At 34.2% G+C, this 97,586-nt stretch carries 97 protein-coding genes, 1 tRNA gene and 2 other annotated features; of the genes, 22 read left to right on the forward strand and 76 right to left on the reverse strand.

Going from position 1 to position 97,586, the window contains the following annotated elements; all coding sequences use genetic code 11:
- Nucleotides 1-128: 128 nt before the first annotated feature.
- Nucleotides 129-833 carry a hypothetical protein gene (locus Q0516_RS08440; RefSeq protein WP_294466551.1) on the forward strand — a complete coding sequence of 235 codons (705 nt, stop codon included), beginning with the start codon at nucleotides 129-131 and terminating at the stop codon, nucleotides 831-833.
- 8 nt (nucleotides 834-841) lie between these two features.
- Entirely contained in the window at nucleotides 842-2,899 is a 2,058-nt protein-coding gene (locus Q0516_RS08445; RefSeq protein WP_294466552.1) for a hypothetical protein, read from the forward strand.
- Nucleotides 2,900-2,926: 27 nt separating this feature from the next.
- Here Q0516_RS08445 and Q0516_RS08450 read toward each other — a convergent pair whose 3' ends face one another.
- The 6 genes from Q0516_RS08450 to Q0516_RS08475 are packed head-to-tail and all read right to left on the reverse strand — an operon-like array spanning nucleotide 2,927 to nucleotide 9,093.
- Nucleotides 2,927-4,270, reverse strand: a complete 1,344-nt coding sequence (locus Q0516_RS08450; RefSeq protein WP_294466554.1) for an E3 binding domain-containing protein — start codon at nucleotides 4,268-4,270, stop codon at nucleotides 2,927-2,929.
- Between the two features lie 17 nt (nucleotides 4,271-4,287).
- Entirely contained in the window at nucleotides 4,288-5,268 is a 981-nt protein-coding gene (locus Q0516_RS08455; RefSeq protein WP_257480351.1) for a transketolase C-terminal domain-containing protein, read from the reverse strand.
- Complete coding sequence (locus Q0516_RS08460) at nucleotides 5,268-7,109, reverse strand: thiamine pyrophosphate-dependent dehydrogenase E1 component subunit alpha (RefSeq protein ID WP_294466557.1); 1,842 nt, start codon at nucleotides 7,107-7,109, stop codon at nucleotides 5,268-5,270. The genes Q0516_RS08455 and Q0516_RS08460 overlap by 1 nt, the downstream gene beginning before the upstream one ends.
- Before the next feature lie 9 nt (nucleotides 7,110-7,118).
- Entirely contained in the window at nucleotides 7,119-7,817 is a 699-nt protein-coding gene (gene ispD, locus Q0516_RS08465) for a 2-C-methyl-D-erythritol 4-phosphate cytidylyltransferase (RefSeq protein ID WP_257480353.1), read from the reverse strand.
- 37 nt (nucleotides 7,818-7,854) lie between these two features.
- On the reverse strand, nucleotides 7,855-8,529 hold the full coding sequence (radC, locus tag Q0516_RS08470) for a DNA repair protein RadC (RefSeq protein WP_294466563.1): 675 nt from the start codon (nucleotides 8,527-8,529) through the stop codon (nucleotides 7,855-7,857).
- 6 nt (nucleotides 8,530-8,535) lie between these two features.
- The gene (locus tag Q0516_RS08475) at nucleotides 8,536-9,093 is read right to left on the reverse strand and encodes a nucleoside triphosphate pyrophosphatase (RefSeq protein WP_294466566.1); all 558 of its coding nucleotides are present in this window, start codon (nucleotides 9,091-9,093) and stop codon (nucleotides 8,536-8,538) included.
- A 248-nt stretch (nucleotides 9,094-9,341) separates the two neighbouring features.
- Between Q0516_RS08475 and dtd the strand changes: the two genes are divergently transcribed.
- Genes dtd through Q0516_RS08500 form a run of 5 tightly spaced genes read left to right on the forward strand, consistent with a single transcriptional unit; the run spans nucleotide 9,342 to nucleotide 12,716 of the window.
- Entirely contained in the window at nucleotides 9,342-9,791 is a 450-nt protein-coding gene (gene dtd / locus Q0516_RS08480) for a D-aminoacyl-tRNA deacylase (RefSeq protein WP_294466569.1), read from the forward strand.
- A gap of 5 nt (nucleotides 9,792-9,796) precedes the next feature.
- Nucleotides 9,797-10,324 (forward strand): hypothetical protein, encoded by a 528-nt coding sequence (locus tag Q0516_RS08485; RefSeq protein WP_257480357.1) that lies wholly within the window; start codon nucleotides 9,797-9,799, stop codon nucleotides 10,322-10,324.
- Nucleotide 10,325: 1 nt separating this feature from the next.
- The gene (locus Q0516_RS08490) at nucleotides 10,326-10,952 is read left to right on the forward strand and encodes an MBL fold metallo-hydrolase (RefSeq protein WP_294466572.1); all 627 of its coding nucleotides are present in this window, start codon (nucleotides 10,326-10,328) and stop codon (nucleotides 10,950-10,952) included.
- Nucleotides 10,949-12,316 carry a coproporphyrinogen dehydrogenase HemZ gene (gene hemZ, locus Q0516_RS08495; protein ID WP_294466575.1) on the forward strand — a complete coding sequence of 456 codons (1,368 nt, stop codon included), beginning with the start codon at nucleotides 10,949-10,951 and terminating at the stop codon, nucleotides 12,314-12,316. The genes Q0516_RS08490 and hemZ overlap by 4 nt, the downstream gene beginning before the upstream one ends.
- Nucleotides 12,317-12,359: 43 nt before the next feature.
- Entirely contained in the window at nucleotides 12,360-12,716 is a 357-nt protein-coding gene (locus Q0516_RS08500; protein ID WP_294466578.1) for an MmcQ/YjbR family DNA-binding protein, read from the forward strand.
- A gap of 50 nt (nucleotides 12,717-12,766) precedes the next feature.
- On the opposite strand, the gene Q0516_RS08505 is transcribed toward Q0516_RS08500, so the two are convergent.
- From Q0516_RS08505 to recJ, 3 genes are read right to left on the reverse strand one after another with little or no spacing between them, the layout of a single operon-like run.
- The gene (locus Q0516_RS08505) at nucleotides 12,767-13,363 is read right to left on the reverse strand and encodes a hypothetical protein (RefSeq protein ID WP_257480361.1); all 597 of its coding nucleotides are present in this window, start codon (nucleotides 13,361-13,363) and stop codon (nucleotides 12,767-12,769) included.
- A 17-nt stretch (nucleotides 13,364-13,380) separates the two neighbouring features.
- Complete coding sequence (locus Q0516_RS08510; protein ID WP_257480362.1) at nucleotides 13,381-13,896, reverse strand: adenine phosphoribosyltransferase; 516 nt, start codon at nucleotides 13,894-13,896, stop codon at nucleotides 13,381-13,383.
- Nucleotides 13,897-13,906: 10 nt separating this feature from the next.
- Nucleotides 13,907-16,288, reverse strand: coding sequence for a single-stranded-DNA-specific exonuclease RecJ (recJ, locus tag Q0516_RS08515; protein ID WP_294466589.1), 2,382 nt, complete (start codon nucleotides 16,286-16,288; stop codon nucleotides 13,907-13,909).
- Between the two features lie 128 nt (nucleotides 16,289-16,416).
- On the opposite strand from recJ, the gene Q0516_RS08520 reads away from it, so the two are divergent.
- Entirely contained in the window at nucleotides 16,417-16,791 is a 375-nt protein-coding gene (locus tag Q0516_RS08520) for a TIGR04086 family membrane protein (protein ID WP_294466594.1), read from the forward strand.
- Between the two features lie 86 nt (nucleotides 16,792-16,877).
- On the opposite strand, the gene Q0516_RS08525 is transcribed toward Q0516_RS08520, so the two are convergent.
- The 8 genes from Q0516_RS08525 to Q0516_RS08560 all read right to left on the reverse strand — a co-directional run bounded on the left by Q0516_RS08525 (nucleotide 16,878) and on the right by Q0516_RS08560 (nucleotide 24,386).
- On the reverse strand, nucleotides 16,878-17,096 hold the full coding sequence (locus Q0516_RS08525) for a DUF896 domain-containing protein (RefSeq protein WP_294466596.1): 219 nt from the start codon (nucleotides 17,094-17,096) through the stop codon (nucleotides 16,878-16,880).
- A 2-nt stretch (nucleotides 17,097-17,098) separates the two neighbouring features.
- Nucleotides 17,099-18,889: an aspartate--tRNA ligase gene (aspS, locus tag Q0516_RS08530; RefSeq protein WP_294466598.1), complete on the reverse strand. Its 1,791-nt coding sequence runs from the start codon at nucleotides 18,887-18,889 to the stop codon at nucleotides 17,099-17,101.
- Nucleotides 18,890-18,891: 2 nt separating this feature from the next.
- A complete protein-coding gene (gene hisS, locus Q0516_RS08535; RefSeq protein ID WP_294466602.1) occupies nucleotides 18,892-20,166 on the reverse strand; it encodes a histidine--tRNA ligase in 1,275 nt (424 codons plus the stop codon).
- 338 nt (nucleotides 20,167-20,504) lie between these two features.
- Nucleotides 20,505-21,416: a hypothetical protein gene (locus Q0516_RS08540; RefSeq protein WP_294466607.1), complete on the reverse strand. Its 912-nt coding sequence runs from the start codon at nucleotides 21,414-21,416 to the stop codon at nucleotides 20,505-20,507.
- A gap of 18 nt (nucleotides 21,417-21,434) precedes the next feature.
- Entirely contained in the window at nucleotides 21,435-22,697 is a 1,263-nt protein-coding gene (locus tag Q0516_RS08545; protein ID WP_294466609.1) for a PTS transporter subunit IIC, read from the reverse strand.
- Between the two features lie 20 nt (nucleotides 22,698-22,717).
- A complete protein-coding gene (locus Q0516_RS08550; protein ID WP_257480370.1) occupies nucleotides 22,718-23,011 on the reverse strand; it encodes a PTS sugar transporter subunit IIB in 294 nt (97 codons plus the stop codon).
- A gap of 19 nt (nucleotides 23,012-23,030) precedes the next feature.
- Nucleotides 23,031-23,468, reverse strand: coding sequence for a PTS sugar transporter subunit IIA (locus Q0516_RS08555; protein WP_294466616.1), 438 nt, complete (start codon nucleotides 23,466-23,468; stop codon nucleotides 23,031-23,033).
- Nucleotides 23,469-23,615: 147 nt separating this feature from the next.
- A complete protein-coding gene (locus tag Q0516_RS08560) occupies nucleotides 23,616-24,386 on the reverse strand; it encodes a DeoR/GlpR family DNA-binding transcription regulator (RefSeq protein WP_294466618.1) in 771 nt (256 codons plus the stop codon).
- A gap of 104 nt (nucleotides 24,387-24,490) precedes the next feature.
- Here Q0516_RS08560 and Q0516_RS08565 point away from each other — a divergent pair, with 104 nt between their 5' ends.
- Nucleotides 24,491-25,255, forward strand: coding sequence for a hypothetical protein (locus Q0516_RS08565; RefSeq protein WP_294466621.1), 765 nt, complete (start codon nucleotides 24,491-24,493; stop codon nucleotides 25,253-25,255).
- 294 nt (nucleotides 25,256-25,549) lie between these two features.
- Here the strand turns inward: Q0516_RS08565 and groL are convergent, their stop codons facing one another.
- The 5 genes from groL to Q0516_RS08590 all read right to left on the reverse strand — a co-directional run bounded on the left by groL (nucleotide 25,550) and on the right by Q0516_RS08590 (nucleotide 30,346).
- Entirely contained in the window at nucleotides 25,550-27,163 is a 1,614-nt protein-coding gene (gene groL / locus Q0516_RS08570) for a chaperonin GroEL (RefSeq protein ID WP_257480374.1), read from the reverse strand.
- Between the two features lie 27 nt (nucleotides 27,164-27,190).
- The gene (gene groES / locus Q0516_RS08575; RefSeq protein WP_007051001.1) at nucleotides 27,191-27,475 is read right to left on the reverse strand and encodes a co-chaperone GroES; all 285 of its coding nucleotides are present in this window, start codon (nucleotides 27,473-27,475) and stop codon (nucleotides 27,191-27,193) included.
- A gap of 406 nt (nucleotides 27,476-27,881) precedes the next feature.
- Nucleotides 27,882-29,726 (reverse strand): heavy metal translocating P-type ATPase, encoded by a 1,845-nt coding sequence (locus Q0516_RS08580; protein WP_294466630.1) that lies wholly within the window; start codon nucleotides 29,724-29,726, stop codon nucleotides 27,882-27,884.
- A gap of 23 nt (nucleotides 29,727-29,749) precedes the next feature.
- The gene (locus tag Q0516_RS08585; RefSeq protein ID WP_257480376.1) at nucleotides 29,750-29,965 is read right to left on the reverse strand and encodes a cation transporter; all 216 of its coding nucleotides are present in this window, start codon (nucleotides 29,963-29,965) and stop codon (nucleotides 29,750-29,752) included.
- Between the two features lie 24 nt (nucleotides 29,966-29,989).
- Complete coding sequence (locus tag Q0516_RS08590; protein ID WP_257480377.1) at nucleotides 29,990-30,346, reverse strand: metalloregulator ArsR/SmtB family transcription factor; 357 nt, start codon at nucleotides 30,344-30,346, stop codon at nucleotides 29,990-29,992.
- Between the two features lie 1,227 nt (nucleotides 30,347-31,573).
- Nucleotides 31,574-31,822, forward strand: a binding site (T-box leader).
- A 43-nt stretch (nucleotides 31,823-31,865) separates the two neighbouring features.
- On the opposite strand from Q0516_RS08590, the gene Q0516_RS08595 reads away from it, so the two are divergent.
- Nucleotides 31,866-33,236: a TrpB-like pyridoxal phosphate-dependent enzyme gene (locus tag Q0516_RS08595; RefSeq protein ID WP_257480378.1), complete on the forward strand. Its 1,371-nt coding sequence runs from the start codon at nucleotides 31,866-31,868 to the stop codon at nucleotides 33,234-33,236.
- A gap of 257 nt (nucleotides 33,237-33,493) precedes the next feature.
- Here the strand turns inward: Q0516_RS08595 and Q0516_RS08600 are convergent, their stop codons facing one another.
- From Q0516_RS08600 to Q0516_RS08640, 9 genes are all read right to left on the reverse strand, one after another.
- A complete protein-coding gene (locus tag Q0516_RS08600; protein ID WP_294466635.1) occupies nucleotides 33,494-34,261 on the reverse strand; it encodes a TatD family hydrolase in 768 nt (255 codons plus the stop codon).
- 2 nt (nucleotides 34,262-34,263) lie between these two features.
- Nucleotides 34,264-34,629, reverse strand: coding sequence for a septum formation initiator family protein (locus tag Q0516_RS08605; protein WP_257480380.1), 366 nt, complete (start codon nucleotides 34,627-34,629; stop codon nucleotides 34,264-34,266).
- The gene (yabQ, locus tag Q0516_RS08610; protein ID WP_257480381.1) at nucleotides 34,538-35,113 is read right to left on the reverse strand and encodes a spore cortex biosynthesis protein YabQ; all 576 of its coding nucleotides are present in this window, start codon (nucleotides 35,111-35,113) and stop codon (nucleotides 34,538-34,540) included. Before yabQ ends, Q0516_RS08605 begins: the two co-directional genes overlap by 92 nt.
- The gene (yabP, locus tag Q0516_RS08615; protein ID WP_257480382.1) at nucleotides 35,113-35,394 is read right to left on the reverse strand and encodes a sporulation protein YabP; all 282 of its coding nucleotides are present in this window, start codon (nucleotides 35,392-35,394) and stop codon (nucleotides 35,113-35,115) included. Before yabP ends, yabQ begins: the two co-directional genes overlap by 1 nt.
- A gap of 97 nt (nucleotides 35,395-35,491) precedes the next feature.
- Nucleotides 35,492-37,483: an excinuclease ABC subunit UvrB gene (gene uvrB / locus Q0516_RS08620; protein ID WP_257480383.1), complete on the reverse strand. Its 1,992-nt coding sequence runs from the start codon at nucleotides 37,481-37,483 to the stop codon at nucleotides 35,492-35,494.
- A gap of 319 nt (nucleotides 37,484-37,802) precedes the next feature.
- Nucleotides 37,803-39,305: a glycerol kinase GlpK gene (gene glpK / locus Q0516_RS08625; protein ID WP_294466642.1), complete on the reverse strand. Its 1,503-nt coding sequence runs from the start codon at nucleotides 39,303-39,305 to the stop codon at nucleotides 37,803-37,805.
- Nucleotides 39,306-39,829: 524 nt separating this feature from the next.
- Nucleotides 39,830-40,546: a purine-nucleoside phosphorylase gene (gene deoD, locus Q0516_RS08630; protein ID WP_294466644.1), complete on the reverse strand. Its 717-nt coding sequence runs from the start codon at nucleotides 40,544-40,546 to the stop codon at nucleotides 39,830-39,832.
- 57 nt (nucleotides 40,547-40,603) lie between these two features.
- A complete protein-coding gene (locus Q0516_RS08635; protein WP_257480468.1) occupies nucleotides 40,604-42,757 on the reverse strand; it encodes a bifunctional (p)ppGpp synthetase/guanosine-3',5'-bis(diphosphate) 3'-pyrophosphohydrolase in 2,154 nt (717 codons plus the stop codon).
- Between the two features lie 158 nt (nucleotides 42,758-42,915).
- Entirely contained in the window at nucleotides 42,916-43,446 is a 531-nt protein-coding gene (locus tag Q0516_RS08640; protein ID WP_294466650.1) for a hypothetical protein, read from the reverse strand.
- 252 nt (nucleotides 43,447-43,698) lie between these two features.
- Here Q0516_RS08640 and metG point away from each other — a divergent pair, with 252 nt between their 5' ends.
- The 3 genes from metG to Q0516_RS08655 are packed head-to-tail and all read left to right on the forward strand — an operon-like array spanning nucleotide 43,699 to nucleotide 47,147.
- The gene (gene metG, locus Q0516_RS08645; RefSeq protein ID WP_294466652.1) at nucleotides 43,699-45,654 is read left to right on the forward strand and encodes a methionine--tRNA ligase; all 1,956 of its coding nucleotides are present in this window, start codon (nucleotides 43,699-43,701) and stop codon (nucleotides 45,652-45,654) included.
- Nucleotides 45,655-45,662: 8 nt separating this feature from the next.
- A complete protein-coding gene (locus Q0516_RS08650) occupies nucleotides 45,663-46,304 on the forward strand; it encodes a cyclodeaminase/cyclohydrolase family protein (RefSeq protein WP_294466655.1) in 642 nt (213 codons plus the stop codon).
- On the forward strand, nucleotides 46,305-47,147 hold the full coding sequence (locus Q0516_RS08655) for a tetrahydrofolate dehydrogenase/cyclohydrolase catalytic domain-containing protein (protein WP_294466657.1): 843 nt from the start codon (nucleotides 46,305-46,307) through the stop codon (nucleotides 47,145-47,147). It begins immediately after the preceding gene.
- Between the two features lie 22 nt (nucleotides 47,148-47,169).
- Here the strand turns inward: Q0516_RS08655 and Q0516_RS08660 are convergent, their stop codons facing one another.
- Genes Q0516_RS08660 through Q0516_RS08670 form a run of 3 tightly spaced genes read right to left on the reverse strand, consistent with a single transcriptional unit; the run spans nucleotide 47,170 to nucleotide 49,995 of the window.
- The gene (locus Q0516_RS08660) at nucleotides 47,170-47,991 is read right to left on the reverse strand and encodes an HNH endonuclease (protein ID WP_294466662.1); all 822 of its coding nucleotides are present in this window, start codon (nucleotides 47,989-47,991) and stop codon (nucleotides 47,170-47,172) included.
- 10 nt (nucleotides 47,992-48,001) lie between these two features.
- Nucleotides 48,002-48,850, reverse strand: coding sequence for a peptide chain release factor N(5)-glutamine methyltransferase (prmC, locus tag Q0516_RS08665; protein WP_294466665.1), 849 nt, complete (start codon nucleotides 48,848-48,850; stop codon nucleotides 48,002-48,004).
- Between the two features lie 17 nt (nucleotides 48,851-48,867).
- Nucleotides 48,868-49,995, reverse strand: coding sequence for a class I SAM-dependent RNA methyltransferase (locus tag Q0516_RS08670; protein ID WP_294466668.1), 1,128 nt, complete (start codon nucleotides 49,993-49,995; stop codon nucleotides 48,868-48,870).
- Nucleotides 49,996-50,171: 176 nt separating this feature from the next.
- On the opposite strand from Q0516_RS08670, the gene Q0516_RS08675 reads away from it, so the two are divergent.
- Entirely contained in the window at nucleotides 50,172-51,491 is a 1,320-nt protein-coding gene (locus Q0516_RS08675; RefSeq protein WP_294466670.1) for an HD domain-containing protein, read from the forward strand.
- Between the two features lie 371 nt (nucleotides 51,492-51,862).
- Here the strand turns inward: Q0516_RS08675 and lspA are convergent, their stop codons facing one another.
- Nucleotides 51,863-52,327 carry a signal peptidase II gene (lspA, locus tag Q0516_RS08680; protein ID WP_294466674.1) on the reverse strand — a complete coding sequence of 155 codons (465 nt, stop codon included), beginning with the start codon at nucleotides 52,325-52,327 and terminating at the stop codon, nucleotides 51,863-51,865.
- 117 nt (nucleotides 52,328-52,444) lie between these two features.
- Here lspA and Q0516_RS08685 point away from each other — a divergent pair, with 117 nt between their 5' ends.
- Complete coding sequence (locus tag Q0516_RS08685) at nucleotides 52,445-53,644, forward strand: AI-2E family transporter (protein WP_294466676.1); 1,200 nt, start codon at nucleotides 52,445-52,447, stop codon at nucleotides 53,642-53,644.
- A gap of 148 nt (nucleotides 53,645-53,792) precedes the next feature.
- Here Q0516_RS08685 and Q0516_RS08690 read toward each other — a convergent pair whose 3' ends face one another.
- The 4 genes from Q0516_RS08690 to Q0516_RS08705 all read right to left on the reverse strand — a co-directional run bounded on the left by Q0516_RS08690 (nucleotide 53,793) and on the right by Q0516_RS08705 (nucleotide 57,557).
- Complete coding sequence (locus Q0516_RS08690; RefSeq protein ID WP_257480396.1) at nucleotides 53,793-54,572, reverse strand: ATP-binding cassette domain-containing protein; 780 nt, start codon at nucleotides 54,570-54,572, stop codon at nucleotides 53,793-53,795.
- Nucleotides 54,569-55,447 carry an ABC transporter permease gene (locus Q0516_RS08695; RefSeq protein WP_294466681.1) on the reverse strand — a complete coding sequence of 293 codons (879 nt, stop codon included), beginning with the start codon at nucleotides 55,445-55,447 and terminating at the stop codon, nucleotides 54,569-54,571. Before Q0516_RS08695 ends, Q0516_RS08690 begins: the two co-directional genes overlap by 4 nt.
- A 253-nt stretch (nucleotides 55,448-55,700) precedes the next feature.
- Complete coding sequence (locus Q0516_RS08700; protein WP_257480398.1) at nucleotides 55,701-56,732, reverse strand: ABC transporter substrate-binding protein; 1,032 nt, start codon at nucleotides 56,730-56,732, stop codon at nucleotides 55,701-55,703.
- A gap of 69 nt (nucleotides 56,733-56,801) precedes the next feature.
- Nucleotides 56,802-57,036, reverse strand: a binding site (T-box leader).
- An 89-nt stretch (nucleotides 57,037-57,125) separates the two neighbouring features.
- A complete protein-coding gene (locus tag Q0516_RS08705) occupies nucleotides 57,126-57,557 on the reverse strand; it encodes a hypothetical protein (RefSeq protein ID WP_257480399.1) in 432 nt (143 codons plus the stop codon).
- A gap of 183 nt (nucleotides 57,558-57,740) precedes the next feature.
- Between Q0516_RS08705 and Q0516_RS08710 the strand changes: the two genes are divergently transcribed.
- The 3 genes from Q0516_RS08710 (at nucleotide 57,741) to Q0516_RS08720 (ending at nucleotide 60,680) form a co-directional block, all read left to right on the forward strand.
- A complete protein-coding gene (locus Q0516_RS08710) occupies nucleotides 57,741-57,965 on the forward strand; it encodes a hypothetical protein (protein ID WP_257480400.1) in 225 nt (74 codons plus the stop codon).
- A gap of 799 nt (nucleotides 57,966-58,764) precedes the next feature.
- Nucleotides 58,765-59,487 (forward strand): GntR family transcriptional regulator, encoded by a 723-nt coding sequence (locus Q0516_RS08715; RefSeq protein WP_294466688.1) that lies wholly within the window; start codon nucleotides 58,765-58,767, stop codon nucleotides 59,485-59,487.
- Between the two features lie 14 nt (nucleotides 59,488-59,501).
- Nucleotides 59,502-60,680 (forward strand): sn-glycerol-1-phosphate dehydrogenase, encoded by a 1,179-nt coding sequence (locus tag Q0516_RS08720; protein ID WP_294466691.1) that lies wholly within the window; start codon nucleotides 59,502-59,504, stop codon nucleotides 60,678-60,680.
- Nucleotides 60,681-60,782: 102 nt separating this feature from the next.
- On the opposite strand, the gene Q0516_RS08725 is transcribed toward Q0516_RS08720, so the two are convergent.
- From Q0516_RS08725 to Q0516_RS08850, 26 genes are all read right to left on the reverse strand, one after another.
- A complete protein-coding gene (locus Q0516_RS08725) occupies nucleotides 60,783-61,841 on the reverse strand; it encodes a 2-hydroxyacid dehydrogenase (RefSeq protein ID WP_294466694.1) in 1,059 nt (352 codons plus the stop codon).
- A 14-nt stretch (nucleotides 61,842-61,855) separates the two neighbouring features.
- Nucleotides 61,856-62,713 (reverse strand): class II fructose-bisphosphate aldolase, encoded by an 858-nt coding sequence (locus Q0516_RS08730; RefSeq protein WP_294466697.1) that lies wholly within the window; start codon nucleotides 62,711-62,713, stop codon nucleotides 61,856-61,858.
- Nucleotides 62,714-62,755: 42 nt separating this feature from the next.
- Nucleotides 62,756-63,598 (reverse strand): PTS system mannose/fructose/sorbose family transporter subunit IID, encoded by an 843-nt coding sequence (locus Q0516_RS08735; RefSeq protein WP_294466698.1) that lies wholly within the window; start codon nucleotides 63,596-63,598, stop codon nucleotides 62,756-62,758.
- On the reverse strand, nucleotides 63,591-64,352 hold the full coding sequence (locus tag Q0516_RS08740; protein WP_294466701.1) for a PTS sugar transporter subunit IIC: 762 nt from the start codon (nucleotides 64,350-64,352) through the stop codon (nucleotides 63,591-63,593). Before Q0516_RS08740 ends, Q0516_RS08735 begins: the two co-directional genes overlap by 8 nt.
- 12 nt (nucleotides 64,353-64,364) lie before the next feature.
- A complete protein-coding gene (locus Q0516_RS08745; RefSeq protein WP_294466704.1) occupies nucleotides 64,365-64,865 on the reverse strand; it encodes a PTS sugar transporter subunit IIB in 501 nt (166 codons plus the stop codon).
- Between the two features lie 11 nt (nucleotides 64,866-64,876).
- Complete coding sequence (locus tag Q0516_RS08750; protein ID WP_294466707.1) at nucleotides 64,877-65,287, reverse strand: hypothetical protein; 411 nt, start codon at nucleotides 65,285-65,287, stop codon at nucleotides 64,877-64,879.
- A 23-nt stretch (nucleotides 65,288-65,310) separates the two neighbouring features.
- Complete coding sequence (locus tag Q0516_RS08755; protein WP_294466710.1) at nucleotides 65,311-66,255, reverse strand: hypothetical protein; 945 nt, start codon at nucleotides 66,253-66,255, stop codon at nucleotides 65,311-65,313.
- 9 nt (nucleotides 66,256-66,264) lie between these two features.
- On the reverse strand, nucleotides 66,265-67,227 hold the full coding sequence (locus Q0516_RS08760; protein ID WP_294466711.1) for an aldo/keto reductase: 963 nt from the start codon (nucleotides 67,225-67,227) through the stop codon (nucleotides 66,265-66,267).
- 165 nt (nucleotides 67,228-67,392) lie between these two features.
- Complete coding sequence (locus Q0516_RS08765; RefSeq protein WP_294466713.1) at nucleotides 67,393-68,121, reverse strand: GntR family transcriptional regulator; 729 nt, start codon at nucleotides 68,119-68,121, stop codon at nucleotides 67,393-67,395.
- 617 nt (nucleotides 68,122-68,738) lie between these two features.
- Nucleotides 68,739-68,814, reverse strand: a tRNA-Lys gene (locus tag Q0516_RS08770).
- 120 nt (nucleotides 68,815-68,934) lie between these two features.
- Nucleotides 68,935-70,347 (reverse strand): F0F1 ATP synthase subunit beta, encoded by a 1,413-nt coding sequence (atpD, locus tag Q0516_RS08775; protein ID WP_294466715.1) that lies wholly within the window; start codon nucleotides 70,345-70,347, stop codon nucleotides 68,935-68,937.
- A 28-nt stretch (nucleotides 70,348-70,375) separates the two neighbouring features.
- Nucleotides 70,376-70,816, reverse strand: coding sequence for an ATP synthase F1 subunit epsilon (gene atpC, locus Q0516_RS08780; protein WP_257480404.1), 441 nt, complete (start codon nucleotides 70,814-70,816; stop codon nucleotides 70,376-70,378).
- Nucleotides 70,817-70,829: 13 nt separating this feature from the next.
- Nucleotides 70,830-71,699 carry an ATP synthase F1 subunit gamma gene (gene atpG, locus Q0516_RS08785; RefSeq protein ID WP_257480405.1) on the reverse strand — a complete coding sequence of 290 codons (870 nt, stop codon included), beginning with the start codon at nucleotides 71,697-71,699 and terminating at the stop codon, nucleotides 70,830-70,832.
- Nucleotides 71,700-71,710: 11 nt separating this feature from the next.
- On the reverse strand, nucleotides 71,711-73,219 hold the full coding sequence (gene atpA / locus Q0516_RS08790; RefSeq protein ID WP_117532561.1) for a F0F1 ATP synthase subunit alpha: 1,509 nt from the start codon (nucleotides 73,217-73,219) through the stop codon (nucleotides 71,711-71,713).
- A gap of 15 nt (nucleotides 73,220-73,234) precedes the next feature.
- Nucleotides 73,235-73,777, reverse strand: coding sequence for an ATP synthase F1 subunit delta (atpH, locus tag Q0516_RS08795; RefSeq protein ID WP_257480406.1), 543 nt, complete (start codon nucleotides 73,775-73,777; stop codon nucleotides 73,235-73,237).
- A complete protein-coding gene (gene atpF / locus Q0516_RS08800; RefSeq protein WP_257480407.1) occupies nucleotides 73,770-74,288 on the reverse strand; it encodes a F0F1 ATP synthase subunit B in 519 nt (172 codons plus the stop codon). The genes atpH and atpF overlap by 8 nt, the downstream gene beginning before the upstream one ends.
- A 38-nt stretch (nucleotides 74,289-74,326) precedes the next feature.
- Nucleotides 74,327-74,581 carry an ATP synthase F0 subunit C gene (atpE, locus tag Q0516_RS08805; RefSeq protein WP_007050962.1) on the reverse strand — a complete coding sequence of 85 codons (255 nt, stop codon included), beginning with the start codon at nucleotides 74,579-74,581 and terminating at the stop codon, nucleotides 74,327-74,329.
- Nucleotides 74,582-74,660: 79 nt separating this feature from the next.
- Nucleotides 74,661-75,464, reverse strand: coding sequence for a FoF1 ATP synthase subunit a (locus tag Q0516_RS08810; RefSeq protein WP_257480408.1), 804 nt, complete (start codon nucleotides 75,462-75,464; stop codon nucleotides 74,661-74,663).
- Between the two features lie 22 nt (nucleotides 75,465-75,486).
- A complete protein-coding gene (locus tag Q0516_RS08815) occupies nucleotides 75,487-75,894 on the reverse strand; it encodes an ATP synthase subunit I (RefSeq protein ID WP_257480409.1) in 408 nt (135 codons plus the stop codon).
- Between the two features lie 79 nt (nucleotides 75,895-75,973).
- Complete coding sequence (locus Q0516_RS08820; RefSeq protein WP_257480410.1) at nucleotides 75,974-76,210, reverse strand: AtpZ/AtpI family protein; 237 nt, start codon at nucleotides 76,208-76,210, stop codon at nucleotides 75,974-75,976.
- A complete protein-coding gene (locus Q0516_RS08825; protein ID WP_007050958.1) occupies nucleotides 76,194-76,658 on the reverse strand; it encodes a dCMP deaminase family protein in 465 nt (154 codons plus the stop codon). The genes Q0516_RS08820 and Q0516_RS08825 overlap by 17 nt, the downstream gene beginning before the upstream one ends.
- A 15-nt stretch (nucleotides 76,659-76,673) precedes the next feature.
- Nucleotides 76,674-77,126 carry a ribose 5-phosphate isomerase B gene (gene rpiB / locus Q0516_RS08830; RefSeq protein WP_257480411.1) on the reverse strand — a complete coding sequence of 151 codons (453 nt, stop codon included), beginning with the start codon at nucleotides 77,124-77,126 and terminating at the stop codon, nucleotides 76,674-76,676.
- Between the two features lie 262 nt (nucleotides 77,127-77,388).
- Nucleotides 77,389-78,411 carry an L-threonylcarbamoyladenylate synthase gene (locus Q0516_RS08835; protein ID WP_294466729.1) on the reverse strand — a complete coding sequence of 341 codons (1,023 nt, stop codon included), beginning with the start codon at nucleotides 78,409-78,411 and terminating at the stop codon, nucleotides 77,389-77,391.
- 303 nt (nucleotides 78,412-78,714) lie between these two features.
- Entirely contained in the window at nucleotides 78,715-79,269 is a 555-nt protein-coding gene (locus tag Q0516_RS08840; RefSeq protein WP_294466731.1) for a GNAT family N-acetyltransferase, read from the reverse strand.
- A gap of 8 nt (nucleotides 79,270-79,277) precedes the next feature.
- Complete coding sequence (locus tag Q0516_RS08845) at nucleotides 79,278-79,994, reverse strand: HAD family hydrolase (protein ID WP_257480414.1); 717 nt, start codon at nucleotides 79,992-79,994, stop codon at nucleotides 79,278-79,280.
- 27 nt (nucleotides 79,995-80,021) lie between these two features.
- Nucleotides 80,022-80,699, reverse strand: a complete 678-nt coding sequence (locus tag Q0516_RS08850; RefSeq protein ID WP_294466734.1) for an HAD family hydrolase — start codon at nucleotides 80,697-80,699, stop codon at nucleotides 80,022-80,024.
- A gap of 77 nt (nucleotides 80,700-80,776) precedes the next feature.
- Here Q0516_RS08850 and Q0516_RS08855 point away from each other — a divergent pair, with 77 nt between their 5' ends.
- Nucleotides 80,777-81,853 carry a polysaccharide deacetylase family protein gene (locus Q0516_RS08855; RefSeq protein WP_299237635.1) on the forward strand — a complete coding sequence of 359 codons (1,077 nt, stop codon included), beginning with the start codon at nucleotides 80,777-80,779 and terminating at the stop codon, nucleotides 81,851-81,853.
- A 139-nt stretch (nucleotides 81,854-81,992) separates the two neighbouring features.
- Here the strand turns inward: Q0516_RS08855 and Q0516_RS08860 are convergent, their stop codons facing one another.
- Nucleotides 81,993-82,229, reverse strand: a complete 237-nt coding sequence (locus Q0516_RS08860) for a hypothetical protein (protein ID WP_294466738.1) — start codon at nucleotides 82,227-82,229, stop codon at nucleotides 81,993-81,995.
- A 1-nt stretch (nucleotide 82,230) separates the two neighbouring features.
- Nucleotides 82,231-82,773: a hypothetical protein gene (locus Q0516_RS08865; RefSeq protein WP_257480418.1), complete on the reverse strand. Its 543-nt coding sequence runs from the start codon at nucleotides 82,771-82,773 to the stop codon at nucleotides 82,231-82,233.
- 499 nt (nucleotides 82,774-83,272) lie between these two features.
- Here Q0516_RS08865 and Q0516_RS08870 point away from each other — a divergent pair, with 499 nt between their 5' ends.
- The gene (locus Q0516_RS08870) at nucleotides 83,273-84,712 is read left to right on the forward strand and encodes a GntR family transcriptional regulator (RefSeq protein WP_294466743.1); all 1,440 of its coding nucleotides are present in this window, start codon (nucleotides 83,273-83,275) and stop codon (nucleotides 84,710-84,712) included.
- A gap of 45 nt (nucleotides 84,713-84,757) precedes the next feature.
- Here the strand turns inward: Q0516_RS08870 and Q0516_RS08875 are convergent, their stop codons facing one another.
- The 6 genes from Q0516_RS08875 to glmU form a co-directional block, all read right to left on the reverse strand.
- On the reverse strand, nucleotides 84,758-86,362 hold the full coding sequence (locus Q0516_RS08875) for a CTP synthase (protein ID WP_257480421.1): 1,605 nt from the start codon (nucleotides 86,360-86,362) through the stop codon (nucleotides 84,758-84,760).
- A gap of 10 nt (nucleotides 86,363-86,372) precedes the next feature.
- Nucleotides 86,373-87,044: a VTT domain-containing protein gene (locus Q0516_RS08880; protein WP_257480422.1), complete on the reverse strand. Its 672-nt coding sequence runs from the start codon at nucleotides 87,042-87,044 to the stop codon at nucleotides 86,373-86,375.
- Entirely contained in the window at nucleotides 87,044-87,979 is a 936-nt protein-coding gene (locus tag Q0516_RS08885; RefSeq protein ID WP_007050946.1) for a transketolase family protein, read from the reverse strand. The genes Q0516_RS08880 and Q0516_RS08885 overlap by 1 nt, the downstream gene beginning before the upstream one ends.
- Nucleotides 87,979-88,791 carry a transketolase gene (locus Q0516_RS08890; protein ID WP_294466747.1) on the reverse strand — a complete coding sequence of 271 codons (813 nt, stop codon included), beginning with the start codon at nucleotides 88,789-88,791 and terminating at the stop codon, nucleotides 87,979-87,981. Before Q0516_RS08890 ends, Q0516_RS08885 begins: the two co-directional genes overlap by 1 nt.
- 33 nt (nucleotides 88,792-88,824) lie before the next feature.
- A complete protein-coding gene (locus Q0516_RS08895; protein WP_257480424.1) occupies nucleotides 88,825-89,778 on the reverse strand; it encodes a ribose-phosphate pyrophosphokinase in 954 nt (317 codons plus the stop codon).
- 108 nt (nucleotides 89,779-89,886) lie between these two features.
- Nucleotides 89,887-91,251, reverse strand: coding sequence for a bifunctional UDP-N-acetylglucosamine diphosphorylase/glucosamine-1-phosphate N-acetyltransferase GlmU (gene glmU / locus Q0516_RS08900; protein ID WP_294466751.1), 1,365 nt, complete (start codon nucleotides 91,249-91,251; stop codon nucleotides 89,887-89,889).
- Between the two features lie 120 nt (nucleotides 91,252-91,371).
- On the opposite strand from glmU, the gene Q0516_RS08905 reads away from it, so the two are divergent.
- Nucleotides 91,372-91,863, forward strand: coding sequence for a peptidylprolyl isomerase (locus Q0516_RS08905; RefSeq protein ID WP_365945531.1), 492 nt, complete (start codon nucleotides 91,372-91,374; stop codon nucleotides 91,861-91,863).
- 305 nt (nucleotides 91,864-92,168) lie between these two features.
- The gene (locus Q0516_RS08910; protein WP_294466763.1) at nucleotides 92,169-93,575 is read left to right on the forward strand and encodes a right-handed parallel beta-helix repeat-containing protein; all 1,407 of its coding nucleotides are present in this window, start codon (nucleotides 92,169-92,171) and stop codon (nucleotides 93,573-93,575) included.
- 154 nt (nucleotides 93,576-93,729) lie between these two features.
- Here Q0516_RS08910 and Q0516_RS08915 read toward each other — a convergent pair whose 3' ends face one another.
- Genes Q0516_RS08915 through asnS form a run of 3 tightly spaced genes read right to left on the reverse strand, consistent with a single transcriptional unit; the run spans nucleotide 93,730 to nucleotide 97,569 of the window.
- Nucleotides 93,730-95,331, reverse strand: a complete 1,602-nt coding sequence (locus Q0516_RS08915; RefSeq protein ID WP_294466765.1) for an Ig-like domain-containing protein — start codon at nucleotides 95,329-95,331, stop codon at nucleotides 93,730-93,732.
- A gap of 21 nt (nucleotides 95,332-95,352) precedes the next feature.
- Entirely contained in the window at nucleotides 95,353-96,162 is an 810-nt protein-coding gene (locus Q0516_RS08920; RefSeq protein ID WP_294466767.1) for a Cof-type HAD-IIB family hydrolase, read from the reverse strand.
- A gap of 27 nt (nucleotides 96,163-96,189) precedes the next feature.
- Complete coding sequence (gene asnS, locus Q0516_RS08925) at nucleotides 96,190-97,569, reverse strand: asparagine--tRNA ligase (RefSeq protein WP_294466774.1); 1,380 nt, start codon at nucleotides 97,567-97,569, stop codon at nucleotides 96,190-96,192.
- Between the last annotated feature and the right edge of the window lie 17 nt (nucleotides 97,570-97,586).

Genomic DNA, 97,586 nt, shown 5'->3' on the forward strand with positions numbered 1-97,586 from the left:
GAGCCTTACAGAATTTGGGGTGCGGGGCGAAACCCCGCAGAGGGTTTTAGGGGCAGAGCCCCTGATATTTGTTTCTTTGAAAAAGAAAACGAATTATGATATACTAAAATAGATTTTTAGGAGGAAATATGAACAGATTTACATTGATCGTACTCACTGCACTGTTAATGATTTTAATCGCTGTGATATTGTATTTTTCATTATCATCGTTATGGAGCAAAATCACAAATGCAATTTTTAATATCAAGATAAAAAAATTTATCATAGCTGTCACGGAAAGCTTCGATAATCTCTCTCACGGGAAATTCCCTCAAAGCGAAAACATAGAATTCATATGCTTAAACATGAATAAAGATGAAGCTATGAAGGATTTATTTTATAAAAAGGCTGAAGAAGTACTTGCTGATACCGACCATGAAACCATTACAAGAAAATTTATGGAAGAAATAAATACTAAAACAAATCAAAATATTGACTTCCTATATGAAGATGATTATTCCGATAAGCTTAATGATTTGATAACACTTACCGCTTCGTACGACATAAAAGATGAAAAGGCAAACGAGTTCCTGCTTAACTGCTTAAAAAATAACTCCAAAAGTATAAGGTCTCACGCTTTTTCAGTAATATCCTTAAGAGGAGATATAAACACTTTTGCTAAAGCAATAGTGATTTCGTGCGATAAACTTGCGGACTATTCTTTTGAAGAAATCAAGACCGCACTGAGTAAATTCAAAGACAGAAAAATACTTCTTCCGGTACTTAAAAGACTTAAAGACGAAACCGACAATATAAAACTAAAACTCACTTTAAGAGATTATCTGGAAAGTTAGGAGGATATATGAACACTTTATACATAATTTTTATAATAATGACCATATATATCCTGATGTACGGGATGATATCTCTTTTTGCGGGAGTTATCCCCTCCGTTCTGGTATTCAGAGAAATACATAAAAACAACAAAAGATATAAAGACTTGATCGAGGATAAAAAATCAAAGAAAATATCCATAATATTAAGTGCCGAGCCTAACATAAATAAGTTCATGGCAAAGGTAAAAAATCTTTTATATTTGGATTATGATAACTTCGACATATATATAATAAATACTTCAGGGGATTTGAAATTCTCTAGAAAAATAATAAATTTCTTCGATTTAAAGAAGAGCACAGACAGCATTAAATATAAAATCAATAAGAGCGAAATAATCTCAATATATAAAAACGGCAAAATAAACCTTTTAAACACGGAAAAGACAAATAAGTGGAACGGTATCAATGCAGCAGCGGATAACACAAATGCCGATTTGATACTCGATCTCGAGAAAAATATCTTTATTGAAAAAAACGCACTTAAAAAGCTTACAAGGGAATTCCTCATTGACGACGACACGCTTTTTACTTCAGGGATAATCAAAGATGACAGCTATATACAAAGAGATGATTTTGAGTATAAAGGCATAAAGACGCATAATTTTTTCGCATGTTTTTCCATTCTAAGAAACATCAAAAATAAATTATTTGAAAAGAGTTATAATTTTGAATTCTTAAACGGTGAGGAAATAGGAAACGACTTTACTTTATATAACTTGGGAAAAATACGTGAGGTCGGAGGTTTCAACTCTGAAACATCAAATCCAAACAACGATTTGAAACAAAGACTTACTAAAATATATAAAAATGATTTCAAAATCAATTATGACGCTTTGGCTTTTGAAGAAATAGATGATATACATGAATACGTCACCTACGACATTATAGACAGATATATAATAAAGAAAAACATAAATAATGCAAATCCATTTAACACCATAAGAGGATTATATGATTTATTCACGGGGATTATCAATCCAATACTGGAATTCCCGATAATCATTTTATCCATATTACTCACGATAATAAAAGTGATTTCACCACTTACTTTACTTTGTTTTATACTTTTATATATAAGTTTTGATACGGTGAAGAATATCCTCCTTCATATTACCGACAAAATATCACTGAGAGAAAACATAAATATATCACAAAGTTTGGAATTTATAGGATTTACGATTATTTATAACTTTGGGTTCAGACAGCTTTATAACTTAAACAAATTATTATCAAGGTTTAACTTCAAAAATAAAAGAGAAGCTTATTACAAAGAAAAAGAAATCTACGGGTATATAAATGAATTTGAATTGATAGAGGATAAAAGATATGAAAAGGAACTTACGGAGTATCCTGAAACAACTAAAATCAATGATACTGCTCTGGCAGATATAAAAGAAGAAAACAAAACCTCACATACCGAACTCAATGAAATAGGATTTATCTTAGAAGAGGAAAATGAGGAAGAAATAACTCAAATCATAGAAGAAATAAACGATATCAAAGCGGAAGAAATAGCAGTAGAAACAGAAGATAAACCTATATCAAAAGAAGAAAAGGCTGAGAACCAAAAAGAAATAATTAATGAAACAGTAATCGAAGAAGATTCAGAGAATGAAGAGACACTAATAAAAGAACTTGAAAATTTTGATATAGAAGAAGTGGCGAAATCGGAACCCTTTAAAAAAGAAGAAGTATTTAAAGAAAAGAAACCTGAAAGCGAACTGGACAGAATAATGAGAGAGCTTGCAAAAACGACGAGCAAGATAGAACAGCTTGAAGCGGAAGTTCAAAAGGAACTATCGAATATAGAAAGAAGAGCAAGAGATAAAGATATCGACGAAGAACTCAACAAATTAAAAGAAGAAGTCCTAAAAGTCGAAGAAAACATAGATACAATAAAGGATAATAAACATCACGAAGCCGAAGCACTAAAAGAAATCGCGTCGGTCAAGGATAAAGAAGATGATGAACTTAACTTCAGCGACGACGAAATGGACGAAGAATTCAGTAATATCACGATTTAAAAAAGACACCAAATAGGTGTCTTTTTATTATACAAGCATCAAGCTCGGATTATTTATCACAGATTTGATATTTGAAAGGACTTTCGCACATTCGTTGAAATCCATCAAATCTTCGCATGCACTCAAGTATACTTTTACATGCTCTTCCTGAATAAGGACTGTTATATCTACTTTATCTTCACATGCCTTAGGATAATAATAATCTATCTTTAATGGACTTATATCGGTTATCCTAAAATCGATATCCTCTCCTTCGATTATGTATTTCATCCTCTTATCCATCTGGCTTACAGTAAGCTCGTTTATACCGCTTAGCTTTCTTCCCGTAAAGCCTTCTTCACTGTCATATTTATATATCGCAACATCTCCCTTGAAGGAAGCTATTTTATTTTTTTCCAAAGCAAAAACTATGGATTTAACAACGGTATTGAAAATCTTTCTCTCGCTTAAATCACTGTATGAAACAAGCATTTCCTTTACAAGCTCAAGACTTGCTTTTATACCCATGGTAACTACGTTATGAGTATGAGTCTCAATAACTAATTGACTTTGGTCGCTTACGGTTTTTTCTTCACTGCTTTTACCGTCTTTATTGATAACTACGCTTCTGCTGGTATCATCATTCAAAGTTATAACGACTCTTTTTCCGTAGCTCTCATTTACTTCTCTTTCCGTGTCCGGATATTCTTCGGCTACCTCGGAATGTTCCACAGGGACTATTACCTGATGAGTGACACTGTTTTCAACGGGAACGACAGGTATCTCGTTGCCTTCATCATCGTATTCTTTGGATACCACTTCTTCGATAACGGGAGTATACACTTCTTTCGCATTCTCTGCCTTGTTCATCTTTTCTATAGTATCTTTTCTATCGTGGATTTCTTCGTTTTCTTCTTTATCATTAGCTTCTTCTTTTACTTCGCTTGTAATGATACTTGAAGTCTGGTCATAATTCACGATGATATCCTTTGAAGAATTATCTTCATCATAAATATCATTCTGATGTTTTATCATAAACTGAATTATATCGGAGTCTGCATTATTTAACTCTTCCATTTCCTCATCGGTCTCACTGCTTGAATATATCTTCGTATTATCAGCTGTCTTATCTTCGACTTCATCGTTTATCATATTTATCCTTTGTTCCAATATCTTCAATTCTTCGTCTTCTTTGCTTGATTTAATGGAAATATTCTCTATATTATTTTCTTCAAGTCTCTTTCTGTCGTTTAGATAACGCTCTAAATCAGCGGCTTCGATACGTCCGTTTTCGCCGCTTCCTTCTATTTGTGATAAATCTATGCCTAACGCCTTAGCCAGCTTTCTTGTGGCGGGGCTTGCTTTTTGTTTTGAATTCCCTAAGTTTGTCATGAAATTCTCCTTTCGTCTTAATATTCAACCAACTGCATTATTTTTTCTAAAAGTTTACCTGAACTCGGCAGTACTTCCTTAGCCTTTATAGGATTGAAAGGTGTGAAATTATCATCACTGCACATCCTAGCTACCGGAGCTTCAAGATAATCAAAAGCTTCGCTTTCAACGATTATACTTGCTATTTCGCTTCCGACGGAGCATGTTTTATAACCTTCATACACTACAATGGCTCTTCCCGTCTTCTTAACGGATTTGATTATAGTCTCGCTGTCGATTGGTTTTATGGTCCTTAAATCTATTACTTCTACTTTTACATCACTCATATAGGCTACATCGCTGGCTTTCATTGCTTCTTTTACCATGCTTCCGTAGGTTATGACTGTAATGTCGCTTCCTTCTCTTATTATATTGGCTTTTCCCAGAGGTATCCTTTCCTCCGACTTTTCACTTATTTCGCCTTTAACATTATATAAATTCTTGTTTTCAAAGAATATTACGGGGTCATGCTCTAAAAATGAGCTTCGCATAAGACCTATAGCGTCTTTCGGTGTCGAAGGATAAACCACTTTTATACCCGGAAAATGTGCCATTACAGCCTCAACAGACTCGTTATCCTGCACACTGGAGTAAGGAGTATATCCTATTGGACATCTTATAAGAAGACTCCCCGGTACCTTAGTGCCGAATGCTTTAAGCTTCGAAGCATAGTTTATTATCGGGTCCATAGACCTTATCAAAAACTTCGTTCCAGGTATTTCAGTTATTACGTTGAATCCGTTTAGACTAAGTCCCACGCTTGAACCTATATAAGCATTTTCGCTTACCGGTACTTCTATTATCCTCTCTTCAGGTATTTGTACGTCAAATCCCTTGCTTACTTTATATTCTCCGCCGAATACCCCTATATCCTGAGAAACGAATACACTGTTCCTGTTCTTTCTCAGTTCGTATAAAAGAGTATTCTTGATTGCCTGTTTAAAAGTTAATTCTATCATTATCTGCCCTCCCCGAAGATATCAAGGTCAAGTTCCGCTTCATCTTCCATTTCAAGCATATTATGTAAATCAGATACGTCATTGCCGTCACTTACATCTATAACAGGTGAACTGCCCCTTGATGAGACTGTAAAAGGCTGTTCGCTGTTCATATTCAGACTCTTCATATATTCCTTTATGATATCGTCGTCTTCGTTATAATTACTGAATAAATCATCTTTATATGTATCATCATATCTATTTTCGTAATCAAAATCATCAAATGTTTCAATATTCTGCTTTCTCAAATCATTGTAGTCTGAACTTTCTTCAACCGACGCATTTACAAAAGTTATCTTATCTTCATCTTCTTTTTCATAACCGTCTGCGATGTTCGCTTTCATGCTTATATCGTCATAAATATCACTGTTTACCACAGTAGTGGTATACTTCTTTTCTTCTTCATCTATTTCTTTAAATATATTTTCAAGTACATTCTCCGCATTTGAAATATATCTTTTTTCTTCTTCGGTAACTACTTCTTCTTTTTCTTCCTTTTCCGGTCTCTTCCTCATGGTATCTCTGAAATCCACATCGGCAAAACCGTCGGTGTTTGATATCAAGGTATGAGTATGACCGTTTCTTAGTATATCCTCTACACTCAACTCTTCTTTAGGAGTATCGTCTCTTTCCGGGAATATATTCTTAAGCCTCTTTATTTCATCGAAAACTTGGTCATTGGCTCTTATTTCTTCTTCACTGTCCCCTACCGCATCTTTTTCGGTAAAAGCGGATTTTAACTTAGGCTCTTCTATCATAACCGAAGTGTCAGCCTGTTTCAAAAATTCTTTCTGTTCAAGTAAAGCTTTTAATTCTTCTTCTATCTGAGTCTTCTTTGAAATCTTTTCTTCTTCTTTTTCTTCAAGCTCCTCTTTAGGGATCTCTTTTTCGTTTAGTATTTTATTTATTATCCTGTTCATTTCAGCCGAAATGGTGTCTTTCATCATTTGAAGGTCATCATCTATCCCGACCATATTTTGAAGCATATAGTTACTAAGCAGCTTTATAGGACATTTATCGAACCAAGCCCTAAGCTCCTTTGAACTTCTGTAAAGTGCTTTATCCGCAAGATGATGTCCGCTGAAGCGATAAGTCTTTGCCTCAAGGATTATAGGACCTTTTCCCCCTCTTACATAGCTTGAAGCCGTAAGCATCGCTTCGTACATATCGAGTACATTGTTCCCGTCAACTATGATGCCCGGTATGGAATAACTGCTTGCACGGGAAGCTATATCCTTGACCGTAGATGTTTTGGAAAAGCTCTGTCCTTTTGCATATCCGTTGTTTTCAACCAAGTAGATTATTGGAAGCTTAAACATTGAAGCCATATTTACGCTTTCTGAAAACACACCTTCGTTTACAGCGCCCTCTCCTATAAAGGAAACTACTATATTGTTCGTATGATGTATCTTCTCTCCCATAGCAACCCCCGTCGCTACGGAAACATTTCCCGCAGGAACCGCCGAAGCACCGTAGATATCAGCCTTCGTATCAGCAAAATATCCCGGTCCCGCCATACCGTCGGTATAACCTCCGTCTAACCCCATTATCTCACGAAACATCTTTTCTATATCCATTTCCAGACATATGGAAGCCGCAAAGTTCCTATGTGATGTAAAAACTTTGTCCTTGCCGTTTATTGCAGCCATTGCTCCCGCACTTACCGCTTCCTGTCCTATGGATAAATATAAGTTTGTATGTATCTTTCCTTCTTCGTATAAAGATGCCAGTTTTTCTTCAAAAACCCTAACTTTGAGCATCTTGTAAAATAACTCAACGATTTTTTGGTTGTTTATGTTCATTGTAACCCCCTAGTTTCTGCTTGATAAAATCTCTTGAGCGTAGATTAAATCTTCAGGTGTTGTTATTTTTATATTGTTATAAGAACCTTTTATTATCTTTACTTTTACATTATTTTCTTCCACGAGGTATGAATCGTCTGTTCCGATGATACCTTTCTCCTCTGCGTTTTTATAAGCTTCTTTTAAGATATCCGCCTTAAAAACCTGAGGTGTTCTTATATTGTAAAGCGTACTTCTTTCCACCGTAGCGGATACAAATCCCTCATTGTCCGCTTTCTTGACCGTTTCCTTTACGGGTACCCCAAGCACGCATCCTCCGAACTTCTTTGCTCCGAGAACAGTGTTTATTATCTCCTTATTGGAAATAAGAGGTCTCGCACCGTCATGTACGGATATTATAGTACACCTTTCATCAACTTTCTTTACCGCATTATAAACCGATTCCTGTCTTGTGCTTCCGCCGACTACCAGCTTATAAGGCTTTTTTATCTTATATTCTTTAAGTACCTTATCTTTGAATAACTTTTCTTCATTATCCGCAACGACAATAAGTATTTCATCTATATAAGGACATTTATCGAAAGCTATGATAGTATGAGTAAGTATCGCTTTTTTGTCTAAAGATATGTACTGCTTATTGATACTCTTACCCATCCTCGTTCCTCTGCCTGCGGCAGGGATTATTACACTTACAAAATCATCATTCATATTTTTACTCCTATTAAAAAGAATAAATAATATATTATTATAACATATTTTCTTCCATAAATGAAAAGTAATTATCCTTGCCTATGATAACATGGTCGATTACCTTTATTCCTATAAGCTCTCCGGCGTCTTTAAGTCTCTTTGTAAGATGTTTATCTTCTATGGAAGGAGTGGAATCTCCGCTTGGATGATTATGAGCCAAGATTATACTGTTGGCATTTTTCTTTATTGCATTTCTGAATACTTCCCTCACATGAACAAGAGACGTATTTATAGTCCCTATTGAGATAAGCTCTGTTTCTATGACCATATTTTTGGTGTTTAAGAGTATGACTTTAAAATGCTCTTCATCCAAAAAGCTCATATCATAGGAAAGCAGATCCACTATATCCATTACACATGTGATTATCTTTTGTTTTTCTTTCTTTAAGTAGGCTCTCCTGCCTATTTCCAAAGAAGCCAAAATCATATCACATTTTAAATCCGTCATTCCCGGATTATCATTTTTAAGTTCTTCTCTTGTAATCCCTATAAGATCCCTAAGAGAACTCCCGTACCTTCTTATGATATTATTACTAAGCTCCAGTACGCTTTTCGTACTGTCCCCTTTTCTTATTATAAGGGCAATGAGCTCACTGTCACTTAGCTCCCCGACACCTTCGTCAAATAATCTTTCTTCAATGCCCGATAGTATTTCCTTATCCGATTTCATCTTATCCTACCTAAATTCTTTTAACATATCGTATAATGTGCTTATACTAAGCCCTACAACGTTAAAATAATCGCCTTCGATTTTACTTATGAACTTGCCTGCGATACCCTGAACGGCATATCCGCCGGCTTTATCATAAGGCTCATTTGTATTTATGTATTCTTCTATCTCTTTATCATCAAGTTCTTTAAATGTTACTTTGGTCTCGACTGCCGTACTGATACTTTTTTCTTTCGTTATTACAGATATACCGCTTATAACACTGTGAGTTTTTCCCGACAGAAATTTTATCATTTCTCTCGCATCGTCCTTATCTTTTGGCTTCAAAAGAACTCTGCCGTCTGAGTAAACTACGGTATCGGCACCTATAACAAGTTTATCATTATTATCCTTAAAAACATCATAAGCCTTTAAATAAGCTATATTTTTTAAATTCTCATAAACGGATAACTCATCATCAAAGACTTCTTCACAATTAGAAACGATAATATCAAAATCTATATCCAGTAATTTTAACAGCTCTTTTCTCCTTGGAGAAGCCGATGCCAATATAATTTTCTTCATAAAAACCTCACTTATAGTTACTATACCAAAAAAAGGTTATACTTTCAAGTTTTATAGCTTTTAAAAAGCCCTGCATTTAAGGATTTCACGGAGTATCGGTTTATATGAAAATCAAATAAAATAAGTGTATATTGTCACATAAATGACACAATTTAATACTATAAATATGGACTTTCATATTTATAGTATGATATAATAAATTTTTGTTAGAAAAGAGAAAAATTTACAAGATAAGGAAATAAATTTTCATGAAAGCTGTTGTTCAGAGAGTAAAAAGTTCAAAGGTCACTATAAACGGAAAAATAGTCGGAAATATCGACAAAGGTTTTAACGTCCTATTCGGTGCGGAGGAAAATGACACAAAAAAGGACGCCGATTATCTGGCAAGGAAAATATCAAATCTCAGAGTTTTTGAAGATGAAAACGGCAAAATGAATTTATCCATAAAAGACATAGGCGGACAAATGCTTATAATATCGCAGTTCACCCTTATTGCGGACACAAAAAAAGGCAACAGACCAAGTTTTGTAAATGCGATGGAGCCTGTAAAAGCAAATGAGCTTTATGAATACTTTATGAAAAAAATAGAAGAAGAAGGTATTTTGGTTAAGCAAGGCATATTTGGAGAAGATATGTTAGTGGATATTGTAAATGACGGTCCCGTTACCATTCTCTTCGATACCAAAACTAAGGAGTAATCATCATGAGTGAAAAAAGATTAGACGTTCATGAGTTTTTAAAAAATGATTTAATGGTCGAAGACATCTGCAAAACCAGAAGGATACTGGGGGTTTTTGAAGATGAAATTTACTGTTATTTCAAAGAGGAAATAGCCAACAACAAATCGGTGACATATTTTATAGATAAGATAAATAAAGTACTCCCAATAAAAAAGATAATAGTAAGCGAAATGACCGATGATGATATACAAACATATTTGGTAGACTTCTTTACAAAGCATGATCTGCACTTTAAATTCGTTACGGATTACAGCGACGAAGACGAAGCCTATATGGTGGTCATATGCAAAGAAGATATACAAAGAGAACCTCTGTTATACGAGACGGACATACCGAAGGAGTACCTTAAAAACTTCGGGAAGATATTATGCAAAAAACATACTGCGATACTTAAAGAATTAGACCCCGATATGGTAAACTTCTACAAGAAAGAAACATTCATATCAAAGGGAAGCTGCTCGGTATGCAGAGAAGAAGAAAGGAATAAATAATATGGATATAAAATCATTTCAATTAGGTCCTGTCGGAACAAACTGTTATATAATAACAAAAAACGATAAATCAATAATTATCGACCCGGGTCATAATGACGAAAGACTGCTTGATTATATAAAAAAAGAAAATCTAAACATAGACAAGATACTCTTAACTCACGGACACTTCGACCATATTGCGGGGGTCGATATGGTAAGAGACGCTACGGGAGCAAAAGTATATATTCATGAGCTGGATAATGAAATGCTTCAAAACCCAAATAAAAACGGCTCGGCACTCATGATGGGAATGGGGATAAAAATAAGAGAAGCAGATGAATTCGTATACGACGGAGAAAAGATAGACTTCGAAGGAAGCGATATCGAAGTGATATTTACCCCCGGGCACTCCAAAGGCGGAGTGTGCTATAAAATAGACGATGCAGGAGTGATATTCTGCGGAGATACTCTGTTCTTACGCTCCATAGGAAGGACAGACCTTTACGGAGGCAGCATTGAAGTCCTCGAAAGTTCCATAAGAAATAAAATTTATACTCTTGATAAAAATTATACTCTTCTTTCCGGTCACGGCGACCCTACGGATATAGAAGGGGAAAAGAAATACAACGGATTTTTCAGAGCATGATGAACATTCAAATTGACAAAACAATAAAAGAAATTCACGTTCGTGAAATACTTCAGCTATTTTACCCTGATAAGTATAAAGACATAAAAATGAAATTATACTCTCAGGGTAATTTTGTATATTTAGAGTATAAAGATAAAATATATAAAGAAGAGATAAATATATCCTTAAAAAACGCAACAAAAAAAGCGGTCTACAACGCCTTGAGAGAACAAACAAATAAAACTTTCCCCTACGGTATACTTACAGGGGTAAAGCCTATAAATATCCTGGATTTATATAAGGATAAAAGCAGAGAAGAGCTGATAGATATACTTAGAAACGATTATCTTATGGACATAAATAAAATAGAACTCCTGCTTAAGACAAAGGAAACTCAAAAAGAGCTCATTGACGACAATAAATCAAGCCTTTATATACATATCCCCTTTTGCCCCGCAAAATGTTCTTACTGTTCTTTTCCCTCAAAGATATGCAGAAGTAACGATACCGTTTTAGATGATTATGTAAACTGCCTTATAAGAGAAATCAAGATGATATCGGAAGTGATAAATAAAAATGATGTCATTTTAGACAGTATCTATATAGGCGGAGGAACTCCCGGGATATTAAATGAAGAACTTACACATAAGCTTATAAGCTCCATTTTAAAAAATATAATCAAAGATAAAAATATAGAATTTACTTACGAACTCGGGCGTGCGGATATGCTTACAAAAGAAAAGCTCAGTATATTAAATAACAATAAGGTAAGCAGGGTCTGCTTAAACCCTCAGTCAATGAGTAAAGACGTCCTTGATAACTTTAACAGAGATATATCTCCCGATGTATTCTATAAAGCAGCAGACCTTATAAAACAATATAACTTCACACTAAACTCCGACCTTATAATGGGGCTTAATTCAGACAGTATTTCGGATTTTATAAATGAAGTAAAGACACTGATAGATTTAGAAGCGGATAATATTACTATCCATACCTTATCTCTTAAAAGGTCGAGTGATATGGATAATATAAAATACGAAGATAAAGACTTTTACCAAGTTCAAAAAGATTGTTTTGAAATACTTGATAAAAACGGATATTATCCTTATTACCTTTATAAACAAAAACAAAGCCTATGTATGGGAGAAAACGTCGGATTTTCAAAAAGAGGCAGAGAATGTATTTATAACATCAAAACAATGAAAAACAAAAGCACCATACTTGCCCTCGGTGCCGGAGGTGCGGGCAAAGTATTCGATAAAACGAACGATAAGACATACCGAGTAGACACGACTAAGGATACTAATATTTATATAAGAGATATAGATGAAATAATAAAGAGAAAAACTAAAGAATACAATGAATACTTAAATATTTAAAACAAGCTTTAATTTATTTAAAAGGATACACAAGGAGAAAACTGTGTCATATAAAGATGATATACATAAATTTATAAAAGAAAATTATCATATCGAAGCGGATCATCCGTGGGAGAATACTCCCGACTACGAAGTTTTCAGGCATAAATATAACAACAAATGGTTTGCTCTGGTAATGAACATCGAAAAAAAGAGACTAAATATCAAAGGGGAAGGCAGTATCGACACAATAAACTTAAAATGTCCTCCCGAACTCATAGGTTCTCTGAGGAATGAAAAGGGTATCCTTCCCGCTTATCATATGAATAAAGAACACTGGATAACCGTATTATTGGACGGGACTTACCCTTTGGAAAATATTTATCACTTGACAGAGATAAGTTATGATTTAACCAAATAAACTGTTTACATATAAATAATAATAAAAAAAACGCCTAAAGGCGTTTTTTTTTATTCCACGACTACGCATGTATCGCTGAGAGAATTCGTTATCTTCACTTTAGAACCTTTACGAAGAGTCACTTCAGCATTTGTTACGGCTTCAAACTCGATGACTTCATCATTTATCGAAACCCTGACTTTTCCCATAGCGCCTCTTTTAGCCTTTATATCCTTATAAACCAAGGCTTCCAGCCCTACTGTATTTGCGGAAAATATAGCGTCGTGTTTGACCATAAGGTCTATGGCATACTCAACAAGGGCAAATATAACAAGCCCCGTAAGTCCCAAAAGAAAACTTATCACTACGCTGGGTTTCATCGTGATATGATTTGCAAGGGTCTGTATACCCATAAACCCGAATACAAGAAGAAATCCCGAGAATGTGAATATCGAAAAATATCTTACAGTAAGAGATTTACTGAGCTGACTTTGGCTTAAAGTCAGTATCTTAGGAGTATTGTTCTGAACTATATTCTCATCCAAGTTCGGTTTTCCCTTATTATCCATTAATTTCTTTATCTTTAGAAGAGCGAAAATAAGTATTCCCGCCAAAGCAAGATACACTGAAAATGTATATATTAATTTCAGTAATTTTGGTGTAATCATATAAATCACTTCCTACCTTAAAATTCGTATTGAACCAATGTTTTTACATCGTAGCCCTTTAATTTATCTCTTCCGTTCAGACCCGTAAGTTCCATTAAAGATACAATGGAAACTATCTCTCCGCCAAGCATTTCTATGGCTTTTGCACTTGCCTGTAAAGTCCCTCCGGTTGCAATAAGGTCATCTATTATTACGACTTTGTCACCTTTTTTTATCGCATCCTTATGTATCTCAATAGTGTCGGTCCCGTACTCAAGGTCATAAGTATAGCTTATGGTTTCAGCCGGAAGTTTTCCGGGCTTTCTTACGGGAACGAAACCCGCTCCTATTTTATAAGCTACAGCGGTACCGAAGATAAATCCTCTAGACTCCGGTCCGACTATCAAATCCACTTCTCCGTCTATCAAATCGCATAACGCATTTATTGTATAATTTAGAGCTTCTTTATCTTTTACAAGAGTCGTTATATCTTTAAAGCTTATACCCTCTTTCGGAAAATCTTCTATTACTCTTATCTTTTCTTTTAAATCCATATTTAATCCCCTACCTGTTATTTAACTTTTTCATTATTTTAGTTTTTTCTATATCGCTTTTTGAATTTACTTTTTTAAACGACAAGCTTAGTTTATCATTTTCCAAAGAATAATTCAATATATTCATTTCTTTCATTATGTCGAGTGCAAGCCTTACCGTAAAATAATTTATCTCGACGTCGCTTTCATTCCTTATATTATTGATAAACTCATATATATTATTACCCGTTATTTTTAAAAGTTTAAATTTCCTGTAAAGATATAAAAAGAAAGTTCTCGTTATTTTAACGCTTCTCATTGGCTTTGATGTCTTTAAATATTTTATCTTTGCACTCTTATAAACTTCGCTTTCATAATCGTTAAACTCGGGTCTGTCAAGTATAACGACTTCATCTTCCCCTATCTCACTTACGGGAAGCACCAGTACATTTATTTTGTTTTCCTCTTTTTCAAGTTCATTGTAAGATATCTTATAATCATAATTTTTAAATCTCAGATATTTTATGAGTCTTAAAAAAGTGTCTCTATTATATATTATTAAGACTTTGTCTTTATATTCTTCGATTATCGTTTCAAACGAATAAGGAAGCTTTTCTTCTTCGGGATAAAAGTAATCCTCATTATCTAAATTCTTTATAAAATTATTGTAATAAGCCTTGTCATACTCTTTTAGATCCACATCGTGATAATCCATATCCTTTATTTCAAACTGGAGTTTTTCGTTTCCCTTATAGGAGTTCACTGACATCGTGAAGACTATATCAAATGACTTAGTAAAGTCATAATCTCTAACGTAATGCCCCATGGAAAAACCTATTGCATCATAATAATTCCCGTTATAAAGGACGCTGAATTTAAGATGAGCTCCGTCCTTACCTATCGCTCTTACATTGGTAAGCTTCACATCTCTTAAACATAATATACTTCTGGAATTTCCTATCCCGAAGGGTGCAAACTTCTCAAGTTCCAAAGAAGTCTTTACATTTAAGTTTGAAGGGATTGCCGGTGTATCATAGTAAACTCTTTTATAAAACAAGTTTTCTATTTTCCTTTTTTTTGCATATTCGTTTGTTTCTTCGATCAACCTGTCCAAATTTTCTCTTTCGATACTAAATCCCGCGGCGGCACTGTGACCACCGAATTTAGAAAACAATTCTCTGCTGTTATCCAGACATTTAAATATGTCAAATCCCGTTATGCTCCTGCATGAAGCCTTTATAAGTCCGTCCTCCGTGTCACTCATTATGACAACGGGACGATTATATTTATCGCATATTTTACTTGCCGCAACTCCCATTACCCCCTCGTTGAAATCTTCTCCGTAAACATATAGTATCAACGAGGTTTCAAGTAAGTCATTTTCCTTTATGTACTCTTCGCTTTTTTTAAATATACTTTCCTCTATATCTTTTCTTTGGTCATTATACCCACACATCTCATCAGATAAAATATCTACTTCCTTTTCGTCCTCGCTTAGGAATAACCTGACCGCTTTTTTGGCGTCATCAAGCCTCCCCGCGGCATTTATCCTCGGACCTATCTGAAAACCGATGTTGCCGCAGTTTAACTTATTCTTATCCAAATCGGATTTTTTAATCAGAGCATTCAAGCCCTTGTTATTTGTTTTTCTAATCAGCTCAAGCCCCAAAGAAGCTATGGTCCTGTTTTCGCTTTTTAATGATACTATATCTGCTATGGTACCTATCATGGCAAAAACGAGTATCTCCGATATATCAAAATCGAGCTCGAAGAATTTTACTGCCGCGCAGGCAATCTTAAAAGCAACCCCCGCACCGCATAACTCGCTGAAAGGGTAATTATCGCCCTCTACCTTAGGATTTATGATTGCATAAGCCTGAGGCAGCACTTCGGGGGGAGTATGGTGGTCGGTGATTATTATATCTATACCGCTATCTTTTAATATCTCCACTTCTTCCACGGAAGTTATCCCGTTATCCGTAGTTATAACGAGTGAAGGCTCTTCGTCTATTATCATCTCCATGCTTTCATCACTTAGTCCGTAACCGTTCGTGAACCTGTTTGGTATCATGATTTTTGTATCTATCTTCATGAAACTTAAAACTTTATAAAGGATAATGCTTGAAGTAACTCCGTCGCAGTCGTAATCGGAAAATATAACTACTTTTTCCCTGTTTCTGATGACTTCCTTTAATCTTTCCATTACCTTTTTCATATCCTTAAAGAGAAAAGGGTCGTAAAGGTCGGATATGTTCGGATTTAAGTAAGTCTCAACTTCCCCGAAAGCACTAAATCCTTTTATGCTCAAAAGGAGTGCACTCAAATAAGATATATCGAATTGCTTGGTTAAATTATCTATAAAATCATAGTTTATATTGTCTGATGTCTTTTGTTTAAATATTTTATATTCCACTATTTACATTCCTTAAAAAAATATATATAGATTTTAACACATAATAATAAAAATTGTAATGAATTGAGTGAGAAAGTAATAAATATTTAATATAAGAAATTATAAGAAATAACGAAAGGAATTTTATCATGACGAATAGTAACAATATGAATAGCTTACTTCATGCGGTCATACTGGGAAGTATTTTCGCGGTCATAAGCGTGTTTATTTTCTCTCTTTTGATGTACTTTTTTGACTTCCCCGTAAGCGTACAGTCGGGAGGTCTTTATATCCTGCTAAACTTAAGTCTGTTTATAGCAAGCGTCCATGCGGGAAGAAGAACGAGTGCAAAAGGATATCTCTACGGTTTGTTCAGCGGATTTATATTTATAATAATCCTGCTTTTAATAAATCTTTTGATAAGCGAAGGTACATTCAGCATAATGACATTTTTCTTAAAAATGCCTGTGCTTCTTTTGGTATCTCTCATAGGAGGTATTTTCGGAGCCAACCTTCGTAAATAGAATATTTTTATCGTCTCCTAAAAATTAATATATTTAATTTTTATTTTTCCATACTCTAAAAAAACCGCGCTCAAAAGCGCGGTAATTTAGTTTTTATTCTTTTTATTGAATTCTTTAATGGGAACTTTGCTCCCGTCTTCTTTTTCTACTACTATACTATCTACGGTGCTTTTAAAATTTTTTCTGATATTACCCAGATAAATTTTATACAGTTCCTGCTGTTCTTTTAATTCTTCCTCTGTAAGACCTTCTGCCTTTTTCTTTTTTGCAAGGAAGTTTATCCTGTCTATTTGCTTCTTATCCATTTTTATTCTTCCTCGTCGGTCACTTCTATCCCAAGCTCTTCCAGCTGTTCTTCGCTTACGATGCTAGGAGCATCCGACATAAGGCATGTATGATTTTGTGTCTTAGGAAATGCGATGACGTCTCTGATATTTTCCGTATCTACAAGAAGCATTATCATCCTGTCAAGACCAAATGCCAATCCTCCGTGAGGCGGAGTTCCGTACTTAAGTGCCTTAAGCAAGAAACCGAATTTATTTTCAGCTTCTTCATCGCTGAAGCCAAGTACGTTGAATACTTTCTGCTGAACTTCTCCCGAGTGTATCCTTATGCTTCCGCCTCCCATTTCAACTCCGTTTACAACCAGGTCGTAGGCTTTTGCTCTGACTTCTCCGGGCTCGCTTTCCAATTTATCCAAGTCTTCATCCATAGGAGCGGTGAAAGGATGATGCATTGCTTTATATCTCTTTTCGTTTTCATCATATTCGAACATAGGGAAGTTTGTTACCCATAAGAAATTAAATCCTTCATCCATTTTGATTTCGGCTTTTTTAGCTATGTGAAGTCTTAAATTACCGAGTGAATCGTAAACTACTTTATTCTTATCAGCAACGATGAATACTATATCTCCGTTTTCAGCTTTAGCTCTGTCTAATATACCCTTTGTTTCTTCTTCGCTTAAGAATTTTGTTATTTGTGATTTTATGGAACCGTCTTCGTTCACCGCAATCCATGCAAGCCCCTTAGCTCCGTAAGTTTTCACATAATCAACCAAAGCATCTATATCTCTTCTTGAGAAGAAGTTTGCAAGACCTTTTGCATTTATGGCTCTTACGCTTCCGCCGTTTTTGATAGGTCCCGCAAATACATTGAATTTACAGTCTTTAAGAATATCGCTCAAATCGAAAAGTTCCATGCCAAATCTGGTATCGGGCTTATCGGAACCGAACCTGTCCATTGCTTCGGAGAATTCCATCCTCATTATAGGAGTTTCAATATCGTAATCGATGATTTCTTTGAATACTTTCTTAACGAGTCTTTCATTCACGTCGATTACATCATCCACATCAACAAAACTCATTTCAAGGTCTATTTGAGTAAATTCAGGCTGTCTGTCCTGTCTCAAGTCTTCATCTCTGAAACATTTTACTATCTGATAATATCTGTCCATTCCCGAAACCATCAATATTTGTTTGAATAATTGAGGTGACTGAGGAAGCCCGAAGAATTTGCCTTTTCTTATCCTGCTTGGTACAAGGAAGTCTCTTGCCCCTTCAGGTGTAGGTTTACCGAGGAAAGGTGTTTCTATTTCAAGGAAACCTTCGCTGTCTAAGAAATTTCTTACCACCGAACAAGTCTTTGCTCTTGTGATTAGGTTGTTCTTTATCTTATCTTTTCTTAAATCAAGAAATCTATATTCAAGTCTTGTCGCTTCGTTTGCATTGTCACTTTCGTCGATATAAATCGGAGGAGTGTTTGCACTGTCAAGTACTTCCATGGTGTCAAGCTTTAGTTCAAGTTCTCCCGTTTTGATGTTTGGATTGAAATTTTCTTCGTCTCTTAGGACGACTTCTCCGCTTACTTTCAAAACATATTCATTCCTTACATTTTCAGCAGTCTCAAAAACTTCCTTATTAAGCTCACTGTTGGCTACAAGCTGCATGATACCGCTTCTGTCTCTCAAATGAATGAAAATAACTCCGCCAAGGTCTCTTCTTCTTTGTACCCAGCCGGACAGCGTAACTTTCTTTCCTAAATCTTCTTTTGTGATTTCAGCACACATACATGTTCTGAAGCTTGTTTTACTCTTATCCATATTTACTCTCCTAAACTCCCTTTTATATAATCCGTTAAATCTTCTATTTTGATTTCTTCCTGCTCTTTTGTTGACATGTTTCTTAGAGTATAAACCCCTTTATTAAGTTCATCTTCACCCAAAATGGCAGTATATTTTGTATTTACTTTATTTGCGTATTTCATCTGAGCCTTAAGGCTTCTGTCCATTACGTCTATACCGGACTTTATACCGCTCTTTGTAAGCTCTCTGAAAGATTTGAAGGCTATCTTTAATGCGTCTTTTCCCACAGGCGCCAAGTATATATCCATAATATCTTCTTCTAAATCGTCTAAAAGTCCCTGCTCTTCCATTATCAGCATAAGTCTTTCAAGTCCCAGTCCGAAACCAACACCCGGAGTATCGCTTCCGCCTATCATCTTAACAAGACCGTTATACCTTCCGCCTCCGCATACGGTCCCCTGTGAACCCAAATCCGTAGAAACGAATTCAAAAGCGGTCTGCGTATAATAATCAAGTCCTCTTACTATTTTGGGATCCACGACGAAATCTATACCTGCAGATTTCAAATATTCTTTGACACTTTCAAAATGTTCGCTGCAGTCCTCGCACAGATAATCCACCATCAACGGTGCGTCTTTCAGTAAAGTCTTGCAGTGCTCGTTTTTGCAGTCTAAGATCCTCATGGGATTTTTATTAAGTCTGTCCTGACAATCTTCACAGAGTTCATTTTTAAAAGGCTCTACGAAATTTTTAAGTCTTTCGTAATAGTCGCTCCTGCACTTCGGACATCCAACGCTGTTTATCCTAAGTTCCAGTCCTTTTATTTTAAGTTCGCTGAACAAAGTATCAACTAACATGATAACTTCCGCGTCCATGCCTGCGGAGTATGAGCCTATGGCTTCGATACCGAATTGGTGGAACTGACGCTGTCTGCCCTTTTGAGGTCTTTCGCTCCTGAAACATGAAGTGATGTAATATAGCTTCGTCGGAGTGATACCGCTATTCATACCATGTTCTATAAATGCTCTTATAACAGAGCTTGTCCCTTCGGGTTTTAGAGCGAAAACATCGCTTCCCCTGTGGTTCAGCGTATACATCTCCTTGCTTACTATATCGGTAGACTCTCCTACCCCTCTGTCAAACAGTGCATAATGTTCGAAATCAGGCACCCTTATTTGTTTATAATTAAAGACAGAACATATTTCCTTGATTTTTCCTTCCACCATTTCCCAGGCTTTTACTTCACTCGGAAGGATATCTCTTGTTCCCTTTGGCGCAAATATTTTATTTCCCATTTTTTATCCTTTCTATATAAAAATAAGTCCCCGACATTAATAAAAATGTCAGGGACGAGAATTCATTTTCCCGCGGTGCCACCCTAATTGGTATAATACCCGCTTTATTAAAATTCAAAAGTAATTTACGTAAGTTGTTATTCAGAGTTACAGAGCATAAAAAACGCTTCCAGTCACGGCATTTTCTCCCTTATATGATGTAAAACCTACTCCTCTTACTTACTTTTAAATCAAGTAGTATTATTATAAGTTTAAAATATTGGATTGTCAATATTTAAAAGGATTTAAATAGATTAAAAGTGCACTTTTAACAATTTTAATTTTTAAGGAGGGGAAATCTACACCGAAAATATCTTTGAAGGATTACCCTCGAATATCATACGTATATCCTCTTTATTTATTCCCATATCTTCCATGTAAGGAATAAGCTCTTTTATTATATAACTAAGCCCCGGCTCTCCCGAGTAACTATGCAGATACTTCGTATTGCCCATATCTCCGCCTATTAGTATTTGCTTCAAATATCCTTTGCCAAGCAGATATTTTACTATATTTACTTTATTTTTATCATGATTAGAATGATCCCTTCCGAATTTATCCATCGAAACATTAACACCAAGACTGCATAATGTCTCCAAATAAATCCTGTCTTCGGGAACATCTACATGGCCGAGTATGAGTTTTTCTTTCACAGCCCCGCTGTCAATCAAATATTTCGCGGTATCCACTGCACAAGTGCCGTCTGTAAAATGCACATAAAAAGGCAAGTCGGTTTCCCTCTGTACCGCACACATTATTTTACCGAGTCTGTATTCTTCATCTGTAATAACATTTTTGCTTATACCAATTTTTATCATTCCGGGTCTTATCCCTGTGTAACCTATCCCGTTATTTATTTCGTTCATAATTAAATCAAAAACTTTACTGTCACTCATGTCTTTTATTACATCGGGAACATACTCATCTCTGTAAAATCCTGTTGTACAAATAACATTCATTCCTGTCCTTATTGACAACGCCTTTAAAAATTCTGCATTTCTTCCCATACCTATCGCACTGGCATCTACTATACTCCTGCACCCCAGCTCTTTGATTTCATTGAGGTCCTTTTCCATATTGTCTATTTGTGTGACCTCATAATCCATACTCCCGTCCTTTTGAGGCAAGTATGTATATAAATGCTCATGTTCATAGGTAAATCCCAGTTCACTGTCTTTAATTTTACCTCTGGCTGTCATAATATATTTCATAACGATTATTCTCCTTAGTTAAAACAACATAACGATTTTTTGAACAATCAGTGGAAGTATTGCGAATTCAGCACTTTCAAAGAACGCACCCGCTTCTATAAGAACTCCGCTTGAAGGAGCAATGAATGAAATTAGGAACAGCGTTATGAACCCATATAAGAAAGATGCAGCCAAGGCTACTCTAAGACCGCCTATACGATTTCCGAACACACCGACTATCGCACCTTCGAAAAACTGTCCTTGTATACCGGGAACTACCAATACAGGCATCCCCACAACTACCATAAGTACAGTTGCGCATAAAGAACCAAGCAAATTTGCGATAAACCCGAACATTACAGCCGTTGGAGAGAACTGAAATGCCGTAGGATAATCTAAACCTACTACCGCATCGGGAAGTATCGCGTCCGCTATACCGACAAACGCAGGTATTATTTCTGCGATAAACATCTTAACTCCGTAAAGTATTACTGCAAGTCCGGCAGAGAACGACAATGATTGTAAGAATAGGAATAACCACCAGAATTGATCTCCTGCCAATTTTGAAACAAAATCAACGCCTGCGATCATACCAAATATAAAGTAATTTATAAACATCGTTATGGTAATGGCAGTGAAAGTATCTTTTAACCACATCAAAGATTCAGGGAAATTGATATCTTCCGCATCTTTGCCTTTACCGATGATTTTAGAAATAAGTTCGGATAAAGCCATACCCCAGTTACAGAAAACAAATAAACCAAATTCATCGGTCATATCCGTCTTCTTCATATAATAATGAGAAACACCTACTGCTATCCAGTTGTAAATACCGCTTCCGATAGTAGATATTATGATTATCCATATTGTAGGAAGAGTAGTTACATGAAGGAATGCCACAAACATCGCCGCAACGAATAGCTGAAGATGAACCGTTAAAGCAAAACCTTTATGTTTGGTAAATCTAACCAGAATACCGTTTACTAACATTGAAAGAAGGAAAACTATCGCTATTTCTCCCGCAAAATTTTCGGAGCAGGCTACATAAGCCGGCCACATCTGCTGAAGTACACCTTTAGTGTTAAGTCCTTGGAATATACATTCCTTTAAAGGACCCATAGCATTTAGAAGCAGAGTACTTCCTCCGTCCATTATTGCAAATCCTAACATACATTTTATAGTCGATAACAGTATTTCGCTTCCCTTTTTCTTTAGAAGGATAGACCCTATAAGAGCAACGAGCCCGAGGACTATCGTTCCGTTTCCGAAAAACTGTGTAACGACTTTAATTAATAAATCCATATTGTACCCCTTAATTTTATTTAACTATTATTTTTTACATATTCTCCTAACTTTTCTGCCAATTCTTTTTTGCTTACCATATTGACAAGTTCGATGATAGGCTTCCCGTATTCCCTTACTACAGGCGCCACATCGGAATTTGTTATTATTAGATCCACACCGTCCATAAGCCCTTTGGCAAGAGAAGCATTACAGCTGTCCACAGTAGCATCAACGCCAAGCTCTTTAACCGCTTTTTGAATATTAAGCTTCAGCATAACAGAACTCCCAAGCCCCATTTGGCAAACACATAAGATCCTGATAGGTAACTTCATTTTTCACACCTCCTTTGATTTATTTTGATAAAAGTTCTATAATCTGCTCCTTACTCTCTGCATTTAATAACTCTTCGACAAAAACTTCTTCATCCAAAACCTCACATAATTTTGACAAAAGCTCCAAATGGCTGTCATGACTTTTCCCGGCAAGTGCAAATACGACTTTTACGGGATCGTGCTCACTGTGACCAAAATCCACGCCGTCTTTTATATAAAGCATAGACATCCCATTTTTTATAACACCGTCTTCCGGTCTTGCATGAGGCATTGCGATATGAGGAGCAATGACAATATACTTTTGCGTCTTAGCTACTTCTATCATTTTTTCTATGTAGCTTTCTTTGATAATCCCGTTATCCAGTAATATTTCCCCCGCAGACCTAACTGCTTCTTCAAAATTTTCTACACTATCTATAACTTTGATAAAGTTTTCAGGTATAAAATCGATTAACATGGTTTTTCCTCCCTGTTTTGTAAAAATTATATTATACATGTATTATTATGTCAATAGTTTTTCATTATTTTTGATAATATTTTATCATAATTCCGATATTATGATAAAAAAATAACATATGCTAAACATATGTTATTGTACATTCTTTTAAACCAAATCTATTTTTACATTATGATTTTTAATTTTTTGAAGCTCATCTATATCAGATGCCTCTTTATTTGTGATTATTACATCTATATCATCTATCTCAAGCCCCGTTGCCATGGACTGCTTCCCGATTTTATTATAGTCACACATAAGTATTACTTCCTGAGAATTTTTAGCTACTATCTTTTTTATTTGTGCCAAAGTCAAATCTATAAACATTGCCCCTTTTTCATTGGTAAGTCCCAAACAGCCTATAAATGATTTATTAAAATTCAAATTTTTTATTATATCCAAAGAGAACAAAGATACCATGCTTTCATTCTCATTGATAAGGCTTCCCCCCAGCAGGGTAACATTTACCGAAGGCATTTTAGATACTGTCCTTGCCACATTTACACAGCTGGTGACTATATTCAGATTGTAATCGTATTTGTTCGAAAGAAGTACTTTTGCAAATTCTATACACGTGCTCCCTCCTCCTATATAAATGATATCATTATCCTCTACATAATCCACCGCCTTTACGGATATTTCGGACTTAAAGTTTAAATTTTCCAGTTCTCTTTTGGAAAAATGAGCAAACTCTTCTTTGCTGAAAACTATACCTCCGTAAGCAATGGAAATATTTTCTCTTTCCTCCAAAACTTTTAAATCTCTTCTGATAGTAAGATGAGATACCCCCAGCATTTCTCCCAGCTCGTTTATGGTAATATGCTTATGTTTTTTTATTATCTCCATTATTTTTATTTGTCTTTCTTCAACTTTATTCATCTTTGTTTCTCCGTAACTAAAATTTTTATTGACAATCATATAATATTTATGTTATATATGAATTATAACAAAATGAAAAACTTTTTTCAATAGGAGTAATAAAAATGTATTATTTTGATAAAGATTTTTATTTAATGAATTTAAATTTTAAAAATATTAATTTAAAGCTAATTAAAAACATATTTATATTTATAATACTTATCCTTATCAGTATCTTTTTTAAGAGTTATATTTTCTTACCTTTGATACTTATACCTGCCGCTTTGGATATAATTTTATTTTTGATAAATTTAGGTATATCCGATGACTTATATAAAAAGGTGATGAAAAAGAAACTGGATAGCTTAAATAAAATCAAAGACACTGATAAAAACGAAAACTATTATCTAAATAAAATCATCATAAAATACGAACTCAAAGAAATAAGCCTAAATAAAGCTATAAAGGATATCAATAAACTTGATGAAACATCGGAAGAAATATCTTTTGCAAAAGTGAAATTCAATATCATAAATAATCATAATCACAGTATAGAACTAAATAGCGAAGAAAAAGAAGATTATTTAAATATAATAAGAAATTATGACCCAAAGTCATATATAGGTTTATTTGAAAAATGCAGAATGCTGATGATATTAAATGAATATGATGAAGTGCTTGATATATTAAATAAAGATGATACAAAAACAAATATCTCAAATATGGGATTTATATTCTACAAATACATCTTTTTATATATTATTTACAATAAATATAATGATACAAAAAAAGACTTATTATATCAAAAACTAAAAAATTTCTTTTTTATAAGTAAATTTAAAGTCTACTTTGATAATGCTGTTTTAAATTATAATAGTACAAATATTTAGTATAATAATCTTTTTATATTAAAAATCACTATACATTATATAAACAGTATATTATATAATTATTAATAAACAATATAAATCAAAACTATATTAATAATTTACCTTTTCATAATAAAAAGCTCTCCAATAATTTGGAGAGCTTTTAGTTTTAAATTATTTTATAATTCCCATGTTCCACAAACTATATATCACTCCGTGAGATTGTTTTAATCGAAGATTAAAAATCCAATCGAACGAAGGCACCGCGCCCAGCGGAGATTTTTGGAACTTTTTATCTCTTAAAAGTTCGGATTATTACATCATAGGAGGTGTCATTTGAGGAGCGTTTTCTTCTGATTTGATATCAGCAACACTTGCTTCTGTTGTCAAGAACATCGCACTTACACTTGCTGCATTTTGCATAGCCGATCTTGAAACTTTGGTTGGGTCTACGATACCTGCTTCAAACATATCTTCATATTTAAAGTTATAAGCGTCGAAACCTTTGCCTTTTTCTTCATTCAATAATTTATCAACTACTACACTTCCTTCAACTCCTGCGTTGTAAGCGATTTGTCTGATTGGAGCTTCAACAGCTCTTCTGATGATAGAAGCACCTGTCTTTTCGTCTCCTTCAAGAGAAGCAATCAATTTGTCGATTGCAGGGATAGTAGCTATCATTGCGCTGCCGCCTCCCGGTACTATACCTTCTTCAACCGCAGCTCTTGTAGCGTTAAGAGCATCTTCGATCCTGTATTTCTTTTCTTTCATTTCGGTTTCTGTCGCAGCACCGACTTGGATAACTGCTACGCCGCCTGAAAGTTTAGCGAGTCTTTCCTGTAATTTTTCTTTATCATATTCTGAAGTAGTTTCAGGGATTTGTGCTTTGATTTGACTTCTTCTGTCTTCTATTTTATCTTGGTCACCTTTACCTTCAACGATAATTGTATTTTCTTTGTCAACTCTTACTTGACTTGCTCTACCTAACATATCAAGTGTTGTTGATTTAAGGTCCATACCAAGTTCTTCACTGATTACAGTACCGCCTGTTAAAATAGCTAAATCATCCAACATAGCTTTTCTTCTGTCACCGAAGCCCGGAGCTTTTACAGCTACACAGTTGATTACACCTCTAAGTTTATTGACTATCAATGTAGAAAGTGCTTCACCTTCGATATCATCGGCAATAATTAATAAATTACCGCCTGCTTGCTGTAATTCAGTTAATACAGGTAAGATTTCCTGCATGTTACCGATTTTCTTATCAGTTAAAAGGATGTATGGTTTGTCGTATACACATTCCATTTTTTCAACATCTGTTGCCATATAAGCAGATAAATAACCTCTGTCGAACTGCATACCTTCGGTAAATTCAAGTTCAACTTTCATTGACTTACCTTCTTCTATCGTGATAACACCGTCGTTACCTACTTTTTCCATAGCTTCTGAAATAAGTTCGCCTACAGTTTCATCAGCTGAAGAAATAGCAGCAACTTGTGCTATAGCTTTTTTGCCTTCTACAGGTTTTGAAATTTTCTTTAGTTCTTCCACGAAAGTGTCAACTGCTTTTTCGATACCTTTTTTAAGTATCATTGGGTTAGCACCGGCAGTTACGTTTTTAAGACCTTCGTTGATTATTGACTGTGTAAGGATAGTAGCGGTTGTTGTACCGTCCCCGGCAACATCATTTGTCTTTGTAGCAACCTCTTTTACAAGCTGTGCTCCCATATTTTCAAATTGGTCTTCAAGTTCGATCTCTCTTGCGATAGTTACACCGTCGTTTGTGATTATCGGAGAACCGAAACTTTTACCCAAAACAACGTTTCTTCCTCTTGGTCCGAGTGTTACTTTAACTGTATCCGCTAATTTATCTACACCTGCTCTTAAACCTTCTCTTGCTTCTATACCATGTTTAATTTCTTTTGCCATTTTATATCACCTTTCCTTACTCTCTAATTATTTTACTATAGCTAAAATATCGCTTTGTCTTAAAATAAGATATTCTTCGCCTTCCAATTTAACTTCAGAACCTGCATATTTGGAATAAATAACAGTGTCGCCTTCTTTTACGTCTAATGCAACTTTTTTACCGTCTACGATTTCACCGGAACCAACCGCAACGATTTCACCCATTACAGGTTTTTCCTTCGCTGTATCAGGTAAGATGATACCTGTTGCTGTAGTTTTTTCTTCTTCCTTTACTTTTATCACGACTTTGTCGCCAAGTGGTTGTAATTTCATTTTTTACTCACTCCTCCTAATAATTTATATTATTTTCTTACTCTTCTATTCATTAGCACTCATCTTTCCTGAGTGCTAATAGTATTTTAGCACACTTAGATTTATTGTCAATACCATTTAAGAAAAAAATTGCAACTTTTATAAATTTTAATCTTATTTTAATTTTTATATCGACAGCTCTCTTTCGGGCACTACGCCTCGCTTTGCGAGATTCCGCGCCCTTAAAATAACTAATTCATATCTACTATTAATACCATTTGTCCATTATTTATTCAAAAGAAAATATATATTCACGATTATATACTTTTAAATATAAACATTTAAGGATATTATGACGATAATGAACATTTATATAAAAAAAGAGCAGATGAAACTGCTCTTTATTTGATATTTTAAAGTGATACCTTTATCCTCTGTACCTTAAAACTCTGATAGAATTAAGTATCGCTATAACTGCCACCCCGACGTCCGCGAAAATCGCTTCCCACATATTTGCAAGTCCCAATGCACCGAGAGCCATGACTCCGATTTTCACAAATAATGCAATGAATATATTTTCTTTGACGATACTAAGTGTCTTCTTGGAAATCTTATACCCCGTCATTATCTTGCTTGGTTCATCTGTCATTATGACGATGTCACTCGCTTCTATTGCGGCGTCACTTCCGAGTCCGCCCATCGCTATACCTATATCAGCCATAGTGAGGACAGGGGCATCGTTAAGTCCGTCACCGACGAACACAAGTTTTCCGTTTTCAGACTTCTTATCCATGAGTTCTTTTACTTTGTTTACTTTATCTATAGGAAGGAGTTCAGTATAAACTTCATCGAGCCCAAGCTCTTTTCCTACATATTCGCCGATTTCTTTTTTATCTCCGGTAAGCATGACAGTCTTCTTTATCCCTGCTTCTTTAAGAGATTTTATTGCCTCTTTGGAATCTTCCTTTATTTCATCTCTTAAAACAAGACTTCCGAGGAATTTTCCGTCTTTACTTACATAAAGTACGGTCCCGATACTATCTGCTTCCGATGCGTCAATATTATTTTCTTTCATTAAAGCATATTTACCGACCAAAACTTCTTTTTCATCGACAACAGCCTTGACTCCGAAACCAGCCAGCTCTTTTACGTCGCTTACTCTGTTATTATCGATATCCTTACCATATCTTTCCTTTACGGATAAAGCTATTGGGTGATTTGAGAAAGCTTCCCCGTAAGCCGTAATTTCTATCAGTTCATCAACATCGACACCGTCTTCATTATTTATTTCTTCTACTTTGAATACGCCTTTTGTAAGCGTACCTGTTTTATCGAATACCATTATTTCACTTTTTGAGAGTGCTTCCAAGTAGTTTGAACCTTTGACTAAAACCCCGCTGCTGCTTGCAGCACCTATACCGCCGAAGAAACCGAGAGGTATAGATATAACAAGAGCACAAGGACAAGATATAACAAGGAATATAAGAGCCCTGTATATCCATGAGCTGAAAGCTTCACCGAGTATCAAAGGAGGAAGTACTGCAAGAAGCAATGCACATGTAACCACTATAGGTGTATAATATCTCGCAAATACCGTTATAAAGTTTTCAGCCTTGGATTTTTCACTGCTCGCATTTTCAATAAGTTCAAGTATTTTAGCCGCAGTGGATTCATCGAATTCTTTGGTTACTTTTATCCTTAAAATACCATTTAGATTTATACAGCCGCTTAAGATTTCGTCTCCTTCACAGACTTCTCTCGGAACGGATTCTCCGGTCAAAGCCGAAGTATCGAGAGTTGAATTACCATTTATGATAATACCATCCAACGGAACTTTCTCTCCCGGTTTTACTATAATTTCATTACCGATTTCTATATCATCAGGGTCTACTTGGATTATTTGTCCGTCTTTTTCTATATTTGCATAATCAGGGCATATATCCATCAAATCTCCTATGGACTTTCTGGATTTATTTACCGCATAGCTTTGGAAATATTCCCCTACTTGGTAGAATAGCATAACCGCAGCACCCTCGGCATAGTCGCTTAATACTATAGAGCCGATTGACGCGATTGCCATAAGAAAGTTTTCGTCAAATACCTTCCCTTTTGATATATTTTTAACGGCTTTTAATAATACATCATACCCGGCAAGTACATAAGCCGCCAAATACAATACGCTCTGTGCGGTTTCATTTTTTAGAAAAAAACCGAGAAAGAAAAGTATTAAAGCCACTATGATTTTGTAAAGTTGTTTTTTCTGCTTATCCATGTTTTCACCTTTTCCTCTTATGTCTATAAGATTACTGCGTCTTCATCTACTCCTTTGACAGCCTTTTTTGCCTTTTCTAAAATTTCATCAAATCTTTCATCGTCCGCATCCAAAGTAAGTTTTTGAAGCATGAAGTTGATGTTTGCACTGTTTACTCCGTCAATCTTTCTTATTTCTTCTTCCATTTCCATTGCACAGTGTGCACAGTCGATATTGTCCATTTTTAATTTCTTTTTCATTTTTATGTCTCCTTTAAAATTAAATTATTCTTCTATATGGTCTATACCTTGATTTAGTATAGTCATCACATGTTCATCGGCAAGTGAATAAAAAACCGTCTTTCCGTCTTTTCTGTTCTTTATAAGCCTTGCATTCTTAAGATTTTTAAGCTGATGAGATACTGCGGACTGCGTCATACTTAGTATATTTGCAATATCGCATACACACATTTCGCTTACAAGTAAGGCATTTAAAATCTTTATCCTTGTACTGTCTCCGAACACTTTAAAAAGCTCTGCCAAATCATATAGCTCTTCTTCATCGGGCATTTTATCGTGTACTTGTTTTACTATATCTTTGTGAACATGTTTAAGTTCACATGTTTCAATTTTTGCTGCCATATTCATCTCTCCTTATTTTATATATGAATATCTGTTCATATGTTATTATATTCATTTATTATATATTGTCAACACTTTTAACAAAAATATTTAAAGATTTATAAAAAAAATAAATAGTATTTAAAATCCTATTTACTTCCGTATAAAATACATTAAACCCAATAATTGAAAACACTTAATGATTTTGTAATTTATTATATTTTACATATACATATTCATTTTTATATATTTAAGCTATTAAAAAAATTTCTAAATTCTTAAAAACGTTCATATTTGATTTAAGTGACAGTTTTATATTCAATACTTAAACAAACTGATTATACAAATATTTAAAATCAAAAACGAATATGTATTTATATTTCATCAAAAAATATCTATTTAATAAAAATATTTAAACCAACTAAATAAGTTTATTTATAGAACATAAATTATTCTTTATAGAGGATATCTCAATGAACCAAAACCATATTATGATTTTGAATTTTTACGACCTAATTAATTTTAAATATTTTCTATATAAGAAATTTCGATTTTAATCCTATAAAACAACTTGAAAAAGTTATAATAAGCATAACTTATTTAACAAGATACGAGAAAAATACATATATAATTAATAATAAATCAAAATTATAAAGAAAAAAATAACAGGAAAAATACATTTTTTGATTTTCAATCTCTAACATGAGATAAATAAAAAAACAATCTTTATCAGTATATAGAAATAGTTTTCATACATAAGAAAGACTTCCTTATAAATTTTATTAAATAAAAAAATAATATTTAATGTCCAACCAAATCATATTAAAAATTTTCAGACTAAAATATGAAACTACTGAACAAACATTTAACTTTAAAGACACAACAGTAAATGAAAGATAATAGATGAATAATATATAATAAAATATTTTAGTAATCGATAAAACCGATATAAATATAATTAGCATTAATTTATATTTATTTTAATTGTTAAAATGTAATCTATCTTTTTGGTAGACAGTGATTATTAAACACGAAAATAAATGACGAAAACATTTGGAAGACCGTAAATATTGCATTTAAAAATAAATTAAAACTTCCAATACTATATTTTAATAATACAAAAAAGACTATTTATAAATGATTTTATAAATTTATATCATCGGTCTAAGAGCATTAAAAACAAAAAAATATCTAAATTTTCTTGACAATTACAAAAAAATGGATTATGATGAAAAAAATCAATTATGAACAAACCATATAAGTAAGAGTAGTAAATAAATAATTATATTTCATAGAGAGCCGATGTGTGGTGGAAATCGGCAGATATAAATTTATCGAATGGACTTACTTCGGGCAGCGAACAAATCAAAATTTGAGAGTATTTGCTGACGGGATCTTCGCCCGTTATAAAGGAAGCATATATGATAGTATATGACAAAGCGGCTTATTTTAAGCAATTTGGGTGGTACCGCAGGAAATATAACTCTTGTCCCTTACAGGGATAGGAGTTTTTTTTATAAAAAGAAAAGGAGAAGTAAAAATGAAAAACAAAGAAATACCTTACAAAATTTATTTAAGCGAAGACGAGATGCCTAAAAAATGGTATAACATAAAAGCAGACATGAAGGAACAGCATGAACCGTTCCTAAATCCGGGAACAGGTCAGCCAATAACAAGAGATGAACTTAGACCTATCTTTTGTGATGAACTTGTAGATCAGGAACTTGATACCACTACGAGATACTTCGATATCCCTCAGGAAATCAGGGATTTTTATAAGATGTACAGACCGTCCCCATTGGTAAGAGCTTACTTTTTAGAAAAATATTTGGATACACCTGCACATATTTACTATAAATACGAAGGCACAAATACATCAGGTTCACATAAGTTAAACACTGCAATAGCTCAAACATATTATGCAAAGAAACAAGGTGTAAAAGGTCTTACCACAGAAACGGGAGCAGGTCAATGGGGTACCGCGATGTCAATGGCGTGTGCATACTTTGACTTACCTTTAAAAGTTTATATGGTAAAAGTATCCAGTGAACAAAAACCATACAGAAAAGCAGTTATTCAAACTTACGGAGGAGAAGTTATCCCTTCACCATCAGAAACTACGGAAATCGGAAGAAAGATATTAGCTGAAAATCCGGGAACAGGCGGAAGCCTTGGATGTGCTATTTCGGAAGCTGTAGAAGAAGCGGTTAAAAACAATTATAAGTATGTACTGGGTTCTGTTCTTGACCATGTAGTAATGCATCAAAGCATTATAGGTTTAGAGACAAAAGCAGCCCTTGAAAAATACGACATCAAACCTGACATCATGATAGGATGTGCGGGAGGAGGCTCTAACCTGGGTGGACTTATAGGAATATTCGCAGGAGAAAAAATCCAAGGCAAAAACGATATTCACTTTATCGCAGTCGAACCTCAGTCATGTCCTTCAATGACAAGAGGAAAGTATGCTTATGATTTCTGCGATACGGGAAAAACGACACCTCTTGCAAAGATGTATACACTAGGTGCGGGATTTATCCCTTCACCAAATCATGCAGGCGGACTGAGATATCATGGTATGAGCCCTATAGTGTCTAAATTATATCATGACGGTATCTTAGACGAAGCAAGAACAGTTTCACAAACGGAAGTATTTAAAGCCGCAGAAGAATTCGCAAGAGTGGAAGGTATACTTCCCGCTCCGGAATCATCTCATGCTATCAAAGTAGCCATGGATGAAGCCCTTAAATGCAAAGAGACGGGAGAAGCAAAGAATATCGTATTCGGACTAACAGGAACAGGTTACTTCGATATGACTGCTTATATGCAGTATAACGCAGGGGAAATGAGCGATACCGAAATCACTGACGAAATGTTACAAAAAGGTTTTGACAGCTTACCAAAACTATAGAATATAAAATCCTTTAAATAAAATAATTTGTTTATATGTTAATAAAATCACAAATAAGATATAGATGTCTTATTTGCGATAACGAATAAAAGCACCCCTAAAGGGTGCTTTTTTATAATTTAATATGAAATAATAATATATTTAATAGGATATATTATGTTGAAATAAAAAATATATTATTTATTCTAATTATCTCGGGGCACTACGCCTGCCTTCGGCAGATTCCGCGCCCCTAAACAAAAAACGCCATACGGCGTTTATTTTATATCAAATATTTCTTTTGCATTCTTATTTGTTATCTCTATGATTTCTTCATAACTAACCCCTTTTACCTCAGCAAGCATCCTTGCGGTGTATTCCACATAAGAGGGCTTGTTCCTCTTTCCTCTGAAAGGTACGGGAGTAAGATAAGGACAGTCAGTTTCTATCAAAAGTTTATCGAGAGGTGCAGCCTTTGCTGATTCTCTAACATTGTTTGCATTCTTAAAGGTAAGACTTCCCGAAAAAGAGATATACATCCCAAGCTTAACATATTCTCTGACCATTTCGGCTGACGCGGAACATGAATGGATTATTCCCGTGTTACCATTTAAATGTGCCTTTAATATGTCATAGGTATCGCCCGCGGCGTCTCTGGAATGGATTATAACAGGTTTATTAAGTTCACCGGCAACTTCCATCTGTCTTATAAATACTTCCTTTTGAATATCTCTGGGAGAATTGTCGTAGTAATAATCAAGACCTATTTCTCCGTAAGCCACTACCTTTTCGTTCTCTTTCACCAGCTTGATAAATTCATTTTCAAGGATATTATTATAATCTTTACTGTCGTGAGGATGAAGTCCTACCGCGGCATAGAAAAAATCTTCTTTTTTACTTAATTCAACAGCCCTTAGAGAAGACTCATAATCATATCCTATATTTACGACTCCGTCAAAATGCTTTTCTTTAAGCTCTTTTATTATATCATACAAATCTTCACTGAATTCTTCGTCATTTAAATGAGCATGAGTATCAAATAGCATAATTATTTTTTGTCCTTTTCGTTTGTTACATATACTTTTTCGTTTGGATATATAAGTCCGAGATATTTTTTTGCAAGATATTCTATATAAGACTTACTGTCGGAATTATTAAGCTCTTCGTTAAGTTCCTTCGATTTAAGCTTTTCTTCGCTTATCTGCTGAGTAAGTTCGTTTTTTTGTTTGTTTAAAGAATAATATTTATATTCCATAGTCAGCATCTTGACCGCAAACAAAGCAAAGACAGCAGTAAGTATCAAGAGAATAACCCTTTTTTTCTTACCTGCTCTCTTTTTTAATCTTTTTTTCTTTCTTTTTCTCGCTTCTATGCTGTCCCGGGGATTTAAAAGTTCTAAGTCCTCTCTTCTCATTATCTATTCCTTCTTTTTTAAGATATACTTTAAATTTATTATAACTCATTTTTATTTTTAATGGAATAGACAAAAATCTTTTTAATAAACTTTTAATTTTGCCGATAGACTTTTGATGTTTTTTAACAAATTTTCTTTTCCTCTTTACTATACCCTTCTTCGTATTTGTCTTTATAAGACCGAGTTTCCTCGTTATAAACAAAAGAAGACTTTTATAAAAAGGTGATATCAGAAAATAGTACGCCACGAAACCCAATACAAAACTCAGTACACTGTAATATCTTAAATCAAAATATGTAGTCTTAAAAAAGAGATTGACCGTAAAGACTCCCGCTACCAAACAAAAACATAAATCCGAGAGAGTCACCCTTTTTGTAAGAGCATAAATGATGATCGTTATCGTGTGATATAATATCCCGAGTATACATCCGCCGTAAAAGGTCTCCAGCAGAACTAAATACTGCGAATATAAATTATTGTTCATTATTTAAATATTTTAGAAAAGAATCCCGATGATTTTTCCATAAAGTCTATATCGTCATCATAATTAATAGCATAGATATTTCCGTTAAGAGCGATTTCTCCGTCTTCAAGATTAAGTTTTTCTATTTTTAAGTCTTCCCCGTTTATCGTAAGCATACCAAGAGAAGTTTCCAAAACCACCGTTTCATCATTAAAGTTATGCACATCTAAACAATCATTTATTTTAAGGTTTCCTCTGTTATATAGTTCGAGTCTTTGATCCGTTACACTTTTGTTGTCCATAATTTTTCTCCTAACAATATATTTAATAATATATATTTTATATGGAGATAAAAAAGAACAATAAAAATAAAAAACCTCCTTTTTGGGAGGTAAAACTTTATTGTTTTGTTTTTAGTTTTTTTAGTTTATCTATCTCATCTCTGAGTTTTGCCGCAAGTTCGAATTCCAAATTCTTTGCATATATTTTCATTTGCGTAGTTAGTAATTCGATTTCCTTATCTACATCATGCTCGAATTCTTCTTTGTTTGAAGTTATCTTCTTAACTACATCTTCTGCATCCACATCTTCTATGGAAAGCGCGGACATTGCATTTTCCGTAGATTTGACAATACCCTTTGGAGTGATATGATGCTCCTGGTTGTACTCTGACTGTATCTTCCTTCTTCTGTCGGTTTCACCTATAGCACGTTCCATGGACGGAGTCATCTTATCGGCATACATAACTACTTCACCGCCTAAATGTCTCGCCGCTCTGCCTATCGTCTGGATAAGTGAAGTCTCACTTCTTAGGAACCCTTCCTTATCGGCATCGAGTATTGCTACGAGAGATACTTCAGGGATATCCAGTCCTTCTCTTAAAAGATTTATACCAACGAGCACGTCGAATACATCATCTCTTAAATCTTTTATAAGCTTCATTCTCTCTATGGTATCCACATCAGAATGAAGATATTCTACCCTTATACCTACTTCACTGAGATAATTTGTTAAATCCTCCGCCATACGCTTCGTAAGAGTTGTAACGAGGACTTTCTCGTTTTTCTCGGTTTTTTCCTTGATCCTGCCTATCAAATCTTCTATCTGTCCCTTTGTTTCTTTTACGGTTATCTTAGGGTCTATAAGTCCCGTAGGTCTTACTATACACTCTGCGATCTCGGCAGAACGTTCTTTTTCATAGTCGTTAGGTGTAGCGGATACATATACGAGCTGGTTCATCCTCTCTTCAAACTCTTCGAAATTAAGAGGTCTGTTATCGAGAGCCGAAGGAAGCCTGAAACCGTAATCCACAAGGTTCATCTTTCTGGCTCTGTCCCCTGCATACATACCTCTTATCTGCGGTACGCTTACATGAGATTCATCTATGAAAGTAACAAAATCTTTTGGAAAATAATCCAGCAGCGTATAAGGAGGAGCTCCCGGAGGAAGGTCATTTAGATGTCTGGAATAATTTTCTATACCCTTACAGCTGCCTATTTCTCTAAGCATTTCTATATCATAATTAGTTCTTTCTCTTATTCTCTGAGCTTCCAAAAGCTTCCCGTTCTTTTCAAACTCTTCTGCCGTGACTTTTAACTCTTCGCTTATTGATTTCAGTGATCTCTGTATACTGACTTCATCGGTAACATAATGACTGGCAGGATAAATAAAAGTATGCTTTATACTCCTGATTATCTCTCCGGTCAAAGAGTTTATTTCCAGTATCCTGTCTATTTCATCATCAAAAAACTCTATCCTTATAGCTTCTTCACTGCTGTTGGCAGGAAATACCTCTACGCTGTCGCCTCTTACTCTGAAAGTCCCTCTGTGAAAATCTATATCGTTTCTCGTATACTGTATATCTATAAGTTTCCTTATCACATCATCTCTTTCTTTTATCATTCCCGGACGAAGAGATAAGACTTGTTCTTTATAGTGAAAAGGACTACCCAGTCCGTAAATACAGCTTACCGACGCTATTATTATGACGTCTTTACGCTCGAATAATGCCGAGGTCGCAGAGTGACGAAGCTTATCTATATCGTCGTTTATACTGGAATCCTTGGCTATATATAAGTCTCTTCCCGGAACATATGCTTCCGGCTGATAATAATCATAGTAAGACACAAAATATTCCACCGCATTATCGGGAAAGAAACTTCGAAACTCATTCGCCAGCTGAGCCGCCAAAGTTTTGTTATGAGCCATGATGAGAGCGGGTCTTTGAACTTTTTCTATTATTTTAGCCATTATATACGTCTTACCGCAGCCTGTTACACCTAAGAGCGTCTGATCTCTGTTTCCGGCAAGGATACTCTTCGATAACTTATCTATTACTTCAGGCTGTCCTCCCGAGGGTTCATAGGGAGAATGTACTTTAAATTCAGGCATGTAAATACCTCCTTAATAATCATATTTTATTTTTTCTAACCAACATAATTCCTATACACTTTATACTTCACATTAAACACATTATTATAAGATTTAATTTAATTTTACTACAAAATATTTTAAATGTACATAGAAATATGAACGTTTGTTCTTATTTTTATGGGGAAATTTGATTTAATATAAAATATCATTATGTGATAAAAACGAAATACTAAATATATTAAGGGGCGCGGAATCTGCGTAGCAGGCGTAGTGCCCCGAAAAAAACAAGATGAAAAATTAAAATACATAAAAAAGACCGCCCAAAGCGGTCCTCATATTACACAAAAGCTTCTTCTTTTTTTGTTAAGCACATATTGACGGATTTTTTCCACCCTGAATATAACTCTTCTCTCTTTTCATCTGTTATCTCACTAATAAAAATCTTCTTTGTCGTTCTTACTTTTTTAAGCTCAGCTTTATCTTTCCATACTCCCGTGGCAAGTCCCGCAAGGAATGCCGCACCTAAAGCAGTGGATTCAATACAGTTCGGTTTATTTACAGGACAGTTCAGCATATTTGCCTGAAACTGCATTATAAAATCATTTTCGCAGGCTCCCCCGTCTACCATCAATTCTTTTAAAGGTGCATTGCTGTCTTCCGTTATCGCATCCAGCAAATCTTTTGTCTGATATGCGATACTTTCAAGCGCCGCCCTTACTATATGCGCTTTTTTAGCTCCTCTGGTAAGTCCGGTCATTATCCCTTTTGCATACATATCCCAGTAAGGAGCCCCCATTCCCGTGAATGCGGGAACGATATATACTCCGTTTGTATCTTCAACGCTCATGGCTATGTCATAGGTTTCTTTTGCTGTTTGAATAAGTCCCAGCTCATCTCTTAACCACTGAACCACCGCACCTCCGATAAACACGCTTCCTTCCAACGCATAATTTACTTTGCCGTCTATACCATACGCTATCGTGGTAAGAAGTCCGTTTTTTGATTTTATAGGTTCTTCTCCTGTATTCATAAGAAGGAATAATCCTGTTCCGTAAGTATTCTTTGCTTCTCCCACTTCATAGCACCCCTGACCGAAAAGTGCAGACTGCTGGTCTCCCGCAACCCCGGCTATAGGTATCTCTTCTCCGATGATTTCCTTATCCATATTTCCTATAACTCCGCTGCTGTCCACTACTTCAGGCAGCATTGATTTAGGTATGTCTAAAGCTTCAAGTATCTTATCGTCCCATTTCAATTCTTTTATATTGTATAACATTGTTCTGGAAGCATTGGTATAGTCGCTCACATGATACTTACCCTTTGTGAGGTTATATATAAGCCAGGTATCTATCGTTCCGAACAATAACTTTCCCTCTTCTGCTTTCTCTCTCGCACCCTCTACATTATCAAGTATCCATTTGATTTTCGTCCCCGAAAAATAAGCGTCTATTTCAAGCCCCGTAGCGTTCATTATGTATTCGCCGAAACCCCTATCCTTTAAGTCTTCGCATATGTCCGCAGTTCTTCTGCACTGCCATACGATAGCATTATATATAGGATATCCGGTATCTCTATCCCAAACCACGGTAGTTTCCCTTTGATTTGTTATACCTACTCCTTTTATATCTTTTACATCAACTCCCGATTTTTGTACACACTGCTTCAAAGTAAACAGCTGTGTCATCCATATTTCCATAGCGTCATGCTCCACATACCTCGCCTTAGGATAGATTTGTTTGAATTCTCTCTGCTCAACGCTCACGATATTAGCTTCGTCATCAAATAAAATCGTCCTGCAGCTCGTCGTTCCCGAGTCAATAGCTAAAATATATTTTTTCATACGACCACCTCTTTTATGTTTATAGATATATTATAATATTTATGTATACGTTTATCAATGTTTATTTACCTGAGATATAGTACTAAAACCCATATCATTTTTATAAAACCATTATTTAAATAAAATATATACAAATTTCTTCAATCATAAATTAAAATCATATTATTAAATAATTATCAATCAAAATGAATTAAATGACTGAAACACACAAAGAAGTACTTGTAAATTTTCAGTTTTTTTTAAAACTAAAAATAATGTTTTATATAATAATTAAATTTAGATATTATTGTATAATCAAATCTTAAATGACACCATTTATTTTCTATTAAATAATTCTCAAATAATCTTTTGCACAATAAAAATTTTATCTTTGTACTTAATTGATAATGTATACGACTTTTTACTTTATTTACTATAAAATTTTATACTATATTAATTTATCATTTAATTCTTACCTAAAAATAAAAAGACACCGCATTTTATGCAATGTCTTATTATTTCTATTGATATTTAAGCGTCCTTCCTTACTCCGCAAAAGTCTCAAGAGCCAAAGTTATCATATCGTTCAGCTTAGTTTCTCTTTCTTTGCTTGAAAGTATCGTATCTGTATATATGAAATGGTCGCTTACGGTAAATATACCGAGAGCCTTTTTATTCAGGCTTGCCGCTTCCGCATAAAGTCCCGCGGTTTCCATTTCGACCGCAAGCACTCCCATATCTTTCCACTTTTTCCAGCCTTCACTTCCCTGTGCATAAAAGTTATCGCTGGATAAGACATTTCCTACTTTAGTATCGATACCAAGCTCTTTTGCTTTATTAAAAGTATTTAATAACAACTCAAAGTCCGCTATGGGAGCATAAGTCCCTTCCAAATGAAACTGGGACATAAAATTGGAATTCGTACATGCACCCTGTGCTATAATAACATCATTTACATTTACGTCTTCGCTGTACCCTCCGCAGCTTCCAATCCTTACTATATTCTCGACTCCGTAAAAACTGTATAATTCATGAGAATAAATACTTATTGAAGGTATCCCCATTCCCGAACCCATTACGGAAATGTTCTTACCATTATACTTTCCGCTGTATCCCAGCATCCCTCTTACGTTGGTTACTTCCACCGCTTCACTTAAAAAGTTTTCGGCAATATATTTTGCTCTTAAAGGATCCCCCGGCATTAAAACCGTCTTATGAAAATCCCCTTCTTTTGCATTTATATGAGGTGTTGGTACTGTCATGATATCCTCCTTTTATATTGATTAAATTCGTAGTATCTTATAAATCACAGTAAGATACTACACTCTGTAAACATCTTTAACGCCCTGAACATTTTTTATTTTTCTAAATAAATCTTCAAGTTCTTTTGTATTATGAACGTTTAAACTTATATTTACTGTCGAACCGTGCTTATTATCCGAGCATGCGGAAAAATTAGACATACTGAAACCTTCATTGCTTACTATTGTCGTTATCTCTGCCGCAAGCCCTATCCTATCCGCTGCCGTAATCCTTACATCGGCTTCAAAAGTCTTATTTTCGTTTAAAACATCACTGTTCCATGATACGTTTATAAGTCTCTCCTGATTTATCGTATTGCTTACGTTTATGCAGTCTGCCCTATGGATAGATACCCCCCTGTTTTTTGTAATGTAACCTACTATATTGTCTCCCGGTACGGGATTACAGCAGTTTGAAAAGAACACAGCTAGGTCGGTATACCCCTGAACGTTTATTGCATTGCTGTTTTTACTCTTCTTATTTTTAACAAGTTTGACTTCTTTTTCTTTTTCTTCGTTTTCAAATTCGTCCTTAAAGTTATCCTTTATCCTTTGAAAAATAAGTCCGCTTTTAAGCCCTCCGTAACCTATTGCGGAATATAAGTCGTCCCATGTATTTACATTAAATCTCTTTTTGACAAATTCGAGATGTCCGTTTGTGGCAATGGTACTTAAGGAATAGCCCTCTTTTTTTACTTCTTTTTCCAAGGCTTCTTTTCCTCTTATGATATTTTCTTCTCTGTCTGCCTTTTTAAAGAACGCCTTTATCTTTGTCTTTGCATGAGAACTCTTTACGATACCAAGCCAGTCCCTGCTTGGACCCTTTGAGTTGGGAGAAGTTATTATATTTACGATATCCCCGTTTTGGAGTTTATAAGTAAGAGGAGCCATTTTTCCGTTTACTTTTGCACCTACGCACTGATTACCGATGTCGGAATGGATTCGATATGCAAAATCAATCGGACAAGCTCCGCTCGGAAGCTGTATTACTTTTGAATTCGGAGTGAATACGAAAACTTCGTCTGTAAATAAATCGAATTTGACTCCTTCCATGAACTCATCTGCATTTTCAAGCTCATTTTCCATTTCCATAAGCTCTCTTATCCAAATAAGCCTTTTCTCAAAATTATCATCTTTTTTATTTATGGAACCTTCTTTATATTTCCAATGTGCCGCGATACCGTACTCGGCTGTCCTGTGCATTTCATAAGTCCTTATCTGTATCTCAAAAGGTTCGGAACCCTTTGTAAATACTGTCGTATGCAAAGACTGATACATATTAGGTTTAGGCATTGCTATATAATCTTTAAACCTTCCCGGCATGGGGTTCCAAAGAGTATGTGCCATACCGAGGACACCGTAACAATCCTTTACGGTATCCACAAGGACCCTTATTGCAAATAAATCATATATTTCTTCAAAGGCTTTGCCTTTTTTCATCTTTCTGTAAATGGAATAAAAGTGTTTCGGACGCCCTTCTATCTTTGCTTCTATCCCCGACTCTTTCAAAACTTTACCCAGCATATATTTTACATTGTCTATAAAGGCTTCTCTTTCTTCCCTCTTAAGAGCTACTTTTCTTGCTATATCGTGATATGCTTCAGGGTCAAGATATAATAAAGCCAAATCTTCAAGTTCCCATTTTATTTTTGAAATCCCCAGCCTATGAGCGATTGGAGCGTATATATCCAAGGTCTCCCTTGCTTTCTGCCTTTGTTTATCGGGTCTCATTGCGGAAAGGGTCCTCATATTATGAAGTCTGTCGGCTAATTTTATGATTATGACTCTGACGTCATTTGCCATGGCTATAACCATTTTTCTCAAATTTTCCGCTTCTCTCTGCTCTTTTGTTACAAACTGTAGTTTACCTATTTTAGTGACACCGTCTACGAGATTTGCTATATTTTCGTTAAAATTACTTTTTATCATATCATAGCTTGCGGATGTATCTTCGATAACGTCGTGTAAAATCGCAGCGCATATGGTATCGGTATCCATGTGCAGGTCCGTCAAAATAAATGCTACTTCCAGAGGGTGTGATATATAAGGCTCTCCTGAGTAACGCGTCTGGTTTTTATGAGCGTCTTTTGCAAGAAGATAAGCACGTTCTATTATCTCCAGATTTGCATCCTTCGAATATTCTTTTATTCTTTCCTCAAGTCTTTTTAGCATTTCCAAGATTACCCTCCTTTCAGTAAAAAAACATTACATAATAAGTCCTTAATTGTTATCTTTTATAATAACATAAACCATTAAATCGTTCAACTTTTTGATAAAATATTATTGATTACAACAATTATGATATTAATGAAATCCATAGCTATAGTAAATTAAAATATTACATCTTCGGCAAAAAGGTCTTCTAAGGTCGGCAAATCCTTCAACTCGTCATTTATATCCAGAAAATCCACATATTTTTCCGCTTCCGCTTTGGATTTATAAATCGTTATTTTATCACAAGGCATTAGGGAACTTCTCCAGCCCTTCGGCGATTTCATAAACTTTTTACTGCTTTTATTTATCAAATAACATTTAAGTTCACTTGAAATATAATATATGGGATTACTGTCCCAAAGTTCAAAACCACTGCCAATACCTCCTATATATCCTCCGTCACTGTCCGATGCAATCATATAAAATTCAGGAATTGTAAAGAAACTTATATTTGGGATATCATCATCAAAAATAAAACGGATATCATATTCTTCTTTATATTTTCTATAAAACTTTTTATTCTCATCTCTTTTTTCTATGAGCATGGATTCTATTATAACACCTGACATAAGTATTTCAGTATCGTCTTCCTCAGCTATCCCAAAGCCGCCTTTTATCTCCGACATATCCACATATAACTTCTTCATTTACAGCTCCTTATTTTATAAAAGCATGTATTTACATAATATAAAAATCTTAGTAATCCTTCTTAAATATATAATAACAATTAAGTCAGATTTGTTCAAGTGAACAGAAGAAAGTGATTATTTATTATATAAGTAAAATAATCAAAGGTTTTGTTATGATTTTTTAGGATAAAATATTAATATAATTGATTTTAAAGGTGATATTTGGTAATATTAAGTTATTATTGCTTTTTATTAAGGAGAGATGAGTAAATGAGTAAAAAACCATATTATATTTCAACCGCAATAGCTTATACTTCGGGAAAACCTCATATAGGAAATACTTACGAAATAGTATTGGCCGACAGTATAGCAAGATATAAAAGACTTACAGGATACGACGTATACTTCCAGACAGGGACCGACGAACACGGACAAAAGATAGAAACCGTTGCAAAGGAAGCAGGGGTAACTCCGCAGGAATTTGTAGACGACGTTTCCACCGAAATCCATAGGATTTGGGATATCATGAACACCAGCTACGATAAATTCGTAAGGACAACAGACCCATATCATGAAAAAAAGGTACAAAAAATATTTAAGAAACTCTATGAACAAGGAGATATCTATAAAGACGAATACGAAGGAATGTACTGCGAACCTTGCGAATCATTCTTTACGGAAAGTCAGCTAATAGATGGAAAATGTCCCGACTGCGGAAGAGAAGTGACTTATGAAAAAGAAGAAGCATATTTCTTTAAATTAAGCAAATATGCCGACAGATTAATGGAATATATCGATACTCATCCGGAGTTTATCCAACCGGAATCAAGAAAGAACGAAATGGTAAACAACTTCTTAAAACCGGGACTAAAGGACTTATGCGTATCGAGAACAAGCTTCAAATGGGGTATCCCCGTTGATTTTGACCCTGGACATGTCGTTTATGTTTGGATAGACGCACTCTCAAACTATATCACTTTCCTTGGATACGACCCTGAGGGGAACCACGAAGAAAACTATAATAAATACTGGCCCGCAGATGTGCATTTGATAGGTAAAGATATCTTAAGATTTCATACTCTATACTGGCCTATCATGCTCATGGCTCTTGATTTACCTCTTCCAAAGCAAATATTCGGACATCCTTGGCTGCTTCTCGGCGAAGGAAAAATGAGCAAATCAAAGGGAAATGTCATTTATGCAGACGACCTTGTAGATCTATTCGGAGTGGACAGCGTAAGATATTATCTTTTAAGAGAAATGCCTTTTGCACAGGACGGTACCCTTACTTATGAACAGCTTATCGACAGGATAAACGGAGAACTCGTAAATATTTTAGGTAACCTTGTAAACAGGACCATCGCAATGAGCAAGAAGTATTTCGATAGCATGGTCTCAAATCCCAAAGCCGAAGAAGATATAGATAAAGAACTTATTGATTTAATAGAAAAAACTCCTCTTTTGGTAGAGGAAAAGATGAACGAATTAAAAGTTGCCGATGCAATAAACTTGATTATTTCTCTTGCAAGAAGAAGTAATAAATACATCGACGAAACGATGCCTTGGGTACTTGCAAAAGAAGAAGACAAACAAGACAGACTAAAAACAGTACTTTATAACCTTCTTGAATCCATAAGAGTCATCGGTGTCCTTATAACTCCCTTCCTACCTCAAACCGGAGAAAATATCATCAAGATGTTAAATACTAAAAATTCATCTTATGAAAGTATCCTGAAATTCGGAGGACTTGAAGAAGGTATAACATTAAACAAAGCCTTCGTTCTGTTCAATAGGCTTGACCCAAAAGAAGTCTTGGCGAAGATAGAAAAGGACGATAAAAAAGAAGAAAAGACACAAAAGAAAAAAAATAAGAAAGCTAAAAAAGAAGCAGAAGAAATCGGTGAAATAAGCATAGATGATTTTGCAAAAGTAGACCTTAGGATAGGTAAAATACTCTCTGCAAAAAAACATCCCGACGCAGATAAATTACTTGTATTCGAAGTAATGGTGGGAAGTGAAAAAAGACAAATCGTTTCGGGCATAGCAAAATACTTTACGCCTGAAGAGCTTGTCGGTAAAAACGTCGTAGTCGTTGCAAACTTAAAACCCGCAAAACTAAGAGGCGAAATTTCACAGGGAATGATTTTACTTGCTGAAGATAATGACGGGAAACTTACATTCATATCTCCCGAAGAAGATATCGAAAGCGGACTAAAAGTAAGATAGGTATAGTTATGGCTTATAAAAATAATAAAGTTGAAGAATTTATTAATAAAACTTACAGTAAGGACCCTGCTCCCGGAGGAGGCGGGGTCTCTTCTTTATGCGGAGCTCTCGGAACTGCTCTTGCGGGAATGGTTTCAAATTTTACCACAGGCAAAAAGAAGTATGCGGAATTTGAAGAAGACATAAAAGAAATAATAAACAAATCAGAAAAACTGCAAAACAGATTTCTCGATTTGATAGACGAAGATGAAGAAAACTTCCTTCCCTTGTCTAAAGCCTATGGCATAAAAGCAGAAACTGCAGAAGAAAAAAAACAAAAGCAGGAAGAAATATCAAGATGTTCCATTATTGCATGCAAAGCTCCCATGGATATCATCGACACCGCATACGAAGCTATATTACTTCACAAAGAGCTCGTAAAAAAAGGTTCTGTTTTACTGATAAGCGATGTAGGTGTAGGTATAGAATGTTTAAGAAGCGCCCTTAAAGGCGGATATCTTAACATGATGATAAATATGGGTACTATCACCGATAAGACTTTTATAGATAAAAATTTAAATGCATATAAGAAAAAAGTAGATGACGGCATAAAATTATGTGATGAAATATATGAAGAAGTATTAAAAAAACTAAACATTGAGGGTATTTAAATGACAAAGAGATTACTCGGTAGTACCGTTACCAACGAAATAATATTGAAATGCAGAAAAGAATGTGAAGAATTAAAATCAAAAGGTATCAAGCCTCAGCTTGCGGTTTTAAGAGTCGGAGAAAACAAAAGTGATATCTCCTATGAGACAAGCATAATAAAGTTAATGGCTAAGGCTGATATATCCGTAAAATCCGTTGTGCTGAAAGAAGATATATCACAGGAAGATTTTGATAACAACTTAAAGGTTTTGAACGATAATGATAAGATACATGGCATATTGGTTTTCAGACCTCTTCCCAAACAGCTTGATGAAGACAAAATAAAATATATCATAAGCCCAAAGAAGGACATTGACTGTTTTTCACCTATCAATTTGGCAAAAGTATTCATTTCCGACAAGAGCGGATTTTATCCATGCACACCTCTTGGAGTAATGGAAATGCTGGATTATTATAATATTGAGCTGGAAGGAAAAGAAGTCGTATTGATAGGAAGGAGCCTGGTAGTAGGAAAACCGCTCAGCATGATGTTACTCGACAGAAATGCCACGGTAACCATTTGTCACTCGAAAACGAAAAACCTTAAAGAAGTATGCAAAAAAGCAGACGTTCTGATTGCGGCTGTCGGCAGGGGAAATATGGTAAATAAAGAATATATCAAACCGGGAGCCGTAGTAATAGACGTAGGTATAAACTTTGTAGAGGGAAAGATGTGCGGAGATGTGGATTTTGAAAGTGCTTATGAAACCGCGGGGCTTATTACTCCCGTACCGGGAGGAGTGGGAAGTGTTACGACTTCATGCTTAATGGTAAACTTGATTAAAGCGTGTAAATACTTATAAAAAACTCCCAATAAGGGGGTTTTTATATTAATTTAGCTTTATTTTTTAATTTATTAACATCTTCCTCTAAATTTAATATTTGCATTTTTGCTCTACAATTTGGACATAATGCAACTACATTATCGATCATATCACTTCCGTTTTTTGATAAATTTTTAATTCTATAACTTTCCAAATATGGTTCACCATCAGAATAATTAAAAGGTGCATGTTCCTCACATAACTCACAAATTCCATTTGCTCTTCTAATAGCGTATTCTGAAATATATTTACTACAAACATATCTAGAAGTTATTACTTTTCTTCTACTCGGATATTTATTTTGAGTTTTAATTGCATTTTCTTTCAATTTATTAATATCTAATTTTCTAATATTATTCCTTTTAAATATTTCATTTTTATTAATTATATCTATATCTAAATAAGCATTATTATATTTTAATTTTAATGGGAATACCCAGACAATCCTTTTATTATTATTTATATCAAATTGTTCTGATTGATAAGGTTCATTATTTAAAATTACTTCGCCCCTAAAAATATATTCATTTGGTAAAAATACTTCAAATAAATACAATGTAAAACCATTATTTTTTGATTCATGTAAAGTTTTATTACTTCTCCAATTTATTTTTTGATTTCCGCCCCTCCCCATTCCTGTATAATGAAGAATGTTATCCTGCCATATATCTTCATAAATAGATTTTGTATGGTCTGCAATCAAAACTAAAGTTTTATTTTTGTTAGACTTTCGCATTCCACCAGTATTACCACATGAAAAGATATTAGTTAATTCACTATTAGATATAACTTCATTTATTTTTAAATTTGGTTTAAACGTCAATTTAAACACCTCACTTTAATAATTTTAACCTCCCCGCAACAGTCCTGTCAAATCCCGCTAAATCCTTTATGATTTCGATATCCGCAAAGTTATTTTGAATAAGCAAATCCTTTACTTCCTCACCTTGGTCATAACCGATTTCAAAAATAATATATCCGCCTTTATTTAAATACTTTGAAGCATTTCTTATTATTTCTCTGTAAAAGTAAAGACCGTCTTCCCCGCCGTCAAGAGCTAAAATAGGTTCATACTTTTTAACATCATCCTCCAAAGTATCAATAATATCTTTTCTTATATACGGAGGATTGGAGATGATAACATCAAACTTACCCTCTACATTTTCATATATATCGCTTTTTATAAATTTAACTCTATCCTGTACATTATGTTCTTTTATATTTTTATTTGCCGTAACAAGTGCCTTTTCGTTTATATCCACACCTAAAATATTTACATTTTCAAGGCACTTTGCTATGGATATACTTATGCACCCGCTGCCTACACCGATTTCCAATATATCCATAGGTATAGCCTTAAAATGCTCAATCATATATTCTACTATGATTTCTGTCTCCGGACGAGGTATAAGTGTTTCTTCATCTACATAAAAATCAAGTCCCATGAATTCTTTTATTCCCGTTATATAACTGAAAGGGACATGTGAACACCTTTTATTTATAAGTTTTTCATATTCATTTATCTCATCATCTGTCAATTCATAATTTAAATCAGTTATAAAAAAAACATCATCTTTTTTTAATAAATATTTAAGCAAATATTTTGCTTCATTTATAGAATTTTCTATATTATTTTTTTTTAATTTTCTACTTGCAGTTTCAAGAGCCTCTTTTACAGTCATTAAAACCCCTCTTTTATTTATTTTCTTTTGGGATAATACTGATATAAATAACAAAGCATATTCCCGTTAAACAACTTTCTGTTCCTATCAGCTTTTTCGCCAAAGTATTTTTGGAACATCGGATGAGCACATAAAACAAACAGTTTCCAGTCCTCCAAATTTTCATACATCTTTCCGAAATCTTTGTATAGCTGTATTACTTCCGCTTCATTCCCTATCCTTTCCGCATAAGGCGGATTTACTATCATAAGACCGTTTTTCTTTCTGGAGCGAAATTCTTTCATGTCCATCTTCTGGAAAGCTACCGCATCTTCGACACCTGCTTTTCTTGCATTTTCGTTTGCCAGCTTTATGGCTCTGTAATCTATATCGTTTCCCAGAAGCCTCACTTCGGCAGGTTTGATATTCTCTCTTGCTTCTTCTTTTAAAAGCTCAAAGTCTTTAATGCTATAATCTTTCCATTTTTCAAAGGCAAATTCTCTGTTAAGTCCCGGTGCGATATTCTTTGCTTTCATTGCAGCTTCGATAACGATAGTTCCGCTGCCGCACATGACATCGCTGAAAGGTCTGTCGCCTCTGTACCCGGAAAGTAAGATAATTCCGCTTGCCAAGGTTTCTTTTAAAGGTGCTTTTAATGCATTTTCTCTATACCCTCTTTTATGAAGCCCCTTACCGGATGTATTTATAAAAATGCTGACCTTATCTTTTTTTATGTTTACTATAAGTTCATAGTATGAACCGCTTTCACTCAGCTTATTTAATTTATATTTTCTCTTAAGTCTTTCAACTATAGCTTTTTTAACGATTTTTTGAATATCTCTTTTTGAAAATAATTTTGACTTTACACTGCTTATTTTAGTCGCGTTAAAACCCGCATTCTTTTCAAATATATCCTCCCAAGGATAATTTTCAACGTTATCGAATAGTTCATCGAAAGAGTGAGCGTCGAATGACGTTATAAATATAAGGACTCTTCCCGCCGTCCTAAGATGAAGATTGACATTCATCACATCTTTTTTGTTTCCTTTAAAATAAACTTTTCCGTCTTCCACCTTACCTATTTCATATCCAAGATCGGTTATTTCTCTCTTTAGTACTTTTTCAAGTCCGAATGTGCATGTAGCAACTATAGTTAAATTATTCATAAAAATTCTCTTTTCTTTATTTGTACTTATAAAGTTTATCAAAAAAGAGATGTTTTTGAAAGAGAAAAGTTTCTTTTTATATTATATTGTTATATTACTTTATATTAGGAATTTGAATACTAAAAAAACAGTTGGCAAAAATCTATGATAAGTGTTAAAATCAAGTAGGTGATATTATGAAACTAAATATATTAAATGAAGCAAAAATCATTTTAGATAAATTTAATAATAACGGCTTCGAAGCATATATAGTCGGAGGATGTGTACGAGATTTAATTTTAGAAAGAAATCCCAAAGACTATGATATAACAACAAGCGCATCTCCGAAAGAAACTATAAAGCTATTCAAAGAGTATAAAGTTATACCGACAGGTATAAAATACGGGACCGTAACCGTAATAATAAATAATACTCCCATTGAAGTCACGACATTCAGAAAAGAAGGAAAGTATATAGAAAACAGAAGACCCGAAAGTGTAAAGTTTTTATCAAATATTGAAGAAGATTTAAAAAGAAGAGACTTTACTATCAATGCAATGGCTTATAATAAAAAAGTCGGACTTATCGACTTATTCGAGGGAAGACAGGACCTAGAAAAAGGTATCATAAGAGTTGTGGGAGACGGTAAAGAAAGGTTTAAAGAAGACGCCATAAGGATTTTAAGGGCTTACAGATTTGCGGGGAGATACGATTTTAAAATAGAAGAAGATACTTTAACGGCAATCAAACAAAATATGCACTTGCTTAACAATGTAGCAAAAGAGAGGATACTTCCCGAGATAAAAGAAATCTTTGAAAGCGGCATGGATATAAATAAAATGGATTTTATAACCACGCTCTTCCCTATTATAAAAGAATGTTTTCATACTTATCAAAACAATAAATATCATATGCAAAACGTCGGAGAACATACTTACAAAACATTTAATAATATAGAAAATGTATTCCATTTAAAAATGACTATGCTGTTACATGATGTAGGTAAGGTCAAAACCAAGACGACGGATACAGAAAATATAGACCATTTCTACAATCACTCCGATATTTCCAGGGAAATGGCTAAAAATATACTTGATGATTTTAAATTCGACAATGAAACAAAATATAAAATTTTAACGCTTATTAAAAATCATGATAAATATATGGCTCCGAAAAATAAATATGTAAAAGAAAAACTTAACGAATTTGGTGAGGAACTATTCTTTGATTTAATAAAAGTTAGGATCGCCGATGACGAATCAAAAAATCATAAACTCGTAAAGGATAATCTAAAAAGATTTAGGGATACCGAAGAATTTGCAAAAAGAGTAATAAAAAACAAAGAACCTTACAGGATAAGCGACTTAAAAATAAGCGGAGATGACATTATCTCTTTGGGATATAAGGGAAAAGACGTAGGGGAAATTTTAAAATATCTTTTAAGAGAGGTAATAGAGGACAAAAATAAAAATGAAAAAAGCAAATTAATTAAGATAGTTAGGGAATATAAAAAATAAAGGCTTATCGCTTAGCCTTTATTTTTTTACTAAGTTTAAAACTATGATTATAATATTTTCTCTATTATCTTTTAACCGATTATTCCTATATATTCTGATTAAATAAAACATTAAAATACAAAGAAAGAATACTTTTAACAAATTTATATAAATATGACTATCAATCGTATAAAATGAATTACACATTACATTTAATACTGTTATATGATACATACACTTAAATATATACAATATAATAACTCATTATCTTTTATTTTATAACAAAACAAAAGATACTTAAATGCAAGGTCCTTAATATTTTCACTGAACATTATAATAATTAAAATAAAGTCATTAATAAAACTTTAAGTAAATTTTGAATATCTCGCCTATTAAAATATACTCTCATCATCCTTGGAAAATAAGATGCATATACAAAACAAAATCCCGCCTATTGTTATAAAAACATCGGCAATATTGAATATAGCAAAATTTATAAGTCTAAAATCAAAGAAGTCGGTTACGAAACCATGAAAAAATCTGTCAATAAAATTACCTATTGCTCCGCCCAATATAAAAGATAATCCAAGCAGCAGCATTTTATTATGATTACTCTTTTTTATATTTTTAAATAAAAAGTAAAAAACAACCAATATAAAAACAAGACTTACAAGAGTAAGAAGAGCAGTATTTTTAGAAAAAATGCTAAATGCAGCCCCGGTATTCTCGCAGTAAGTAAAATGAAACACATCTTTTATAATAGGGATAGTACTGACAGGCTTTAAATTATCAATAACTATTTTTTTACTTATCTGGTCTAAAACCACACTAATAATAACAATCAAATAATATATCATATTAACCTCATAATTATTAAATTTTAATTAATTATATCATAAATATACTTTCTTTATAGTATTTTAACTTATTAGTATGATATAATTTGAAAATAAATGAAAAAAGAGAGGGATACAATGAAACAATTCAAAAATATTGAACGGAAGTATATTGAATACCTCGTTTTAATAACGTTTGCGGTATGCTTTATAATAGCCTTTTACTTTGGCATTCAAAATTTATCTTCTTTCAGCAATAAACTTGTAGGCATATGGAATGCATTTTATGTTCCTTTAAAGCCAGTACTCATTGGCTTTATAATAGCGTTCTTCCTATATCAGCCCGTAGATAACCTCTATAATAGAATAAGTAAACACTCCAAATTTAAGGACGGAACAAACCGCGTCCTCTCTTCAGTGGCGGTGATGATAATAGCTATTTTAATAATAACACTAATAGTATATATAGTCCTTCCGAGTACTATAACGAGTATAACATCTCTTATAACATCAATTCAGGATAATATGGGAGCAATAGAAAATTTTGTTACGGACTTGACAAAACATCCTATGGTCGTAAATATCCTAAACTTTTTTAATATAGATATAACCACATCAAGCGGAGTGAATGCAACTTTGGTGAATATGCTGAGTTTTGCAAAAACTTGGGTCGAAGGAATAGGTACAAACCTTGTTAATGCAACAATGAGTGTAGGTAAAACCGTCTACAATGTATTCATAGCAATATTCCTTGCACTTTATATGCTCATAGATAAAGATACACTATTAAGTCAATTTTCAAGAGTTGCAGAAGCAATATTCTCGGAGCGGATTTACGGAAGAGTATCCTATGTATTGGACTTAATGAATTATATGTTCTTTAAATTCTTATCAGGAAAGGCTATATGCTCACTTATTGTAGGTGCAATGGGAATGGCTCTTGCATATATATTTAAAATCAAATATGCTTCGCTCATAGCATTCATCATAACGATAACAAATATGATACCCCTCTTCGGACCTATATTCAGCGTTATCCCATGCTCTATATTCGCAATGATTTCGGGCGGACCTATCCAGGGGATTATCATGGTACTCATAATAATATTCATTCAGCAAATCGACCAAAATGTACTTGCACCGAAAATACTCGGTGATGTAGTGGGACTAAACGGTTTCTGGGTCATTGTTTCCATAATATTCTGCGGAAGCCTGTTCGGTGTTGTGGGAATGGTAATAGGAATACCTATATTTGCAGTCCTTAAAATATTGATGGGACAATGGCTTATGGACAGAAAAGATGAAAACAAACCGCCTCTTCTTACAAGTAATAAGTAAATTCAAATATAATAAAATCCTTTATCATAGATGCGGGGCACTACGCCTGCTACGCAGATTCCGCGCCCCTTATCCTACACATCTCTACAATACAATAAAAAAGACCGCACACAGCAGTCTTTTTTTAGTTGGAATGTTATTATTTATTCTAAAGCGAGTTACCGCTTTCAATGCTTATTTCATTAAATCTTTCAAGTAAATCGTCTATAACAACATTATCTTTATCTTTTCCCGACTTATCTATTATCGCCTCTCCGTTATGCATCATTATTATCCTATTTCCGTATTCGACCGCAAAACGAAGATTATGAGTTACCATAACGGTGGTTATGTTCTTCTCCCTTACGATTTCATCGGTAAGTTCCATTATTATTTCAGCCGTCTTAGGGTCCAGAGCCGCAGTATGCTCATCTAAAATCAAAAACTCTATATCCGCCATTGTAGTCATAAGTAGAGCCATAGCCTGTCTTTGCCCGCCCGATAACGAACCTACCTTACTTTCAAGCATATCTTCAAGCCCTAAATTAAGCCTCGACAATAATTCTTTATAATGACCTATCCTCTTTTTATTCGTTCCTAGTCCAAGTCCGTAAGAACTGCCTTTATTATCGGCTAAAGACATATTTTCCAAAATAGTCATACTTGGGCATGTACCCATGGAAGGGTCCTGATACACTCTGCCTATCTTTCTGCTCCTGACAAATTCTTTCTGCTTTGTTATATCTTCTCCGCCAAGAATTATCTTACCCTTCTCAGGGGATAAACTGCCGCAGATGAGATTGAGCATTGAAGTCTTTCCGGAACCGTTACTTCCTATTACGGAAATAAAATCCCCGTCGTTTATATCCAAATTAAAATCTTTAAAAAGACAAACTTCGTTTATCGTACCTATATTATAATATTTATCTATATGTTCTAATCTTATCATTCTTTCACCTTCTTTTTACGGTCCATACTGAACACCAATATTATAAAGAATAATAAAGCCGTAATGAGTTTTAAATCAGAAGCTTCCAGTCCGCACTCAATAGCGATAGCTACACACGCCTTATATATAACGGAACCGAATACTACAGCCGTAGTCGCCTTTATTTTATCCGTTTTAAATACATTCATACCGATTATAACACTGGCAAGACCTATAACGATAGTCCCAGTTCCCATTGTTATTTCAAAGAACCTCTGTTGCTGACACATCACGCTTCCGGCAAGTGCAACAAGTCCGTTTGCAATAGCTAAGCCTATTATCTTCGTTATTCCGCTGTCTTTTGCGAGAGAAGTAACTATCTTTTCATTGTCTCCTACAGCTCTTAGTAAATATCCGGACTTCGTCTTAAGATATAAATCCAAAAGCAGCTTAGATATTATAAGAACTATGAATATCACTATCATAGTCTTATAAGGTGCAAGGAATGAAGGAAAGATCCCATTTATAAAATCATTATCGAATATAGTCTTATAATTGAATATGGGTACATTTGCAATTCCCCCCGCTATACGAAGATTTATCGTATATAAAGCGGTCATCATGATGATACCTGAAAGTAAATCTCTGACTTTGAACTTAACGTGTATGATACCCGTAAGTACTCCCGATAAAGCCCCCAAAAATGTTGCCGCAACGAGTGTCAAATAAGGGTTTACCCCAGCTATGATGAGCATTGCGGTCACCGCAGCTCCCAGAGGAAATGTCCCGTCAACGGACAAATCCGGGAAGTCCAATATTTTATATGTAATATATACGCCTATTGCCATGATAGCGTATATAAAGCCTTGTTCAAAAACGCCGATAATCAAATCCAACTTTTTATCTCCTTTTCTTATTTAAATAAATAAGTATATAGTCAAACTTTGATTTAACTATATATTTAATTACTTAATTATTTAATCCATACGTCAAAAGTCAAGCTCCGCTAAGTTTTACGAGAATACCATAAGTTTTATAATAAATTTAATAAGGGTTAGATAAATTTCTTTTCGAAATTTATGATTTTGGGAGCTCAACTTTTTTGACGTTTGAATACTTTATTTAAACCCCAAAGGGCTGTAAACAATATTATTTATTTTCTTTTGACTGTTCTATTTTATCGAAAGTCTGGCTTGCCTGTTCTTTGACACCGTTACTGATTTCGATACCAAGGTCATTTGCAACTTTAGTATTTATAACGATTTCTCCCGAGTCAAATGTTTCGAAAGGCATATCTTGCGCCTTAGCTTCACCTTTTAAAACTTTAGCCGCCATTTTACCCGTTTGATTTCCAAGCTTTACAAAATCGATACCTACACATCCGATACATCCTATTTTAACTTGTTCTATTTCTGAACCGAAAACAGGTTTTTTAGCTTTGTTTGCTTTATCCAAAATCGTAGGAAGATTGCTTACTACGGTATTGTCCGTTAAGTTTGTGATGCAGTCTACTTTTTTCAGTAAGCTGTCTGTAGCCATAGGGATATCAGCCGCACTGCTTGTTCCCTGAGTTACTATTTTTACTCCATATTTGCTTGCTGCTTTTTCGTAAGCTTCGATACCGGCTTTTGAATTTACTTCGCTTGTACTGTAAAGGATACCTACATTTTTTACTTTCGGCATCATATCAGTAATCAATTTTAATTGGTCATCTGCAAGTACCAAATCGGATGTTCCCGTGATTTCTCCCACGTTTTTATCATTATCGTCAACAAAACCCGCAAGTTTAGGAGATGTTACAGCCGTGTAAATTACAGGGATATTTTTATCTTTAGACGCATTATATGCACTTTGTGCACTAGGTGTAGCTATTGCACAAATCATATCCATATCTTTTGAAGCAAAGCTTGTTGCGATCTGATTGTCCGTTGCTGCATCAGAACCTGAATTCTTATATGTAACATTTAAATTTTTGCCTTCTTCGATACCTTCTTCTTTTAAACCTTGTAAAAATCCTTCTCTGCAATTATCAAGTGAACCGTGATTTGCAAACTGCAAGATACCGAGTTCGTATGTTTTATCTCCGCCGCTGCCGCTGTCACTGTTTCCGCAGCCTGCAAATAATCCTGCTGCACATACTAAACTAAGTCCGACCATCAATAATTTTTTTGTTCTTTTCATTTCTTTTTTCCTCACTTTATTAAAAATTTTTTATTTTTAATATAGAAAAAGCCCCAAGCAAAATGCTTTGCTTGAGGCGAAAATATCCGCGGTACCACTCAAATTGACATAAAAGTCCACTCTCATACACATACCATCATATGCGCCCGGTCTGATAACGGGTCGGGAACCCGATGACCCCTACTACAGTTCAAAGTCACCCTCAAAAGTCCATTCAACAAGGAAATCATGCTATAATCACACCGCCTATAGCTCTCTTTAAATCATTCTGATCTTGCCTACTACTCTTTCTCTACGGTTTTCTATATTAATGTTGTATAGAATAATACACTTTTTTTATTTTGATGTCAAGAGTTTTCTGTAAATTTCGAAAAATCAATCAAAACTGAAATTCTATTCCTCATCTTCTTCGCTCATAAAAACAGGAGGTGTTATAACCGGGACCCTTCCGAATGAAGACAGCACTTGGGATATCAATAAAGACACCCCCGATATGGTAGAACTTAGAAAAAACTCTTCATTTTCGAGTATCTTATTTTCCAAATCACTGGTCTTTGACATAAGAACTATCGTATCGTTAAAATCCTCTTTAACGCTGAAATTAGCCGTTGCACTCACCTGCAAGAACGGTTCTACATCATCGTCATTTTCATATACAAGCGTTCTCGTAAAATCTATGATAAGCTCCTTATTGTTTGCTTCCAGTATCTCTATTTCATCGGCAACACCAAAATCCAAATTCCCCCGAAACTCGGGACTGACAAAACTAACCGACGTTAAATCACATACTTCATCTTCTTCAAAGTAATCAACAAAATTATGCATTTTTCGCTCCTTTAATACTTTATAAAAGTATTATATCAAAATTTATCGTAATAACTACATTTATTTTTCAAATCTGAAAAATACATCACAGTAAAAATTATTAATTATCAGATATACTACAATTTTTTTACAGTATCAAGTGTTATTATGATAATACAAAAATTACCAAGGAGTAGTGATATTATGGATACATATATTAAAGCAACGATAGATGTAAGGAAAAATATCATATTTAAAAACTGCAATAATTACAAACTTATGAAGATTGCTGCAAATCTATTTGAAAGGATTTATAAGCTCGGCGAACAATGCAGAGACGTAAATGAATTTGAAAACAAATTTTTGGAAAGCTATTTAAGTGAAAAATATAAATATTTATTTGAAAAAGTGGAAGGAGACTTAAAATAAGTCTCCTTTTTTATTATACATAATCATTATTTGAAATGTTTCATTTTGATAATATATGTAATTATTAGCCTTACAGATAAAATCATATATAAAAGTAAATTAGCGAACTTTAGATTAACTTTATTAAAATGCTTTATAAAAAAATACAAACAATATCAATTAAATATGCAACTATATAACGACTTAATAAAATGCCTCCGCAATGATATTCAAACGTAGCTTTTGCATCTCTTTTAGCAACTGCTTTAGCCTCCGCAGCTTGAGCGGAGATTTTTTCGTTCTTTTTTATCTTTAAAAAAGAACAGTTTTACCCTTTAATCCACGCACCCCTGTATGGGATGCGACCGTGCTTGTCCGTTTCTTCAAAATAATTATACTGTTTCAATCCACGCACCCCTGTATGGGATGCGACTCTACAAATCCCTTCAAATAGCCTATTACAGACACTTGATAAAATATAATATTTTAAATTACTTTACTGAATCCCGCTATTTAAAAGGATTTAAAAACTATTAAAAAATGTGAGCTTGAGGTTCGTAGTAGTACTGCTAAGGTATTATCTTTTATTTAATTATAGTATAACTCGGATACTCTTTCAATACAAAATATTTTTACTTCTAAATTATAAAAATTCATGTAGTCTGTTTATAAATAATATCATTTAAGTTCATAATTTTTCTAATCTAATGAATATTTTATACCCACTGGAAATATATTTTATTAAATACTATTGACAATCTATCAAATAATGCATATTATAGTATTAAATAATATATCCAGTGGATATAAGGAGTCATATATGAATAAAATCAAAAATAAACCTCTATATAAATTGATAAAAGAAAAAATCAAAAAAGACTTTAAAGATCTTCCTTATTACAGCAACCTTCCGGGAGAGAGAGAACTTTGTATAAAATACGACGTCAGCAGACCAACGATCATATCTGCTTTGAACCTTTTGGAGGAAGAGGGACTTATTATCAGAAAAGAAAGAAAGGGTGCCTTTTACCTCGGAAACAGTCCTTATACCGACCATCAGCTTACTTCTATAGTCGGGTTTTTCAATGATGCCAAAATGCAGGGTAAGAAAGTAACAAATAAAATCCTCTCACAAAATATAGAAAAAGCAGATGAAAAAATAGCGAAAAAATTAAATATAAATATATCCGATGAGATATTTATTTTAAAAAGACTCAGATATATAGACGGAAGTCTGTTTTCTCTGTCTACGTCATATATACCAATAAAGTATACAGAGTATTTATTGCATGAAGATTTTACACAGAAGTCTCTATATGACATACTTTCAAGCAAGGGAATAATACCATACAAAGCCTGTCAAAAAGTATTTATAAAACCAAGCGATAAATACGAAGCACTATACTTGAAGATAGAAGAAAAAACACCTATATGTGTACTTAAATCTACCACTTTTACAAAAGAAAATGAACTCATAGAATACGTCGAAGTCAAATCCGAAGCATACAAAACCGAATACGAAATGGTAGTTTATAATAATTAAACTTTGGAGGAAATATGAAAAGTATATTAGAAATGAATATCAACGAGATGTCAAATTTGAACTTTGAATGTGAATGCGGGAGAAAACATAAACTCCCCATTAAGGAGATATGTATTAAAAATAATGCACTTGATGAACTCAGAAGAGTATTATCCCCTTTCAAAGATAAAAAAATATTTATGTTCAGCGACGAAAATACCTATAAAGCCGCGGGAGAAAAGACCTCTCGGATATTAAAAGATAATAATCACACATTTAAAAACTTTGTGATACCAAACAGCAAAGAAATACTTATACCAAACGAAAAAGTCCTCGGACGCCTTTTCATGGAACTTGAAAATGATACCGGACTTATAATTGCCGTAGGAAGCGGGACTATTAACGACCTCGGCAAATATTTATCCATAAAAACAAATATACCCTACATCATAATATGCACAGCGCCCTCAATGGACGGTTATGCCTCCGACGGTTCGCCCCTAATATGTGACGGTTTTAAAATTTCATTTGATGCAACACTTCCTTACGCAATAATAGAAGATGTGAATATAATGAAGAATGCACCGGATGAACTGATACGAGCGGGATTTGGAGATATAGTCGGAAAAATAACGGCTTTGATGGATTGGAAACTGTCAAATATCTTAACTGGAGAATATATTTGCGAAACCTGCGTTACACTCACTGAGAGAGCGATACAAAGAGTAATAGACAGCGCGGACAAACTAATGGACAGAAATGAAAAATCCGTTCAATATCTTCTTGAAGCTCTTACGTTCACAGGTGTGGCAATGGGGCTGGTCGGAGTATCAAGACCGGCTTCCGGTGCGGAGCATATGATATCACATTACTGGGAAATGGACTTTATAAAAAGAAACAAATATCCATATCTTCATGGAATAAAAGTCGGGATAGCCACTCCTATAGTATTGGAGCTTTTTGAACTTATGAAAGAAGAAATACCAAAAGAAGTATTTAAATATAAATACTATAAAGAAGATGTAATAAATTTATTAAAAACCGTAGGCGCACCAACACTTCCGAGTGAAATAGAAGTGGATAAAGACTTATTCCTTCAAAGCATGCTGGGTGCATATAAGGTGCGAAACAGATACAGTATATTTGAATATGCGGTGGAAAAAGGAAAGATTGAAGAATATTCTAAAATAATAACGGATGAGATATATACCTAAAACTACAATATAATGGCTAAGCTGTTCAACAATCAAACAGCTTAGCTTAAATTTTAATTTTAAGGATTTTATATTAAGTAGTTTTATTGGCTTATTTTAAGACTAATTTCTTTTATTAACAAGCTCTTCACCATTTAAAAATCTTTCTATGTCTTTGACTACTATATCTATCGACAAAGCAGCCAAATCACTCGTCCCTCCTGCTCTGTGAGGAGTCAATGTTACATTATCCAAATTCATCAAAGGATGATCTTTTGGCAAAGGTTCGGTTTTAAATACATCAAGCCCCGCACCTGCAATGCTTTTATTTTTTAAAGCCTCAATGAGTGCGTCTTCATCTACAAGCCCCGCCCTTGCCGTATTTATAAAGAAGGAGGAAGGCTTCATCATTTTAATCAATTCTTTACTTACAAGTCCCTCGGTTTCTTTGGTAAGTCTTGCATGAACACATACATAATCTGCATTAGACATTAATTCTTCCATAGAAACTTTTTTAGCATTATTTTCTTTCATAATGTCTTCATTTAAAAACGGATCATATGCGATGACATTACAGCCAAATGCCTGCACTCTCTTTGCGACATTTCTTCCAATAAGTCCAAAGCCGACTATTCCCACAGTCTTGTTCCTAAGACTTTTAACATACCGGAAATTAAGTGGTCTGGAGCTATCCCATTCACCCTTTGCATTCATTGAATCTCTTGCTATGTTTCTGGACTCTGCAAGCATCAAACCAACAGTATAATCGGCTACTGGATCTGCAAGTCTTCCCGGAGCAACCACCACTTTTACTCCATTTTTCGCGGCAGTATCGATAGCTACATTTTCTGCTCCGCTTCTTGTTACACATATAAGTTTCAGTTTCTTTGCCGCTTCTATTATTTTAGAACCTACAGGCGCGAAATTTGCGATGATTATATCTGCATCTTCGGCTTTATTTAAAAGCTCTTCGCACTGCTCCATTTTATCCGCCCCTTTTTGCTCCATTTCGGAAGCATATTCCACAAATTGTTCTCTGCTCCATCCTTTTTGGTCTCTGACATATGTAATATCCACATTATAAGGTTCTAATTTTTTTAATATTTCCTGAACATCATCTTCCATTACTCTTTCTGTAGGGATAGATGTATCAGTTAAATATACTATTTTAATTTTATCCATTATCTATCCCCTTCCTACTTTATGACCTTTGTTTCAAAAATATCCATTTGTTCCTTAACGCACTTTTTAACGGTATCTTCTACACAAATATTTAAATCAAGATATCTTGCTCTTCCGTCTTTTTCTTTTAACATTTCATAAACATTGCTTACGGCTTCCATCATCATTTCCGTAAAGAAATTTATTTTAGTTATTCCGAGGTTGATTGCATTTTTAAAATCTTTTTCGGGAAGTCCGCTTCCTCCATGCATTACAAGAGGTACTTCCACTATCTCTTTTATCGCTTTTAATCTTTCGTAATCGAGTTTAGGCTCACCTTTGTATACACCGTGGACGGTCCCGACAGCAACTGCTAAAGCGTCAACGCCTGTTTCATCCACAAACTTTTTTGCATCTTCCGGCTTTGTAAAAAATTCTTCTTTTGCAGTGCTTCCTTCTATACTTCCCTCCGGTGCAGCAACATGACCTATCTCTGCCTCAACCTCGACCCCGGCGGCATGAGCGGCTCTTACGACCTCTTTTGTTTTTTTGATGTTTTCCTCGAATGGTAATTTTGAACCGTCAAACATTACCGAATTACATCCCCAGTGAATTGCTTTCATCACAGTTTCAAAACTATCTCCATGGTCGAGATGATAGACTATTTTTGCATCGGATTTTCTTATCCTGTCGATATTGAATTGAAAATACGATTCAAGCCCCTCTCTGTCAAAAAAATAACTGGGGATCATAAGTATAATCGGCTTACCTGTTTCCTCCGCTGCTTTTATGATACCTTCCGTAAAAGTAAAATCAGCAGTGTCAAATGCTCCTACTCCGTATCCTTGTTCCATTGCGGGAATCAATGCTTCTTTTAATGATATTAATGACATTTCATACCTCCGTCTTAATTTATTTTTGTCTTAATATTTATCTTATAAAATTCCAAAGAAAGATAAAATGAGAGAAATTACTATGATTGCTAACAGTAAATGTGTGTACTTACCTTTTTTAGATAAGAATAAATATGTGCCCGCCATTGCAAGGAATGGAAGTAATCCGGGAAGTATCCCGTTAAGTATGCTTTGAAGTTCAACGGTTACTTTATTGCTGGTAAATGTGAGCGGAGTTGATAATATTACATACTTAGACGCCATTACCCCCATCATAAACATCCCCATCACACTGGCTCCGACTAAGATCTTTTGAATTATACCTTTTTTAAGTATAGTAAAAATGGATTGTCTTCCCTCTTTATATCCAAGCTTATACATACTGTAACCCATTAAAGGAACATATAACCAAAACACCAATACTTCTCCTAGAGCACCTGCCAAAGATCCTGCATATGCAAAAGGAAGGAATATAGCTTTTGCGAGAGGCATTATAGTCGCCCAGTTCAAACTGTCTCCAAAGCCCGCAACAGGTCCCATTAAACCGGTTTTAAAGTTTGTAATAAGTTCATCGGGTACATCTTCCCCTTCGGCTTTAGCTTCTTCCATCGCTACTGTCGCTCCAAGTATCGCGGCGCCGTATGTCGGTTCGGTAATAAACGTAGTGGAATGTCTTTTCAAAGCATTTATCAAATCTTCTTTTTTTGTATATATCTTACTTAAAAAATTTGCTAGCGTGTAACAAAACCCCATTCCGTAAAGGCGGTCAAAACTCGAACCCGTGTTTATAAATAGCTGGAACTTAATCCAAATACGAAAATGTTCCTTTTTACTCAATAAAGATTTTTTATTATCTATCTTTTCTTTTTTATTCTTATTAAACATTCGTTTCACCCCCGTTTAAACCGGCATCATTGGAAAACTGAATATGTAAAGCCGCTGCAGCCAGTGCAAAAATCGCTGTTGTAATCATAGGCATGGAAGAAATTTGTACCAAGAAAAATCCGATCAAAAAGTAAGGTAACAAGTTCTTCTTTCCTATCATCAAGATGCATGTTGCAAATCCTATTGAGGGAAGTATACCGCCTGCTACGGTAAGACCGTTCATCATCCACTCCGGTATCATTGCAATCAATGGCTGGGCAAAAGATACACCAAAATATGCAATTATAAGAACAGGGAAAAACCTTACTACAAATTGAGTTAAAATCGGACCTGTTACCGCGGCAAAACGTATACCTTTGATATTTCCTTCATTTGCATATTCATCGCCCTTTTTTACAAAATAACTGTTTATCGTTTTTCTTAAAGTATCAACAAAGGCACCTAAAACACCGAAAGGCACAGCTACAGCTATAGCCGCTGTCGCATCAAGGTTTGCCGTAAGTGCAATAGGTATCGCAACACATGCAGCAAGTGCTTTATCATTAGGAAGGACATTCCCTGCTGTGAATACTCCCATATACATAGCCTGAAGCCCTGCACCTATTATTATTCCCTGCGTAAAATTGCCGTATAATAAACCTGCTATCGCACCAATTATTATCGGCGACTGAAAAGGCATTGTTAGTATACTTATTTCAGAACAGCTCCACCAATATAAAAGTGCTATAATAATAGCAATAATTAATTTTTCCATTTTTTATCCCCTTTATAATTTTAGTTTATTTAAAACCATATCCAATTCATGCGGTTTATCTTCAGGCTCGGGAAGAGACTGAAAATATACATCTACTCCGCTAATTTTAAGCTCTCTGAGTTTTTTTATCTCTTCACTGTTTAAATTGACGGAACCTATTATATTCATCCTGTCAAGTGTACCTCCCGGGACTTGACCGATATCAAGGGAAGGATAATCAAACCCTGCATTATATGCTCTTTGAGCACTGTCTACATCTTTAAAAATAGCTATTATATTTCCGTCTCCGAAACTATCTTCAACCCACCTTTTTGCGCCTTCTTCCACTCCGTAAATCAGTGTCTTGACTCCGGGAACGCCCGCCATTTCAAAAAATTGTTTCATAAAATCATCATGTGCCGTCTCATCATCGACAATAACGATTTTACTGATATTAAGTACTTTCGACCATTTCGATGCAATCTGTCCGTGAATGAGCCTTGCATCTATTCTGGTAAGTGCTAATTTTCCCATAATGTAACTCCTTATTTTAAACCTTTAAATTTTTCATATAGATTGACTATACTATCATCTGAATCTTCCATAACGGAATTTAATAGCTCTGCTCCTGCTTTATTGTCTCTTTCAAATAAAGCACATACAACCGTTGCCAGATTTACTCCGCAAAGAGCAAATACTTCACACTCTCTCATCATTTTTATTACGGTATTTGAAGGAGTCCCTCCAAGTATATCCACCAATATGATAGAACCGTAGGGCATTGAATTGTATAGTTTAAGTGCTCTTACATAATATTCGTCAGGGTCCTGCCCTTCAAGCAAAGGCAGCACTTTTATATGATTTCCGCCGCCCGCAAGCATCACTGCACTGTCCTTAAGTCCCTCACATAAAGTTCCGTGGGACAATATTAAAATTTCCGGTCTATTTTCTGACATATCCGTTCCTTTCTTTTTTTTATTTATTCAAATATCCTGGCGGGATTTTTAATCAGCATCGTATCTATATCATCTTTACCAAACCCCTTTTTTCTAAGCACCGGAAGTACATTTTTATGAATATAAGACAGATCGGACCCGGGATTTCTTTTGTGAGAACTTTTCTTTACTTCATACACATCGTTAGTACAGTAAACAAGATGGTCATGAGAAAGTATTATCTGATCCATCCATCCTCTGTCGAGCAAGGTCATCAAGGTCTTCATCCTGTTTTCAAAAGAATTATGCTTATCCTGTCCAAATCTATCAAGTCCGACATAACTTCCTCTTTTAAGTATCTTTTCTATATAGTCGATATCGTTACTGTCTCCGCAGTGCCCTATAACAACTTTATGTAAATCAACACCATGCCTTTCAAAAATATTCTGCTGAATAAGACCGCATCCGTTATGAGGAAAAGTATGAGTAAAAATCGGAAGTCCGCTTTCTTTTGCTACTCTTGCACATGCGTTTAAAAGTGTTTTGTTTTGATTTGTTACTCCTTTTTCATCAGTGGCACATTTTACTGCTGAAGGCTTTATTTTACTTCCTTCCATTCCCTCATATACATCCTTTAAAAAAAGTTTTACAAGCGTATCTTCGCTCACTCCCCTGAAGTACGGCTGGTCGTCGGCATAAACGCCCGTAACGCAAAGTATATTCACTCCTGCTTTTTGAGCTATTTTCTCAAGAAGTCTTACATCTCTTCCTAAAGACCATGGAGTCAAATCTCCGTATGTGGTTATATTATACTTCTCTTTCATCTCTATAAGATTTTGTGCTACTTCATCGCTTACTTTATCATAATCAACAAAACCTTGTAAACATATTTTCTGGTTCCAATCACTTGCAACTATATGTTCATGAATTAAAGTAACGCCGAAATCCTTTGTATCTATTTTTCCTAAAACCGTCTCAACACTGCTCATAGGATTTTCCTACTTCCCGACAGTCTTTTCTATAGCTTCATTTAACATAGACATTTCTTCTTTTGTAAGTGACCAAGAAAATGCTTCGCAGTTTTCATTGGCTTCTTTAGGATCTCTAACGCCCATAATGGAAGTAGTTATAAATTCATTTTGAGTATTCCAATTTACCGCAACTTGCGCCACCGGTACATTTCTCTCACCCGCTATTAAATCCATGGTCCTTAAAAGTTCCATTACTTTGGAAAATTTAGGTTCTTCAAAGAAATCATAAAATCCGAGCCTTGCATCATCGGGAGCAAAATTTGGTATTTCCCTTATCGCTCCGGTAAGAATTCCGGCACCCAGAGAACCGTAACTCATTGTACCTACATCTTTGTCATGATACTTTTTCAGTAAATCTTCCATAGTTCTGTTTACCATAGAGTACGGAAACTGCAAAACATCAAGAGCTTTTAAATCATACAGTTCACTAAGCATCGGCTCTTCGAAATTAGATACCCCGGTAAATTTTATCTTTCCCGCTTTTTTAAGCTCATCAAAAGCGTCTACGGTTTCTTCAAGAGGTGTATTTATATCAGGCCAATGAATCAAATATACGTCTATATAATCCGTGTCTAATCTTTTCAAAGAATCATCGACTTGTTTTAAAATACTCTTTTTACTGCTGTCTCTTATTGCTCCCGCACTAAAGTCCTTATTCTTTTCGTCCGGCCATCTGATACCGCATTTTGTAAGAAGAGTAACTTTATCTCTTTTTCCTTTCAAAGCTTTCCCGAGAACTTCTTCCGCATGTCCCATACCGTAAGTCGGTGCACAGTCGATGAAATTTACTCCGTTATCTATCATCTGATGAATTGCTTTAATGGATAAATTATCATCGACACTTCCCCAGTTTTTACCCCCTATTGCCCAAGTACCGAGAGAAACCTGAGAAACATCGATTCCCGTATTCCCTAATTTTTTATATCTCATAACTATCCTCCTCAAATATTGATATTGTATTAATACATTTTTAATATAATTTGATTATAACATGATTAATACATTTGTCAATACATTTTTAATACATTATATTATTTTTATATTTATTTTGTATTATATTTGCCTTTTTTTGCCAAAAAAAATAAGCATAAAAGCTTATTTCTTCTGTCCGGTAGTAATTATATAACTGTATTCACTTGTTAAAAAGTAAGTTTGAGAATATTCCAAAACCCTGTCGTCGGTGGAAAATAACTGAGCTGTAATAAATAGTATCGGTTCCTCTTTATTTATACACAGTAAATCGGAAACTTCATCATTTGGCATTTTTGCCTCTATATTCTGATAATTATAGGATACGTTATATCCATATTGATCCTCCATGATACTGCGGAAAGAGTTTTCTCTGAGCAGCCATGGATTAAAATCTTTGAACATCTTGGATTGAAGCCACATTATTTGAAGAGCATAGGGCTTATCGTCACTCTTCCTAAGTCTTCTTATACACATGATATCATCATTGACATTGCAAAGAAGATTTTTTGCTAAGTCTTTATCTGCCTTTATATACTCCATTCTTATGATATCGGAAGTGGATTTTTTACCCGACTTTGTTATCTGCTGATGAGTACTCACGACTTTACTTTCTTCGCTGCTGCCGAAACCGCCTTTAACAAAGTATCCTTTATTTTGTATATGTGTTATATATCCCTCTTCTGATAAGAGCGATAGTGCTTTTCTAACTGTTACTCTACTTATGCCATAATAATCCTGATAATATTTTTCTGTATTCAGCTTATCGTTTTCTTTTAAACTTCCCTTTTTTATCTGACCTTTGATATCTTTAGCCATTTGATAATAAAGAGGAAGTGAATCTACAAATTTCATAATCGCTCCTTATCTATTATTTAATATGTCATACATAATATAATAATAATACATTTACAATACAATCATATCATTGTAGCATTACTATGTCAACATTTTGATTTGTTTTTAATACATAATTATTTTTCAAATTTAATTATTCTAAATATTAAATATAAAGTTTAGTGATAAAAACGTAAATTAGGTAATTAAATTCTATTTTAATAATAAAGTTTATAAAAAAATTAAAAATATACTAAAGCAAATAATTTTAAAAAAAGGCAGTAAATAAAAATCACAATGTAAATAACGATATTTTACTTAATGCTGAAAATATAGATAAACTATTTTAACTTTGACTATTCTCAAAAATAAATACATTCATTTTTTATGCTAATATTCTCTTAATATACACCGACCATTAGAGGAAATAACTTCGTTTTTTTCACTCATATGAATTCTTAAGCTTCGCTTAATTTTGTTAAACTTTAATATTTAATTTTTTACCAGTCTCTTACTGACAATTCGAAAAATAATCCTTTGGATTTTTTTCTCATATAAAATTATTCTCTTCGTTCATTTTTATGTCTACAACATAAAAAAACGTCTTTCAAATGAAAGACGTATAATTTCATACATGGTGATCCGTCAGGGGATCGAACCCTGGACACCCTGATTAAGAGTCAGGTGCTCTACCAGCTGAGCTAACGGACCATTTCTTATGCTTTACTATTATAATAAAACAAAGTATAAAAGTCAATAAATAACTTGATATTTAAAATATATTAACAACAAAAAAATACATTTATGAAAATTCATAAATGTATTTTTATATTACTCTTCTTCTTCTGATTGTAACTGTTTTGCTTTTTCTACAGCGTCATCTATTGTACCTACAAGTAGGAATGCCGCTTCAGGTAAATCATCATGTTTACCTTGAAGTATTTCCTTAAAGCCTCTTAGCGTTTCGGAAATCGGAACATAAGCACCCTTTAGTCCCGTAAACTGTTCCGCAACGTGGAATGGCTGAGATAAAAATCTTTCTATCCTTCTCGCTCTTCCAACGATAAGTTTATCTTCTTCACTCAATTCTTCCATACCTAAGATTGCGATAATATCCTGAAGTTCTTTATATCTTTGTAATATTTCCTGAACTCCCCTGGCAATTTGGTAATGTTCTTCCCCTACGACTTTAGGGTCTAATATTCTACTGGTAGAACCGAGAGGGTCTACGGCAGGATAAATACCTTTTTCACTTATTGCCCTGTCAAGTACGGTAGTAGCATCCAAATGAGCAAAAGTAGTTGCGGGAGCAGGGTCGGTCAAGTCATCGGCAGGCACATAAACCGCTTGAACAGACGTGATAGAACCGCTCTTTGTGGAAGTGATCCTTTCCTGAAGCGCACCCATTTCGGTCGCAAGAGTAGGCTGATAACCTACCGCAGACGGCATTCTTCCGAGAAGCGCTGAAACTTCACTGCCGGCTTGTGTAAATCTGAATATGTTATCTATAAATAAAAGTACGTCCTGATTTTCTTCATCCCTGAAATGCTCTGCCATTGTAAGTCCCGTAAGAGCAACTCTCATTCTCGCTCCCGGCGGTTCATTCATCTGACCGAAGCATAATGAAGTCTTATCCAAAACTCCAGACTCTTTCATTTCATAGTATAAATCGTTACCTTCTCTTGTTCTTTCTCCGACGCCGGCAAAAACAGATAGTCCGCCGTGTTCGGTAGCGATATTACTTATAAGTTCCTGTATCAAAACAGTTTTACCTACTCCGGCACCGCCGAACAGACCAATCTTACCGCCTTTGGTGTAAGGACAAATTAGGTCTACGACTTTTATACCTGTTTCAAATATTTCAGGTACAGTCTGCATTTCTTCGAAAGATGGGGCTTCTCTGTGTATCGGAGAAAGTTTGACATCGCTTAAGTCCATTTCTTTGCCATCTATAGGCTGACCTAAAACATTGACCATCCTGCCAAGTGTTTTATCCCCTACGGGAACCATTATCGGACTTCCCGTAGAAACAGCTTCCATCCCTCTTACAAGTCCGTCGGTCGTATCCATCGCAATACATCTGACCGTATTGTCCCCGATATGTTCACTTACTTCAATGATCAACTCTTCTCCATGATTATCTATTTTAATAGCTTCATTCAGTTTAGGTAAATCATTTTCAGTAAATTTAACATCTACGACAGGACCTACGACCTGGACAATTTTTCCTTTTCTATTTTCCATAGGATTTTGTCTCCTTTATTTGTTCTGACTAATATTTCTTATGTCTAGAAATACCTTCATACGTATTTGCTAAATCTATTCTTACTAAAGCTTTTCTCAACTTATGTTCGGCTTGAACGAATTCTCGCCTGTTATATTTGGTAGCGTGAAGTTTTTCTTCTGCTCTTCTCTTAGCTTCTTCCGCTCTTCTTATATCGATTTCTTCCGGCCATAATGCATCATCGGTAACGACCAATATCTTATTGTTTTCGACAAGGACGCTTCCTCCGAATAAAGTAGCTTCTCTTTTATTGCCCTTTAAATCCGTTATATGCATTATTCCGAGGTCGGCAAGCGTCATAATCGGAACGTGATTTTTCAGTATCGTCATCTCTCCGCTCGTCGCTTTAAAAGTAAACTTTTCTACTTCATCGTTATAGAAAGTCCTTGTCGGAGTCGCTATTTCTAAATGTAAATTTTGATCATTCATATCATATCTCCTCCTATTTTAAAGCTTCCGCACCCGATACTATCTCGATAAGTTCGTTTGTGATGCTTGATTGTCTGGCAGAATTATATCTTATTTCAAGTTCTTCCAAAAGCTCGTTTGCATTGTCCGTAGCCGCACTCATAGCCATCCTTCTCGAAGCTTCTTCACCTGCATGGTTTTCTATCATAGCTCCGTAAAGAAGACTTGTTATATACTGCGGTACCAATTCTTCAAGGAGCTCTTCCCCGCCCGGTTCTATAACAAGTTCACTCGTAACGGGAGTCCCGTCACTGTTATCTGCTTTTCTCGAAATAGGAAGGACAGTTGCACTAAGTATTCCCTGAGATACTACGGAGTTGAATTTGGAATAAATGATTTTTACTTTCCTTATATCTTCGTCACTGGTATATAAATTTATAACAGTACCGATGATTTTCTTGGCAACTCCGTAATTAGGTTCATCGCTTATACCGATGTATTCTCCGACTACGTCATAATCATTTTTCTTAAAGTAATCCGCACCTTTTGCACCCAGTGCAAAAATTACGGCATTCTCTTTTTCATCTCCGATTTCGCTTACCGCCTGTTTTATAACATTGGTATTGAATCCGCCGGCAAGTCCCTTGTCACCGCTTAAAACTACATATATTGTCTTATTTGCATTTTCTCTGTCTTTAAAGTAAATGTTATTTATATATGAAGTATATTTTGCGACTCTTAGCATCAGCTGATAAGTCGCATCGGTATAGTGACTTCTGCAAATCGCTCTTTCTTTTGCTTTTCTGAGTTTAGAGCTCGCTACCAGTTCCATAGCTTTAGTTATCTGCTTTGTACTCGAGACACTTTTCATTCTTCTTTTAATGTCTGCCATATTTTCAGCCATAACTTAGCTCCTTATTCTCGACCACTTAAAAATATACTTTTGTAGTCGTTTATTAGTTTAGAGATTTCTTCAACTAGCTCGTCATCAAAGCCCTTGGCAGTCTTGATTTTATCAAGAGTGGAAGGTGAATTTGAATGTGCATGTTCAATAAGTCCCTTTTCAAATTCTTTCATTTCATCAACTTCGATTTCTTTTAGGAAGTTGTTTGTAACCGCATATATTACAAGAACCTGTTCTTCTACTTTCATAGGAGAATACTGCTCTTGTTTTAACATTTCCACGATTCTCTTACCTTTTTCAAGGCTCGCTTTTGTGGATTTATCCAAGTCAGAACCGAACTGTGCAAAGGATGCAAGTTCTCTGTACTGTGCATATTCTATTCTGAGAGGCCCGCCTACTTTTTTCATGGTACTTATCTGAGCGGAACCGCCGACTCTTGACACCGAAATACCAGGGTTAACGGCAGGACGAACACCTGCATTGAAAAGTTCCGTTTCAAGGAATATCTGTCCGTCTGTAATGGAAATTACATTGGTTGGGATATATGCGGAGATATCTCCCGCTTGTGTTTCGATTATAGGAAGTGCGGTTATAGAACCGCCTTTTTCAAGCCTTGCAGCTCTTTCAAGAAGTCTTGAATGCAAATAGAATACATCTCCCGGATAAGCTTCTCTTCCCGGTGGTCTACGAAGAAGTAAAGTCATTGAACGGTAAGCCACCGCATGTTTACTTAAATCATCATAAACTATAAGTACATCTTTTCCTTTATCCATAAAATACTCTGCTATAGCACATCCCGAATAAGGTGCAAGATATTGAAGAGGTGCCATTTCACTCGCAGTAGCACATACTACCGTAGTATAATCCATGGCTCCGTATTCTTCCAAAGTACCTACTATCTGAGCAACGGTACTTGCTTTTTGCCCTATTGCAACATATACGCAAAGTACATCTTCGCCTTTTTGATTTAAAATAGTATCAACCGCTAAAGCTGTTTTACCTGTTTGTCTGTCTCCAATGATAAGCTCTCTTTGACCTCTTCCAATAGGAATAAGAGAGTCAATAGCCTTATATCCGGTTTGTAATGGAACCGTAACGCTTTTTCTGTCTATAACACCGCTTGCTTTTACATCGGCTTTCCTGTATTCTTCGGCTACGATACTTCCTTTTCCGTCTATAGGTTCACCGAGAGCATTTACTACTCTTCCGATTACTCCGTCACCAACGGGAACACTCATTATCTTACCTGTACATTTTACAGTATCGCCTTCAACTATATCAGTATCATCACCCAAAAGAACACAACCTACGTTATCTTCTTCCAAGTTCAAAACCATTCCATAAACATCACCCGGGAACAAAATAAGCTCACCCATCATTGCACCGTCTAAACCATGAACCCTGGCAATACCGTCACCAACGCTTAAAATAGTTCCCACAGATGTAGTTTCTATTTTTTTATCATAGTTTTTAATCTGCTCTTTAATTATTCTACTGATTTCTTCGGGTTTTAAATTCATTTTTATTTCCCTTCTTTAAACTATCTTTGTTTCTTTCAACTGTCTTTTAATTATGTCCAGTTCATTCTTTACGGATAAATCTATCATTTTTCCGTTTATATATAGTATTATCCCGCCTATAATATTTTTATCGACGCTTCTAGACAATATAATCTTCTTATTAAATTTATCCGAAAGTTTATTTTTTAAACTGTCAAGCAGTTCTTCACTCAATTCATTGGCACTCTTAACTTCAACGTTTAATATGCCGCTATGTTCTAAGTATAAATTTTTAAAATCCAAATATATAAGCTTGATCTCGTCTATCCTGTTTTTATCAACCAACAAGAACAGGAAGTTCTTTAGCATTATATTATCGTCTTTATCAAAGACATTATCTATTACTCTTTTTTTATCTTCTTTTTTGAAAGTCTCGTCAGATAACAGTGTATATAACTCTTCACTTTTATTAAGTAGTTCGTAAAAATCCGTGAACTCTTTATATACACATTCCATCGTGTTTTCTTCTGTGCATAATTCTGACAAAGAATATGCATACCTGTAAGAAGCACTACTCATAGCTTACCTCATCCAAACTTTCAATAGCTTTTTTGACTAAAGCTTCGTCTGCATTTTTATCAAGTTTAGTATCCAAGACCTTGCTTGTTATATCGAAAGATATATCGATAATGCTGTCTTTCATTTCTTTCATTGCAGTCTCTTTTGCATTTTCGATATCTTTCTTAGACTTAGCTTTTATCCTTCTTGCTTCTTCGTTAGCTTCCAAAATAATATTTTCTTTTATTTCTTTAGCTTCCTTAGTAGCATTATTAGTAATAGTTAAAGCCTCTTCATTTATACTCTTAACTTTTTCTTCATACTCTTCTCTAAGAGAATCAGCTTTAGCTTTTTCACCTTCAGCCTTGTCAAATTCCTCTGTAATCATTTCCTGTCTTTTATCGACGATTTCAATGACTTTTTCATAAAAGAATTTTTTAACCAATATAAAGAATAGTAAAAAGATAGCGCCCTGAATTAACATTTGGTAAAGCATTTCCGTTGAAAAGTTTATCAATGATCCGGCTAACATAAAATCACCACCTTAATATTATTGTTCATTACTGTATCTTAGCTAAAAGGTTTAACAAATAATAAGATTAAAGCGATAACCAAACAGTAAATAGCTGATGTTTCTGCAACCGCACAACCAACAAGTAATGTTCTTAAAATTGTTCCTTCAGCTTCAGGTTGTCTGGCTACTGATTCACAAGCCTTACCTGTAGCATTACCTTGTCCTACACCGGTACCTAATGCACCTATCATCGCAAGACCTGCACCTAGTGCTGAGAATGCTAAAATTAAATCACTTCCTGAAATATTCATTATTATTTCCTCCTTGAATAAAGTGTGTGTTTTGTTTTTTTATTTATTTTTATCCGGCTGAAAGTCGGGTAAAGACTGATTATTCATCCATTGCGGATGATATGAATACCATTGATAGCATACAGAATATGAATGTCTGTAAAATCCCCGCAAATAAGTCAAAGTATCCATGACAGAATGCTAAGAAGAACGATGGTATCAGTAATAAAATCGCAATGGTTTTTACAAATTTATTCTGCGTAAATTTATTTGGTTTACCAAATTTTATATATATACAAAGTATCAAAGTCGTAAAGAATGTAAACATCGCAGCAGTAGCCGAACCTAAAAAGATCGAATAAGCCAATGTCAAGATTATCATACCCCCGGTTATATTACCGAACAAACGAAATCCAAGTGAAACAGGATTTGCGATTTCTCCTATAATATTTATAGGAAGAAGGATAAATATCGGTTCAAAGAACGACTTTATATACTTCTTTATACCTTTGGATTTAATTGCAAAAAACTGAGTCAATATAAATGTAAGGAAACCCAGAGTAAGTGTCGTTGCCGCATCCGCAGTAGGAGGTCTTACTATATTTAAAAAGACGAACCCGCTTAGATTGGATATCAATAAGAATGCCGCAAGCGAAAAGAAATATGGTGCAAAACCAACATTTTTCTTACCCATGGTACCGCTCACAAAATCTCTCGTAGAAGTCACTAGAGTTTCCGCAATAACCTGCCTTTTTGTAGTCGGTCTTATCTCTAAATCCTTTTTTAAAAACATTAAAATAGCAAAGGTTAGAGCAAGAACAAAAACAGTCCAGATTATGGTATTGGATATGGGAATATTTCCGATTCTAAAAACTTCATTAACTGTGCTTATAGTTATACCCATTTTTTTCTTCTCCGTTTTTAAATTACTTGTTTTTTACAGTTCTAAGATTATATAAATACAGTACCACTCTAAGTGATAAAAGACCTATAATAAGCCCTACCGCATTTACTTTAATCCATTTGTTAGCAACAAGAAAAACTATTACTATAATAAGAAGCAATTTCCTTATTAAAGAGTGAATGTTGGCGTAGTTTACTGCCTGCTCCTTATCCAGCTTTATAGCGGTTTTAAGGTCCTGAAACAGCCATAAATGAAAGGCTATCGCAGTTATACATCCCGCCATTATTCCTAGGATTATACTCCTATCAAATTTAAAAAGCAATACTAAAACAACAAAAACTAAATTTAAAAAAAATGTATATTTACATATGTCGAGCTGCTCTTTATAAAGCTCTTCGACCGTTAAATTGTCATCTGTCTTATTTACCATTTTTAAACCTCATTTATGTATTTTTTATATTGCCTTTTATTTTCTTCCCGCCTAAAAAGGCGGGATATACTTATTGTTCTTATTTATCATTTATGAAGCTCTTAACTATATAATACATATTTCTAAGAGCCGCACATACACCAAGAAATAAAAATATCAAAGTCCATAAATTGTCTTTATGAAACTTATTATCCAGAAACTTACCGAAGAACAGACATAACAAAATCGTCACTACCATGGTAAGTCCCAGCTGTAATATTATCGATACCGCCTTTGCAATATCGGATATTTCATTATTTTTATCCCTCTGTGTCATATTTGATAACTTCTATTCCCGCTTCATTAAGTAGTTCCAAACTAAATTCATCGGGATAGCTTCCTTTATAAATAATTCTTTTGATACCCGCGTTGATAAGCATTTTTGAGCAGAGGATACATGGAGAATCTGTTATATAAATATCCGCTCCTTCTACACTCACTCCCATAGTTGCCGCCGAAATAATAGCATTTTGCTCGGCATGGGTAGCCCTGCAAAGTTCATGTCTTTCTCCGCTTTTTATATTATACTTAAGTCTTACACAAGTATCTTTTGTGCAGTGAGCAAGACCTTTCGGAGCGCCGTTGTAACCTGTAGAGATTATCTTATGGTCTTTTACGATTATCGCACCTACATGTCTTCTTATACAAGTAGAGCGAGTTTTAACGACTTCCAGCATTTCCATGAAATATTCATCCCATGAAGGTCTACTATCTACATTATTCATTATTTCTATTCCTTACTATTTATATACTTTTTCTTCGTATGCTTTTACTTTATTTACTCTGTTTTCGTGTCTTCCGCCTAAAAATTCTTTTTCATTTAGGTATGTTCTAAGAATTTCGGCAGCAAGTTCGGGACCTGTTATCCTTCCGCCAAGAACAATTACATTTGCATCATTGTGCTGTTTACACATCTTTGCAGAAAAACAATCAGTACAGTGAGCAGCTCTGATACCTTTAACTTTGTTTGCCGCGATACTTATACCGATACCTGTACCGCAAATCAAAATACCTCTGTCAAATTTACCTGCCGCAACATCTTCACATGTTTTTATAGCATAATCCGGATAATCAACACTTTCTTCGGAATTCGTACCGTAGTCTACGAAATCATATCCTTCTTTTTTAAATGTTTCGATTAAAAATTGTTTTAATTCATAACCACCGTGGTCACTAGCAATTACTATTTTCATTTTATTTACTCCTTTTTTTAGTGTATTTATATAAACTGCATAGCAGTTTTTAACATAATAACTATATGTCTTAATACCTTATCTTTATAAATTATATAAAGCCCACCCCAGGATTTAAATTCCTTTATTAAGGGAGGGGGTAATTGAGACTGTTTCAAAATTTATTTTGAAAATCCAGTCGAAATTTAGCCTTCGCGGCTTGAGCGAAGATTTTTTCGTTCTTTTTTATCTCTAAAAAAGGACTGGGGTTTAGGGCGAAGCCCTATAGGTATATAATATCCCCCGAAGCAGCCTTTAAAAGCCTGTTCATATATGCAAGACCTATACCCTTATTATCCATAGCCTGAACATAGATGATATCCAAATTTTCACTATCCATCTCCCTAAGCAAATAATAAAGATTTCTGCTTGCATCACTTATATCTTTGCCGAAAGATTTTAACTTGATTTTTTTATTGACAATCTTATGAATGATATAATTAAGCCCTATAAATCCTATATCATCTACCTTTATATCGTCCAAATAACTTATTATATCATCATCATTCCCATTAAGCACGATAACTTTTGTCTTAGGTTTATAATGCTCATATTTCATTCCCGGAGACTTAGGTAAGAGTGCGTCTTCGCTGTTATATCCGTAAACTTTCTTGCCTATGACTTTTTCAATATCTTCCCCGCTTATTTTCCCCGGTCTCAAAAGTTTTATTTTATCACCGGAAACATCTAAAACCGTAGACTCAAGTCCTATCGTAGAATTCTTTGAACAAAGTATCATATCGACTTTACCCGATAATTCCTCTACAAGATATTTTTTGTTTGTAATACTTGGTCTTTTTGAAATATTTGCACTTGGCGCCGCAATTGGAACACCGCATGCTCTTATAAAAGCATTGGCTTCCTTATCACTTGGCATCCTTATACCAACAGTATCAAGTCCGTTAGATACGCTGTTTGGAACTTTGGAAGATTTTTTCATTATAAGTGTCAATGGTCCGGGAAAAAATTCCGACATCAATTTCCTTGCGTCATCACTTACATATGTAACCAACTCATCTATCATACTTAAATCGCTTATATGTACTATCAAAGGATTATCGCTTGGTCTGTTTTTAGCCTTGAATATTTTCTTTACCGCTTCATCATCATAAGCATTTGCACCAAGACCGTATACCGTTTCCGTCGGGAACACTACCGTACCACCCACATTTATAACACTTGCAGCATCGCTGAAAATCTCTGTTAAATTGTCCTCTTTCGTAAGATCGTATATTTTAGTTTCCATAGATAATTCCCTTAAACAATATATTGTTAATTATATCACTTATTTCGTTTTTTACCTACTTTTTATGAGCAAAAAAACAAAAATATAGTTTCAAATATAAAGAGAAATAATCACTAAAAAAAGACGTAAATCAAACCACAATTTACGCCCTTGTAAACTAATTAAAATAGTTTTTTTAATTGTAAAATATCGCACCTGCAAATATAAATAAGTAAGTGATTTGTCTAAAAATAAATATTATTTTTAAACTATTTTTATTATAGACCTCAACCTTAAAATAACCTTAAAATTTATAATTATCGTTTAATTATAAAATTCATTTTTAAGAAGTGAATAATATAACCTATCTTCATATTCTCCATTATTATAAAAATACTGCCTTAAATTACCGTCATAATGAAGTCCGCATTTTAATATCACTTTTTTAGAAGCCTCATTTTTCGGCTTATGACATATCTGTACCTTGTTTAGCTTGATTTCATCAAACCCATATTTTATTACCGACATGCAGGCTTCCGATGCAAAGCCTTTATTTTGATATTTCTTACCTATACAGTACTCTACTTCCGCAAAGTGATTATCGGTATCTACAAGAAAATAAGAGATTTGTCCTATACATTCATTGTTTTCTTTTAGAATAACAGCCCACCTATAATAATTTAAATCCTTATAACCATTTATGTATCTATTAAGAAGCTCATTTACTTCACCTAAATTTTTATAAACAGGTTCGCAGTATAAATTTTGAACTTCACTGTCTCCTGCCCAATTATTAAAAACTTTCTCACAGTCTTCGGTCTTAAACTTTCTAAGTATAAGCCTTTCAGTTTCGATTGACCTTGTACCTATGGATAACATTTTAAATCCTATTTAAGCATTTTAAGTATCAGCTTAGCTTCTTCCATAATATCCTTAAGTGAACGTTTATTGAGGATATTCACAACTTCAACGACATTCATAGGCTCGTGGATAACATAATCGGCGCCTGCCTTTATAAGAGATTCACCGCCTCTGAAGCCCCAGCCGCAGCCGATAGAAAAGGCTCTTGCATTTTTAGCGATTTGTATATCCACTTCACTGTCCCCTATAAACACTACTTCATCATGGTGTATATCAAGAGTCTGCATTAACTGATTGCATGAAGCGGGATTTGGTTTTAAAGGAAATCCGGAATCTGCTGCTATTATGTGTTTAAATTCGATATCAGAAAAAAATTCATTTAATAAAGGTATCAATAACCTTGAAGGCTTGTTGGTTATAACACATATATCTATATTATTTTTTCTGAGAGCTCTTATGGCATGTCTGATATTTTTATACGGTTTGCAGTTTTCATTATAATGTTTTGAGTAATGATACTGAACTTCCACGTCCATTTCATGCAAAAGCACAGGGTCGTTCATGGTTTTCGGAGTTACAAGATTTATCATGTCGTAACAGCTTCCTCCGAAAATATTCTTGTACTCGTCTATGGGAACCTCATCGAACCCATGATTTTTTAGTACATGATTGATACAAAGAGCTGTATCAACCAAAGTGTCCATTAATGTTCCGTCAAAATCAAAAACGGCTGCTTTTATCATAATATTTCTCCTTTGATTTTATATATTTTATTGTTCATTTAAATTATTTACTATATCGATTATTTCCTTCGGAGAGTTTACTATATATTTTGCTCCGGCTTCTTTTAATTCTTCTACGGGTCTGAACCCCCAGCTTACACCTATTATATTTTCTATATCCCCGTTTATGGCAGTTTTCATATCCACGTTGCTGTCACCAATGTATATGCATTCACTGCTTTTTACATCAAGTTCATTGATGACATGCATGATACATTCTCTGCTTGGCTTGACCGGATACTTATCGGTTTTTCCTAAAATCACGCTAAAAGGATAATCACCAAAGACTTTTTTTAACATAGGAACAGTAAATTCATGTCCTTTATTCGTAAGAACTGCGACCTTCATACCTTTTTCAATCAAATTATCAAGCATTTCTTCAATACCGTCATAAGCACATGTATTATCCATATAGTGCTTTGCGTAATAATCATTAAACTCATTAAAAATTTTTAAAATCCATTCTTCATCATTTTTTTTATCTTCGGGAAGAATTCTAATGCATAAATTCCTTATACCGCTCCCAACAAAAAATCTATATTTTTCAACATCATGAATAGGAAATCCGTTCTTTTTTAAAACAGAGTTTCCCGCATTTGCAAGGTCAGTTAAAGTATTGATTATAGTTCCGTCCAAATCAAAAATCGCAGCTTTGATATTTTCCATTTTTTACTCCTAATCTTAATAAAAAATTTAGTGAAATTATATTTAATTTGTCATTCTTTTGGTATAATAATAAAGTTATGAATGAAGATATAAATACATCAATGAATAAAAATTTAACAATCCTATTTTCTTTAATATATATATTAATGTTACTTGTAACTTTAAATATATCACCTGTTAATAATTATAGCAAAGCTAATGAAAATATACAAAACAAAAATGAAAATACTTTAGTATCATCTGACAATACAAAAGAACCTATCAAATATTCAAAAAATAAAGAGGATAATGCTTTAACAAAAACTGTCTGCAAGGTATATGATTCAAGAGGTAAACTAGCTGGATATATAGATGATAACAAAAAAATCAAAATCATAAAAACTAAGGGAAATAAAGATATTATCTCATATGCGAATACCAATAAATTCAGTGTTTCAGAATTATTATCCTCTATGACAAATATAAATAACGACTTGTTTACCATAGGAGAAGTAAAAAAAAACGATATCAAATCAACAAAACTGAAAAAAATATATCTCACTTTTGATGACGGACCAACACAGATGACTTATAAAGTATTAAAGGTTCTAAAGAAAAATAATATAAAAGCCACATTCTTCTTTAACGGTGCCAAAGATAATGATGGTAAAAAAGTTATAAAAGAAATCGTGAAAGAAGGGCATTTACTTGCACTTCATACTTATTCCCACGATTATAAAAAAGTATATAAGAGTCCAAAAGCTTTCCTTAAAGATTTAGAAAAAAACAGGATCAACTTTTTAAAAGCCACCGGATATGATTGCAGGATCTTCCGTTTCCCCGGAGGAACAAACAATACTATTTCCTTCTCATACGGAGGTAAAAAAGTAATAAAAAAAGCTATTAAATTAACAAAAGCCCATGGATACGATTATGTAGATTGGAACGCATTTCCCGATGATGTCGACGCAAAAATGCCTAAGAAACAATATAACAGGATTATAAAGCAGGCAAAATGGAATGACGAAGTAGTTGTACTTATGCACGTATTTGATAGAAATACAGCTCTATCAAAAGGTCTTGACCATGTAATAAAAACGCTAAAAAAACAAGGATATACTTTTGACACTGTAGACAATTTAAATAGACCTGTGAAATTTGCTCCGGCTAAATAAAAAGAATAAATATAAAAAGCACCTAAAAAGGTGCTTTTTATATTCAAAAGATAATTAATTTTTGATAATACAGGTTTTATAAATATTCATTTTTAAATTACCAATTATCTAAATATTCATTTAAAATATATATCTTATTTTAAATACTTATTAAAAAATCCAATGCTTCATTAACATTATCAAATTCATATCTCTCCCCGGTAATATAATTTACCGCATCGTTCCATTCCTTTAAACTATAAATATTAGGATCAATACTTCTCAACTCGTGTTGTATATTATATAAATTTTCATTATATCTTAAATCGGATAAATACATACATCCGACTTTAAATGATAGATATTCCAATAAACCCAAATAGCTTTTATCCTTCATATCAATACTGCTCCTTAAGTTTCACTAAGTATTTATCATTTAAAATTGCCGAACGAATTAAATTAAGAAGCTCAAGTACACTTCTAAAAGCTACTTTTCTATGTCCTTTCCAAATAACTTCCCCCTGCCAGCTGCTATTACGTCTGTAAATAACATTTATATAAAAAACAATAATATCTTTTTTATTTGGTTTTAACGATTTAGGATCCCAATATTGAGTATAATTGTTTTTTTCTTTACCTTCACTTAACCATTTATCATAAAATTTTTTAGTATGCTTATATTCTTTATCAAAAAAAGTCCTAAGCTTAGTAAATGACTGAGGATTATTAAGTATGTCCATCATTTGATTTATCTTTAAAATCGCATCGTCAAAACCCAAAAAAGTATAAGGTTCAATAAAAAATAAATTATGTATAATCCCCTTTGGATATCCGTTATTTAAATCTTTTATTTTTAACATAAAAATCCTGCCGTTTGGGGGTATTTCTTCCGAATGGAAAGAATGTAAATTTGTTTTTTGAATTAAATATTTCTTATCCAAAAATATTCACTCCTTTATATTACTGAACTAAATTAATATCGATAAAGATAAAAAAAATTTACGTTTTAAAACAAAATGTTTACTTTTAGTTTATTAATCTTAATACCTTTAAATTTCAGATATTGATACATAATTTAATTAATTTGTGTCAATATTTATTTTTTTATTTCATTTTATATGTTTTTATCCTGCACTTTTTAAATATCATTTTTGTTACTAAAAGTAAACTTATAGTAACAAAATAACTTACTCTGTCCCTTTTTCTAAGATTATTTCAAGGGAAGCCCGAAGGCTTTTTAAATAAAACTTTTTTGCAGGGCTATGCACTACCACCTCTTCGGGGCTTCACTCCGCTCCTCACCAAAACTTCTTACCAATATTATTGATTTCACAAAATATTTTATAAAATTTAAAAGATAAAAAACAATACCTATTTGCAAAGGTAACCATATAGGTTTATTAAATTTGTGATATAATATAATAAAAAAGGATTTATAATATGGAAACAAAGTTTGATTATGTATATAGAAATTTAAAAGAAAAAATAATAAGCGGTGTAATCCAAAAAGGCAATCATCTATCATCTTCAAGAAAACTATGTGATGAATTTCAAGTGAGTATTTATACGATAAATAATGTTCTCAGTAAGCTAAAAGAAGAAGGACTCATTGTTATAGAACCGAGAAAAACTCCAAAAGTTATTTATAATACTAATAAAAACAATACATTAACGAAAAAAATATTATCTCATCGTGATATCCTATTACAAATATATGAAACAATGTCTTTGATTTTACCGGCTATTCTTACATTTTCGGCAAAAGGATTGGACTCAATAAATCTATTACCAAATTATATTCAAATTGAAAAAATCAAAAAAAGAGCACTTCCACCTGAAGAATGGAGAATAATATCAAATATTTATCTGGATATTTTAAAACACAGCGGTAATCCTTTATTTTCAGATTTATATAATAACTTTGAACTTCACAGCTACCTAAGCTTTTTTGCAGAAGAACAAAAAACTTATACGGGGATATGTATTAGAGATAATATCCCCGATATAAAACATTTAGCTACCGCATTGAATTTAAGAGATTCATATAAACGAAATGAAGATTTCAAACAAATTTATAATGAGGTATATTCAATAATAAAATATAGTTTAAAAAAATTAGAACAGACAACAAATGATATGCCTGAACAAACAGGAAGTTTTTCATGGGATATAAGAAGAGGTAAGGATTTCAGATATAGACAAATAACACAAGATTTAATAGATAAAATCGGAAGGGGCATATATCCTCATAATACCTTTTTACCTTCCGAAGCAATTTTGGCAAAAGAGTATAATGCTTCTGTTTCTACGATACGTAAAGCTCTATTAGTACTAAACAAAATAAAATTTACTAAAACCATAAACGGAAAAGGAACTTTAGTATTAACACCTAATGAATTATACATCTATGAAGCAAATAAAAACCCGGTAGAAAAAAGAAACTCATTATTATATTTATATGCACTTCAGTTAATGATATTGATAATTGGCGTTTCCTCAAAAAGAGCTGCAAAAATGTTCACCGATGAAGAAATCAATATACTGACAGATAAAGCAAAAGACGTAGATAACATATCATTTGATAACATATTGAATGAAATAATCAATAAAACTGATTTGAAACCACTTAAAGAAATACTTATACAAACAAATAAAGTAATCGAATGGGGATACTACTTATCTTTATACAATAATAAAACTCAAAGTATATGCAAGCTAAATAAAAAAAGTTTACAAGCTTGTTATTATTTAAAAAAGAAAGATTATGACAGCTTCGCATTCGAAATGGAAGATTGTTTCCGATTGATTTTAAAAGCTGTTCGTAAATATATGATAGAAATAAATAATATAAAAGAGGCTGAAGGTATTCTTATTCCATAATAACAATATTTTATTACACAAAAAAAGAGCATTAAAATGCTCTTTTTATTTTTCATTGTTTTCCAAAGCATGTTTTACAAATTCTCTGAACAAAGGATGTGCTCTGTTAGGTCTGCTTTTAAATTCAGGATGTGCCTGAGTAGCAACATACCAAGGATGATCTTTGATTTCAACCATTTCAACCAATACTCTGCTTGGTGATATACCGGAGATGATCATTCCCGCTTCTTCAAGCTTATCTCTGTATTCGTTGTTTACTTCATATCTATGACGATGTCTTTCGGAAATATGTTCTTCCCCGTATGCTTCGTATGCTTTTGTCCCTTCTTTTAAATCACAAGGATAAGCACCAAGTCTCATCGTTCCGCCTTTATTATCTATATCTTTTTGTTCCGGCATTAAGTCTATAACAGGATTTTTTGTGTTTTCATCAAATTCAGAACTGGTTGCGTCTTTTATTCCAAGAACATTTCTTGCAAATTCTATTACGGCAACCTGCATTCCAAGACAAAGTCCCAAGTAAGGAACTTTATTTTCTCTTGCATATTTAGCGGCAAGAAGTTTTCCTTCGACACCTCTTGTTCCGAACCCGCCGGGAACGATAATACCGTTTACGTCTTTTAATTTATCTTCAACGTTATCTTTAGTTATTTCTTCGGAATCGATCCAGTCTATCTCAACTTCGGCTTCATTTTCTATACCGCCGTGATACAATGCTTCCGCAACGGATAAATAAGCGTCTCTTAAAGAAACATATTTACCTACAAGGGCAATCTTAACTTTCTTGTTTATAGATTTAACCTTATCAACGACTTGCTCCCATTCGGAAAGGTCAAGTTCTTTTGCTGGTATATTTAAACATTTGATGACATAATCGGCAAGACCTTCATCTTCAAGAGACATCGGTACTTCATATAAAGTTTCAGCATCATAGTTAGGGATTACGGCTTCCTTAGGAACGTCACAGAATAACGCTATCTTTTCTTTGATAGATTCCGATACAGGCAGTTCACTTCTCGGAACTATGATATTAGGCTGGATACCAATACTTCTAAGTTCTTTGACCGAATGCTGTGTAGGTTTTGTTTTAAGTTCCATTGCTTTTCCAAGGTAAGGAAGCAGTGTAACATGTATGTATAATACTCTGCCCGGACAGTCACCTTTCATCTGTCTTATAGCTTCAAGGAAAGGCTGGCTTTCTATATCCCCAACGGTCCCGCCTATCTCACTTATTACAACATCCGCCCCGGATTCTTCTCCTGCGGCTTTAATGAAATCTTTTATTTCATTGGTGATATGAGGTATTACCTGAACAGTCCCTCCGAGGAAATCACCTTTTCTTTCCTTAGATATGATAGACCAGTAAATCTTACCTGTCGTTATATTACTTTTATTCGAACAATTTATATCTATAAATCTTTCATAATGACCAAGGTCCAAGTCGGTTTCTGCACCATCTTCGGTCACAAAAACTTCCCCATGCTGGAATGGAGACATCGTTCCCGGGTCAAAATTTAAATATGGGTCTAATTTTTGAATGAATACATTAACCCCTCTTGCTTTAAGTAATCTTCCTAAACTTGCCGCAGTTATTCCTTTACCAAGTGATGAAACTACTCCGCCTGTTACGAAAATATAATATGGTTGCATAATTAACTCCTTACTCATCGATTACATCATCTTTTATTAATTTATTTCTAAATAGGTATACTACAAATAATATGATACCATAAAGTAAACTTATTGCAACTAACATTTTAAAATCCTTACCGATAAGCCCCGCACCTAAAAGACCGGGGTATAGTATCCCGGGTGTTCTCGCAAGCAATAAAAAAACAATAAATTCCTTATATGAAAGATTACTGCTTCCCGCTATCAAACATAAGGCATCATCGGGAAAAAACGGAAGTAAAAATGCTAAAAATAAACTCAGTTTACCTTTTTTACCGGACACTATTTTTAAATAATGGTCATAAGTTTCCTTTTCAACAAACTTAAGAGCGACCTTCTCACTGAAATGTTTACCAAGGGCAAACATGACCATACTTCCGAGATATATCGCAAGTCCGTTGAGTATAAGACTGTTTACAAAACCAAACAGCCCTCCTCCGACAACACCAAGAACGTTACCCGGTATCGGAGCAATAATAACCTGTAAAAACTGCAAACTAAAAAAAACTAAAGGAGCCCATACACCAAAACCGGAAATGAACGCCTTTAATCTTGTGGGGTTTGTAAAAAAATCAAACCCCACCTTGTTAATAACGAATGCAATCAATAATCCTATACTTATTACTAAGAGAGTTATTCCCGCGATTCGTTTTTTATTCATTATTTTCTTCCAACAGCTTTTTTAGCAGCTTCGATAATATCCGGAGTATCGATATGGTATTTAGCTAATAATGCATCAGGAGTACCGCTTTCACCGAATGTATCCTGAACAGCTACATATTCCATCGGAACAGGACATTCTTCACTAAGTGCCTGAGATACAACGCTTCCGAGACCACCATAAACAGAATGTTCTTCACAAGTAACGATAGCACCTGTTTCTTTTGCAGCTTTAACAACAGCAGCTTTGTCAAGAGGCTTGATTGTAGCCATGTTGATAACTCTCGCATTGATACCGTCTTTTTTAAGTTCTTCAGCTGCTTCGATAGCTTTTTGAACCATGATACCGCAAGCAATCAATGTTACATCGTCGCCTTCTTTGATTGTTGCAGCTTTACCAACTTCAAATTTATAATCATCACCGAAAACTACAGGTGTAGCAGCTCTTGCAAATCTCATAAATACAGGACCGTCGATTTCCGCAGCAGCTTTAACTACTTGTTTAGCTTCTGTATCATCGGCAGGAACGATAACTGTCATGTTAGGAAGAGCGTTCATAAGAGCGATATCTTCTAACATTTGGTGAGTAGCACCGTCTTCACCTACTGTAAGTCCGGCATGTGTCAAAGCAAGTTTAACATTTAATTTTGGATAACATACAGCGTTTCTTACTGCATCGTAAGCTCTTCCTGTACCAAATACAGCAAAAGTAGATACGAATGGGATTTTACCTGCAAGGGATAAACCGGCAGCTAAACATACCATGTCCATTTCAGCGATACCGGCATTAAAATGTCTTTCAGGGAATGCTTTTTTAAATACGCCTGATTTTGTAGCGCCGGCTAGATCGGCATCTAATACAACGATGTTAGAATTTTCTTTACCAAGTTCTGTTACGGCGTTTCCGTAAGATTCTCTAGTAGCAATATTACTCATTATTTCCAACCTCCTAATTCTTCAATAGCTTCTTTAGCTTGTTCCTCACTAGGAGCTTTTCCATGCCAACCAACTTGGTTTTCCATGAATGAAACACCTTTACCTTTTACTGTCTTACAAATAATTACACTAGGTTTTCCTTTACAAGCTTTAGCTTCTTCGTTAGCTTTTCTTAATTTGTCAAAGTCATGTCCGTCATCTACATTGATTACATTGAAACCGAATGCAGCGAATTTTTCATCGATTGGGTATGGAGACATAACGTCTGTTATAGGTCCGTCGATTTGTAGATTATTGTTATCTACATATACGATTAAGTTATCAAGTTTGTAATGACTTGCAGCCATTGCAGCTTCCCAGATAGTACCTTCTTGGATTTCACCGTCTCCAACCAAGGTATAAACAGTAGAATCTTTACCGTCTAATTTGTTACCTAAAGCAAGACCGGCAGCTACAGGGAAACCAAGTCCCAATGAACCCGCTGTCATATCAACGCCCGGGCATTTATTGATTGCAGGGTGACCTTGAAGTCTAGTATTGATTTTTCTGAATGTCTTAAGTTCTTCTCTCTCAATAATTCCTTTTTCAGCAAGAGCAGCATATAAAACAGGTGATGCATGTCCTTTACTTAAAATAAATTTATCTCTGTTTGGATCGTCAAGATTGTCTTTATCGATATTCATAGCTTCAAAGTAAAGATATGTAACGATATCGGCACTTGATAAAGATCCGCCTGGATGTCCGCTTTGTGCAGCAGCTACTTCTGTAATAATGCCGACTCTGACATTATTAGCAATTGTTTTTAAATCCATAATTCTTCATTTCCTTTCAAAATATAATATTTTTTATGAAAAAATTGAGCTAATAGATTTTCCGGTATGGATTATCTTTACTGCCTTAGCAAGTAAAGGCGCAACAGATAACACCGTAATCTTGTCAATTTTCTTATCAGCTGTTAATGGGATAGTATTTGTAGCTATCAATCTGTCAATAGCCGAGTTTTCAATTCTTTCTACCGCCGGACCCGATAATACAGGGTGAGTACAAGCACAAATTATCTTACTTGCACCGAGCTGTTCCAAAGCATTGGCCGCACCTACGATAGTACCTCCGGTATCTATCATATCGTCGATCATAATGACTTTCTTTCCTCTTACTTCCCCGATAACGTTCATTACTTCCGCAACATTATCCTTTGGTCTTCTCTTATCTATTATTGCTAAAGGAACATTTAAATATTCCGCTAACTTTCTTGAACGTTTAACGCTTCCTGCGTCAGGAGACACAACGACCACATTATCCATACTTTCATTTTCGGAAAGGATGTAATCGGCGATGATTGGTCTACCGTATAATCTGTCAAATGGTATATTAAAGAACCCTTGAATTTGGTCTGCATGCAGGTCGATAGAAATAACTCTGTCAGCACCGGCAGTAGTCAGCATATCAGCAACCAATCTGGCTGTGATAGGAACTCTTCCCTTTTCCTTTCTATCCTGTCTTGCATAGCCGTAGTAAGGCATAACAACATTAATCCTTCCGGCAGAAGCTCTCTTAAGTGCATCTATTATTATTAATAATTCCATTAAATTATCATTGACCGGATAACATAAAGATTGAATGACAAAAACGTCTCTTCCTCTAACTGATTCATTGATTGTTACATTGATTTCTCCGTCAGAGAATTTACCGATTTTTGCCGAACATAGAGGTAATGCTAAATTGTCTGCTATTTCTTGTGCCAAAGCCTTATTTGAATTACCTGCAAGTAAACAAATGTCTGAAAAAGATTCTATCATTTTCTACTCCCCATTATATTTTATATTTTATTAAAATAGTGACTAAACTATTTATAAACTTATTATAGCAAAATTTGATTTGTTTTTAAATTGTAATGTAATAACTTTTTATTTTTTTTTGTATCCTTTTTTTACTGTCTGTCTGCTCCTTGCAATTGCAAGAGAGTCTTTTTCAACGTCATCAGTAAGTGTGGAGCCTGCTGCAATATAAACATTATCATCTATATTTATAGGTGCAACAAGGTTTACATTACACCCTACAAAACAGTTATCCCCAACTTTTGTACGATATTTCTTTTTACCGTCATAGTTTACGAATACTACTCCGCACCCTACATTGGTATTCTCTCCTATATCGCCGTCTCCGATATATGTAAGATGACTTACCTTAGTGCCGTTTCCGATAGAAGAGTTTTTGACTTCCACGAAATTACCCAGTCTGGTATTGTTTTTTATATCCGCATTCGGTCTTAAATGAACATAAGGACCTATTTGATTGTTGTCATTTACTTTTGCGTCAACAATAACGCAGTTATCTATCTTGTTGTTATTTCCGATTATACTATTTTCAATTCTTGAAGAGTAAATAATATTCTCTTTTCCTATAACACTTCCTTTTTTGATTATCGTATTGGGATAAATAACAGTGTCTGTTCCGACTTTAACGTTTCTGTCTATATATGTAGATTTAGGGTCGATAATCGTCACCCCGTCTAACATCAATTCTTTATTTATTTTTTCTCTGAACAATTCTTCACATTTGGATAATTCATACCTGTTATTTGCAGCTTCAATAATATTACCTTCACTTGCGGCAAATGCATCTACATTATAATCATTATCTTTAAATATTTCAATCATATCAGTAATGTAGTATTCGCTTTGAGCATTATTTGTGGAAAGCTCATCCAAATGTTTTAAAAGTTTTTCTATATCAAATATGTAAGTCCCCGAATTTACTTCATTTATTTCGGCTTCATTTTTATCAGCGTCTTTGAGTTCGACTATTTTTTCCAGCCTTCCGTTTTTTCTAACTATTCTGCCGTAACTCTTCGCATCGTCTAAAATAGCGGTAAGAACACCTAAATCCAGTTCGTTATCATAAGAATATTTAACGAAATCATTTATGATATCTTTATTTATCAAAGGAGCGTCACCGCATAAAACAAGTATCTTTCCTTTTTTTCCTTTAAGGAATTCCCTTGCCATCATAACTGCATGTCCGGTCCCGAGTTGCTCACTTTGAAGGAAGTAACTATACTTATCTCCCGTCATTTCCTTGACCATTTCGGCTTTATATCCGACTACAACTCCGATATCTTCAATACCCGCTTCTTCCACATTTAAAATAACATGTTTTAGAAGTGTTTCTCCGCATATTTCGTGAAGTACTTTGGGTTTATCGGATTTCATTCTCGTACCAAGCCCTCCAGCAAGGATTAACGCCGATACGTATTCGTTTCTTTTCTCCATAATTTTCACCTACCAGCTAACATTATAATAAAGAAGTGAGAAAAAGTACATAAAAAATTTAAATTTATTCCTTTTATTTATTTATGTATGGTAAAATATTTGTAATATAGAAAGAAAGGAATGAAAAAAATGACAAAAGTAAAGATAGAAATGGAAGACGGCGATATTATGCTCGCTGAGCTTTACGAGGATATAGCACCAATAACATGTGATAATTTCATTAAACTTGCTAAAAAAGGATTTTACAACGGACTTATATTCCATAGAGTAATAAAAGGATTTATGATACAGGGAGGATGTCCCGACGGGAACGGAATGGGCGGTCCCGGACATACGATAAAAGGAGAGTTTTCTTCCAACGGGATTAAAAACGACTTAAAACACGAAAGAGGCGTTTTATCCATGGCGAGAAGCATGGATAAAAATTCCGCGGGAAGCCAGTTCTTTATCATGCACGAAAATGCTCCCCATTTAGACGGAGACTATGCGGCATTCGGCAAACTTATCGAAGGATATGATGTTTTAGATAAAATAGCTGAAACTCCGACGGATTATATGGACAAACCAAAAGAAGAAAGAAAAATAAAAGAAATCACTATTATTGAAGATTAAAATATAATTAATCATATTATTATGTAAAGAATAAGTTTATAATACCAAATCAATTTTATTCTATGATAAAATTAGATACACTTTATAAACTAAAGTATAATCCCAAGAACATAAAATATTCTTGGGATTTTTACTTATTTTACAGGTGAATTTTAATCCTTATATATAAAATTTTTCTTAAATAAAAATATATAAATCAAATTTACCAAAACACCTTTAATATCATTTTAGGGTGTTTTTTTATTAAAATCATAACAAAACAAATATAAAGGTATATAATTATATCAATGAAAAGAGGGAAAGGTATGAAAAAGAAAAATATATTATTTATTTTTACATTTATGATTTGCATAAGTATATTATCTCTGGCAAGTGCTAAAACAAGACTTTATGATTTGATAAGAGGAGATAAGTATTTTAAAACTAAATGTATAAATGTAATGGAAAATAAAAAAAGCGAAGCTGATATGCCTAAAAAAAATATAATATACGTTTCTTCTAAAAATGGAGATGATAACAATAAAGGTACAAAATCATTACCGTATAAGACCATAAAAAAAGGCTTATCCAAAACAAAGGCAGGATACACCCTTGTTTTAAGAAGCGGTAATTACAAAGAAAAAATTGATATAAAGAAAAAGGGAAATAGAAACAAATATATTATAGTAAGGAATCACAACAAAGAAAAAGTAGTCATAGACGGTTCCAACATAAAAAAACATAGTTCAATAATAGATTTAAATAACTCTTCATACATAAAAATAATGGGACTTACCGTTAAAAATGCAAAGGGAAATGATATAGCAGGTATCAATCTATCAAGCGGAGCAAACCATATCATTTTAACAAATAATAGAATTACGAATATAAGAGTTAAAAATCCAAAGAAAGAAGAATATACAAACGGGATTTTGCTCCTTGGAGAAAACGGAAAACATAAGATAAATAATGTACTTATGAATAATAATAAATTATATGATATGGATACCGGATGGGGAGAATGTATTTCAGTATCCTCAAACAATGAAAATATAAATATCATAAAAAATAATTTAAATAAAACAGGGAATATCGGTATTGATCTAACAGGAAATTACGGATACTGCAAAACAAAAAAAGCAGATTTCCCAAGAAAGTGTTTTGTGTATAAAAATATTATAAAAAACGAGAAGTCAAAATATGCGACAAGCTACGGTCTTTACGTAGACGGAGGACAGGATATCAGACTACAAAGCAATAAAATAACAAATTGCAGCGGAGGTATTGAAATAGGTTCGGAAAGAAAACCAATAAAGAAGTACAGCACAAAGAATATAAAAGTATATAACAATAAGGTCTACGACTGCAGTAAAAATGGAATCACAGTGGGAGGATATAAAAAAAGTTTGGGAACTGTTTATAATGTAACTTTGTATAAAAACAAATGCATCAACAGCGGAAAAAAGGAAGCTATACTCACAATTTCAAAAGCAAAGGATATAAATGTAAAAAATAATATATTTTCAAATAAATATTCCAACTCTCCTATTGTTTATATCCCTTTTAATAAAAAATATAGCGATAATTTGAAATTTAACAAAAATATTTATTACAGCAAGGGAAAGGCTTCTAAATCAAAATATTACTACAAAGGGAAATATATCAAATCATTTAAAAAGTGGACTAAAGTGTCGAAAGACAAAGAAGGTAAATTTAAAAAAGTAAATTATTAAAAACACATTTCATTTTATCATCGTCTCTTCACGGGGCACTACGCCTGCTTACGCAGATTCCGCGCCCCTTACTTATCCATTAATACAAAAAAAGACCTTAGCATAAAAGGTCTTTTTTATTTTACTTATTAAATTATATTTAGATACCTATTAACTATTTCTTTTTATTAAATGCAGGGTCTGTAGGACAGTATCCCCTATCTCCCGAAACTCTTCTCGGATTAGGTCTTTTCGGTTTCTTAAGAGGTGCTTTTCTCGTAGTGGAAAATACCTTTACGGTAGAACCCGCACATCTGTCATATATCCATTTTGCATCCGCAACGGTAAGTCTGACACATCCGTGAGAAGCATTTCTTCCAAGTTTCTTATATTCAGAAACGCTTATAGATTTTTTATTTCCCCTTTGATAGTACCATGCAGAATGGAACAAATAATTACCGGAAATCTGTGTACAGTACTGACCGTAAACGCTGTTCATAAGTTCATGCCATTTACCTATCCTTCTAAGTTTAAAAGTCCCCCTTATAGTAGGTGAAGAAGCAACACCCGTAGAACAAACCATTGCCTTTACGGGGATTATATATCCGTACTTCTTATCTTTAGCATATACTATGACTGTATTCGTCTTAGTATTTACAGTTACCAAATATTTCTTTTGTTTTCCTATTAATTTATCGACGTTCTGAGCTTGTTTACCCTTTGAATTAAAGTAAAGCTTATATCTTTTTCCGCCGATCTTAACATATTTCCAAACCTTTTTCTGCATTACCCCCGTCTTTGGATGGAAATAATATCTCGTACCCTTTATGCTTGCTACGCCGTAAACCAGAGTTCCGTTTTTCTTTGCATAATATTTCTTGCCGCTTTTTTTATACCAACCCGGCTTCTTACACAATGATACGACCTTACATTTAACTTTTTTACCGCTCCCGTCAAGAGCCTTACAGGTAATGGTTGCTTTGCCAGGACCGACAAAATGAAGTTTACCGGTTTTAGAATTAACTTTCACCACATTTTTATTACTTGTATAATACTTGACCTTTTTATTGTAAGCATTACTTGGATATAATTTAGCTTTTAACTGATATTTACTTCCTATTTTTTTCTTTACTGAAGTCTTATTTAGTTTTATCTTAGTGACCGCTCTAACAACTTTCACTTTACATGAAGCTTTCTTTCCGCTACCGTCAAGAACAGTGGCATAAATATATGCGCTTCCGTAACTTTTTGCAGTAACTTTGCCTGAACTTGTTACAGTAGCAACTTTTGAATTGCTTGTAGTATATTTATATTTTCTGTCATCTGCATTGGAAGGATAAACACTTGCCTTTAAAACATAGCTCTTTTTAGGATATAAGTTTATACTGCTTTTATTTAATTTTACGGAAGTAACCGGCTGGCTGACGGTAATACTACAGGTATCACTAATATCCGCATCTTTTGCCTTACAGGTAATGACCGCACTGCCTTTTGACTTTGCGGCAATATTTCCATTATTATCCACGCTTACTACATTTGGATTACTGGAGATAAATTCCACATCACTAAGACTTGACCCGTCAGGTAATATATTTACCTTTAAAGTATCTTTACTCCCCGCTTTATAAGCAAGACTTTTCTTTTCAAAGCTTATACTGCTTACAGCTATTTTACTACCGTCTGTATCAGATACATCATTTGAAGCAAATACCCCCACAGGCATGAAACTTAAAACCATCACCATGACGATAAACAACGAAATCAATCTTTTTTTCATTAACAATTCCCCCATTTTAAATTAGAACATTCCCGTATATAACGTTCTTTCTATTATATTTTCTATTACATAACAAAGAGGATCTTCATTATTTGTCTGAGTCAGAACAATATCACTTGCATTTTTTAAATTCTCACTTGCATTTTTCACGCTGACTCCAAGTCCGGCATTTTCAATCATAGGAAGGTCGTTATCGCTGTCGCCAACGGCAAGTATTTCCTCTTCTTTTACATTTAATTTCTTTGCCACTTCCAGCAGAGTCTCATATTTATCCACCCCTTTTGGATAAAAATCAATAAGCACTTTAAATGATACACATCCGCTTATCTTTTCATATTCTCTGCTTAATATATTATCTCTCTCTTCATCTGTTTCATAATAAGCACAAATTTTAAAAGGATTTGGTACATCTAAAATATCCTTCATCTTTATATAATGTGCTTCTCCGTTATTTGGAAGCATAGTTTCTACACATCTTCTGTCATCCGTTTCATACCACATTCCCGTTTCATTTGTGACGACAAAAGACTTGCAAGTCTTTCTTAAATGTTCTATCAATACCTTGTATTCATCCTTATCGAATACTTTGATAAATTCCGCTTCACCCTTAGTATTGAAATAACATATCCCGTTATCCGCAACATGATAACTTTCACTAAGTCCCAAGGACTCTGCAATAGGAAGAACGCCTTTATAATATCTTCCGCTGGAAAGTATTACATATACTCCCATATCCGCACATTTCTTTATGGCTCTCCTGGTCTTTTCCGTGATTTTTTTATCATCTGTAAATAAAGTCCCGTCTATATCCGTTGCCAAAATTTTATACATGATCTGTTACCCCTATTTTATTTTAAACTAAAATTTTGCATTATTTACTGTTCTTGGGAAAGGTATGACGTCTCTTATATTCTTCATACCCGATAAGTACATGATAAGTCTTTCAAAACCAAGTCCGAACCCTGCGTGTTTTACTCCTCCGTACTTTCTAAGATCCAAATACCAGCCCATGCTGTCACTGTTCATACCAAGCTCTTCCATTCTGGAAACCAAAACATCATATCTTTCTTCTCTTTGACTTCCGCCTATTATTTCTCCCACACCGGGAACAAGTAAATCCACTGCGGCAACAGTCTTATTATCCTCATTCATCCTCATATAAAAAGCTTTTATTTCCTTAGGATAATCAGTTACGAACACAGGTGCACCAAAATGTTTCTCCGTCAAATATCTTTCATGTTCCGTTTGAAGGTCAAGTCCCCACTCTACGGGATATTCAAACTCTGCATCAGCTTTTTTTAGTATTTCTATGGCTTCGGTATAAGTGATCCTTTTAAATGTGGAATTTAGTATTCCTTTAAGCCTTTCAACAAGCCCTTTATCCACAAATTTATTAAAGAATTCTATTTCATTTCCCGCTTTTTCAAGAGCATAATTTATCACGTATTTCATTAAATCTTCCGCAAGATCCATATCGTCGCTCAAATCTGCAAAAGCGATTTCCGGCTCGACCATCCAAAATTCAGCAGCATGACGAGGTGTGTTTGAATTTTCCGCTCTGAAAGTCGGTCCGAATGTATAAACATTTTTAAAGGCAAGCGCGTAAGCTTCCGCCTGAAGCTGACCTGAAACGGTAAGATAAGTCTCCGCACCGAAAAAGTCTTTTGTATAATCAATATTATCTTCTTTATTTAAAGGCGGATTTTTCATGTCCAGAGTTGTAACCCTAAACATCTCTCCCGCACCTTCGCAGTCACTTGCGGTTATAAGAGGAGTATTAACATAAACAAAATCTCTAGCTTGAAAAAATTCATGGATTGCAAAAGAAATCAAAGAACGAAGCCTGAAAACAGCATTGAAACTATTTCCCCTTGGTCTTAAATGTGCGATTTCTCTTAAATATTCAAAAGAATGTCTTTTCTTTTGAAGCGGATACGAACCGTCGCTGCCTGCTAAAAGCCTTACTTTTGTAGCCTTGATTTCAAAATCCTGTTTCATATCCGGAGTTAAAACCAAGACCCCGTTTACTTCTATACCGCTGGAAGCGTGAAATTTCGTTACTTCTTCATAATTATCTATGCTGTCTTTTTCTACAACGACTTGTACATTTTTAAAATTTGTACCGTCATTTATTTCAATAAACCCGAATTGATTGGATGAACGTATGGTTTTTATCCATCCGTTTATAGTTATTTCTTTATTTTCATAGCTTTTAAAATTCTCCTTTCGTTTGGATATAGAAAAAGCCGTCCATT

Origin of the sequence: uncultured Anaerofustis sp. (assembly GCF_938029165.1) — a bacterium.
In the GTDB taxonomy this organism is placed as follows: domain Bacteria; phylum Bacillota; class Clostridia; order Eubacteriales; family Anaerofustaceae; genus Anaerofustis.

Bases quoted from the DNA above. Each gene is read 5' to 3' on its own strand.
- Q0516_RS08440 (WP_294466551.1), top strand. From the start codon at position 129: ATGAACAGATTTACATTGATCGTACTCACTGCACTGTTAATGATTTTA.
- Q0516_RS08445 (WP_294466552.1), top strand. From the start codon at position 842: ATGAACACTTTATACATAATTTTTATAATAATGACCATATATATCCTG.
- Q0516_RS08450 (WP_294466554.1), bottom strand. From the start codon at position 4,270: ATGACAAACTTAGGGAATTCAAAACAAAAAGCAAGCCCCGCCACAAGA.
- Q0516_RS08455 (WP_257480351.1), bottom strand. From the start codon at position 5,268: ATGATAGAATTAACTTTTAAACAGGCAATCAAGAATACTCTTTTATAC.
- Q0516_RS08460 (WP_294466557.1), bottom strand. From the start codon at position 7,109: ATGAACATAAACAACCAAAAAATCGTTGAGTTATTTTACAAGATGCTC.
- ispD (WP_257480353.1), bottom strand. From the start codon at position 7,817: ATGAATGATGATTTTGTAAGTGTAATAATCCCTGCCGCAGGCAGAGGA.
- radC (WP_294466563.1), bottom strand. From the start codon at position 8,529: ATGAAATCGGATAAGGAAATACTATCGGGCATTGAAGAAAGATTATTT.
- Q0516_RS08475 (WP_294466566.1), bottom strand. From the start codon at position 9,093: ATGAAGAAAATTATATTGGCATCGGCTTCTCCAAGGAGAAAAGAGCTG.
- dtd (WP_294466569.1), top strand. From the start codon at position 9,342: ATGAAAGCTGTTGTTCAGAGAGTAAAAAGTTCAAAGGTCACTATAAAC.
- Q0516_RS08485 (WP_257480357.1), top strand. From the start codon at position 9,797: ATGAGTGAAAAAAGATTAGACGTTCATGAGTTTTTAAAAAATGATTTA.
- Q0516_RS08490 (WP_294466572.1), top strand. From the start codon at position 10,326: ATGGATATAAAATCATTTCAATTAGGTCCTGTCGGAACAAACTGTTAT.
- hemZ (WP_294466575.1), top strand. From the start codon at position 10,949: ATGATGAACATTCAAATTGACAAAACAATAAAAGAAATTCACGTTCGT.
- Q0516_RS08505 (WP_257480361.1), bottom strand. From the start codon at position 13,363: ATGATTACACCAAAATTACTGAAATTAATATATACATTTTCAGTGTAT.
- Q0516_RS08510 (WP_257480362.1), bottom strand. From the start codon at position 13,896: ATGGATTTAAAAGAAAAGATAAGAGTAATAGAAGATTTTCCGAAAGAG.
- Q0516_RS08520 (WP_294466594.1), top strand. From the start codon at position 16,417: ATGACGAATAGTAACAATATGAATAGCTTACTTCATGCGGTCATACTG.
- Q0516_RS08525 (WP_294466596.1), bottom strand. From the start codon at position 17,096: ATGGATAAGAAGCAAATAGACAGGATAAACTTCCTTGCAAAAAAGAAA.
- aspS (WP_294466598.1), bottom strand. From the start codon at position 18,889: ATGGATAAGAGTAAAACAAGCTTCAGAACATGTATGTGTGCTGAAATC.
- hisS (WP_294466602.1), bottom strand. From the start codon at position 20,166: ATGGGAAATAAAATATTTGCGCCAAAGGGAACAAGAGATATCCTTCCG.
- Q0516_RS08540 (WP_294466607.1), bottom strand. From the start codon at position 21,416: ATGAAATATATTATGACAGCCAGAGGTAAAATTAAAGACAGTGAACTG.
- Q0516_RS08545 (WP_294466609.1), bottom strand. From the start codon at position 22,697: ATGGATTTATTAATTAAAGTCGTTACACAGTTTTTCGGAAACGGAACG.
- Q0516_RS08550 (WP_257480370.1), bottom strand. From the start codon at position 23,011: ATGAAGTTACCTATCAGGATCTTATGTGTTTGCCAAATGGGGCTTGGG.
- Q0516_RS08555 (WP_294466616.1), bottom strand. From the start codon at position 23,468: ATGTTAATCGATTTTATACCTGAAAACTTTATCAAAGTTATAGATAGT.
- Q0516_RS08560 (WP_294466618.1), bottom strand. From the start codon at position 24,386: ATGAATAAAGTTGAAGAAAGACAAATAAAAATAATGGAGATAATAAAA.
- Q0516_RS08565 (WP_294466621.1), top strand. From the start codon at position 24,491: ATGTATTATTTTGATAAAGATTTTTATTTAATGAATTTAAATTTTAAA.
- groL (WP_257480374.1), bottom strand. From the start codon at position 27,163: ATGGCAAAAGAAATTAAACATGGTATAGAAGCAAGAGAAGGTTTAAGA.
- groES (WP_007051001.1), bottom strand. From the start codon at position 27,475: ATGAAATTACAACCACTTGGCGACAAAGTCGTGATAAAAGTAAAGGAA.
- Q0516_RS08580 (WP_294466630.1), bottom strand. From the start codon at position 29,726: ATGGATAAGCAGAAAAAACAACTTTACAAAATCATAGTGGCTTTAATA.
- Q0516_RS08585 (WP_257480376.1), bottom strand. From the start codon at position 29,965: ATGAAAAAGAAATTAAAAATGGACAATATCGACTGTGCACACTGTGCA.
- Q0516_RS08590 (WP_257480377.1), bottom strand. From the start codon at position 30,346: ATGGCAGCAAAAATTGAAACATGTGAACTTAAACATGTTCACAAAGAT.
- Q0516_RS08595 (WP_257480378.1), top strand. From the start codon at position 31,866: ATGAAAAACAAAGAAATACCTTACAAAATTTATTTAAGCGAAGACGAG.
- Q0516_RS08600 (WP_294466635.1), bottom strand. From the start codon at position 34,261: ATGCTATTTGATACTCATGCTCATTTAAATGACGAAGAATTCAGTGAA.
- Q0516_RS08605 (WP_257480380.1), bottom strand. From the start codon at position 34,629: ATGAGAAGAGAGGACTTAGAACTTTTAAATCCCCGGGACAGCATAGAA.
- yabQ (WP_257480381.1), bottom strand. From the start codon at position 35,113: ATGAACAATAATTTATATTCGCAGTATTTAGTTCTGCTGGAGACCTTT.
- yabP (WP_257480382.1), bottom strand. From the start codon at position 35,394: ATGGACAACAAAAGTGTAACGGATCAAAGACTCGAACTATATAACAGA.
- uvrB (WP_257480383.1), bottom strand. From the start codon at position 37,483: ATGCCTGAATTTAAAGTACATTCTCCCTATGAACCCTCGGGAGGACAG.
- glpK (WP_294466642.1), bottom strand. From the start codon at position 39,305: ATGAAAAAATATATTTTAGCTATTGACTCGGGAACGACGAGCTGCAGG.
- deoD (WP_294466644.1), bottom strand. From the start codon at position 40,546: ATGACAGTACCAACACCTCATATAAATGCAAAAGAAGGGGATTTTCAT.
- Q0516_RS08635 (WP_257480468.1), bottom strand. From the start codon at position 42,757: ATGCTAAAAAGACTTGAGGAAAGAATAAAAGAATATTCGAAGGATGCA.
- Q0516_RS08640 (WP_294466650.1), bottom strand. From the start codon at position 43,446: ATGAAGAAGTTATATGTGGATATGTCGGAGATAAAAGGCGGCTTTGGG.
- metG (WP_294466652.1), top strand. From the start codon at position 43,699: ATGAGTAAAAAACCATATTATATTTCAACCGCAATAGCTTATACTTCG.
- Q0516_RS08650 (WP_294466655.1), top strand. From the start codon at position 45,663: ATGGCTTATAAAAATAATAAAGTTGAAGAATTTATTAATAAAACTTAC.
- Q0516_RS08655 (WP_294466657.1), top strand. From the start codon at position 46,305: ATGACAAAGAGATTACTCGGTAGTACCGTTACCAACGAAATAATATTG.
- prmC (WP_294466665.1), bottom strand. From the start codon at position 48,850: ATGACTGTAAAAGAGGCTCTTGAAACTGCAAGTAGAAAATTAAAAAAA.
- Q0516_RS08670 (WP_294466668.1), bottom strand. From the start codon at position 49,995: ATGAATAATTTAACTATAGTTGCTACATGCACATTCGGACTTGAAAAA.
- Q0516_RS08675 (WP_294466670.1), top strand. From the start codon at position 50,172: ATGAAACTAAATATATTAAATGAAGCAAAAATCATTTTAGATAAATTT.
- lspA (WP_294466674.1), bottom strand. From the start codon at position 52,327: ATGATATATTATTTGATTGTTATTATTAGTGTGGTTTTAGACCAGATA.
- Q0516_RS08685 (WP_294466676.1), top strand. From the start codon at position 52,445: ATGAAACAATTCAAAAATATTGAACGGAAGTATATTGAATACCTCGTT.
- Q0516_RS08690 (WP_257480396.1), bottom strand. From the start codon at position 54,572: ATGATAAGATTAGAACATATAGATAAATATTATAATATAGGTACGATA.
- Q0516_RS08700 (WP_257480398.1), bottom strand. From the start codon at position 56,732: ATGAAAAGAACAAAAAAATTATTGATGGTCGGACTTAGTTTAGTATGT.
- Q0516_RS08705 (WP_257480399.1), bottom strand. From the start codon at position 57,557: ATGCATAATTTTGTTGATTACTTTGAAGAAGATGAAGTATGTGATTTA.
- Q0516_RS08710 (WP_257480400.1), top strand. From the start codon at position 57,741: ATGGATACATATATTAAAGCAACGATAGATGTAAGGAAAAATATCATA.
- Q0516_RS08715 (WP_294466688.1), top strand. From the start codon at position 58,765: ATGAATAAAATCAAAAATAAACCTCTATATAAATTGATAAAAGAAAAA.
- Q0516_RS08720 (WP_294466691.1), top strand. From the start codon at position 59,502: ATGAAAAGTATATTAGAAATGAATATCAACGAGATGTCAAATTTGAAC.
- Q0516_RS08725 (WP_294466694.1), bottom strand. From the start codon at position 61,841: ATGGATAAAATTAAAATAGTATATTTAACTGATACATCTATCCCTACA.
- Q0516_RS08730 (WP_294466697.1), bottom strand. From the start codon at position 62,713: ATGTCATTAATATCATTAAAAGAAGCATTGATTCCCGCAATGGAACAA.
- Q0516_RS08735 (WP_294466698.1), bottom strand. From the start codon at position 63,598: ATGTTTAATAAGAATAAAAAAGAAAAGATAGATAATAAAAAATCTTTA.
- Q0516_RS08740 (WP_294466701.1), bottom strand. From the start codon at position 64,352: ATGGAAAAATTAATTATTGCTATTATTATAGCACTTTTATATTGGTGG.
- Q0516_RS08745 (WP_294466704.1), bottom strand. From the start codon at position 64,865: ATGGGAAAATTAGCACTTACCAGAATAGATGCAAGGCTCATTCACGGA.
- Q0516_RS08750 (WP_294466707.1), bottom strand. From the start codon at position 65,287: ATGTCAGAAAATAGACCGGAAATTTTAATATTGTCCCACGGAACTTTA.
- Q0516_RS08755 (WP_294466710.1), bottom strand. From the start codon at position 66,255: ATGAGCAGTGTTGAGACGGTTTTAGGAAAAATAGATACAAAGGATTTC.
- Q0516_RS08760 (WP_294466711.1), bottom strand. From the start codon at position 67,227: ATGAGATATAAAAAATTAGGGAATACGGGAATCGATGTTTCTCAGGTT.
- Q0516_RS08765 (WP_294466713.1), bottom strand. From the start codon at position 68,121: ATGAAATTTGTAGATTCACTTCCTCTTTATTATCAAATGGCTAAAGAT.
- atpD (WP_294466715.1), bottom strand. From the start codon at position 70,347: ATGGAAAATAGAAAAGGAAAAATTGTCCAGGTCGTAGGTCCTGTCGTA.
- atpC (WP_257480404.1), bottom strand. From the start codon at position 70,816: ATGAATGATCAAAATTTACATTTAGAAATAGCGACTCCGACAAGGACT.
- atpG (WP_257480405.1), bottom strand. From the start codon at position 71,699: ATGGCTGAAAATATGGCAGACATTAAAAGAAGAATGAAAAGTGTCTCG.
- atpA (WP_117532561.1), bottom strand. From the start codon at position 73,219: ATGAATTTAAAACCCGAAGAAATCAGTAGAATAATTAAAGAGCAGATT.
- atpH (WP_257480406.1), bottom strand. From the start codon at position 73,777: ATGAGTAGTGCTTCTTACAGGTATGCATATTCTTTGTCAGAATTATGC.
- atpF (WP_257480407.1), bottom strand. From the start codon at position 74,288: ATGTTAGCCGGATCATTGATAAACTTTTCAACGGAAATGCTTTACCAA.
- atpE (WP_007050962.1), bottom strand. From the start codon at position 74,581: ATGAATATTTCAGGAAGTGATTTAATTTTAGCATTCTCAGCACTAGGT.
- Q0516_RS08810 (WP_257480408.1), bottom strand. From the start codon at position 75,464: ATGGGTATAACTATAAGCACAGTTAATGAAGTTTTTAGAATCGGAAAT.
- Q0516_RS08815 (WP_257480409.1), bottom strand. From the start codon at position 75,894: ATGGTAAATAAGACAGATGACAATTTAACGGTCGAAGAGCTTTATAAA.
- Q0516_RS08820 (WP_257480410.1), bottom strand. From the start codon at position 76,210: ATGACACAGAGGGATAAAAATAATGAAATATCCGATATTGCAAAGGCG.
- Q0516_RS08825 (WP_007050958.1), bottom strand. From the start codon at position 76,658: ATGAATAATGTAGATAGTAGACCTTCATGGGATGAATATTTCATGGAA.
- rpiB (WP_257480411.1), bottom strand. From the start codon at position 77,126: ATGAAAATAGTAATTGCTAGTGACCACGGTGGTTATGAATTAAAACAA.
- Q0516_RS08835 (WP_294466729.1), bottom strand. From the start codon at position 78,411: ATGGAAACTAAAATATACGATCTTACGAAAGAGGACAATTTAACAGAG.
- Q0516_RS08840 (WP_294466731.1), bottom strand. From the start codon at position 79,269: ATGTTATCCATAGGTACAAGGTCAATCGAAACTGAAAGGCTTATACTT.
- Q0516_RS08845 (WP_257480414.1), bottom strand. From the start codon at position 79,994: ATGATAAAAGCAGCCGTTTTTGATTTTGACGGAACATTAATGGACACT.
- Q0516_RS08850 (WP_294466734.1), bottom strand. From the start codon at position 80,699: ATGGAAAATATCAAAGCTGCGATTTTTGATTTGGACGGAACTATAATC.
- Q0516_RS08855 (WP_299237635.1), top strand. From the start codon at position 80,777: ATGAATGAAGATATAAATACATCAATGAATAAAAATTTAACAATCCTA.
- Q0516_RS08860 (WP_294466738.1), bottom strand. From the start codon at position 82,229: ATGAAGGATAAAAGCTATTTGGGTTTATTGGAATATCTATCATTTAAA.
- Q0516_RS08870 (WP_294466743.1), top strand. From the start codon at position 83,273: ATGGAAACAAAGTTTGATTATGTATATAGAAATTTAAAAGAAAAAATA.
- Q0516_RS08875 (WP_257480421.1), bottom strand. From the start codon at position 86,362: ATGCAACCATATTATATTTTCGTAACAGGCGGAGTAGTTTCATCACTT.
- Q0516_RS08880 (WP_257480422.1), bottom strand. From the start codon at position 87,044: ATGAATAAAAAACGAATCGCGGGAATAACTCTCTTAGTAATAAGTATA.
- Q0516_RS08885 (WP_007050946.1), bottom strand. From the start codon at position 87,979: ATGAGTAATATTGCTACTAGAGAATCTTACGGAAACGCCGTAACAGAA.
- Q0516_RS08890 (WP_294466747.1), bottom strand. From the start codon at position 88,791: ATGGATTTAAAAACAATTGCTAATAATGTCAGAGTCGGCATTATTACA.
- Q0516_RS08895 (WP_257480424.1), bottom strand. From the start codon at position 89,778: ATGATAGAATCTTTTTCAGACATTTGTTTACTTGCAGGTAATTCAAAT.
- glmU (WP_294466751.1), bottom strand. From the start codon at position 91,251: ATGGAGAAAAGAAACGAATACGTATCGGCGTTAATCCTTGCTGGAGGG.
- Q0516_RS08905 (WP_365945531.1), top strand. From the start codon at position 91,372: ATGAAAAAAATGACAAAAGTAAAGATAGAAATGGAAGACGGCGATATT.
- Q0516_RS08910 (WP_294466763.1), top strand. From the start codon at position 92,169: ATGAAAAAGAAAAATATATTATTTATTTTTACATTTATGATTTGCATA.
- Q0516_RS08915 (WP_294466765.1), bottom strand. From the start codon at position 95,331: ATGAAAAAAAGATTGATTTCGTTGTTTATCGTCATGGTGATGGTTTTA.
- Q0516_RS08920 (WP_294466767.1), bottom strand. From the start codon at position 96,162: ATGTATAAAATTTTGGCAACGGATATAGACGGGACTTTATTTACAGAT.